The organism is Pseudoxanthomonas putridarboris, assembly GCF_038321125.1.
Taxonomy (GTDB): domain Bacteria; phylum Pseudomonadota; class Gammaproteobacteria; order Xanthomonadales; family Xanthomonadaceae; genus Pseudoxanthomonas_A; species Pseudoxanthomonas_A putridarboris.
Window position 1 is genome coordinate 398,097 of record NZ_JBBWWT010000003.1, and the last position, 115,343, is coordinate 513,439.

97 protein-coding genes, 1 other RNA gene and 1 pseudogene (1 of these 99 only partly in view) are annotated in these 115,343 nt (G+C 67.8%); 50 read left to right on the plus strand and 49 right to left on the minus strand.

Going from position 1 to position 115,343, the window contains the following annotated elements:
* Window positions 1-147: 147 nt before the first annotated feature.
* Window positions 148-1,359: an acyltransferase family protein gene (locus tag AAD027_RS09265; protein ID WP_341725732.1), complete on the plus strand. Its 1,212-nt coding sequence runs from the start codon at window positions 148-150 to the stop codon at window positions 1,357-1,359.
* 177 nt (window positions 1,360-1,536) lie between these two features.
* Here AAD027_RS09265 and AAD027_RS09270 read toward each other — a convergent pair whose 3' ends face one another.
* From AAD027_RS09270 to AAD027_RS09330, 13 genes are all read right to left on the minus strand, one after another.
* The gene (locus AAD027_RS09270; protein ID WP_341725733.1) at window positions 1,537-1,779 is read right to left on the minus strand and encodes a hypothetical protein; all 243 of its coding nucleotides are present in this window, start codon (window positions 1,777-1,779) and stop codon (window positions 1,537-1,539) included.
* A gap of 111 nt (window positions 1,780-1,890) precedes the next feature.
* On the minus strand, window positions 1,891-4,953 hold the full coding sequence (locus AAD027_RS09275) for a VIT domain-containing protein (protein ID WP_341725734.1): 3,063 nt from the start codon (window positions 4,951-4,953) through the stop codon (window positions 1,891-1,893).
* 142 nt (window positions 4,954-5,095) lie between these two features.
* Window positions 5,096-5,806, minus strand: coding sequence for a hypothetical protein (locus tag AAD027_RS09280; protein ID WP_341725735.1), 711 nt, complete (start codon window positions 5,804-5,806; stop codon window positions 5,096-5,098).
* A 155-nt stretch (window positions 5,807-5,961) separates the two neighbouring features.
* On the minus strand, window positions 5,962-7,449 hold the full coding sequence (locus tag AAD027_RS09285; protein ID WP_341725736.1) for a PPC domain-containing protein: 1,488 nt from the start codon (window positions 7,447-7,449) through the stop codon (window positions 5,962-5,964).
* Between the two features lie 315 nt (window positions 7,450-7,764).
* The gene (gene recJ, locus AAD027_RS09290) at window positions 7,765-9,489 is read right to left on the minus strand and encodes a single-stranded-DNA-specific exonuclease RecJ (RefSeq protein WP_341725737.1); all 1,725 of its coding nucleotides are present in this window, start codon (window positions 9,487-9,489) and stop codon (window positions 7,765-7,767) included.
* The gene (locus tag AAD027_RS09295; protein ID WP_341725738.1) at window positions 9,486-10,439 is read right to left on the minus strand and encodes a phosphoglycerate mutase; all 954 of its coding nucleotides are present in this window, start codon (window positions 10,437-10,439) and stop codon (window positions 9,486-9,488) included. Before AAD027_RS09295 ends, recJ begins: the two co-directional genes overlap by 4 nt.
* Before the next feature lie 272 nt (window positions 10,440-10,711).
* Window positions 10,712-11,176 (minus strand): transcription elongation factor GreA, encoded by a 465-nt coding sequence (gene greA / locus AAD027_RS09300; protein WP_341725874.1) that lies wholly within the window; start codon window positions 11,174-11,176, stop codon window positions 10,712-10,714.
* A gap of 8 nt (window positions 11,177-11,184) precedes the next feature.
* Window positions 11,185-14,427 carry a carbamoyl-phosphate synthase large subunit gene (carB, locus tag AAD027_RS09305; protein WP_341725739.1) on the minus strand — a complete coding sequence of 1,081 codons (3,243 nt, stop codon included), beginning with the start codon at window positions 14,425-14,427 and terminating at the stop codon, window positions 11,185-11,187.
* 9 nt (window positions 14,428-14,436) lie between these two features.
* The gene (locus AAD027_RS09310) at window positions 14,437-14,868 is read right to left on the minus strand and encodes a hypothetical protein (RefSeq protein ID WP_341725740.1); all 432 of its coding nucleotides are present in this window, start codon (window positions 14,866-14,868) and stop codon (window positions 14,437-14,439) included.
* The gene (gene carA / locus AAD027_RS09315) at window positions 14,865-15,995 is read right to left on the minus strand and encodes a glutamine-hydrolyzing carbamoyl-phosphate synthase small subunit (protein WP_341725741.1); all 1,131 of its coding nucleotides are present in this window, start codon (window positions 15,993-15,995) and stop codon (window positions 14,865-14,867) included. The genes AAD027_RS09310 and carA overlap by 4 nt, the downstream gene beginning before the upstream one ends.
* A 348-nt stretch (window positions 15,996-16,343) precedes the next feature.
* The gene (dapB, locus tag AAD027_RS09320) at window positions 16,344-17,063 is read right to left on the minus strand and encodes a 4-hydroxy-tetrahydrodipicolinate reductase (protein WP_341725742.1); all 720 of its coding nucleotides are present in this window, start codon (window positions 17,061-17,063) and stop codon (window positions 16,344-16,346) included.
* 250 nt (window positions 17,064-17,313) lie between these two features.
* Entirely contained in the window at window positions 17,314-18,435 is a 1,122-nt protein-coding gene (locus AAD027_RS09325) for a prephenate dehydrogenase (RefSeq protein ID WP_341725743.1), read from the minus strand.
* Between the two features lie 39 nt (window positions 18,436-18,474).
* Window positions 18,475-20,346, minus strand: coding sequence for a DUF3857 domain-containing transglutaminase family protein (locus tag AAD027_RS09330; RefSeq protein WP_341725744.1), 1,872 nt, complete (start codon window positions 20,344-20,346; stop codon window positions 18,475-18,477).
* A 235-nt stretch (window positions 20,347-20,581) separates the two neighbouring features.
* Between AAD027_RS09330 and AAD027_RS09335 the strand changes: the two genes are divergently transcribed.
* Window positions 20,582-21,430: a glutathione S-transferase N-terminal domain-containing protein gene (locus AAD027_RS09335; protein ID WP_341725745.1), complete on the plus strand. Its 849-nt coding sequence runs from the start codon at window positions 20,582-20,584 to the stop codon at window positions 21,428-21,430.
* A 25-nt stretch (window positions 21,431-21,455) separates the two neighbouring features.
* On the opposite strand, the gene dnaJ is transcribed toward AAD027_RS09335, so the two are convergent.
* From dnaJ to hrcA, 4 genes are all read right to left on the minus strand, one after another.
* Window positions 21,456-22,571 carry a molecular chaperone DnaJ gene (gene dnaJ / locus AAD027_RS09340; RefSeq protein WP_341725746.1) on the minus strand — a complete coding sequence of 372 codons (1,116 nt, stop codon included), beginning with the start codon at window positions 22,569-22,571 and terminating at the stop codon, window positions 21,456-21,458.
* Between the two features lie 121 nt (window positions 22,572-22,692).
* The gene (dnaK, locus tag AAD027_RS09345; protein WP_341725747.1) at window positions 22,693-24,615 is read right to left on the minus strand and encodes a molecular chaperone DnaK; all 1,923 of its coding nucleotides are present in this window, start codon (window positions 24,613-24,615) and stop codon (window positions 22,693-22,695) included.
* A gap of 108 nt (window positions 24,616-24,723) precedes the next feature.
* The gene (gene grpE, locus AAD027_RS09350; protein ID WP_341725748.1) at window positions 24,724-25,242 is read right to left on the minus strand and encodes a nucleotide exchange factor GrpE; all 519 of its coding nucleotides are present in this window, start codon (window positions 25,240-25,242) and stop codon (window positions 24,724-24,726) included.
* Between the two features lie 41 nt (window positions 25,243-25,283).
* On the minus strand, window positions 25,284-26,333 hold the full coding sequence (hrcA, locus tag AAD027_RS09355) for a heat-inducible transcriptional repressor HrcA (RefSeq protein WP_341725749.1): 1,050 nt from the start codon (window positions 26,331-26,333) through the stop codon (window positions 25,284-25,286).
* A gap of 93 nt (window positions 26,334-26,426) precedes the next feature.
* On the opposite strand from hrcA, the gene recN reads away from it, so the two are divergent.
* Window positions 26,427-28,094, plus strand: a complete 1,668-nt coding sequence (recN, locus tag AAD027_RS09360) for a DNA repair protein RecN (RefSeq protein ID WP_341725750.1) — start codon at window positions 26,427-26,429, stop codon at window positions 28,092-28,094.
* Window positions 28,095-28,317: 223 nt separating this feature from the next.
* Here recN and fur read toward each other — a convergent pair whose 3' ends face one another.
* Complete coding sequence (gene fur, locus AAD027_RS09365; protein ID WP_341725751.1) at window positions 28,318-28,722, minus strand: ferric iron uptake transcriptional regulator; 405 nt, start codon at window positions 28,720-28,722, stop codon at window positions 28,318-28,320.
* Window positions 28,723-28,824: 102 nt separating this feature from the next.
* Between fur and AAD027_RS09370 the strand changes: the two genes are divergently transcribed.
* Window positions 28,825-29,217: an outer membrane protein assembly factor BamE gene (locus tag AAD027_RS09370; RefSeq protein WP_341725752.1), complete on the plus strand. Its 393-nt coding sequence runs from the start codon at window positions 28,825-28,827 to the stop codon at window positions 29,215-29,217.
* Here AAD027_RS09370 and AAD027_RS09375 read toward each other — a convergent pair.
* Complete coding sequence (locus AAD027_RS09375) at window positions 29,214-29,474, minus strand: RnfH family protein (protein WP_341725753.1); 261 nt, start codon at window positions 29,472-29,474, stop codon at window positions 29,214-29,216. The two genes, AAD027_RS09370 and AAD027_RS09375, sit on opposite strands and share 4 nt — an antisense overlap.
* Window position 29,475: 1 nt before the next feature.
* The gene (locus tag AAD027_RS09380; RefSeq protein ID WP_341725754.1) at window positions 29,476-29,904 is read right to left on the minus strand and encodes a type II toxin-antitoxin system RatA family toxin; all 429 of its coding nucleotides are present in this window, start codon (window positions 29,902-29,904) and stop codon (window positions 29,476-29,478) included.
* A gap of 40 nt (window positions 29,905-29,944) precedes the next feature.
* On the opposite strand from AAD027_RS09380, the gene smpB reads away from it, so the two are divergent.
* Entirely contained in the window at window positions 29,945-30,433 is a 489-nt protein-coding gene (gene smpB, locus AAD027_RS09385; RefSeq protein ID WP_341725755.1) for an SsrA-binding protein SmpB, read from the plus strand.
* Window positions 30,434-30,697: 264 nt separating this feature from the next.
* Window positions 30,698-31,051: a transfer-messenger RNA gene (ssrA, locus tag AAD027_RS09390) on the plus strand.
* A 691-nt stretch (window positions 31,052-31,742) separates the two neighbouring features.
* On the opposite strand, the gene AAD027_RS09395 is transcribed toward ssrA, so the two are convergent.
* The 11 genes from AAD027_RS09395 to AAD027_RS09445 all read right to left on the minus strand — a co-directional run bounded on the left by AAD027_RS09395 (window position 31,743) and on the right by AAD027_RS09445 (window position 45,222).
* Entirely contained in the window at window positions 31,743-34,118 is a 2,376-nt protein-coding gene (locus AAD027_RS09395) for a Tex family protein (protein WP_341725756.1), read from the minus strand.
* Between the two features lie 198 nt (window positions 34,119-34,316).
* The gene (locus tag AAD027_RS09400) at window positions 34,317-34,991 is read right to left on the minus strand and encodes a YiaD family glycine zipper/OmpA-like lipoprotein (protein ID WP_425605422.1); all 675 of its coding nucleotides are present in this window, start codon (window positions 34,989-34,991) and stop codon (window positions 34,317-34,319) included.
* Between the two features lie 88 nt (window positions 34,992-35,079).
* Window positions 35,080-36,549, minus strand: coding sequence for a WS/DGAT/MGAT family O-acyltransferase (locus AAD027_RS09405; RefSeq protein ID WP_341725757.1), 1,470 nt, complete (start codon window positions 36,547-36,549; stop codon window positions 35,080-35,082).
* Window positions 36,550-36,624: 75 nt separating this feature from the next.
* Complete coding sequence (locus AAD027_RS09410) at window positions 36,625-38,046, minus strand: cryptochrome/photolyase family protein (RefSeq protein WP_341725758.1); 1,422 nt, start codon at window positions 38,044-38,046, stop codon at window positions 36,625-36,627.
* A gap of 28 nt (window positions 38,047-38,074) precedes the next feature.
* The gene (gene alr, locus AAD027_RS09415; protein ID WP_341725759.1) at window positions 38,075-39,295 is read right to left on the minus strand and encodes an alanine racemase; all 1,221 of its coding nucleotides are present in this window, start codon (window positions 39,293-39,295) and stop codon (window positions 38,075-38,077) included.
* Between the two features lie 61 nt (window positions 39,296-39,356).
* A complete protein-coding gene (locus AAD027_RS09420; RefSeq protein ID WP_341725760.1) occupies window positions 39,357-41,363 on the minus strand; it encodes a patatin-like phospholipase domain-containing protein in 2,007 nt (668 codons plus the stop codon).
* Window positions 41,364-41,701: 338 nt separating this feature from the next.
* Window positions 41,702-43,099, minus strand: a complete 1,398-nt coding sequence (locus AAD027_RS09425) for a replicative DNA helicase (RefSeq protein ID WP_341725761.1) — start codon at window positions 43,097-43,099, stop codon at window positions 41,702-41,704.
* Between the two features lie 254 nt (window positions 43,100-43,353).
* A complete protein-coding gene (gene rplI / locus AAD027_RS09430; RefSeq protein WP_341725762.1) occupies window positions 43,354-43,803 on the minus strand; it encodes a 50S ribosomal protein L9 in 450 nt (149 codons plus the stop codon).
* A 173-nt stretch (window positions 43,804-43,976) separates the two neighbouring features.
* On the minus strand, window positions 43,977-44,207 hold the full coding sequence (gene rpsR / locus AAD027_RS09435) for a 30S ribosomal protein S18 (RefSeq protein ID WP_057657706.1): 231 nt from the start codon (window positions 44,205-44,207) through the stop codon (window positions 43,977-43,979).
* Between the two features lie 11 nt (window positions 44,208-44,218).
* Window positions 44,219-44,644 carry a 30S ribosomal protein S6 gene (gene rpsF / locus AAD027_RS09440; RefSeq protein ID WP_341725763.1) on the minus strand — a complete coding sequence of 142 codons (426 nt, stop codon included), beginning with the start codon at window positions 44,642-44,644 and terminating at the stop codon, window positions 44,219-44,221.
* Window positions 44,645-44,883: 239 nt separating this feature from the next.
* A complete protein-coding gene (locus tag AAD027_RS09445) occupies window positions 44,884-45,222 on the minus strand; it encodes a HesB/IscA family protein (RefSeq protein WP_341725764.1) in 339 nt (112 codons plus the stop codon).
* A 119-nt stretch (window positions 45,223-45,341) separates the two neighbouring features.
* Here AAD027_RS09445 and asnS point away from each other — a divergent pair, with 119 nt between their 5' ends.
* From asnS to AAD027_RS09520, 15 genes are all read left to right on the plus strand, one after another.
* Window positions 45,342-46,742, plus strand: a complete 1,401-nt coding sequence (asnS, locus tag AAD027_RS09450) for an asparagine--tRNA ligase (protein WP_341725765.1) — start codon at window positions 45,342-45,344, stop codon at window positions 46,740-46,742.
* Window positions 46,743-46,838: 96 nt separating this feature from the next.
* A complete protein-coding gene (locus AAD027_RS09455) occupies window positions 46,839-47,144 on the plus strand; it encodes a hypothetical protein (protein ID WP_341725766.1) in 306 nt (101 codons plus the stop codon).
* Window positions 47,141-47,449: a hypothetical protein gene (locus AAD027_RS09460; RefSeq protein ID WP_341725767.1), complete on the plus strand. Its 309-nt coding sequence runs from the start codon at window positions 47,141-47,143 to the stop codon at window positions 47,447-47,449. Before AAD027_RS09455 ends, AAD027_RS09460 begins: the two co-directional genes overlap by 4 nt.
* Before the next feature lie 7 nt (window positions 47,450-47,456).
* Window positions 47,457-48,086, plus strand: coding sequence for an FMN-binding negative transcriptional regulator (locus AAD027_RS09465; RefSeq protein ID WP_341725768.1), 630 nt, complete (start codon window positions 47,457-47,459; stop codon window positions 48,084-48,086).
* A 276-nt stretch (window positions 48,087-48,362) separates the two neighbouring features.
* Window positions 48,363-49,151: an SDR family oxidoreductase gene (locus AAD027_RS09470; protein ID WP_341725769.1), complete on the plus strand. Its 789-nt coding sequence runs from the start codon at window positions 48,363-48,365 to the stop codon at window positions 49,149-49,151.
* 81 nt (window positions 49,152-49,232) lie between these two features.
* A complete protein-coding gene (locus AAD027_RS09475; protein WP_341725770.1) occupies window positions 49,233-50,660 on the plus strand; it encodes an aldehyde dehydrogenase in 1,428 nt (475 codons plus the stop codon).
* A gap of 7 nt (window positions 50,661-50,667) precedes the next feature.
* Window positions 50,668-51,333, plus strand: a complete 666-nt coding sequence (can, locus tag AAD027_RS09480) for a carbonate dehydratase (RefSeq protein WP_341725771.1) — start codon at window positions 50,668-50,670, stop codon at window positions 51,331-51,333.
* The gene (locus tag AAD027_RS09485) at window positions 51,326-51,775 is read left to right on the plus strand and encodes a RidA family protein (RefSeq protein ID WP_341725772.1); all 450 of its coding nucleotides are present in this window, start codon (window positions 51,326-51,328) and stop codon (window positions 51,773-51,775) included. The genes can and AAD027_RS09485 overlap by 8 nt, the downstream gene beginning before the upstream one ends.
* A gap of 70 nt (window positions 51,776-51,845) precedes the next feature.
* A complete protein-coding gene (locus AAD027_RS09490) occupies window positions 51,846-52,391 on the plus strand; it encodes a 3-hydroxyanthranilate 3,4-dioxygenase (RefSeq protein ID WP_341725773.1) in 546 nt (181 codons plus the stop codon).
* A gap of 235 nt (window positions 52,392-52,626) precedes the next feature.
* Window positions 52,627-53,640 carry an amidohydrolase family protein gene (locus tag AAD027_RS09495; protein WP_341725774.1) on the plus strand — a complete coding sequence of 338 codons (1,014 nt, stop codon included), beginning with the start codon at window positions 52,627-52,629 and terminating at the stop codon, window positions 53,638-53,640.
* 118 nt (window positions 53,641-53,758) lie between these two features.
* Window positions 53,759-55,033, plus strand: coding sequence for a kynureninase (kynU, locus tag AAD027_RS09500; protein WP_341725775.1), 1,275 nt, complete (start codon window positions 53,759-53,761; stop codon window positions 55,031-55,033).
* Between the two features lie 87 nt (window positions 55,034-55,120).
* Window positions 55,121-55,264 carry a GIY-YIG nuclease family protein gene (locus AAD027_RS19010; RefSeq protein ID WP_345786438.1) on the plus strand — a complete coding sequence of 48 codons (144 nt, stop codon included), beginning with the start codon at window positions 55,121-55,123 and terminating at the stop codon, window positions 55,262-55,264.
* A 171-nt stretch (window positions 55,265-55,435) separates the two neighbouring features.
* Window positions 55,436-56,806, plus strand: coding sequence for an FAD-dependent oxidoreductase (locus tag AAD027_RS09510; RefSeq protein WP_341725776.1), 1,371 nt, complete (start codon window positions 55,436-55,438; stop codon window positions 56,804-56,806).
* Window positions 56,803-58,242, plus strand: a complete 1,440-nt coding sequence (gene sbcB, locus AAD027_RS09515; protein ID WP_341725777.1) for an exodeoxyribonuclease I — start codon at window positions 56,803-56,805, stop codon at window positions 58,240-58,242. The genes AAD027_RS09510 and sbcB overlap by 4 nt, the downstream gene beginning before the upstream one ends.
* A 169-nt stretch (window positions 58,243-58,411) precedes the next feature.
* Entirely contained in the window at window positions 58,412-59,098 is a 687-nt protein-coding gene (locus AAD027_RS09520; protein WP_341725778.1) for a DUF2461 domain-containing protein, read from the plus strand.
* A gap of 1 nt (window position 59,099) precedes the next feature.
* Here AAD027_RS09520 and AAD027_RS09525 read toward each other — a convergent pair whose 3' ends face one another.
* A complete protein-coding gene (locus tag AAD027_RS09525) occupies window positions 59,100-60,119 on the minus strand; it encodes a DUF2268 domain-containing putative Zn-dependent protease (RefSeq protein ID WP_341725779.1) in 1,020 nt (339 codons plus the stop codon).
* Between the two features lie 211 nt (window positions 60,120-60,330).
* On the opposite strand from AAD027_RS09525, the gene AAD027_RS09530 reads away from it, so the two are divergent.
* Window positions 60,331-60,870, plus strand: coding sequence for a DUF2939 domain-containing protein (locus tag AAD027_RS09530; RefSeq protein WP_341725780.1), 540 nt, complete (start codon window positions 60,331-60,333; stop codon window positions 60,868-60,870).
* A 13-nt stretch (window positions 60,871-60,883) separates the two neighbouring features.
* On the opposite strand, the gene AAD027_RS09535 is transcribed toward AAD027_RS09530, so the two are convergent.
* From AAD027_RS09535 to AAD027_RS09555, 5 genes are all read right to left on the minus strand, one after another.
* Window positions 60,884-61,615 carry a spermine/spermidine synthase domain-containing protein gene (locus tag AAD027_RS09535; RefSeq protein WP_341725781.1) on the minus strand — a complete coding sequence of 244 codons (732 nt, stop codon included), beginning with the start codon at window positions 61,613-61,615 and terminating at the stop codon, window positions 60,884-60,886.
* Window positions 61,612-62,529 (minus strand): 5'-nucleotidase, encoded by a 918-nt coding sequence (locus tag AAD027_RS09540; protein ID WP_341725782.1) that lies wholly within the window; start codon window positions 62,527-62,529, stop codon window positions 61,612-61,614. The genes AAD027_RS09535 and AAD027_RS09540 overlap by 4 nt, the downstream gene beginning before the upstream one ends.
* Window positions 62,530-62,594: 65 nt before the next feature.
* Window positions 62,595-63,092 (minus strand): hypothetical protein, encoded by a 498-nt coding sequence (locus tag AAD027_RS09545; RefSeq protein ID WP_341725783.1) that lies wholly within the window; start codon window positions 63,090-63,092, stop codon window positions 62,595-62,597.
* A 120-nt stretch (window positions 63,093-63,212) separates the two neighbouring features.
* Entirely contained in the window at window positions 63,213-63,983 is a 771-nt protein-coding gene (locus AAD027_RS09550) for an NAD kinase (RefSeq protein ID WP_341725784.1), read from the minus strand.
* 265 nt (window positions 63,984-64,248) lie between these two features.
* Window positions 64,249-69,150, minus strand: a complete 4,902-nt coding sequence (locus AAD027_RS09555; RefSeq protein ID WP_341725785.1) for an NAD-glutamate dehydrogenase — start codon at window positions 69,148-69,150, stop codon at window positions 64,249-64,251.
* 1 nt (window position 69,151) lies between these two features.
* On the opposite strand from AAD027_RS09555, the gene AAD027_RS09560 reads away from it, so the two are divergent.
* The 4 genes from AAD027_RS09560 to AAD027_RS09575 all read left to right on the plus strand — a co-directional run bounded on the left by AAD027_RS09560 (window position 69,152) and on the right by AAD027_RS09575 (window position 74,688).
* Window positions 69,152-69,361, plus strand: a complete 210-nt coding sequence (locus AAD027_RS09560; protein ID WP_341725786.1) for a hypothetical protein — start codon at window positions 69,152-69,154, stop codon at window positions 69,359-69,361.
* Window positions 69,362-69,634: 273 nt separating this feature from the next.
* The gene (locus AAD027_RS09565) at window positions 69,635-70,354 is read left to right on the plus strand and encodes a TetR/AcrR family transcriptional regulator (protein ID WP_425605423.1); all 720 of its coding nucleotides are present in this window, start codon (window positions 69,635-69,637) and stop codon (window positions 70,352-70,354) included.
* Entirely contained in the window at window positions 70,351-71,526 is a 1,176-nt protein-coding gene (locus AAD027_RS09570) for an efflux RND transporter periplasmic adaptor subunit (protein ID WP_341725787.1), read from the plus strand. The genes AAD027_RS09565 and AAD027_RS09570 overlap by 4 nt, the downstream gene beginning before the upstream one ends.
* 12 nt (window positions 71,527-71,538) lie before the next feature.
* Window positions 71,539-74,688 (plus strand): multidrug efflux RND transporter permease subunit, encoded by a 3,150-nt coding sequence (locus AAD027_RS09575; RefSeq protein ID WP_341725788.1) that lies wholly within the window; start codon window positions 71,539-71,541, stop codon window positions 74,686-74,688.
* 175 nt (window positions 74,689-74,863) lie between these two features.
* Here the strand turns inward: AAD027_RS09575 and AAD027_RS09580 are convergent, their stop codons facing one another.
* Window positions 74,864-75,247 (minus strand): winged helix-turn-helix transcriptional regulator, encoded by a 384-nt coding sequence (locus tag AAD027_RS09580; RefSeq protein ID WP_341725789.1) that lies wholly within the window; start codon window positions 75,245-75,247, stop codon window positions 74,864-74,866.
* 130 nt (window positions 75,248-75,377) lie between these two features.
* Between AAD027_RS09580 and AAD027_RS09585 the strand changes: the two genes are divergently transcribed.
* Window positions 75,378-76,277: an SDR family oxidoreductase gene (locus tag AAD027_RS09585; RefSeq protein ID WP_341725790.1), complete on the plus strand. Its 900-nt coding sequence runs from the start codon at window positions 75,378-75,380 to the stop codon at window positions 76,275-76,277.
* A 62-nt stretch (window positions 76,278-76,339) separates the two neighbouring features.
* Here the strand turns inward: AAD027_RS09585 and AAD027_RS09590 are convergent, their stop codons facing one another.
* Window positions 76,340-78,214, minus strand: a complete 1,875-nt coding sequence (locus AAD027_RS09590) for a DUF885 domain-containing protein (RefSeq protein ID WP_341725791.1) — start codon at window positions 78,212-78,214, stop codon at window positions 76,340-76,342.
* Window positions 78,215-78,586: 372 nt separating this feature from the next.
* A complete protein-coding gene (locus tag AAD027_RS09595) occupies window positions 78,587-79,735 on the minus strand; it encodes an acyl-CoA dehydrogenase family protein (RefSeq protein ID WP_341725792.1) in 1,149 nt (382 codons plus the stop codon).
* A 124-nt stretch (window positions 79,736-79,859) separates the two neighbouring features.
* On the opposite strand from AAD027_RS09595, the gene AAD027_RS09600 reads away from it, so the two are divergent.
* The 3 genes from AAD027_RS09600 (at window position 79,860) to metH (ending at window position 84,809) form a co-directional block, all read left to right on the plus strand.
* Window positions 79,860-80,789: an ArsR/SmtB family transcription factor gene (locus tag AAD027_RS09600; RefSeq protein WP_341725793.1), complete on the plus strand. Its 930-nt coding sequence runs from the start codon at window positions 79,860-79,862 to the stop codon at window positions 80,787-80,789.
* Entirely contained in the window at window positions 80,786-81,865 is a 1,080-nt protein-coding gene (locus tag AAD027_RS09605; protein WP_341725794.1) for a homocysteine S-methyltransferase family protein, read from the plus strand. Before AAD027_RS09600 ends, AAD027_RS09605 begins: the two co-directional genes overlap by 4 nt.
* Before the next feature lie 145 nt (window positions 81,866-82,010).
* Complete coding sequence (gene metH, locus AAD027_RS09610) at window positions 82,011-84,809, plus strand: methionine synthase (RefSeq protein WP_425605424.1); 2,799 nt, start codon at window positions 82,011-82,013, stop codon at window positions 84,807-84,809.
* A 171-nt stretch (window positions 84,810-84,980) separates the two neighbouring features.
* Here metH and AAD027_RS09615 read toward each other — a convergent pair whose 3' ends face one another.
* Window positions 84,981-87,221, minus strand: coding sequence for a TonB-dependent receptor (locus AAD027_RS09615; protein WP_341725795.1), 2,241 nt, complete (start codon window positions 87,219-87,221; stop codon window positions 84,981-84,983).
* 193 nt (window positions 87,222-87,414) lie between these two features.
* Window positions 87,415-88,782, minus strand: a complete 1,368-nt coding sequence (locus AAD027_RS09620; protein WP_341725796.1) for an alkaline phosphatase family protein — start codon at window positions 88,780-88,782, stop codon at window positions 87,415-87,417.
* Between the two features lie 210 nt (window positions 88,783-88,992).
* Here AAD027_RS09620 and AAD027_RS09625 point away from each other — a divergent pair, with 210 nt between their 5' ends.
* The gene (locus AAD027_RS09625) at window positions 88,993-90,186 is read left to right on the plus strand and encodes an MFS transporter (RefSeq protein ID WP_341725797.1); all 1,194 of its coding nucleotides are present in this window, start codon (window positions 88,993-88,995) and stop codon (window positions 90,184-90,186) included.
* Window positions 90,187-90,243: 57 nt separating this feature from the next.
* Here the strand turns inward: AAD027_RS09625 and AAD027_RS09630 are convergent, their stop codons facing one another.
* The 6 genes from AAD027_RS09630 to AAD027_RS09655 all read right to left on the minus strand — a co-directional run bounded on the left by AAD027_RS09630 (window position 90,244) and on the right by AAD027_RS09655 (window position 94,837).
* A complete protein-coding gene (locus AAD027_RS09630) occupies window positions 90,244-90,924 on the minus strand; it encodes an alpha/beta fold hydrolase (RefSeq protein ID WP_341725798.1) in 681 nt (226 codons plus the stop codon).
* A gap of 31 nt (window positions 90,925-90,955) precedes the next feature.
* Window positions 90,956-91,594, minus strand: coding sequence for a DUF2058 domain-containing protein (locus AAD027_RS09635; protein ID WP_341725799.1), 639 nt, complete (start codon window positions 91,592-91,594; stop codon window positions 90,956-90,958).
* 57 nt (window positions 91,595-91,651) lie between these two features.
* Window positions 91,652-91,894 (minus strand): SlyX family protein, encoded by a 243-nt coding sequence (locus AAD027_RS09640; protein WP_341725800.1) that lies wholly within the window; start codon window positions 91,892-91,894, stop codon window positions 91,652-91,654.
* Window positions 91,884-93,236, minus strand: a complete 1,353-nt coding sequence (locus AAD027_RS09645) for a UDP-glucose dehydrogenase family protein (RefSeq protein WP_341725801.1) — start codon at window positions 93,234-93,236, stop codon at window positions 91,884-91,886. Before AAD027_RS09645 ends, AAD027_RS09640 begins: the two co-directional genes overlap by 11 nt.
* A gap of 43 nt (window positions 93,237-93,279) precedes the next feature.
* Window positions 93,280-94,215, minus strand: coding sequence for an FKBP-type peptidyl-prolyl cis-trans isomerase (locus AAD027_RS09650; protein WP_341725802.1), 936 nt, complete (start codon window positions 94,213-94,215; stop codon window positions 93,280-93,282).
* A gap of 79 nt (window positions 94,216-94,294) precedes the next feature.
* A complete protein-coding gene (locus AAD027_RS09655; protein ID WP_341725803.1) occupies window positions 94,295-94,837 on the minus strand; it encodes a glutathione peroxidase in 543 nt (180 codons plus the stop codon).
* A gap of 155 nt (window positions 94,838-94,992) precedes the next feature.
* Between AAD027_RS09655 and AAD027_RS09660 the strand changes: the two genes are divergently transcribed.
* From AAD027_RS09660 to AAD027_RS09690, 7 genes are all read left to right on the plus strand, one after another.
* Complete coding sequence (locus AAD027_RS09660) at window positions 94,993-95,250, plus strand: hypothetical protein (RefSeq protein ID WP_341725804.1); 258 nt, start codon at window positions 94,993-94,995, stop codon at window positions 95,248-95,250.
* Between the two features lie 3 nt (window positions 95,251-95,253).
* On the plus strand, window positions 95,254-95,616 hold the full coding sequence (locus AAD027_RS09665) for a GntR family transcriptional regulator (protein ID WP_341725805.1): 363 nt from the start codon (window positions 95,254-95,256) through the stop codon (window positions 95,614-95,616).
* The gene (locus AAD027_RS09670; RefSeq protein ID WP_341725806.1) at window positions 95,616-96,491 is read left to right on the plus strand and encodes an ABC transporter ATP-binding protein; all 876 of its coding nucleotides are present in this window, start codon (window positions 95,616-95,618) and stop codon (window positions 96,489-96,491) included. Before AAD027_RS09665 ends, AAD027_RS09670 begins: the two co-directional genes overlap by 1 nt.
* Entirely contained in the window at window positions 96,488-97,483 is a 996-nt protein-coding gene (locus AAD027_RS09675; protein WP_341725807.1) for an ABC transporter permease, read from the plus strand. Before AAD027_RS09670 ends, AAD027_RS09675 begins: the two co-directional genes overlap by 4 nt.
* A 56-nt stretch (window positions 97,484-97,539) precedes the next feature.
* Window positions 97,540-98,199, plus strand: a complete 660-nt coding sequence (locus tag AAD027_RS09680; RefSeq protein ID WP_341725808.1) for a YggN family protein — start codon at window positions 97,540-97,542, stop codon at window positions 98,197-98,199.
* 104 nt (window positions 98,200-98,303) lie between these two features.
* Entirely contained in the window at window positions 98,304-99,206 is a 903-nt protein-coding gene (locus AAD027_RS09685; protein ID WP_341725809.1) for a DUF4097 family beta strand repeat-containing protein, read from the plus strand.
* A 20-nt stretch (window positions 99,207-99,226) separates the two neighbouring features.
* On the plus strand, window positions 99,227-99,802 hold the full coding sequence (locus AAD027_RS09690) for a DUF2884 family protein (RefSeq protein ID WP_341725810.1): 576 nt from the start codon (window positions 99,227-99,229) through the stop codon (window positions 99,800-99,802).
* A 213-nt stretch (window positions 99,803-100,015) separates the two neighbouring features.
* Here the strand turns inward: AAD027_RS09690 and AAD027_RS09695 are convergent, their stop codons facing one another.
* The gene (locus AAD027_RS09695) at window positions 100,016-101,434 is read right to left on the minus strand and encodes a class II fumarate hydratase (RefSeq protein WP_341725811.1); all 1,419 of its coding nucleotides are present in this window, start codon (window positions 101,432-101,434) and stop codon (window positions 100,016-100,018) included.
* Between the two features lie 143 nt (window positions 101,435-101,577).
* Between AAD027_RS09695 and purB the strand changes: the two genes are divergently transcribed.
* The 12 genes and pseudogenes from purB to pilH all read left to right on the plus strand — a co-directional run.
* Window positions 101,578-102,945 (plus strand): adenylosuccinate lyase, encoded by a 1,368-nt coding sequence (gene purB / locus AAD027_RS09700; protein WP_341725812.1) that lies wholly within the window; start codon window positions 101,578-101,580, stop codon window positions 102,943-102,945.
* 11 nt (window positions 102,946-102,956) lie between these two features.
* A complete protein-coding gene (locus tag AAD027_RS09705) occupies window positions 102,957-103,376 on the plus strand; it encodes a VOC family protein (RefSeq protein WP_341725813.1) in 420 nt (139 codons plus the stop codon).
* Window positions 103,377-103,483: 107 nt separating this feature from the next.
* Window positions 103,484-104,482: a subclass B3 metallo-beta-lactamase gene (bla, locus tag AAD027_RS09710; protein WP_341725814.1), complete on the plus strand. Its 999-nt coding sequence runs from the start codon at window positions 103,484-103,486 to the stop codon at window positions 104,480-104,482.
* Window positions 104,479-105,660: a ribosomal protein uL16 3-hydroxylase gene (locus AAD027_RS09715; RefSeq protein WP_341725815.1), complete on the plus strand. Its 1,182-nt coding sequence runs from the start codon at window positions 104,479-104,481 to the stop codon at window positions 105,658-105,660. Before bla ends, AAD027_RS09715 begins: the two co-directional genes overlap by 4 nt.
* Entirely contained in the window at window positions 105,657-106,571 is a 915-nt protein-coding gene (locus AAD027_RS09720; protein ID WP_341725816.1) for a GNAT family N-acetyltransferase, read from the plus strand. Before AAD027_RS09715 ends, AAD027_RS09720 begins: the two co-directional genes overlap by 4 nt.
* 198 nt (window positions 106,572-106,769) lie before the next feature.
* Complete coding sequence (locus AAD027_RS09725) at window positions 106,770-109,604, plus strand: 2-oxoglutarate dehydrogenase E1 component (RefSeq protein WP_341725817.1); 2,835 nt, start codon at window positions 106,770-106,772, stop codon at window positions 109,602-109,604.
* A gap of 48 nt (window positions 109,605-109,652) precedes the next feature.
* Window positions 109,653-110,879 (plus strand): dihydrolipoyllysine-residue succinyltransferase, encoded by a 1,227-nt coding sequence (sucB, locus tag AAD027_RS09730; protein ID WP_341725818.1) that lies wholly within the window; start codon window positions 109,653-109,655, stop codon window positions 110,877-110,879.
* Between the two features lie 114 nt (window positions 110,880-110,993).
* A complete protein-coding gene (lpdA, locus tag AAD027_RS09735; RefSeq protein WP_341725819.1) occupies window positions 110,994-112,436 on the plus strand; it encodes a dihydrolipoyl dehydrogenase in 1,443 nt (480 codons plus the stop codon).
* 143 nt (window positions 112,437-112,579) lie between these two features.
* Window positions 112,580-113,173, plus strand: a complete 594-nt coding sequence (locus AAD027_RS09740) for an LOG family protein (RefSeq protein WP_341725820.1) — start codon at window positions 112,580-112,582, stop codon at window positions 113,171-113,173.
* Window positions 113,174-113,556: 383 nt separating this feature from the next.
* A pseudogene (locus tag AAD027_RS19015) lies at window positions 113,557-113,742 on the plus strand (GIY-YIG nuclease family protein); the annotation flags it as partial.
* Between the two features lie 161 nt (window positions 113,743-113,903).
* On the plus strand, window positions 113,904-114,899 hold the full coding sequence (locus AAD027_RS09750) for a YhdH/YhfP family quinone oxidoreductase (protein ID WP_341725821.1): 996 nt from the start codon (window positions 113,904-113,906) through the stop codon (window positions 114,897-114,899).
* A gap of 104 nt (window positions 114,900-115,003) precedes the next feature.
* Window positions 115,004-115,343 carry the 5' portion of a twitching motility response regulator PilH gene (gene pilH / locus AAD027_RS09755; RefSeq protein WP_341725822.1) on the plus strand. The gene runs 44 nt beyond the window's last position, so the window shows 340 of its 384 coding nt (coding positions 1-340); the start codon lies at window positions 115,004-115,006; its stop codon lies off the right edge, out of view.

Sequence of the window (115,343 nt, forward strand, 5' to 3'; positions counted from 1 at the left end):
TTCTAAACCGAGGGCCGGAGCATCCGCCCCCGGTTCGTCCCAGCGTCCCGCGATTCGTCCCCGGCACGCCGCAGCGCGTCCCCACGCGCTGGCCGTCCTTCTTCCGCGCCGCGAACCTGTGCCCGGGATTCCCCTGGGAGAAGAACGATGCAACGCCGCCACGATCTGGACTGGGTCCGCGTCTGCGCCTTCGGGCTGCTGGTGCTGTACCACGTCGGCATGTACTACGTCAGCTGGGACTGGCACGTGAAGAGCCCGGACGCCGGCTCGGCGCTGGAGCCCTTCATGATGCTCAGTTCGCCGTGGCGGCTTTCGCTGCTGTTCCTGGTGTCGGGCGTGGCGACCGCGTTCCTGCTGGGCAAGGCGCAGCGGACGGCCGCCTCCACGGGAGACAGGGTGCGCTTCCTCGGGGGACGCTCATGGCGGCTGTTGCCGCCGCTGATCTTCGGGATGCTGGTCGTGGTGCCGCCGCAGTCGTACTACCAAGTGGTCGAACAGCTGCCGGGCGGCTACCACGAGGGCTTCCTGGTCTTCTACGGACGCTACCTGACCGCCTATCCGGGCTTCTGCGACACCGAAGGCGGTTGCCTGGCCATCCCCACCTGGAACCACCTGTGGTTCGTCGCCTACCTGTGGGTCTACACGGTCGCGTTGTGGCTGCTGTGGACACTTTCCCCCCGCGTGCTGGATGCGGCGGGCGGCGGACTCGCCAAGGCGCTGAAGGGCTGGGGCCTGCTGCTGTGGCCGATCCTGTTCTTCGCGATGGCGCGGGCCGCGCTGATCGGGATCTTCGATTCCACCCACGCCCTGGTGGACGACTGGTACAACCATGTCCAGTACTTCGGCATCTTCCTGCTGGGCTTCCTGATCGCGCGCAGCGAAGGCGTCTGGGCCGCTATGCAGCGCTCGCGCGGGATCGCCCTCGTGCTCTGGCTGGGCAGCTGGCTGGCGATCGTGACCTACTTCGCCCATTTCGTGGAGGTCGCGCCGCCGCAATGGCTGCGCCTGCTGATGCGGGCGGCGTGGGGGCTCAACCAGTGGTGCGCCATCGTCGCCATCCTGGGCTTCGCGCGCAGCCTCGCGCCCGGCGACGGCCCGGTGCTGCGCTACCTGGTCCCGGCGGTGTTCCCGATCTACATCCTCCACCAGACCGTCATCGTCGTGCTGGCGCACCACTTCAAAGCGTTCGGCCTGGCGCCGTGGATCGAAGGCCCGGTGCTGGTCATGCTGACGTTCGCCCTGTGCTTCGCCGGCTACGAGGTCATCCGTCGGATGCGCTGGCTGCGACCGTTGTTCGGACTGACGGCCGCCGCCCCGGCGACGCGTGCATCGTCCGGGGTGGACGCACGCGCCGCCTAGACCGGGTCCCTCGCTGCATGCGGGACTGCCGCTTGCCGGATAGCCGCCGCTCCTGCGGGAGCAGCGGCGATCATGACGCCTTCCGTGGCGCGGTCGGGGCTGAAGCCCCTCCTGCACCGCACTTCGTACATCCTCGCGACCCGAGGCGGAGGCATCGGCCACGTGTGCCCGGCCGGCCTACCTACTTTCTTCTTTTTTCCTGCCATCCAGGAACGCCAGGACCAGGATGCCCACCGCGCAAACGGCGAACAGCGCGCCGGTTGCGGTGCTGCCGATGTTCCCCATCAGCCAGGCGTACAGATCGACCATCATGGCAATGAACCGGTTGTCGTGGCCGGCGCCCAGGTCGTCCCCGCTGAACGCGTTGACCGACAACACGCCTAATACCGCAAAGACGAAGATCGCCGCAAACCACTTCATATGCACTCCTTGAACATGTCGACATTGCAGAAAAAAAACGAAACCCGGCATCGTCCCGCGGCAATCGCAGCGAAGTGCCACCCCATTGAGGCCGGCCTGCGTCTTGCTCCTTCATTCCACCTGGAACTCCCCGACCAGCACGGTTTCCGACTGCTCCTTCAGGCGCAGGGTCACCCGCTGCTCCTTCGCCTGCGGCGTGCCGAAACCTGTGGTCAGTTTCAGTTGCAGGGTAGTGGCGCCGGTGACCAGTTGCTGGCGGTCGCCGAAGAAGTTGGCCTCCACCGTGTACTTGCCGGGCTTGGCCTTGCGCAGCGAGAACTCCTCCGGCCCGTAGCCGCCGGTGAAGTCGTCCGACAACCGTCCGCCCTGCGCGGTGAGCGGGTTGTTGTAGTAGCACTTCTCGCCATCCGGATCGGTGACCCACAGGTCCATGTCGCTGTTGTCGCTGTCCCACGCGAGCACCACGCGCAGGTCGAGCGGCAGATGCTTCAGCAGGCGCGGGTCGGTGCGGCGGGTGTCGGGGCGCTGCGTGGCATTGACGACGACGTCGTTGAGTTCGGCCAGCGCGATCAGCTGGATGCCGCCGAAGCGGCCATCCCAATCGCCGGTCACCACTTCGTACAGCGCATCGACCGCCTGCTGCGGCTGGCCGACGGCCGCGTAGGCCAAGCCCAGGTCGCGGAAGCTCTGCGGTTCCTCCGGCGCCAGCCGCCGTACCTGCTCGAACAGCGGCACCGCCAGCGCAGGCTGCCCGGCCTGCATCAGGCGGTAGGCCAGCACGCGCAGGATGTGGCGGTTCTCCAACTGCAGTTCGGCCAGGTTGGAGAGCACGCGCAGGGCCAGCGCATCCTGCCCGGCTAGGAACAACAGGTCCGCCACGTCCAGGTAGAACGCGGTGCTGTCGGCGTGGGCATCGCGTTCGTCCAGGTAGAGGGCGTAGATCCGTTCCGGCGCGGCTTCGCGCAGGCGGCGCGCATAGGGCGAGTCGGGTTCCCACGGCTGCAGGGCGATGCCGATGCGCTTGCCGGTCGAGGCGGTGATCTGCACTGCGTCCAGCGTCATTTCCTTGCTGCTCTCCGCTTCCGGTTCGGCGACGACCGATCCGATGACCGTGACCTCACGCAGCGCTGCGCTTTCCGCTGCCTCGGCATGCGCCGTTGCAACGGCATCCTGTGCCCGCCGCTCCAGCGCTGGCGCCGGTGGCGTCGCTAGAACGCGTTGCGGCGGCGGCGGCGCGGCAGGCGTTGCGACAGGTGGCGGAGCCGCCACGGCAACCACGTCGGCCTGCTCCGGCACCGACTCCCTGCGACGCACACCCGATGGCTTCGCATTCCACCATGCGATCTTCTCCGCGAACGCCTCGGCCACTTCGTCGATGCGCGCTTGCCGGTCCTCGGCGGCTTCCTCCGTCTGTTCCGCTTTCAACTCCGCGAACGCTTCCCGCAATTCCTCCGGCGGCGCGATGTCGTAGCGAACGTAATCCTCCACCGTCTCCAGCACGATCAGCGACGTCTCCGGCGTGACCAGCCTGTAACGCCCGCCCAGTTCGCGGATGCGCGCGCGGTGGACATCGGGATCGGCGGACAGCCGGTCAACCCAGTAGCCGGCCCACAACTGGCCGATGGGACCTTCCTGCAAGGCATCGCGCCCATCCACCGGCAGCTCGACCGTTTCGACATGACCGTTACCTTGGCGATAGCGCATGGTCAGCGTGCCGCGGTCCTCGCGCAGCAGGCCGGCCACGCGGAACATCCCGTCGCGTGGCAGCGAGGATTCGCGCACCAGTTCTGCGCCGCCGGGCAACTGCTCCGACAGCAGGCGCGGACGTTCGTGCAACAGTGCCCGGGTGGCGTCGGCCAGCCGGGGCGCGGCGATGGCGATCGACTGGCCGCCGTCGCTGGCCTCGGCCCAGGCGCGCAGACGCACATCGTCGGCATGCGAACCGGCCGCGTGCAGGGCGTACAGGCGCTGCCCCGCCGCCAGTTGCGGAAACGACTGCGCGCCGTAGTTGCCCAGGCCATCGCTGAACAACAGATACTCGGGAATGTCGTCGCGCGGCGACCAGTCGCCGAGGTTGCTGGCGCCGTCGTATACCGTGTCGCGCAGCGCCTGTCGCAGCGCCGACCAGTCGCCGCCGCGCACGCGGAACGCCTGCGCGGGTTCGGCGCGGTCGCGCAGCCGGACCAGCGACACCTCGATGTCGCCGGCCGCGCGGAAGTACGCATCCAGCACCGCCAGTTCGCTTTCGACATCGCGCTTGCGCGCCGAGCCGGAGCTGTCCCACAGCAGGCCGATCCGGCCCGGCAAGGCGCGCACCACGGCCACGTCGTCCACCGGGATCTCGGCCAGGAAATGCGCCTGCCCGTCCACCAGTTGGACATGCACCTGCGGCTGCGCACGGCGCGGCACGCTCAGGCGCAGGTCGCCGCCGCGGAACGGCGCGGCGCGACGGACGACATGATCGCGATCGCCGCCGCTCAGGGCCGGCGATTTCCAGTGCGCCTCCCAGGCGTTGCCGCGGCGCTCGAACGCCACCGCGCCCAGTTGGCCGAGCATCACCGGCTTGCCTTCGCCCTGCACACGGATCCGCAGCGCGACCGATTCGGCGCCCCTGGCATAATCCAGCGGCAGCGACAGGCCCATGCCGCCGTCGCGCGAGGCGCGCGCGAATTTCGAGCCGGCGGTTTCGCGCGACAAGGGTTCGACGTAGGTCAGCCGCACGCGCCGGGTATCGCCGGCCGGGATCGGAAAGATGCGCAGCCGGAAATGGTTGCCGGCGGTCTGCTCCAGCAGCGCCGGATCGACCTGGCGGCGCTCGATGGCCTCGAACACCTGCTGGCCCTTGGCCTTCTCCACCGGCACCGCCGGGCGCAGGTGGCCGTCGAAATCCAATGCGAATCCGGTGATGCGCTGGCCGTCGCGCAGCGGGAAGTCGAGATGGCCTTCCAGATCGCGCGCGTTGGGGTTGAAGAAAACCAGATCGACGGTGGTCTGCGCCAGCCCGCCCACCACCACGGTGTCGATACCCGCCTCGCGCAACACGACGGGCGTTTCCGCACCACGCACCTCCAGCAGTGGTGGCACGATGGCGAAGACTTCCGTCCTGGCCTGGGCCAGCGCGGCGATGGCGGCCAGCGCCAACATGCCTGCGCTGACCAGTGCAATGGACTTCATATGTGACATGCGTGACACGCGACTCTCCCCACTCGGAATGCAATCCAACAGATCAACGGCCGATGGTAATGAATGGGGTTGCATGCCCCATGGCCACGCACGCGACCGGCAGGGCACAGCCGCGCCATGATGCACAACGAAATCACGGCACTACACGACGGCCCGACTTGCGGCTTCGTTTGCGGCTTAGTCCGGGGCTTCCCGCAGCCGCAGGCGATGGAGTGCGGATGAAACCCATCACCCGCTCTACGGCCGACACTCCGTACCCCAGCGTGAGTACGCCGTAGTACAGCACCGCCATCCACAGCGCGACATGCGGCTCATCCAGCAGCAGTCCTCCGTTCTTCTTCAGGCCGTGATGGCCGACCGACTCAAGATAGGCCCTGTCCAGTCCCATTTCCGGCAGCAGCGCATTGCCGAACACGCAGCCCATCATCACGAAGAAGTACAGCACGATGCGGCCCGCCAAGATGCCCATGGCACGGTCGTTGCCGAACGCCCTGGCGGCTGCGCTCGGCAGGACGAAATGCGACAGGAGCACGCCCGCCATCAGCGACCTCATCGTATCGGCGTCGATCAGCATCACATGAAAGGAATAGACGAAGCCCGCGAAGAACAGTAGCACTCCCAATCTTCCCAACCATGCGCGCGAGAACATGAACAACATCAGGTTCATCGGGTTGAGGATGAACTCGAACCCCACCAGCACCGCGAAATCGTAGACCCGGCTGGCGTCGCCCGGCGCGGGCGCCAGCAGGAACCGCATGCTGCACACGAACAGATAGACCACGCTGCCGGGCACCAGCACCCGCAACCACTTCGTCAACCCATGCAACGCGGTCGCACCGTGCATCATGTCCGGTCAAATAACATCAGCGCGGTATCCGCACCCTCGTCGCAACGCTCTTGCGCCAGCAGTTCGACCAGCACCAGCAACGCGAAGTACTCGCGCAGCCAGGTGTTGTAGCGCAGGTACAGCGGCGTGGGCGCGGCGCCCGCCCAGTGGGCTCATTCGGCCCGCACGGCGATCCGGTAAGGCCCGTGCCCGCCGCCCAATCCCGTCGCCACGATCTCGTAGTCTCCCGGCTCCAGATCGACCCCCAGGCGCGCATTGGACGAATCGCCGCCGTCATCGTCCTCTTCCACCACCGCACCGTCGCGCAGCAGGTAGAGATAGCTGTCCAGGTTCCTGGACGTCATGTCGATCACGTAGCGCCCGGCAGCAGCGACCGACAGCCCATAGCGATCCTTGCCGCCGGGCACCAGGCTGGCCTGGCGGGATTCTCCGGAGTACAGGCGCTGCCGGTCGGGCGACGGCGGTGGCGCGGTGGCGATGCCCAGCGTGAACAGCCCACCGCTTTCGTCGCTTTTGTACTTCGTCGCGGTCACCGTGTAAGTACCCGGTTCCAGTACCGTCACGATGCGCGCGTCGCTGCTGTCGCCGCCGTCGTCGTCCCACAGCCCGATGCCCGGGCCGGTCAGTTCGAGCTTCGCGTCGAAATCCCCGCTTTTCATGTCCACGGTGACGAGCGCGCGCGTGGGCAATGTGAAGCGGTACTGGGCGCTTTCGTTCCTCAGCAGGCCGGTGATGGGCGCCGCGTCGAGTTGCAGATCGCCGCCGTCCTGCAGACGGGTTCCGGTTGGAATCGCGACCTCGTTGCAGGCGACCTGGATCCGATACAGGCCGGCGGCACGATCGCCTCTCGACTCCTCCACCGAATCGGCCTTCAGCCGGTAGGTTCCGGGCTCCAGGAAAGTCGCGATGCGTGCGTTGGTCCCTTCGCCGCCGTCGTCGTTCTTCTGCGATATCCCATTGCCTTCCAGCGCAAGCACGGCATCGAATTCGGACGATCGCATGTCCAGCTGGCAACGCCCACTCTGTTTGATTCTCAGTTGGTAGGTCTTGCGCTCGCCTGCCATCATGTCGTGGATGTCGGCGCCCGGTTCCAGCACATCGCCCTGATGGATCGTCACCGGCTTCAGGCTCAGCGTGAAGGGGCCGTAGTCGCTGGGGTTCTGGCCGCTGACGGCCAGGGTGTAGCGCGCCCTGGCCGGGCTCAACAGCGTCACGACGTTGGAACGGCGGGAATCGTCTCCATCGCATTCCACCCTGCTGCGTACCAGGTCGATCGTCCCGCGTTTCTCGCCACTGGCCTGACTGAACAGGGTCAGGCGCCCGCAGAATGCGCCGGTGGCCTCGATCGCCACGGCCTGGTTTTCCGTCAGTTCGAAGGCGTACAACGCGCTGCGGCTGCCATCGCTGAAATTGACGCGACTGCCCGAGGTGATTTCGCCCTTCACCTGATCGCCCACGTTCAATTTGATTTCCTTGTCCGTGCCTGCGCCGGTACCGGTCGGCTGCCGCTGGCAGCCCGCCGCGGACAACATGAGCACGACGCATGCGCACACGCTGGCCGCATGTCGGGCGGTCGTTCTGACGATCATGGAACACCCCTGGTCAATGTGAGAAAAGGCCATGGGCTTGTGCCATGGCAATGCCGCGGCAATCTACCAAAACAGGATTGTGTTCAACGGCGGAACCCGGGCATGCGGTAAATGTGAGTTATGCCGCGTTGTTCTTTGCCTGCGTCTTGTTCTGTGACTTTCGCATCGGCATGGAGCGGCATGCAGATACGGCGCGTTCGAGAGGCTCGCCTTCGAAATCCCGTGTGGCTTTGCCGGGGAATGTCCGCCTCGACACGCCGCCTCCAAGCGGCGCTCGCCATAGCGCGCGCCTTGTCCTCTCTGCTGCGTGCGCAGGCCTTAGGCATGCGTCGCTTTCCAGTGGAAAAGCGCCGAAGAGTCTCGGGCTCAGGCCGCCGACCAGTGCCGGATCAGCAACTGGATGCCGCGGCGATTCTGGTAGTCGTCGGTATCCAACTGGTAGGCGACGTGGATCGCCGGCGGAGGCGGTTGCTGGTTCCAGCCGCCGAAGTGGATCGCGCTCAGCGGTTCGCGCCGTCCCGCGCAGCGCAGGCTCAACTTGAGATGGCGCTCGCCGACCACGCGCCAGTCCAGCACGTCGAAGACGCCATCGAACAACGGCTCCGGGAAGCCCTGCCCCCACGGCCCCGCGATGCGCAGTGCCTCGGCGTGCGCGCGGTCCAGTTCGTGCGGCAAAAGTTCCCCATCGCTGGGCAGTTCGGCCTGCAACAACGAATCGTCCAGCAGCGCGGCAGCCTGGCGGTGGAAGGCGTCGCGGAACGCCGGCAGCGCGCTTTCGTCCAGCGTCAGTCCGGCCGCCATCGCATGGCCGCCGAAACGCGCCATCAGGCCGGGCTGGGCGGCATCGATGGCCGCCAGCGCGTCGCGGATATGGAAACCCGGGATCGAACGCGCGGAGCCGCGCAACGTGGCGCTGCCCGGCTCAGCCGGCGCGAAGGCGACCACCGGGCGGTGCAGCCGCTCCTTCATCTTCGAGGCCACCAGGCCGACCACGCCAGGATGCCACTCGGGGTCGAACAGGCAGGGCGCCAGCGGCGGCAGGCCGCTGGCGCCGGGCTCCACGCGCGCAAGGGCGGCCTGCGCCTCGTCCGTCATCTGTTGCTGCACGCCACGGCGCTCGGCATTGATGCCGTCCAGCACGCGCGCCATTTCCTCGGCCTGGGTGGCGTCGTCGCACAGCAGGCATTCGATGCCCAGCGCCATGTCCTCCAGCCGGCCGGCCGCGTTCAACCGTGGAGCGATGGCGAAACCGATGTCGGCGGCGGTCAGGCGCGCGGCCTCACGGCCGCACACGCGGATCAGCGCCTGCAGGCCTGCGCTGCCCTGCCCCGCGTGCAGGCGGCGCAGTCCCGCCCCGACCAGCGCGCGGTTGTTGGTATCCAGCGGCACCAGGTCGGCGACGGTGCCCACCGCCACCAGGTCCAGCAGCACGGACAGGTCCGGTCCGCCGTCGGCGAAGGCGCCACGTTCGCGCAGCACGCGACGCAGCGCGAGCAGCACGTAGAACATCACGCCGACGCCGGCCAGCATCTTGCTGGGGAATGGATCGCCGCGCAGGTTCGGGTTGACGATGGCATCGGCCGGCGGCAACGCATCGCCGGGCAGATGGTGGTCGGTGACCAGCACCTGCCAGCCGCGCGCCTTGGCCGCGCCGATGCCGGCGTGGCAGGCGATGCCGTGGTCCACGGTGACCAGCAACTCGGGTTTCAGTGCGGCCAGTTCGTCCACCAGCGCGGGCGACAGACCGTAGCCGTGCACCATGCGGTTGGGCACCGCCGGCGTGACATGGCGCGCGCCGAGCAGGCGCAGGCCGCGCACGCCCAGCGCGCAGGCGGTGGCGCCGTCGCAGTCGAAGTCGCCGACGATGACGATGTGCCTGTCCGCCGCGATGGCGTCGGCCAGCATCGCCGTGGCCGCCTGCATGCCGCCCAGGGTATCCGGTGGAAGCAGTTGGCCCAGCCGCGGCTGCGCCTGTTCGGGCGTCAGCGCGCCGCGCGCTTCGTAGATCCGGCGCAGCAGCGGCGGCACCGTGTCGGGCCACTGGCCCTGGGCCTCGGCCAGGCGGCGGCGTATCCGCGGCGCGGGCGTCATGCCTGCACGTGGTCCGGGCGCAGCGTGTCCAGGCGCGGCATCGGCCTGCGCCAGAACCGCCAGCGCTGCTCGCGCCGCAGCACGAACTGCATGCCGTCCTCGAAGTCCAGTGTCAGCGCATCCAGTTCGCGCTTCGCCAACGCCGCCAGCAGTGGTTGCAATGCATCGTGGCAGAAGCGGTCCAGGTTGCGCAGGTGGCGAAGGTCGATCAGCGCGTCCACACCGCCTTCACCGTTGGCGTGCCCGGCGTCCACGCCCGCGGCCTGCGCCAACGCGCGCAGCAGCACGTCGTTGCCCTTCACCTGGCGGAATCCGGTACGCACGAAATCCGGCAGCACGCCGCCGCCCCAGAACCACAGCGAGTTGACCGGCGGCTTGCCCTGCGCCACGCGTTGCGCGTTCCACGGATGGTTGTGCAGCAGGATCTGCGCTTCGCTGAGCAGGGCGCGCCAGCGGCGGCCGGCGTCGCCCTGCGGCAGGTGCGCGAACAGGTCGTCGCCCAGCACCTCGTCGGCCGGAGCGAACTCGGGGAGTTGCGCCTCGCGCGGCAGGCGGAGATACCAGCGGGAAGGCTGCGGCGCGTCCAGCAGCAGGCCGGCGTCGCCGAACAGCGGCTTCAGGGCCGGCAACAGGCGGGCGGTGTCTTCCTCGGCCAGCGCCAGCGCATCGCCGTGGGCCAGCATCCGCGCACCGCTCATGTCCGGCGACACGCGGGCCGGGTCGGCGCGGAGCCATGTGTAGCCCGCCGCATCGCCGGCGTCGAACTGCCGCGTCAACGCGGCGACCGGCCAATGGTCCGGCACCAGCTGGAACTGCCGGCGCAATTGCGCCAGTTCGCCCGCCTCGGCCGCGCCGCGATCCGCCCGCCCCAGCGCGCGCGCCACGTCGGGCGGCAGCGCCTGTCCCACCAGGCGGGTGCGGGCGGGCAGCAACAGAGTGGCCAGCGCCATCGGGCTAGGGCCTGTCAACGCTATTGGGGCAGGTCACCTTGCCGTTCCCAAGCGGCCAGGGGTTCGTGCGTGGCGCAGCGGCAGGCTGGCCGCCTGTCCAAGCCGCGCACGGGCGTCTGGCCGCTTGGGAGCGGCAACCCTTCGGGCCGCGCCTGGATGCGCGTGGGACTGCGTCATCATTCGGTCTTGTATCGACATACATTCCCTCATTCTTCCTTGCCCCGCGCGCATCCAGGCGCGGCGTGGCCCGTCCCAATAGCGTTGACAGGCCCTTAACCCGTGTAGGAAACGCTGACGATTTCGTATTCGCGCTGGCCGGCCGGCGCATCGATGGTGACCGAGTCGCCTTCGTGCTTGCCGATCAACGCGCGGGCCAGCGGCGAGGAAATCGCGATCAGGCCCAGCTTGATGTCCGCCTCCAGGTCGCCGACGACCTGGTAGCGCTTCTCCTCGTCGGTATCCACGTCGGCCAGCACCACCCTGGCGCCGAACACGATGCGTGTGCCCGCGTTGAGCTTGGTGACGTCGATGATCTCCGAATGCGACAGCTCGCTTTCCAGCTGCTTGATGCGGCCTTCGATGAAACCCTGCTGCTCGCGGGCGGCGTGGTATTCGGCGTTTTCCTTCAGGTCGCCGTGCGCGCGCGCCTCCGCGATGGCGGCGATGACTTCCGGCCGCTTCACCGTCTTCAGCAGGTCCAGTTCCTGGCGCAGGCGCTGCGCGCCCTGCATGGTCAATGGGGCTCTCACCCTTGAAGCTCCTTGTGCAGTTCCTGCAACGCCAGCACCGGGCCCGTGCCGCGGTATTCCAGCGAATGCACCAGCGCCTTGGCGCCGGCTACGGTCGTTGAGTACGTGACGCGGTGCTGCAAGGCCTCGCGCCGGATCGAGAAGGAGTCGGCAATGGCCTGGCGTCCCTCCGTCGTGTTGACGATATACACGATTTCGCCGTTCTTGATCAGGTCCACCACGTGCGGGCGGCCCTCCAGCACCTTGTTGATCTGCTCGCAGGCCATGCCATGCTCGCGCAGCCAGGTGGCCGTGCCGGCCGTGGCGACGATGCTGTAGCCGCGCTCGACCAGTTGCCGCGCCACCGGCAGCACCCGCTTCTTGTCCGGGTCGCGCACCGAGACGAACACCTTGCCCACCGGCGGCGCCTTGATGCCGCCGGCCTCCTGCGCGCGCGCCATGGCGGCGCCGAAGCTGCGGCCCACCCCCATCACTTCGCCGGTGGAGCGCATTTCCGGCCCCAGGATCGGGTCCACGCCCTGGAACTTGGCGAACGGGAAGATCGCCTCCTTCACCGAGTAGTAGTCCGGCACGATTTCCTTCAGCGCGCCCTGCGCCGCCAGCGGCTTGCCGGCCATGCAGCGCGCCGCGATCTTGGCCAGCGGCATGCCGGTGGCCTTGGACACGAACGGCACCGTGCGCGAGGCGCGCGGGTTCACTTCCAGCAGGTAGATGATGTCGTCGCCGTCGTCGTTGGACTGGATGGCGAACTGGGTGTTCATCAGGCCGACCACGTTCAGCGCCTTGGCCAGTTCCACCACCTGCCGACGCAGCTCGGCCTGCGTCTTCGCCGACAGCGAGTACGGCGGCAGCGAGCACGACGAGTCGCCCGAGTGCACGCCGGCTTCCTCGATGTGCTCCATCACGCCGCCGATCAGCACCTGGCCGTCGGTGTCGGCGATGATGTCCACGTCCACTTCCACCGCGTTGTCGAGGAAGCGGTCCAGCAGCACCGGCGAATCGTTGGACACCTTGACCGCATCGCGCACGTAGCGGGCCAGGTCGGATTCGCCGTAGACGATCTCCATCGCGCGCCCGCCCAGCACGTAGGACGGACGTACCACCAGCGGGTAGCCGATCTCACGGGCCAGCGCCAGCGCCTCGTCGGCGTTGCGCGCGGTGCGGTTGGGCGGCTGCTTCAGGCCCAGCTTCTCGACCAGTTGCTGGAAGCGCTCGCGGTCCTCGGCCAGGTCGATCGAGTCCGGCGAGGTGCCGATGATCGGCACGCCGTTGGCTTCCAGCGCCTGCGCCAGCTTCAGCGGGGTCTGGCCGCCGTACTGAACGATCACGCCCTTGGGCTGCTCCAGTTCGACGATGGCCAGCACGTCCTCCAGCGTCAGCGGCTCGAAGTACAGGCGGTCGGAAGTGTCGTAGTCGGTGGAGACGGTTTCCGGGTTGCAGTTGACCATGATGGTCTCGAACCCGTCCTCGCGCAGCGCCAGCGCGGCGTGCACGCAGCAGTAGTCGAATTCGATGCCCTGGCCGATGCGGTTGGGGCCGCCGCCCAGGATCATGATCTTGTCGCGGCCGGTCGGCTCGGCCTCGCACTCGTCCTCGTAGGTCGAATACAGGTAGGCGGTGCCGGTGGCGAACTCCGCCGCGCACGAGTCCACGCGCTTGTACACCGGCTTCACGCCCAGCGCCTTGCGCAGCACGCGCACGGCGGCCTCGTCGGTGCCGGCAAGCTGCGCCAGGCGGGCATCGGAGAAGCCCATGCGCTTCAGGCGGCGCATGCGGCGCGCGTCGAGCGAGGCCAGGCCGTCGGCCGCGACCTGCTTCTCGTCGGCGATGATCTCTTCCATCTGGTCCAGGAACCACGGGTCGATGAACGACAGCGCATGCACCTGCTCCACCGTCATGCCGGCGCGGAACGCGTCGGCCACGTAGAACAGGCGTTCCGGGCCGGGCGCCTTCAGTTCGCGGCGCAGCGTGGTCAGGTCGTCCTCGCTGGCCAGGTCCAGGCCGGTGGGGTCGAGGCCGACCTTGCCGGTCTCCAGGCCGCGCAGCGCCTTCTGCAACGATTCCTGGAAGGTGCGGCCCATCGCCATCACCTCGCCCACCGACTTCATCTGCGTGGTCAGGCGGGCGTCGGCCTGCGGGAACTTCTCGAACGCGAAGCGCGGGATCTTGGTGACCACGTAGTCGATGCTGGGCTCGAACGAGGCCGGGGTCAGGCCGCCGGTGATCTCGTTCTTCAGCTCGTCCAGCGTGTAGCCGACCGCCAGCTTGGCGGCGACCTTGGCGATCGGGAAGCCCGTGGCCTTGGACGCCAGCGCGGACGAACGCGACACGCGCGGGTTCATCTCGATCACCACCACGCGGCCGGTCTGCGCGTTGATGCCGAACTGCACGTTGGAGCCGCCGGTGTCCACGCCGATCTTGCGCAGCACCGCGATGGAGGCGTCGCGCAGGCGCTGGTATTCCTTGTCGGTCAGGGTCTGCGCCGGCGCCACGGTGATGCTGTCGCCGGTGTGCACGCCCATCGGGTCCAGGTTCTCGATGGAGCAGACGATGATGCAGTTGTCCGCGGTGTCGCGGACCACTTCCATCTCGAACTCCTTCCAGCCCAGCACCGATTCCTCGACCAGCACTTCGGTGGTCGGCGACAGTTCAAGGCCGCGATTGACGATGTCGATCAGTTCCTCGCGGTTGTAGGCGATGCCGCCGCCGCTGCCGCCCAGGGTGAAGCTGGGGCGGATGATGGTGGGATAGCCCACGCGGGTCTGGATATCCAGCGCTTCTTCCAGCGTGTGCGCCACTTCGGCCTTCGGGCATTCCAGCCCGATCTCGGCCATCGCCACGCGGAACAGCTCGCGGTCCTCGGCCATGCGGATGGCCTCGCGCGAAGCGCCGATCAGTTCCACGCCGTGCTTTTCCAGCACGCCGTGGTCGGCCAGGTCCAGCGCGCAGTTCAGCGCGGTCTGGCCGCCCATCGTCGGCAGCAGCGCGTCGGGTTTTTCCTTGGCGATGATCTTCTCGACCGTCTGCCAGTTGATCGGCTCGATGTAGACCGCGTCGGCCATCTCCGGGTCGGTCATGATGGTGGCGGGGTTGCTGTTGACCAGCACCACCCGGTAACCCTCTTCCCGCAGCGCCTTGCAGGCCTGCGCGCCGGAGTAATCGAACTCGCAGGCCTGGCCGATGACGATCGGGCCGGCGCCGATGATGAGGATGGTTTTGATGTCGCTGCGCTTTGGCATTGCTTCAACTCAGTAGAGTCGCTCGGCCCAGGTATCGGCCGGCAACCAGGTGGATTGTTCGGGATCTTCGGCGTCGACTGCGCCCTCCGCCACCGATACGCGCACGCGCCGGAGCAGTTCGTCCCAGCTTCCCGCAGTGGCCCCTATCCGGGCACCGATACGGTTGTTCTGCGCATCCATGGCCCTGGCCGCACTGGCACTGCCGTCGCCTTCCATGACGGTGGTGACCATGTCCACCACACCGGGGGCCAGCGTGTAGGCGACGATTGCGCTGGCCAGCGTGTGCCGGTAGGCATCGCGCGGACCATTGCGGCCTCCCTCGAGTGCGCTGTGCTGGGTTTGCCAGTACACGGTGCCGAGCACGCTCGCCGGATAGATCGACAGTGCCGCCCCTGCGAAGGCCAGCCAACGCCAGCGCCGCGCGAGGCGGAGCCACGTCATGCGCGCGCCCGCTCCATCGATGCCACGAAGCGGTCGAACAACGGCGCCACATCATGCGGGCCGGGAGAGGCTTCCGGGTGCCCCTGGAACGAGAACGCGGGGGCGTCGGTGAGTTCGATGCCCTGGTTGGTACCGTCGAACAGCGAGCGGTGGATCACCCGCACGTTGGCCGGCAGGCTGGTTTCATCCACCGCGAAACCGTGGTTCTGCGAGGTGATCATGACGCGGCCGCTGTCGAGGTCCTGCACCGGGTGGTTGGCGCCATGGTGGCCGTGGCCCATCTTCATGGTCTTGGCACCGGCGGCCAGCGCCAGCAACTGGTGGCCCAGGCAGATGCCGAAGGTGGGGATCTTCTTAGCCACGAATTCGCGGATCGCATCGATCGCGTAGTCGCAGGGTTCCGGGTCGCCGGGGCCGTTGGACAGGAACACGCCATCGGGCTTCAGCGCCAGCGCATCGGCGGCCGGCGTCTGCGCGGGCACCACGGTCACGTCGCAACCGCGTTCGGCCAGCATGCGCAGGATGTTGTGCTTCACGCCGAAGTCGTAGGCCACGACTTTGAACTTCGCCTCGGCCTGCACCGGCGCGCCGGTATCCAGGTCGATCCGGCCATCGCGCCACGGATAGGCCTTGTCGGTGGTGACCACCTTGGCCAGGTCCATGCCCTTCAGGCCGGGGAACTTGCGCGCGGCTTCCAGCGCCTTCTCTACGTCGATGTCGTTGCCGGCCACCAGCGCGCCGTTCTGGGCGCCACGGTCGCGCAGGAGGCGGGTCAGCTTGCGGGTGTCGATGCCGGCGATGGCGACGATGCCGCGCGCCAGCAGCCATTCCGGCAGCGGCTGCTGGCTGCGCCAGTTGCTGGGGCGGCGCGGCACGTCGCGCACGATCAGGCCGGCGCACCACACCTGGGCGGCTTCGTCGTCCTGCTCGGTGCAACCGGTGTTGCCGATATGGGGGTAGGTCAGGGTGACCAGTTGGCGAGCGTAGGACGGGTCGGTCAGGATTTCCTGGTAACCGGTCATCGCGGTGTTGAACACCACTTCACCGACCGAAAGGCCGTCTGCGCCTACGGATTCGCCCTCGAATACGGTGCCGTCTTCGAGAACGAGGATTGCGGGTCGAGTCACGGGGTTCGCCTTGGGGTGGAGGAACCCTGCCCCTCCGTCTTGCGGCTGCAAGAAACCGCGAACGCGGTATTTCTCCGGTCCGGGGCGGTGGGTAACAGGCGAGCGGGAATTGTACGGGGATGGCCTGTTCAGCGCCACCGTTTTTTTGCGCCCGCCGGGCGGACGGAGCGTCCGCCAACGTCGCGTGTTCAGGTTTCCACGCTGTAGGAGCGGCTTCAGCCGCGACAAGAGACCGTATGCGCTGGAAAGGGCTGTTCACCCTCCGGGCGCGCTGCGGCGCGTTCGTCATCCTGCGCCACGGATTGCCATCGAGGCGCGGTCGCGGCTGAAGCCGCTCCTACAGAGGCATCAATCCAGCAGGTCGCGGACGCGGTACAGGCCCGGCGCGCGGCCGGCCAGGCGCTGGGCGACATGCAGCGCGCCGCGGACGAAGATGTCCCGGTGCGTCGCCCGATGGGTCAGCTCGATACGCTCGCCGATGCCGGCGAACTGCACCGTGTGTTCCCCGACGATGTCGCCGGCGCGCAGGCTGGCGTAGTGGACGTCGGCGCCCGCGCTGCCGGCGGCCTGCCCCAACGTCAGCGCGGTGCCTGAGGGTGCGTCCTTCTTGTGGATGTGGTGCGACTCCACGATGTCCACGTCCCAGCCCGCCAACGCACCGGCGGCACGCTCCACCAGTTCCGCCAGCACCGCCACGCCCAGGCTGAAGTTGGTGGCCCAGACCAGCGGGATGCGGGCGGCGGCCTGCTCCAGCGCCTGCTGCTGCGCGGGCGAGATGCCGGTGGTGCCCGAGACCAGCGGCACGCCTCGCTCCACGCACAACGCCAGGATCGGGTCGAAGCCTTCCGGCAGGCTGAAATCGATGGCCACGTCGAAGGCCGGCACGCCGGCCAGTTCGCTGGCCGCGAAATGCGGCACGCCTTCGACCACGCGCTGCGCGGGCGAGCGCCGGGTCACCGCGGCCACGGCCTGGAATTGTTCGGGCTGCCCGGCCGCCAGCCGCAGCAATGCCTGGCCCATGCGGCCGGAGGCACCATGGATGAGAAGACGCGTGGGGGTCGTGGCCATGACGGCATGGTAGCCGACTCCCACGCTCTTGTAGGAGCGGCTTCAGCCGCGACCGCAGCGCGATAGCAGTCTATGGCGCGCAACGATGAACGCGCCGCATCGCGTCCGCAAGGTGGACCGTTGGATTCAGAGTGTCGCCATGACGCGTCGTCGCGGCTGAAGCTTCTCCCACAGTCTCGGGCGTCCAGGGCGGGACCTGAATCCGTTGCCTAGCCAGTCAGTACGGCGGTGGTCTGCATCTCCGATACGCTCATGGCAGCACGCGCCCGATGCCGCTGCGACCGATCTCGTCGACCACCCTGGCCAGCGCCCCGGGATCGACTGCGCCGTCGAAGCCGATGCGGAAATGCACTTCGCCCTCCGGGGTGCGCGAAGAATGGATCGACGACAGGCTGACGCCATGCCGCTCGAACACGTGCAGCAGCGCCCGCAGCGAACCTGGACGGTCCTCCGGCAGGTGCACGCTCAGCGCATGCTGGCCGGCCAGATCGGCCAGCAGGTAGCCCAGCCGCTCGTAGCTGTAGTTGCCGTCCGCCAGCGCCTGCGTGCCCAGCGCATCGCGGTTGGCCTGCAGGAATTCCCGGCGGAACGCCGCGCGGGCGGCGTCGCTGCCCTCGCCCACCAGCGCGGCCATGCGCGCGATCTGCCGCCCGAGCGCCTGCAGTGTCTCCTGCGCGTAGGGATTGCCGAACTGGATGTCCTCGTAGATCGCCGGATTGAGCGACAGGATGCGCGCGATGATCGCCGCATCCATCTCGAACGAAGCCGAACGGAACGGCAGCAGCGCGGCCAGGTCGCCCACCTCGCCCGCCTGGCCACGCAACACGCCGGCCTGGGCAAGATGGGCGGCATGCACCATCGCCTGCACCAGCGCCATGATGCGGTCGTGCTGGTCGGGCGTGGCGCGCACGCACTCGGCTTCCAGTGCCTCCAGCAGATCCGACACCCATGGCCGCCAGGCGTCCAGCCTCGCCTCGCACACCACCATCACCCTGCCCTTCAGCGTCGGCGACTTGGGCGGTGCGGTCATCGGGTGCAGGCCCACCACCTCCGCCTTCGAACGCAACATGGCCGCGACCGGCGCGGCCTTGACCGAAGTGATGTCCAGCCACAGCTTGCCCGGCTCGCTGCCCGCAACCAGTCCGACATATCGCTCGATCAGCGCAGCGGTGTGGCGGATCGGCGCGGAGAACACCAGCACGTCGGCACGCCGCGCCAGTTCGGTCTCATCGATCGAATCGCGGTCCGCGGGATCATGCCCGATGACCTCCAGCCCCATCCGTTCGTGGAAGAAACGGCGCAGCCAGCGCCCGTAGGCGCCGGCGCTGCCGACGATGCCGATGAGGGGAGTTCGCACGGTGGAAGAGCCCATTCCGGTCGGCGCATCCGGGCCGACGACGACCTGACCGCGCTACTGCCCGGACAGGTAGACCACCTGCGACCGCAGGTCGGGCATGATCCGGTGCATGACGCGGGAATAGCCTTCATTGTACTCCGCGCTGCAGACCGGCCCGGGCGTGCGGTCGTCCAACGTGCGTCGCACGTGCACGCGGCTACCGTCCTGCCGATAGGTCGCGGCATAGGACACCGTGCCTTCCTCGATGGCGGTGTCGGCGGGCAACGATGCGATGCGCATCGAAGCGGGGAACTCGAAGGAGTACTCCTCATCCGAATGGAACGCGCCGCAACTGCTCTCGCCCGCCGGCTGGTCGGGATCGCCCAGATGCGAAGCGACCAACGAGGACACCGGAGCCATGCTGATGAACCAGGGTTGCACCTGGAATCCGCCCGACACCGGGAGCATTTCCGCGACATCGAAGTCGGCGTCCAGATTAAAGGTATCCAGCAGCGGCACCGGATCGTCGTAGCGCACGCTGCCACTGGCGCGCAAGCCGTTGCCGCGGAAGTAGTTCCGCACCAGCTTGTCCGCTTCCGATGCGGGCAGGTTGCGGAACTGGCTGCGCGCGCCCACCGCCACGCGGCCACTCAGTTCGAGACGCAGAGTGCCCTTGATCGAACCGTCCGGCTGGATGCGCAGCGTGGTCTTCATCTTCTGCCAATCCTGCCCCGCCAGCAGCGAAGGCGTCTTCGCGCCCTCGTGGTGCCCCTCCACCAGCAGCACCGGCTTGCCGGCGGCGCCATCGGGCAGGCTGCCGAACGGGACGGTGGCCGCGGTCGAATCGGCATACAGGTCCAGGCTGGGAATGTAGGTGATGACGTGATTGACCACCGATGCGACGGGAATGTCCGGCAGGGTGTACGTTCCGCCGGCATTGATCAGCGCCTGCGTGCTCTTGATGCCCTTGGCCGCCAACAGGGCCTGCAACAGCGTGGCGTGGTCCTTGCAATCGCCCATTCTGTTGTCGAGCACCACGTCCAGGTCGCGCGGCACCACGGCGCCCAGGCCGATGCAGTTGCCGGCATAGGTGATCTGCGTGGACACCCATTCGTAAAGCTTGCGCGCGACTTCCCGCGGCGCCTTGCTGTCGCCGGCGATCTCCGCGGCCAGCTTGCGTATGCGTGGCGTGGGCACGGCCTTGGCATTGGCGGGACCGCCGTAGGCCCCGGCGATGGCGGCATAGCTGGCGAACGTCGAGAATGCGTAGCCGGGATAGCGCTCGGCGTTGAACACCGTGTCGCGGAGGCTTTCGCGGCTCACCGGTTCGCGATTGCGCCACCGCCAGGCGACGATCCTGCGCCCGTTTTCCGTGCGCGCCGGCTGCTCCTCCAACTGCCAGTTGCGCCAGGTCGCCTGCAGATCGGCCGGAGTGTCGATCATGACCTGCACGTCGCCGTAGTAATTGGCCGGGCTGTAGTTGCGGATCAGCGAGAAGTGGCCGGGGAACATCGGCTGCCGCGCGGTCAGCCGATAGGCGAATACCGTGGTATCCCCTTCCGCGAGTTCGGGAAACACCACGGTAAGCGTGGTTTGGTCCGAATAGATGGGCGAATCCCCGTCGCGTCCGGAACTGCTGCTGAGCTGGTAGTTGCTCGCCGGCACATCGATGCGCCGGCCATCGGCCTTCAACGTATAGGCGCTGACCACCTCCGCCTCCTGGATGCTGGTGCTGTAGGTCACGGAAGCATCCTTGGCCGCCTCCAGCGCCACCGCCTTCAACACCTTGATCGCCGTTTCCTGCGTCTGCGTGAAACTGCCGTCGGCATTGACCACGTAGGTCGTGATCTCCCGCTCTACCTGGAGAGGCCGATCGTCCGCCGCCATCGCCGGCAACGCGGCGATGCAACCGACCATCACGCTCCACATCGCTCCCCTGCGCACCATATCCCCTCAGCCTCCTGCGTCCCGATCCGATTGATTGAAGTCCCCGACGAAGCGCTCGTGGCCGGGCCGCGGGGCCCGCCGAGGATGCCACAGTGCGGTCGCGGCACGAAGCGTCCCCGGGCGCCCCGTCGGCCCGGCCATGGCGGATCCTCCGCAGGTAAACCGCCGCGACTGCACATCGCCATGCAAGGCCGATGGATATGATCGGTCCACACCCGCGTCCGTGGACGACACCATGACCACAGCCAGTTCGCACGACGCTACCGCCATGATGCGGGCGCAGGAAGCGGCGTCCACGCGATCATCCGCGCGCCGCAATGCCTGCCTGGTCGGGGAAGCCTTCTCGCCCTGGACGCAGAAGGCGCGCTGGGCGCTGGAATACGGCGGCATCTCGCACGGCTATCGCGAGTACACGCCCACCCTGAGCGAACCGCGCCTGCGCTGGGAACTGCGGCAATGGCGGGGGGCGGTATCGGTGCCGGTCCTGCTACTGCCCGATCGCGTACTGCGGGGCAGTTGGGACATCACCTGCCACGCGGACGCCTGCACCGGCGATGGCCGGTTGGGGGAACTGGCGCGCATTTCCGGATGGAACACGCGCGCGGACGCGGGCCTCGCGGAGGGACGCGCGCGCCTGCTGGCCGCACTGGAACAGGACCGGGACGCATTAACCGAATCCCTGCCCACCGTGCTGCCCTCGATGCTGGCTCCCGCGCTACGCCCCGTCGCCCGCGACGCCATCGCGCGCCTGCAACGCAAGTACGCCCATCTGGCGCAACCCGGAGCGATGCGCCGCGCCCTCACCGAAGCGCGTGAACGCGTGCAGGCGCACGGCGGCGGCTTCCTGCTCGGGCGCTTTTCCTATGCCGACATGGTGGCCGCGACCCTGCTGGAGATGGTGCGGCCACGTGCGCAGGGCTGCGCGCTGGGAGCGGCCAGCCAACGCTGCTGGACCGATGCCGCATTGGCCGACGAATTCGCCGACCTGCTGGCATGGCGCGAAAGACTGTTGGCCGACCCTGGGGTTTCGCCTTCCTGGTGGCGCGAGCCGCGACGCGAACCGGCCTCGGCGGCCGCTTCGTGAAGCGGCCCGGCCCATATGCCGGGGATCAGGACGTCATCCGGTCCCAGAAGCCCTTGACGCCGTCCAGGAAGGTGGCCGACTTGGGCGAGTGCTTGCGCGCTTCCTCGCCGATGAAGGTGGCCTCGAACTTCTCCAGCAACTCGCGCTGCTCGGTAGTCAGGTTGACCGGCGTTTCCACCACCACGCGGCAGTACAGGTCGCCCTCGCTGCGGCTGCGCACCGACCTGACGCCCTTGCCGCGCAGGCGGAACAGCTTGCCGGTCTGGGTTTCGGCCGGAATGCGGATCTCGGCGTCGCCGTTGAGCGTGGGCACGCGCACGGTATCGCCCAGCGCCGCCTGCGAGATGCGGATCGGCACTTCGCAGTGCAGGTCGTCGCCGTCGCGCTGGAAGATGTCGTGTTCGCGCACGCGCACTTCCACGTACAGGTCGCCCGGCGGCGTGCCGGGCGGGCCGGCCTCGCCCTCGCCGGTCAGGCGGATGCGGTCGCCGTTGTCCACGCCGGCGGGAATCTTGACCGACAGGACTTTCTCTTCCTCCACCCGCCCCGCCCCATGGCAGTGCGTGCAGGGATTGCGGATGGTCTGGCCGCGGCCGCCGCACGACGGGCACGTCTGCTGCATGGCGAAGATGCCGCGCTGCATGCGCACGTTGCCGCGCCCGCCGCAGGTGGTGCAGGTCTCCACCTTGCCGTCTTCCGAACCCGAGCCCTTGCAGGGTTCGCAGGCGACCAGGGTGGGGATGTCGATGCGCTTCTCGACGCCGGCGACGGCTTCTTCCAGGTCCAGCTCCATCACGTAGCCGACGTCGGCGCCACGGCGCGCCGCGCGCGCGCCGCCACCGCCGAAGATGTTGCCGAAGATGTCGCCGAAGATGTCGCCCATGTCGGGCGCGCCGTGGCCGCCACCGCCCATGCCGTGCTCGAACGCCGCATGGCCGTGGGTGTCGTAGGCGCGCCGCTTGGCGCCGTCGGACAGCACTTCGTAGGCTTCCTTGCATTCCTTGAACGCCGCCTCCGCCGCCGCATCGCCCGGATTGCGGTCGGGATGGTGCTTCATCGCGCAGCGGCGATAGGCCTTCTTCAGGTCATCGTCGCTGGCGTCGCGGGCCACGCCCAGGACTTCGTAGTAGTCGCGTTTCATGGAGCCGGGATTGGAGATTCGGGATTAGGGGTTGGCAAAGGCAGGAGCATCGCGGTAGGCCGGGATTGACACGGACAAGAGCGGAACCGAAGTCCCGCTCTTCCGAATCCCGAATCCCGAATCACGCATCCCGGCTCTTATCGTCCTTCACCTCGGTGAATTCCGCGTCCACCACGTCGTCGGCCGGGGCGTTGCCCTGGCCGGCGTCGGCGCCGGGCTGTTCCGAGGCGGCGGCCGCGGCGTACAGCGACTGGGCGGCTTCTTCCAGCGCCTTGGCCTTGGCCTCGATCTGCGCCTTGTCGTCGCCCTTCATCGCGATATCCAGGTCGGCGATGGCGGCCTCCACGCGGCCGATCACGTCGCCCGGCACCTTGCTGCCGTGCTCGGTAATCGCGCTGCGGGTGGCGTGCAGCAGGCCGTCGGCCTGGTTGCGCGCCTGCACCAGTTCCTGGAACTTCTTGTCTTCCTCGCGGTGCGCCTCGGCGTCCTGCACCATGCGCTGGATCTCTTCCTCGGACAGGCCCGAACCGGCCTTGATCTCGACCTTCTGTTCCTTGTTGGTCTTCTTGTCCTTGGCCGACACGTGCAGGATGCCGTTGGCGTCGATGTCGAAGGACACCTCCACCTGCGGCAGGCCGCGCGGCGCCGGCTCGATGCCGGACAGGTCGAACTTGGCCAGCGACTTGTTGAAGCGGGCCTGTTCGCGCTCGCCCTGCAGCACGTGCACGGTCACCGCGGACTGGTTGTCCTCGGCGGTGCTGAAGGTCTGCGAGGCCTTGGTCGGGATGGTGGTGTTCTTCTCGATGATCTTGGTGAACACGCCGCCCAGGGTCTCGATGCCCAGCGACAGCGGGGTCACGTCCAGCAGCAGCACGTCCTTGACGTCGCCGGCCAGCACGCCGCCCTGGATCGCGGCGCCCAATGCCACGGCTTCGTCCGGGTTGACGTCCTTGCGCGGGTCCTTGCCGAAGAACTCGGCGACCGCCTGCTGCACCTTCGGCATGCGGGTCTGGCCGCCGACCAGGATCACCTCGCCGATGTCGCTGGCGCGCAGGCCGGCGTCGTTCAACGCGATGCGGCACGGCTCGATGGTCTTCTTCACCAGGTCTTCCACCAGCGCTTCCAGCTTGGCGCGGGTCAGCTTGATGTTGAGGTGCTTGGGACCGGAGGCGTCGGCGGTGACGTACGGCAGGTTCACCTCGGTCTGCTGCGAGCTGGACAGCTCGATCTTGGCGCGCTCGGCCGCGTCCTTCAGGCGCTGCAGGGCCAGCGGATCCTTGCGCAGGTCGATGCCCTGGTCCTTCTGGAACTCTTCCACCAGGTAGTCGATGACGCGCTTGTCGAAGTCTTCGCCGCCCAGGAAGGTGTCGCCGTTGGTGGCCAGCACTTCGAACTGCTTCTCGCCGTCGACGTTGGCGATCTCGATGATCGACACGTCGAAGGTGCCGCCGCCCAGGTCGTAGACCACGATCTTGCGGTCCTGCGCGTCGCCCTTGTCCAGACCGTAGGCCAGCGCGGCCGCGGTGGGTTCGTTGATGATGCGCTTGACGTCCAGGCCGGCGATCTTGCCGGCGTCCTTGGTGGCCTGGCGCTGGCTGTCGTTGAAGTAGGCCGGCACGGTGATGACCGCCTCGGTGACGGTCTCGCCCAGGAAGGCCTCGGCCGTCTTCTTCATCTTCTCCAGCACGCGCGCGGAGATTTCCTGCGGCGCCATCTTCTTGCCGTCGCTGGTCTGCACCCAGGCGTCGCCGTTGTCGTGCGCGACGATGCCGTAGGGCACCAGGTCGAGGTCCTTCTTCACCTCGGCGTCGGTGAACTTGCGGCCGATCAGGCGCTTCACCGCGTAGAAGGTGTTCTTGGGGTTGGTGACCGCCTGGCGCTTGGCCGAGGCGCCCACCAGCACTTCGCCGTCCTTGGTGTAGGCGACGATGGAGGGCGTGGTGCGGTCGCCTTCCGAGTTCTCGATGACGCGGGCCTTGCCGCCGTCCATGATCGCCACGCACGAGTTGGTCGTGCCCAGGTCGATGCCGATGATCTTGCCCATGGTGGATTTCGCTCCCTAGCAAATTCTGGTGTTGGCCGGCCATCGGCCGGGTTGATGGTCCCGATATAGGGGTGCGATGGCGCCGTTCAAGCGCCGCCGCAGGGTCGTTCAGTCGTGCCTGGCCACCACGACCAGCGCCGGGCGCAGCAGGCGGCCGTTGAGCAGGTAGCCCTTCTGGAACACCTGCACCACGCTGCCCGGGTCGGCGCCGGGGGCGTCGGTCTGGCTGATGGCCTGGTGGTGTTCCGGGTTGAAGGCCTCGCCGGTCGGGTCCAGCACGGTCAGGCCGTTGTCGCCGGCCACCTTCAGCAACTGCTTGAAGGTCAGCTCCAGGCCGTCGCGCAGCGGGCTGGGTTCGCTGCCGGCGGCGGCCAGCCCGGCGTCCAGGCTGTCGAAGACCGGCAGCAGGTCGCCCAGCAGGCGTTCGTTGGCGAACTTGCGGGCCTGCTCGATGTCGCGGGCCACGCGCTTGCGCTGGTTGTCCAGGTCGGCGCGCTCCAGCAGTGAGGCCGCGCGCAGCTGGTCCACCTCGTTGCGGAGGGTTTCCAGTTCGGCGATCAGCGGGTTTTCGGCATCCTGGGGCTCATTGCCCTGGTCCAGGTCGGAATCGTGGTCGTGTTGGTTCATGTCGGGTTCCGTGGCGGCAAGTCCGGCCGCCCAGCCCCAACCTATGGGGCCGGCGTTTCCGGATTCAAGGCCGCGCCCAGCACATCCGCGGCCGCCTGCACCACCGGGATCACCCGGTCGTAGGCCATCCGGGTGGGGCCGATCACGCCCAGCACGCCCAGCACCTGCCCGCCCGCCATGTACGGCGCGGTGACCACCGAAACGCCATCGTGCGGGGCCAGACCGGTCTCCTCGCCGATGAAGATCCGCACGCCCGGGGCGCGGATCGTGCGTTCCAGCAGTTGCAGGATCTCGCGCTTGCGGGCGAAGGCCTCGAACAGCTCGCGCAGGCGCTCCAGGTCGGAAAGTTCGTGCACGCCCATCAGCCGGGTCTGCCCGGCCAGCACCACGTCGTCGTTCGGCGGGGTCAGCGCCTGCTCGGCCAGCTCGATGGATTCGGCCAGCAGGCCCTCCATCTCGATCTGCGCCTTGCGCAGGTCGCGCAGCAGGCTGGCGCGGATCTCCGCCAGCGGGCGGCCGGCGAAATGGGTGTTCAGGTAGTTGGCGATGCGTTCCAGTTCGGAACGGTCGTAGCCCCGGCGCGTCTCGATGACCCGGTTCTGCACGTCGTTGTCGGCGAAGACCAGGATGGCCATCACCCGCTTGCCGTCCAGCGGCACGAAGTCGATGTAGCGGAACGCGAACTGCTCGCGCTTGGGCACGCTGACCACGCCGACGAAATGGGTCATCGCCGACAGCAGTTCCGAGGCGTTGCCCAGCAGGGCCTGCGTGCCGGCGCCGCTGGGCAGTTCCGAGCGCAGCCGGGCCACTTCGCTGTCGCCCAGCGATTTCACTTGTACCAGACTGTCCACGAACACGCGGTAGCCCTGCGCCGTGGGGATGCGCCCGGCGGAGGTGTGCGGGGAACTGAGCAGCCCCACTTCCTCCAGCTCGGCCAGGATGTTGCGGATGGTGGCCGGGCTGACTTCCAGGCCGGCGTGGCGCGCCAGCGTCTGCGAGCCGACCGGTTCGCCGTCGCGGATATAGCGCGAGATCAGCGCGCGCAGCAGTTGGCGGGCACGCGGATCGAGGCTGGGCGACGGGGTATTCATCCCTGTTAGATAACGGTGCGCCAGCGGCTTTGCAAGCGCGGCCGGCCCGCCGTGTCGCAGAACCTGAGCCGGCACGCATTACAATCCGCCCCCATGCTCAGACACCTCGCCATCAAGGATTTCGCCGTCGTCCGCGCCGCCGAACTGGAATTCGGCGACGGCATGACCGTCATTTCCGGCGAAACCGGCGCGGGCAAGTCGCTGCTGGTGGACGCGCTGGGCTTCCTGTCCGGCCTGCGCGCGGACAGCGGCGTGGTGCGCCACGGCGCCGAACGCGCCGAGCTGTCGGCGGAGTTCCACCCCGCCCCGGACTCGCCCGCCCAAGCCTGGCTGACCGAGAACGAGCTGGACGACGAAGGCCAGTGCCAGCTGCGCCGGGTGATCCGCGCCGACGGCGGTTCGCGCGCGTGGATCAACGGCCGCAGCGTGACCCTGACCCAGTTGTCCGAGCTGGCCGCGCGGCTGGTCGAGATCCACGGCCAGCACGAGCACCAGGCCCTGCTGGCCCGCGCCAGCCAACTGGACCTGCTGGATGCCTTCGCCCGCAACCACGCCCCGCTCGCCGCCGTGCGGGCGGCCGCGCAGCACTGGGGCGCGCTGCTGCGCGAGCGCGAGCAGCTGTCCGGCCAGGGCGACGTGTCCGACCGCATCAACTACCTGGAACACCAACTGGGCGAACTGCAGCGCGAAGACCTTGCCCCCGCCGCGCTGGACAACCTCGTCGCCAGCCACCGCCGGCAGGCGCACGCCACCAGCCTGATCCAGGCCTGCGACACCGCGCTGGCGCAGCTGGCCGACGACGACGGCCCGTCGCTGGCCCGCCAATTGCAACAGACCCGCGCCGACCTGGCCCGCCAGGTCGAACACGAACCACGCCTGCGCGATGTGGACACGCTGCTGGAAGGCGCCGGCATCCAGCTCGAGGAAGCCCTGGCCCTGCTGGGCCAGGTGCGCGACGACCTGGACGCCGAACCCGCCCAGTTCGACGAACTGGAACGCCGGCTTGCCCGCATCCACGACCTGGCCCGCAAGCACCGGGTGCCGCTGGACGGGCTTCAGGAACAGCACGACCGCATCGCGGCCGAACTGGAATCGTTGCGCGGCGCCGGCGAGCGCCTGCTCAAGCTCAACGACGGGATCGACGCTGCGCGCGCGCAATGGCGCACGGCCGCCGCCGCGCTGACCCGAAGCCGCCAGCGCGCCGCCAAGGCCCTGGGGGAGACCACCACGGCGCTGATCGCCGAGCTGGGCATGGGCGGTGGCCGCTTCGAGGTAGCGCTGGAACCGCAGGACGGCGAGCGCCCCGATCCGTCGGGCGCGGAACGGGTGGAGTTCCTGGTCTCGGCCAACGCCGGCCAGCCGCCGCGTCCGCTGCGCAAGGTGGCCTCCGGCGGCGAACTGGCGCGCATCTCGCTGGCCATCGAAGTCGCCGCGCTGGGGCTGGACGCGGTGCCGACGATGGTGTTCGACGAAGTGGACACCGGCATCGGCGGCGCCGTCGCCGAGATCGTCGGCCAGAAGCTGCGCGCGCTGGGCGCGCAGCGGCAGGTGCTGTGCGTGACCCACCTGCCGCAGGTCGCCGCGCAGGGCCACGCGCACTACCGCGTCAGCAAGGCGCCGGTGGACGGTATGACCCAGAGCGCGGTGGAGAAATTGAGCGCGAAGCAGCGCGAGGAAGAACTGGCGCGCATGCTGGGAGGCGTGGAAGTCAGCAAGGAAGCCCATGCGGCCGCCAAGCGGCTGCTGGCCAACGCCCTATGAACCACGGCCAGGAAACATCCAAAATCCCAAGCCTGCTGCTCAACGATCCGAAGCCGAACCCGCATGGCACCAACTCCCCCTCTCCCTCCCCCTCCGGGAGAGGGCAAGGGGTGAGGGCGAAGCGCCGCAAGAGTTTCATCGCTCGGCACCAAGCGCCTTCATCGCCACGGATGCCGCCTTGACAAACCCGGGACACAATTTCGAATCCGCGAGAATCGACGCCTCAGCGCTTCTTGCGCACGTATAACACCAGCGAGTGCTCTTCCAGCTCGTAGCCGTGCTTGGCGGCGATATCGCGCTGCAGCTTTTCGATTTCGGCGCTTTCGAACTCGATGATCTTGCCCGTATCCACGTCGACCATATGGTCGTGGTGGCCGCCACGGTCGAGTTCGTACACCGCCTGGCCGCCCTCGAAGTTGTGCTTCAGCACCAGGCCGGCGGCCTCGAACTGGGTCAGCACGCGGTACACCGTCGCCAGCCCGATCTCGTCGCCGTGCTCCAGCAACTGGCGGTAGATGTCTTCGGCGCTCAGGTGGTGCCGGGCGGTCTTCTGCTCCAGCAGCTCCAGTATCCGCATGCGCGGATGGGTGACCTTGAGGCCGACTTTGCGTAGATCCTGCGATTCCATGGCGTCTCCGTTCACTCTCGGTTTAGCGCCAGCTGCCTGAAGCCCGGTTGCGGCGGTCGCGGGAAGTGTATCATCGGTGCGGTTTCCCACTGTACGTGTCCCATGCGCAAATTCCTGCTGGTTGCCGCCCTTGCCACCGCCACCGCCGGCTGCGGCATCCTCTACAAGCAACCGATCTACCAGGGCAACCTGATCGAGAAGACCGCCGCGGACCAGCTGGCCGTGGGCCAGACCAAGCAGCAGGTGCAGTCGCTGCTGGGCAGTCCGTCCATCGCCGATCCGTTCCACGCGCAGCGCTGGGACTACACGGCCAGCAATCGCACCAACCGCCTCGGCCACACCGAGGTGAAGAACCTCACCCTGCACTTCGACGGCAACACGCTGGCCAGTTGGGAAGGCGAATACTTCCCCGAAGCGGACCTGCAGCTGTCGCAGGACGTGCGCAAGTTCGGCCCCAACCTGGCCAAGGACAAGAGGGGCGGTCGCCGCCGCTAAGGCGCCGGTTTGCGCGCGCGCCGCCGGCGCGCCTCCTTCGGATCCACCTGCAGCGGCCGCAGCACTTCCACGCGGTCGCCCTCGTTCAGCGGCGCATCCGGCGCGACCACCACGCCGTGGACGGCGATGGCCGACGCCTGCTCCAGTCCATCGAAACCGCACACGGCCAGCGCATCCGCCACACAAGCCCCCAACGGTAGCTCCAGCGCGACGGACTGGTACCGGTGCGGCCACGCCCGGATCACTTCCACCCGCATCTCATCCCCCGCGGTCGGCGGTACGGACGAAATCGTCCACCATGCGGTCGGCCAGGCTCTGGAAACCCAGCGCCATCGCCGGCGCCAGCAGGCGGCTGGACGGCTCGAATTCCAGCGTCAGCGTGACCTTGCAGGCGGATTCGTCCAGCGCGTGGAAATCCCACTGCCCGTGCAGCTTGCGGAACGGGCCGTCCACCAGCTTCATGTCGATGCGGTGCGGGCGGTCCAGCGCGTTCTCGGTGGTGAACCAGGTGCTCAGCGAACCCAGCCCCAGGTCCAGCCGGGCGACCAGGCGGGTGTCGCCCTGTTCCAGCAGCTGCGCGCCGCTGCACCAGTCGAACCGCCGGGGATAGGCGGCCACATCGTTGACCAGGTCGAACATACGGGCGGCCGAGTGTTCGACCAGGGCGCTGCGGCGGATCGTGTGCATGTGGCTCGCGTGTGGTTCCGCCTTCGGCGACAATGGACGGATGGGCAAGAAACCGGACAAGAATAAAGCAACGGGCACCATCGCGCTGAACAAGCGCGCGCGCCACGAGTACCACCTGGAGCAGCGCTACGAGGCGGGACTGTCGCTGCAGGGTTGGGAGCTGAAGGCCATCCGCGCCGGTCGCGCCAACATCACCGAGTCGTACGCCACCATCCGCAACGGCGAGATCTTCCTGTTCGGCGCGCAGATCACCCCGCTGATCCAGGCCTCCACGCACGTGGTGACCGACGACCGCCGCACGCGCAAGCTGCTGCTGCACCGGAACGAGATCGACAGCCTGATCGGCAAGGTCGAGCGCGACGGCTACACGCTGGTGCCCACCTCGCTGTACTGGAAGGGCAACAAGGTGAAGGCCGAGGTGGCGCTGGCCAAGGGCAAGCAGACCCACGACAAGCGCGCCAGCGAGAAGGACCGCGACTGGGCCCGCGAGAAGTCCCGCGTGATGCGCCAGCACAACCGCGACGCGTAGCTCCATCGCGCGACGCGCGATGGAGCCCCCAAGATTCGCTTCGCGAATCTCGGGCCCCGACGCACGCTGCCCATCCCCCATTCACGCCTGCGGCGTGAATCGCCCCCTTGCCAAGGGGGCGAATGGTTTCCCATGATCGCGGCGGTTCCGGGGCCCGCGAAGCCCGGCACCTCGGGTAAAGCGCTGGTAACTGCCCTGCCTCCCGCCCTTGTGTACCCTCTAACCCACCCCTACACTGCAAGGGTCAGGAAAGTTCTGGCTCCCGGGGGTGCACTGGCTTCGACGGGGGTTGCGAAGTTGCCTGGTGCATGCCGAGGGGGTAGCTTTCCTCGTAAATCCAGCTGCAAAACTCTAGTTGCCAACGACGACAACTACGCTCTCGCCGCTTAAGGCGTAAGCCCCGAACCCACTTGTGCCCGTGCTCGTGGATGTAGGGTCATTATCACGGAACCGGCTGTGACGGCTGCCTGTCAGTCATGGCTTGAACAAAACAGGCTGGTCCTGCGGTGCGCTCTGCCCATCGTGCTGCCGTAGGACGAGACCCAACGAAGGGATAAGCATGTAGTACCGGGGATGGAGTGCCTTCGGACGGGGGTTCAATTCCCCCCACCTCCACCATCTCAACAAAAAAGCCGGAACCGTGAGGTTCCGGCTTTTTTGTTGGTTGGCTACCGGGGTGCGCCGTCGTGGAGATTCATTGCCTCTTGGTCCGGGAAGATCGGATTCCAAATCGCGCCAGCACTCGCGGGCGCTCTAGCCGAACGGCGCACTGGATACCGGACGCTGGGGCGGCGACAAGTCGACAGCGCTTGCGGGGCCGGGTCTGTGCCCGGCGTCGCTGCCGCGCCTGTCCATGCCCTTGGAGTTCGATGCGGGACTCAGGGCGATCTCCTGGAATCCTTCGCTTGAAGCGATTGGACAGCTCGATTCGAGCAGGCACGGAAACATGAGCCCCAATACTGCGGCGTACTTTTTCATTTCACTTCCCCTTCCGTTCCCCATCGGATGTGGGCATCAGACGAACCCCGCTCCCCGGCAGCGACGGGCGATGCGGTCGAGTTCGCTCGATGAGCTCCCCTGAATGTCATCGTATCAAGCGGCCGGGCCCGGCGTCAGCCGGACTTATCGCCAACCGTCGATACCCGTGCATATCAGGAGCCGGCAAACCGGAGGCGCCCCCTTGCCCCGCAATGGCCGAAGTTCGCGCAGATCGGGCCATGCGGTGCATCATTTGATCGCGCGCCCATCTCAAGCAGAAAGCCGGAACCTCACGGTCCCGGCTTTCTCTTCGATGACAAGGCCAACCGCCTCAGCCGTTGCCCTTCGCTCTGGCAAACGCCGCCGCCAGCGCATTGTCCGGCGGCGGTGCGGCCGGCTTGTTCGGCTTGTTGAAACCACCCTGCCCTCGTCCGCCATCGCGTCCACCATCCCGGCGCGGGCCATTGCCGCCACGTGGTGAGGCGTTGCGCTCCTCGCGCGGCGCCTGCGGCGCAGGCGTGTCGTCCAGGCGACGGGTCAGGGCGATGCGCTTGCGGGGAATGTCCACTTCCAGCACGCGCACCTTGACGATGTCGCCGGCCTTCACCACCTCGCGCGGGTCCTTCACGTAGCGGTCGGCCAGCGCGGAGATGTGGATCAGGCCGTCCTGGTGCACGCCGATGTCGACGAACGCGCCGAACGCGGCCACGTTGCTGACCACGCCTTCCAGGATCATGCCGGGCTTGAGGTCCTTGATGTCCTCCACGCCGTCGGCGAAGCGCGCGGCCCTGAACTCGGGGCGCGGATCGCGGCCGGGCTTTTCCAGTTCCTTGAGGATGTCGCGCACGGTGGGCACGCCGAATTTCTCGTCGGTGTACTGCTCGGCCTTCACCCCGCGCAGGAACGCGGTGTCGCCGATGATCTGCTTCACCTGCCGGCCGCTGCCGGCCAGGATGCGCTCCACCACCGGGTAGGCTTCCGGGTGCACCGACGACGCATCCAGCGGCTGGTCGCCGTCGGCGATGCGCAGGAAGCCCGCGCACTGCTCGAAGGTCTTCTCGCCCAGCCGCGGCACGTCCAGCAGCGCCTTGCGGCTGCGGAACGGGCCGTTCTGGTCGCGGAAGCGCACGATGTTGTCGGCCACCGTGGACGACAGGCCCGACACCCGCGTGAGCAGCGCGGCCGAGGCGGTGTTGACGTCCACGCCGACCGCGTTGACGCAGTCCTCGACCCTGGCATCCAGCGCGCGCGCCAGGCGGAACTGGTCCACGTCGTGCTGGTACTGGCCCACGCCGATCGCCTTGGGCTCGATCTTCACCAGTTCGGCCAGCGGGTCCTGCAGGCGGCGCGCGATGGAGACCGCGCCGCGGATGCTGACGTCGAGGTCGGGGAATTCCTTCGCGGCGAATTCCGAAGCGGAGTACACGGACGCACCGGCTTCGCTGACGACGATCTTCTCCAGCTTCAGTTCCGGCGCCTGCCTGATCAGGTCGCCGGCCAGCTTGTCGGTCTCGCGGCTGGCGGTGCCGTTGCCGATGGCGATCAGGTCCACCTGGTGCCTGGCGCACAGCGCGCGCAGCACGTGCAGGGACTGGTCCCACTGGCGCTTGGGTTCGTGCGGATAGATGGTGGCGGTATCGACCAGCTTGCCGGTGCGGTCCACCACCGCGACCTTCACGCCGGTGCGCAGGCCCGGGTCCAGGCCCAGCACGGCCTTCGGGCCGGCCGGCGCGGCCAGCAGCAGGTCCTTGAGGTTGTCGCCGAACACAGCGATGGCCTCGGCTTCCGCCTTCTCGCGCGCCTGGTTGAACAGGTCCAGCAGCAGGTGCATGTGCAGCTTGGCGCGCCAGGTCAGGCGGCAGGCGTCCAGCAGCCACTTGTCGGCGGCGCGGCCCTGCGCGGACACGCCGGCATGCACGGCGACGCGGCCTTCGGCCTGCAGGTGGCCGGCCTCGGCCTCCATGCCCGGGTCGAGGTCGAGCAGCAGGATTTCCTCGCGGCGCGCGCGGAACAACGCCAGCAGTCGATGCGAGGGGATCTTCGCCAGCGGTTCGGCGTGGTCGAAGTAGTCGCGGTACTTGGCGCCTTCGCTCTCCTTGCCGTCGGCGACCCGGGCGCGGATCACGCCCACCTCGCCCATCCATTCGCGCAACTCGCCGACCAGCGCGGCGTTCTCGCCCCAGCGCTCCATCAGGATCGCGCGCGCACCTTCCAGCGCGGCCCTGGTGTCGGCCACGCCCTTGTCGGCATCGACGAAGGCGGCGGCGGCCGTTTCCGGCACCTGCGCGGGATCGGCCAGCAGGCTGTCGGCCAGCGGCTCCAGCCCGGCTTCGCGGGCGATCTGCGCACGCGTGCGGCGCTTGGGCTTGTACGGCAGGTACAGGTCCTCCAGCCGCGCCTTGCTGTCGGCGGCCTCGATGTCGGCGCGCAGTTCGTCGGTCAGCTTGCCCTGTTCCTCGATGCTGGCCAGCACGGCGGCGCGGCGGTCTTCCAGTTCGCGCAGGTAGGTCAGGCGCGTTTCCAGGTTGCGCAACTGGGTGTCGTCCAGACCGCCGGTGACTTCCTTGCGGTAGCGGGCGATGAAGGGAACCGTGGCGCCTTCGTCCAGCAGCGCGATGGCGGCTTGGGCCTGGGCGGGTTGCGCGCCGATCTCGGCGGCGATGGTGGCGGCGATGTGCAGGGCGAGCTTGGGATTACGATCTTGCATTGCGTCCGTACGGTTGGAACCCGATGACCCGGGTGGGACGCCGATTGTGGCAACCCGCGGCCGCGCTGGGAACGGGTTGACAGGGGCTGTTCCCTTCCTCCCGTCTGCGGGAAGGAAGACGCCCACACCGTATTCCGGTGACCTCAAAGAAAACGGGCCGCTTGCGCGGCCCGTCGGGGGTTGCATCCGCGGTATGGCTTACGAGCGGACCGGCAGCACGCGGATCTCGACGCGGCGGTTGAGCGCGCGGCCGGAATCGGTGTCGTTGCTGGCGATCGGATAGCGCTTGCCCATGCCGACGATCTCGAAGCGTTCGCGTTGCAGGCCCTGGCCGATCAGGTAGTTGCCGACCGACGAGGCGCGCTGCTCGGACAGTCGCTGGTTGACCGCATCGCTGCCGATGCTGTCGGTGTGGCCGCTGACTTCCACGATGGTCTGGTTGTACTCGCGCAGCGTGGACGCGACGTTGTTGAGCGCCGGGTAGAACTGCGGTTTCAGGTCGGCCTTGCCGAAATCGAAGGTCACGCCGTCGGGCAGGTTGAGCTTGATGACGTCGCCGTCGCGGCTGACGTCGATGCCGGTGCCCGCAGTCTGGCGGCGCAGCTCGGCTTCCTGCCGGTCCTGGTAGGCGCCGATGGAGCCGCCGGCCAGGCCGCCGATGCCGGCGCCCACCAGCGCGCGCTGGCGGCGTTCGGTGGCGTCGCTGCCGCTGAGCAGGCCGACCGCCGCGCCGATGCCGGCGCCGATCAGCGCCCCGGTACGGGTGCGGTTGGGGTCGTTGGGGTCGGAGGTCTGGCCGGTATAGCTGGCGCAGCCGCCCAGCAGGGTCACGGTCAGCGCGGCCAGGGCGCCTGTCTTCAACATCGTATTCATGCATCCTCCTTGGTGGTAGTGCGGGGTAACTCAGTGCGCAAGCCTAATCCGTGAAATGTTCAGAACATGCGAGTTGAGCCCCGTTCATTCAGGCGCGGTCGGGTATCAGCGCCGCGGCCGACGGCGAATCCAGTGCCTGGTCCCAGTTGCCCATCAGCGCCAGGTACAGCAGCTTTTCGAACTCCGGGCCGAAGCGGCGGATGACGGCATCCGGGTCGGGGATGAGCTTGGCATCGGCGATCAGGCCGAAATGCACGCGGTTGTTGTAGCTCAGGATGGAGATGCCGATGCCGATGGAACCGGTCTGCGGCACCCAGAACATCATCTCGCGCAGCTGGCAGCCGCCCATGTAGAGCGGCTGCTGCGGCCCGGGCACGTTGGTCGCCACGGCGGTGGCCTTGCGGCTGAAGAGTTCCAGCGCGACGCCCTGCACGGCCGAGGGCGCCATGCCAAGCGCGGCCAAAAGTCCAAATGCGACAATGGCTTGTCGTGAATTCTTCAGGTTATTCATGCACTCGGCCACGCGTTCCAGCCGGCGGATCGGGTTCGCCTCGCCGATCGGAAGGTCCAGGAACACCAGGCCAAAGTGGTTGCCCAGTTTCTTGGCATGTTCCAGCGGCCGCAGGTTGACCGGCACGGTGGCGCGCAAGGTGACGCCATCGACCTGTTCGCCGCGCTCGACCATGTAGCTGCGCAAGGCGCCGGCGGCGGCGGCCATCAGCACGTCGTTGACGGTGCAGTCGCAGGCGCGGCCGACGGCCTTCACTTCGTCCAGGTCCAGCGGCTCGGCCCAGGCCACGCGCTTGCTGACCCCCAGCCTGCCGCGCAGCAGCGTGGGCGGGTCGTCCGAAAGCGCCAGCGCGCCGAGCAGTTCGCGGCCGATCTCGCCGCCCTCCTTCGCCAGCACCGTGGCCAGCGTGGGGTCGCGATACATCTCCATGCCCTTGCCCAGCACCTTGCCGCCCAGCTTCATGTAGCGGTCGATCGCGCCGACCCGGCGCACCACTTCCACGCCGTCCTTCTTCAGCCAGGCCGCGCGCAGGTTGCTGTCCTTGTCCGGCTTGCGGCTGGTGTCGGTCAACGACAGCAGCACCTGCACCAGCGCGATGCCGTCGGCGTAGCTGTGGTGGATGCGCGCCACCAGCGCCGAGCCGGCGCCGTACTTCTCCACCAGGTGGAACTGCCACAGCGGCTTGGTCTTGTCCAAGGGTGTGGACGCCATCTGGCTGGTGAAGCGTTCCAGCGCCTTCTTCTCCGAGCGCGGATCCTGGCGACCGGGCAGCGCGGAAATGCGCACGTGCCAGTCCAGGTCGAAGTCGGCATCGTCCATCCACGATGCGCCGGCGGTCGTATCGACGGCTTTCTGCAGGAAGCGCGGATAGGCCAGGAAGCGCTTCCTGATCACCTGTTTCAAGCGGTCCAGCGTCATCGGCTCGTCGAACATCAACACGCCGGTGATCATCATCGGGTTGGTGGGACGACACATCCGCAACCAGGCGGTATCGACCCGCGACATCGCTTCACGGCGCGGCTTTCCAGGCGCTCTCTTCGTTGCCATGCTGCCCTCCTCTCCTGCGCCGAGTGAAGCACGCGCCCGCGAAGGGCGTCAACGCGATGGGAAAGCGGGCCGGGCTCAGTCGCCGCCGGTCTTGCGGTAGGCGGCCAGCGCGGCGTCGCGGCCAGCAGCAAGGTCCACAATGGGGCTGCGCGGATATTTCGGCGCAGCCAGCGCCAGCACGTCGGGCTGTTGCCAGGGCGCGAACCGCAGCGGCACCGGCAACGCCGCCAGTTCCGGCACCCAGCGGGCGATGTAGCGCCCGTCCGGATCGAACTTCCTCGCCTGCGTCACCGGGTTGAACACGCGGAAGTAAGGCGCGGCATCGGCCCCGGTGCCGGCGGTCCACTGCCAGCCCAGCGTATTGCTGGCCAGGTCGGCGTCCACCAGCGTGTCCCAGAACCAGCGCGCGCCGTGCAGCCAGTGGTAGCGCAGGTGCTTGGTCAGGTAGCTGGCGACGATCATCCGCGCGCGGTTATGCATGTAGCCGGTGGCCCACAGCTCGCGCAGTCCGGCATCGACGATGGGCACGCCGGTACGGCCGCGTTGCCAGGCTTCCAGCATCGCGGGTTGCGGGCGCGCCCAGTCGAAGCGCTCGAAGCGCGGGTTGAGGTCCTGCGTGGCGGTATGCGGGAAGTGGTGCAGCAGGTGATAGCCGAACTCGCGCCACCCCAGTTCACGGACATAGCCGTCGATGTCGGCACTGTTGGCGGCGGTGCGCGCCCTCTCCAGTCCGGCGGCGATGCGCCATGGCGCGATCTCGCCGAAATGCAGGTGCGGCGACAGATGCGAAGTGCCGGTGCGGTCCGTGCGGTCGCGCTCGCTGCGGTAGCCACGCAACGCACCGTCGATGAAGACTTCCAGCGCGTCGCGCGCGCCGGCCTCACCCGGCCGCCAAACGTCCCAGAAGCCCGCATCCCAAGCTGGCGACGGCTTCAGCCCGAGCGCATCGACCGGGAGGCTGGCGATGTCTTCGTCCATTTCCGGCAGGCGTGCAGGCGCGCCCCATTCCACCGGCGCCCGCCACTGCAACAGCGCGGAACGCCAGAACGGCGTGAATACCTCGTACGGACCACCCTGCTGGGTGGCCAGTTCCCATGGCTCGAACAACAGCGTGCCGTTGGAGCTTTCCGCCTGCACGCCTTGTCCGCGCAGCTGTCGCTTGATCGCGGCATCGCGGGGCTGGGTGGCCGGCTCGTACTTGCGGTTCCAGAAGACCGCCTCCGCGCCGGTCTCGGCCAGCAGCGCCTGCAACGCGGGCATCGTCGGCCCATGGCGCAGGACCAACCGCGAGCCACGCGCGCGAAGATCCCGGTCGAGTGCCGTCAACGAGCGATGCAGCCAAGCCCGCGAGGCGCCGCCCGGTGCCCACTCGCCTTCTTCTTCCGGCGCATGCACATGGACCGGCACAGGGGTGAAGCCGCCGTCCAGCGCCGCGCGCAGGGCCGGATTGTCGTCCAGGCGCAGGTCGTGGCGGAACCAGACGAGGGCGCAAGGCATGCGGAACCCGGGCAAGGGCCGAGGAGCCCTACGCGACGCGGCCGGCCGCGGAAGAAGCAGGCTGCCCCGCTGGGCCGCCCGTGTACTCGCGCGGGATGCGCTGGTTGAGGCCGGTGAGGATTTCGTAGGGAATCGTGCCGGCGGCCTGCGCCACGGCTTCGCAGGTGATGGCGGCATCGCCCTGGCGGCCGATCAGCACCGCCTCGTCGCCGTTGTACGCGGTGCCATCGGGGCCGATATCGACCATGAACTGGTCCATGCAGATGCGGCCCACGATCGGGCGGCGCCGCTCCCGCACCAGCACTTCGCCGCACGAGGACAGCGAGCGCGGGTAACCATCGCCGTAACCGATCGGCAAGGTGATGACGCGCGTGTCCTGCCCGGCCGTCCAGGTGGCGCCATAGCTCACGGTTCGTCCGGCCCGCACGACCTTGAAGTACACCACCCTGGAAACCAGCGACAGCGCCGGGCGCAACGCGACGGTGGCGCGCGACGCCGGATCGGGCAGCACGCCGTACAGCGCGATGCCGGGGCGCACCATGTCGAGGTGCGTCTCGGGGAAATGCAGCACGCCGCCGGAGTTGGCGAGATGGCGCACCGGCATCGGCGCCCCCAACCGGTCGAAGTGCGCGCAGGCGGCGAGGAAACGCCGCAACTGCTCGGCGGTCATCGGCGAGGCGGGATCGTCGGAGCAGGCCAGGTGCGAGTAGATGCCCTTCACCGTGCATCCGCGCGAGGACACCGCGGCCTCGATGAAGGGCGCGGCATGCTCGCTGTGCACGCCGATGCGCTCCATGCCGGTGTCCAGCTTCAGGTGGATGACCGCCTTGCGGCCCAGCGACTCGGCCGCCTGCTCCACCTGGCGGAGCTTGTCGATCGACGAGACCGTGACCTCCAGGTCGTGGGCGATGAACTGGGACACCTGCGGCGCATGGATGCCGCCCAGCACCAGGATCGGCACCGTCACGCCGGCGCGGCGCAGCGCGATGCCTTCCTCGACGAACGCGACACCGAGCTGTGCGATGCCCTGGGCCTGCAGGTGCAGCGCCACCGGCACCAGCCCGTGGCCGTAGGCGTCGGCCTTGACGATGCCCATCACCGGCGCGCGGGCATGGCGCTGCAGGGCGTGCAGGTTGTGGGTCAGCGCGTCCAGATCCACGCGGATGCGCGTGGGGCGGTCGCCCGCCTCGGCGCGGAACGCGCATGCAAGGTCGGACTCGGGCTCGGGAAAAGGCGTCGGGTTGGACATGCGGCGATTGTAGCGGCCCGGTCGCGACGGCACGGCGCGAACGGCGAACGCAGGCCGCGACTCAAATGCGCGGACGCGGCTTCAATTCCGGTGGCGGCCGCGGGGCGCCATCGCGCAGATCGAGCGGCGGCGCGGGCGGCCGGCCTTTCCCGACCGCCTGCAGGACCGAAGCGATGCGCAGCAACTCCTCGAGCAACCAACTGGCCAGCCCCGCCTGCGTATCGGGATGGCCGGTGGCGGGGTCCGCGTCCAATTTCCCCAGATTCTTGAGTGCGTAGGAACGTTTCCGCGACGTGCGCTGGAAGAAACGCCGGTAGTCCTCCGCCGGCCGGGCGGATACCGTGTCCACGGAATCCTTCAGGTGCTTGAGCATTTCGCTGGTCGAGGCCAGCAGCAGCCTGAGCCGGATGTGCTGGTGGTTGTCCCAGTCCATCTTCGACGGCGTGGTGGCGTCGGACCAATGCCTGGGGTCGCCGAAGCGCCGGACGAATTGCAGGCCGGCGTGCCGGCCGTAGTCCGTCAGCGCCTGGATGAGCGGACGGTCCATGGTCAGGTTGAGCCCGCCCTCGCGCTCGGAAAGCAGGATCTGCCCGATCCGGTCGCGGAAGCCCGGCAGGTTGGCGAGCGCCTCGTGGTTCCAGTCCTTCGCCACGTTGAAGACCCTGCCCAGGAAGCCCAGGATCGGCCCCAGCCCGGCATGGTCGGACAGCGACTTCCATTGCGAGAAACTGGCATCGCTGTTCCTGTCGGGAAACGAGACGCGGTCGGACGGCGCATCGCTTCCTCCTTCCGGTGCCGTTCCCAGGTCGAGGCCGAAGGTAGGACGGGTCGGCAACGGTGCATCGAAGAAATGGATCGGGAAGTTGGAACCCACGCCGCCGTCGGTGAACCAGCACGTCTGCGGCTTCTGTCCCGGCACCAACGGCTGGCGCACGTCCACCGAGTGCAGCGGCACCGCGCTGAGCAGCAGCGGGAAGCTCAGGCTCATGCGCACGGCCACGATCACCGGCAGGTCGTCGGGCGACGGCAGCGGATGGAAGCCCTGCATGTCCGCGTTGCGGAACACGCCGCCGAAACCGGCGGCGCGGGGATGCGCCCGCATCCATTCCACCACGTGCGCCGGGAACAGTTCCCGGAACCGTTCCGGGTCGAACACGAAGCGCCCGTTCTCGCGCACGTCGCCATCGTCGCCGAACGGCAACTGGAACGGCCTGCCCAGGGTCAGGCAGGTGGTCATCACCCGCAATTCGATGCCGTGCCGCTTCAGGTCGCCGAAGGTCAGCGGCTTGCGCTGTCCGGCGAACGCATCGGACTGCCCGGCCAACCGGTCGAAGTAGTCCGAAAGCCAGCACGTCAGCGCCTCCGCGCCGTGGGGATCGTCCTGTTCGGGCATGCCCGAGCACACGCCGAAGGCATTGAGCGGCAATTCCCGCACCACCACCCGGGCGCCGCGCCACAAGGCGACCGCGAGGGCCAGCACGAAGGCGAGCAGCAGCAATCCCGCTGCCGCTGGCAGCGAGGCGGCGGACCAGGGCAACAGCAGCACCGGCGCCAGTACCACCGCCGCCACGGCCAGCGCCCATCCCCGGTACTGCGCCAGCAGCACCCGGGCGGCCGTGCGCAACCGCGCGCCCACGCCGCGCACGGCGATGACGCGGGTGAAGATGCGGAACACCGGGCGCAGCGCCGTCTTGGGCTTGAAGAAGGCCAGCAGGCGCGTGCCCGCGCCGCTGTCGGCGGGCTGGCCGAGGTAATCGGGCAGCCTGGCCAGTTCGTCGAAACTGCGCGGATCGCTGGCGATCTCCCCGGCCTGGTGGCGCTGCCTGCCCAGTTCCGCCGCGGCGGCCGCGCCCGCCGCGATGGCGCCGGCGCTGGTGCCGCCGATCGAGCGCAGCCGGAAGGCCTTGGCGATCTCCACGATGGCCAGCGGATAGACCACCCCGCTGGTGATCCCTCCCTTCATCACCAGGTCGCATTCGCTGGCGAACACCTGCTCATCGGGGGCTTGGGACGCTTCGTCGGGACCGGAAGGGACCGGCAGTGGTCCCCGTGCGCTGTTTTCGCTCATCGCTCTTTCCTCTCCCTGGGCGGATGAAGGGCCCTATCGTACGAGGATCGCCGTTCCGCGGATGGATGGCACTGACAGACAACGCCGCCGCAACGCCGGACAGGCCAGCCCGATCGCGCCAAGGCGCGGACGGCGCGAGGTACATGCGTGTACTTCGCATGGCCCGACGGCCGCGCGCGGCGTGTCGCGTCGGGTGCCGATGCGGAGCAATGCGGCGACCCGGTCCTGCGCGCCGAAACGCCTGCCGGCAACCGCTCCTATGGGCGAATGCAGTGTGTGGGAGGGGCTTCAGCCCCGACCGGGTTACCGGGCAAGAGCATCGCGGCCATGGGCCGCTCCTACTCGAAGCTGCCCACCGAGTCGTGGGCCAGGTTGTCGAAGCGGGTGTATTCGCCGAAGAACTTCAGCTTGCACGAACCGGTCGGGCCGCTGCGCTGCTTGCCGATGATGATCTCGGCCAGGCCCTTGTCCGGCGAGTTTTCCTTGTTGTAGTAGTCGTCGCGGTAGATGAACACGATCATGTCGGCGTCCTGCTCGATGGCGCCGGACTCGCGCAGGTCGGCCATCACCGGGCGCTTGTCGGTTCGCGTTTCCAGCGAGCGGTTGAGCTGCGACAGCGCGATCACCGGCACGTTGAGTTCCTTCGCCAGTCCCTTCAGCGAGCGCGAGATCTCGGAGATTTCCGTGGCGCGGTTCTCGCTGTTGCCCGGCACCGACATCAGCTGCAGGTAGTCGATGACGATCAGGCCCAGGTCGTGCTCGCGCTTCAGCCGGCGCGCCTTGGAGCGCAACACCTCCGGCGACAGGCCCGGCGTGTCGTCGATGAAGATCTTGGTTTCCTTCAGCATGCGGATGGCGCCGGTCACGCGGCTCCAGTCCTCGTCCTCCAGCTGGCCGGTGCGCAGGCGGGTGGCGTTGACGCGGCCGTTGGAGGAGATCAGGCGCAACGCCAACTGCGCGGCCGACATTTCCATCGAGAACACCGCCACCGCCTTCTTCGACTTGATGGCGGCGTACTCGGCCATGTTCAGCGCGAGGGTGGTCTTGCCCATGGCCGGACGCGCGGCCAGGATGATCAGGTCGGTGGGCTGCAGGCCCGCGGTCATCTCGTCGAACTCGGTGTAGCCGGTCGGCAGGCCGGTGACGTTGCCGCCGTTCTCGAAGCGGTTCTGCAAGACCTCGAACGCGTCCTTCAGCGCGGAGTGCATCGCCACGAAGTCGGTACGCCCGCGCGCGCCGGCCTCGGCGATGGCGAACACCTTCTGCTCGGCCACCGCCAGCAGTTCGTCGCTTTCCTTGCCATCGGGCTGGAAGGCATCGTTGACGATGCCGGTGCCGACCTCGATCAGCTGCCGCATCACCGCCTTGTCGCGCACGATTTCGGCATAGGCGGTGATGTTGGCCGCCGACGGCGTGGTGCTGGCCAGTTCGATCAGGTAGGCGCCGCCGGCCACCAGTTCCATCTGCCCCTGCGACTCGAACCATTCGCCCAGCGTCACCGCATCGTACGGGCGGTTGCGTTCGGCCAGTTCGGAGATGGCGCGGTAGATCAGCTGATGGTCGCGCCGGTAGAAGTCGTTCTGGGTCAGCCGATCGTTGATGCGGTCGTAGGCTTCCGGCGCCAGCATCAGGCCGCCCAGCACCGCCTGTTCGGCTTCGATGGAGTGCGGCGGAACGCGCAGTTGTTCGATGCGGGCTTCGTGGAGATCGGAGCGGAAACCGGAACGGGCGGGCATGGGCGTGCGTGGATGTCCTTAGGCGTGCCGGATCGCGATGAGAGTGCGGCGGCGGGTGGAGCGAACGGCACATGGTAGACGGCCGGGGTGGCGTTACGTTGCAGATAACCTTGTGGATAACCGGTGGGCATCTCACCGGATGAGACGCATGCCTGCCCCCTGTCGGAAACCCCGCCACCGCGAACGTGCCGCCCCGAAAACGGAACGGGCGCCTTGCGGCGCCCGTCCGGTCGAAGCCTGGATCCGTCGGGGGATCAGGCTTCGCTTTCCACGATCACCTTGACGGTGGCCTGCACGTCGGCATGCAGCTTGACGACGATGTCGTACTCGCCGAGGTTGCGCAGGGCGCCTTCGCCCATGATGACTTCGCTCTTTTCCAGCGGCAGGCCGGCGGCGGTGAAGGCGTCGGCGATGTCGCGCGGGCCGACCGAGCCGAACAGCTTGCCTTCGGTGGAGGCATTGGCCTTGACCGTGATGCTGGCGCCTTCCAGCTTGGCGGCGCGGCCTTCGGCGTCGTCGTGCTGGGCCTTGGCCTTGGCTTCGTACTCGGCGCGCTTGGCCTCGAACTCGGCGACGTTGGCGGCGGTGGCCGGCACGGCCTTGCCCTGCGGTACCAGGTAGTTGCGGCCGTAGCCCGGCTTGACGTTGACCTTGTCGCCCAGGACGCCCAGGTTGGTCACTTTCTGCAGAAGAATCAGTTCCATGGTGTTGCTCCGTATTCGTTAGCGTTGGCGATGCCACCGCAACGGTTGCTGTCCGAATGGACGGGGGTGTAGCGGTAAAAAGTCAGGGAGCCGGTCGCCCGCCGCGCGGGCTGTCGGGAAGCGAGCCTCCCTGCAGGCGGCGAAGCCGCCGACTTACCCCCTCACTTGCCTGCTCAGACGTCGTGGTTGTCCGTGTACGGGATCAACGCCAGGAAACGGGCGCGCTTGACCGCGGTGGACAGCTGGCGCTGGTAGCGCGACTTGGTGCCGGTGACGCGGCTCGGCACGATCTTGCCGGTCTCGGTCAGGTACTGGCGCAGGGTGTTGAGATCCTTGTAGTCGATCTCTTTCACGCCTTCGGCGGTGAACTTGCAGAACTTGCGGCGGCGGAAGAACTTGGACATGGGTTTGCTCCTCAGGCGGCTTCGGCGGTGTCGGAATCGGTCGAGGCCTCGGGGGCTTCGCCTTCTTCGTCGTCACGGCGACGGCGCTCGCCACGCTCGGGCTTGTCGCCCTTCTCGTCCTTGTTCTTCATGATCAGGGACTGCTCGGTATCCGGGCCATCGCGCTTGATGACCAGGTTGCGCAGCACCGCATCGTTGAAGCGGAAGCTTTCCACCAGTTCCGTCAGCACGGCCTGGTCGGCTTCGATGTTGAGCAGCACGTAGTGGGCCTTCACCAGGTTCTGGATCGGGTAGGCCAGCTGGCGGCGGCCCCAGTCTTCCAGGCGGTGGATCTTGCCGTTGCCGCCCTCGATCAGCGCCTTGTAGCGCTCGATCATGGCCGGCACCTGCTCGCTCTGGTCCGGGTGGACCAGGAACACGACTTCATAGTGACGCATCGTTTTTTACCTTTCGGATGTGGGCCCGGCACGCGCCATGCGCGCCGGACGGGACAGCCCCCCGACCACCCGGCTGGATCGCCAGCGGGGCGCGGTGGGGCAAGGACCCGCGGCCGGGAGGCCGTCGGGAGCAGGAAATTATGGCAGGTCAGGGACTTAGGGGCAACTCGAGCCGGGAACAGGGGTTAAGGGCAACGCCCTGCCCCGTCCTGCGCCCGTCGAGGCGGGGCCTCATGCCCTCAGGCGGCGTCGACGGCCGTGGTGAAGCTCTCGCCGCAGCCGCATTCGGCCGTGGCGTTGGGGTTCTTGAACAGGAAGGTCTCGCCCAGGCCCTGCCTGGCGAAGTCGATCTCGGTGCCGTCCACCAGCGCCAGGCTGTCCGCGTCCACGTAGATGCGCACGCCCTGGTACTCGAACACGGTATCGCCGTCGCGCTGCTCGCGGGCCAGGTCGGCCACGTGGCCCCAGCCGGAACAGCCGGTGCGGGTCACCCCGAAACGCAGGCCCAGCGTGCCCGGGGTCTGTTCGACGAAACGCTGCACGCGTTCCAGCGCAACCGGGGTCAGGGTGATGGCCATGCGGATCTCCTGCGGGACAACCAAGGTGGAATTATAGCGGTGGCGACGCAGCGTGGGCCGCGCGGCTCTTGTAAACTCCGCGTTCCATTAATGTGTCTGATTACGGAAGGATTCAAGCCATGACGGTGGTAAGCGTCGAACATGCGCTGGCGGGCAAGCTCCCGGCCGGCGGCGAGGTCACGGTGCGCGGCTGGGTGCGCACGCGGCGCGACTCCAAGGCGGGCCTGTCCTTCGTCAATGTCAGCGACGGTTCGTGCTTCGCCGCCATCCAGGTGGTGGCGCCCAACACGCTGCCCAACTACGAATCCGAAGTGAAGCACCTGAGCGCGGGCTGCGCGGTGATCGCCACCGGCACGCTGGTGCCGTCGCAGGGCCAGGGCCAGAGCTTCGAGATCCAGGCCAGCGCGGTGGAGGTGGTGGGCTGGGTCGAGGACCCGGAAACCTACCCCATCCAGCCCAAGGCGCATTCGCTGGAATTCCTGCGCGAAGTGGCCCACCTGCGCCCGCGCACCAACCTGTTCGGCGCGGTCACCCGCATCCGCCACTGCCTGGCGCAGGCCGTGCACCGCTTCTTCCACGAGCGCGGCTTCTACTGGATCAGCACGCCCATCATCACCACCTCCGACGCCGAGGGCGCCGGGCAGATGTTCCGCGTGTCCACGCTGGACCTGGCCAACCTGCCGCGCGGCAAGGACGGCGCGGTGGATTTCTCGCGCGACTTCTTCGGCAAGGAAACCTTCCTGACCGTGTCCGGCCAGCTCAACGTCGAGGCCTACTGCCTGTCGCTGAGCAAGGTCTACACCTTCGGCCCGACCTTCCGCGCGGAGAACAGCAACACCACTCGCCACCTGGCCGAGTTCTGGATGATCGAACCGGAGATCGCCTTCGCCGACCTGGCGCAGGACGCCGACCTGGCCGAGGATTTCCTGAAGTACCTGTTCCGCGCCGTGCTGGACGAGCGCGCCGACGACATGGCCTTCATCGCCGAGCGCGTGCAGAAGGACGCGATCACGAGGCTGGAGGGGTTCGTCAACGCGCCGTTCGAGCGCATCGACTACACCGACGCCATCGACCTGCTGCAGAAGTCCGGCAGGAAGTTCGACTTCCCGGTCGAATGGGGCCTGGACCTGCAGACCGAGCACGAGCGCTGGCTGACGGAGGAACACGTCGGCCGCCCGGTCGTGGTGATGAACTACCCCGAGCACATCAAGGCCTTCTACATGCGCCTGAACGACGACGGCAGGACCGTCGCCGCGATGGACGTGCTGGCCCCCGGCATCGGCGAGATCATCGGCGGCAGCCAGCGCGAGGAGCGCCTGGACGTGCTGGACGCGCGCATGGCGCAGTTCGGCCTGGACCCGGCGCACTACGGCTGGTACCGCGACTTCCGCCGCTACGGCACGGTGCCGCATGCCGGCTTCGGCCTGGGTTTCGAGCGGCTGGTGGTGTACGTGTGCGGGCTGTCCAACATCCGCGACGCCATCCCCTACCCGCGCGCGCCGGGCAATGCCGAGTTCTGAGAGCCGGGATCGGGGATTCGGGAATCGGAATTCGCAAAGCGGATCCCGCCCCGCTTCCTCGAATCCCGAATCCCCTGTCCCGAATCCCCGCCTTCCATGATCCTCTTCTTCGCTCTTTGCTTCGTCGGCGTGGCCATCGCCGGCTTCTGCGCGTTCGTGATCTTCTGGCCGCTGACGCTGGTGCACATCCGCGACCGTCATGCCGCGCTCGGCGCGCAATGGGGCGAAGGCGCCTTCCTCAAGCCGGTCGCGCTGCGCTGGCTGCTGTCCGGCGATTACCGGCGGATCACCGACCGCTCGCTGTCGGGCCTGGCGACGCCGGCGCGCATCTCGCTGTGCGTGATCTTCCTGGGGCTGGGCATGGCCGGCCTGTTGTGGCTGTGGGCGGAGGCGATGGGATGACGGACCACGTGAGAGAAGACTGGTACCTGGCCTCGCTGGGCCGCACGCTGATCTGGGCGCGCCTGCGCGTGCTGGAGGCCGGCACCGCCGAAGTGCTGGACAGCGACGGCAACACCCTGCCCTACGACAGCGAGGACACCGCGCGCGCCGCGCTGTTCGACGCCGAGTTCGTCGCCTGGGACGGCCTGGACGAGGACGATGCGCTCACGCGCGGATTCTCGCTGCACGACGTGCAGCCGCCGCAGGCCGACAACGACGACGCCTTGCGTCCGCTGATGGTGCAGTCGTTGGGCGGCCGGGCCTGAAGCGCCCGTGTATACGCCCCGCACGTTCGCCGAAACCGACCTGGCCGAACTGGACCGGCTGATCGCCCGCGACGCTTTCGTCACGCTGGTCACCGTCGCTGACGGGCTTCCGTTCGCCAGCCACCTGCCCGTGCTCTACGCACGCGATGGCGAGCGCGTGTCGATCGAAGGCCATTGGGCCAAGCCGAACCCCCAGGCGCGCCACGCCGGCCCGGCGATGCTGATCGTGCACGGCCCGCATGCGTATGTCTCTCCCGGCTGGTATCCGGACAAGGAAGAAGCCGCACGCGTGCCCACGTGGAACTACGCGGTGGCCCACCTGCACGGCACGCTGGAAACCACGGAAGATACCGTGGTGCTCGCCAGCCTCGTGGATCGCCTGAGCCAGCTGAACGAAGCCCATGTGGGCAACGACTGGCGCTTCGAGCACGACCGCGACGACCATGTGCGCCAGTTGCGCGGCATCGTCGGCTTCCGCTTCGTGCCCGAGCGCATCGAACTGAAGTTCAAGCTCAGCCAGAACCACCCCGCCGCGAACGTGAAATCGGCGGCGGACGCGCTGCGACGGCTGGGCGGCGAAGACAACATCGAGATCGCCGACCTGATGCGGGACCGCCTGGCCCGGCGCGGCACGTAGGGTGCGCCCTGGCGCACCACCGTGACGCCAGGGTTAGTGATGTCCACGACTCCACCTGCGTCATCGACGGCGCGCATGATCGCGCAGACTCCATCCGGCATCCGCGCGCCGCATGCTTATCTCCATGGTGCGCCAGGGCGCACCCTACGCCGCTGTACCGGGTTAGCCATCATCCATGATGAAAATTCATGGCGGTGCGGTCGCGGCTGAAGCCGCTCCTGCAGGGGGCTGCCTTAGCCTTAGACTGTCGGGGATTGTTCCCACGGAGAAGCGCGCATGGACCTGAATCTCGCCGGTAGGCACGCCCTGGTCTGCGGCGCCTCGGAAGGCATCGGCCGCGCCGCCGCGCACGAACTGGCCCTGCTGGGCGCCAACGTCACCGTGCTGGCGCGCCGCGCCGACGTGCTGGCCGAGGTGGCCGCCGCGCTTCCGGTGGTCGTGGAGCACCAGCGCCACGACGCCTGCGTCGCCGATGTTTCCCGGCACGGCCCGTTGCACGATGCCGTGCAATCGCTCGCCGACAGGCAGCCGGTGCACATCCTGGTCAACAACACCGGCGGGCCGCCCGGCGGGCGCGCCATCGATGCCGATGCCGGCGCCTACCTGGATGCCTTCGGCAAACACCTGTTGGCCAACCAGATCCTCGCCCGGGCGGTCGTGCCCGGCATGCAGGCCGCCGGCTGGGGGCGCATCGTCAACGTGGTCTCCACGTCGGTGAAGGAGCCCATCGCCAACCTGGGCGTGTCCAACACCATCCGTGGCGCGGTCGCCAGCTGGGCCAAGACGCTCTCGCGCGAACTGGGCGGCGCCGGCATCACCGTCAACAACGTGCTGCCCGGCTACACCCGCACCCGGCGGCTGGAACAGATCCTGGACGACCGGGTGCAAGCCACCGGCAAGGACCAGGCAGCGATTTCCGCCAGCATGCTGGCCAGCGTGCCGGCCGGCCGCTTCGCAGAGGCCGGCGAGGTCGCCGCCGCCATCGCCTTCCTCGCCTCACCGGCCGCCGGCTACATCAACGGCGTCAGCCTGGCCGTGGACGGCGGCCGGATGCAGTCGATCTGACGCCTGCCACCTCGACAGGTGGGGCTTGCCAATACGGGTAAGCTAGAGAGGCATCGAGGCGATCGGGAGCCGCCGTTGGGAATGGAACGTTTCAGTCACTTCATCGACGGCGAAATGGAGCCCTCCGCGTCCGGCGGCTGGCGTGCGGTATTCGAACCGGCCCGGGCGGAGGTCTACGCGGAAGTCGCCGACGGCGGCGACGCGGAAGTGCAGCAGGCCATCGACGCCGCCAGCCGTGCCCTGCCCGCCTGGTCGGCACTGCCCAACTCCGAGCGTGCGCGCTGGCTTGAAAAGCTGGCGCAGGCACTGGAGGACCGCATCGACGAATTCGCCCGCGCCGAGTCGCGCGATGCGGGCAAGCCGCTGGCGCTGGCGCGCGATGTCGAGATCCCGCGTGCGGTGTCCAACCTGCGTTTCTTCGCGCATGCCGCCACCCAGTTCGCCAGCGAGTCGCACCACGGCGAAGCCGGGTTGAACTACACCCTGCGCGCACCGCTGGGCGTGGTCGCCGCCATCTCGCCGTGGAACCTGCCGCTGTACCTGTTCACCTGGAAGATCGCGCCCGCGCTGGCCGCCGGCAACACCGTGGTCGCCAAGCCTTCCGAGATCACACCGGCCACGGCGACGATGCTGGGCGAATTGGCCGCGCGGATCGGCTTTCCGCGCGGCGTGCTGAACATCGTGCACGGCACCGGCACGGCCGTCGGCGAGCCGCTGGTGCTGCACCCTGCGGTGAAGGCGGTGTCGTTCACCGGCAGCACCGCGGTCGGCCGCCGCATCGCCGGGCTGGCCGCACCACTGTTGAAGAAAGTTTCGCTGGAACTGGGCGGCAAGAACGCCACCCTGGTGTTCGCCAACAGCGACTGGCGCGCGAACCTGGACACGCTGCTGCGCTCGGCGTTCCAGAATGCCGGGCAGATCTGCCTGTGCGGTTCGCGGCTGCTGGTGCAACAGGCCATCTACGATGAATTCCGCGATGCGCTGGTCGCGCGCGCCTCGGCCTTGCAGCCCGGCGACCTCGACGACCCGGCCACGCGTCTGGGGCCGATGGTGTCGCAGGCGCACTTCGACAAGGTGATGGGCTGCATCGAGCGTGCGCGCATGGAAGGCGGCCGCCTGCTGCTGGGCGGGCACGCGCTGGACCGGCCGGGCTGGTACATCGCGCCCACGGTGATCGAGGGACTGGGTCCGGAAGCGGCGACCAACCGCGAAGAGATCTTCGGCCCGGTGGTCACGCTGCAGGCCTTCGACGACGAAAACCATGCGCTGGCGCTGGCCAATGCGGGCGACTACGGCCTGGCCGCCACCGTGTGGACGCGCGACCTGGACCGCGCGCACCGGCTGGCCGCCCGGTTGCGCGCCGGGATCGTGTGGATCAACACCTGGATGACGCGCGACCTGCGCACGCCGTTCGGGGGCGTCGGCGCGTCCGGGCTGGGCCGCGAAGGCGGCCTGGAGGCCATGCGTTTCTTCACCGAACCCAGGAACGTCTGCCTGGGCCTGCGATAATCCCCCCATGACCCATCTAGAAGAACTGCTGCAGAACAACCGCGACTGGGCCGCCCGCATCAAGCAGGAGGACCCCGGCTTCTTCAAGCGGCTGTCGCAACAACAGTCGCCGCGCTACCTGTGGATCGGCTGCTCCGACTCGCGCGTGCCGGCCAACCAGATCCTCGGGCTGGACCCGGGCGAAGTGTTCGTCCACCGCAACATCGCCAACGTGATGTCGCACGGCGACCTCAATTGCCTGTCGGTGATCCAGTTCGCCGTGGACATCCTGAAGGTGGAGCACATCCTGCTGGTGGGCCACTACGGCTGCGGCGGCGTGCACGCGGCGATGACCGGCCTGCGCGTCGGCCTGGCCGACAACTGGCTGCGCCACGTGGCCGACGTGGCGCTGAAGCACGCTGCGCTGCTGGAAAAAGTGGACAGCGAGTCGCTGCGCCACGCGCGCCTGTGCGAGCTCAACGTGATCGAGCAGGTCTTCAACGTCTGCCAGACCACGGTTGTGCAGGACGCCTGGGCACGCGGCCAGCCGCTGGCCGTGCATGGCTGGGTCTACAGCCTGTTCGACGGCCGCGTGCGCGAACTGGGCATGGACGTGGACGCCGCCGACCGGCTCCAGCCCGCTTACCGGCGCGCGCTGGCGGGCGTACCCGTGAAGGGCAAGCGCGATGAGTGACGCGGTGCAGGCCAGCGGCGCGCCGGCCCCGGTCGGGCATTATCCGCACGCGCGCCGCGTGGGCCAGTTGCTGTTCCTGTCCGGCATCGGCCCGCGCGACCCGGCCAGCAACGCCATCGTCGGCAACGTGCACGACGCCGACGGCCACCTGATCAGCTACGACATCGACGCGCAGTGCCGGGCGGTGTTCGCCAACGTGCGCGCCGTGCTCCAGGCCAGCGGCGCGCGCTGGGAGGACCTGGTGGACGTGACCGTCTACCTGACCGACATGGCGCGCGACTTCAAGGCCTACAACCGGGTCTGGGCGGAGTGCTTCCCGGACGCGTCCCGCGCGCCCTGCCGCACCACGCTGGGCATCAACGCGCTGCCCACGCCGATCGCGATCGAACTCAAGTGCGTTGCCGAGATAAAGTCCCCTCTCCCGCTTGCGGGAGAGGGTTAGGGTGAGGGCCTGAACGGCCGCACCCTCACCCCTGCCCTCTCCCGCAAGCGGGAGAGGGGGAGAAAACGCCATGCTCCCCAATCCCCTCACCCTGCAAGCCTGGATCGAGGAACACCGCCACCTGCTGAAACCGCCGGTGGGCAACAAGGTGATCTACGCGGGCGACTTCATCGTGATGGTGGTGGGCGGCCCCAACGCGCGCACCGACTACCACTGGGACGAAGGCCCGGAGTGGTTCTACCAGTTGGAAGGCGAGATGGTGCTGCGCATCCAGGAACATACCGATGACGGCAGGGGCGCCGTCCGCGACATCCCCATCCGCGCCGGCGAGATCTTCCTGCTGCCGCCGCGCGTGCCGCATTCGCCGCAGCGCATGCCCGACTCCATCGGCCTGGTGATCGAACGCAAGCGCCTGCCGCACGAGGACGACGGCCTGCTGTGGTTCTGCGAGCAGTGCAACCACAAGCTGTACGAGGAGTACTTCCACCTGAAGAACATCGAGACCGATTTCCCGCCTGTCTTCGATCGTTTCTACGCCTCGCGCGAACACCGCACCTGCAAGCACTGCGGGCACCTGAACCCCGCGCCGGGCAAGTACGTGATGCCGGATACGTGAGGGCGGCCCGGTCAGCGGACTGGAGGCACCTTTGTAGGAGGGGCTTCAGCCCCGACCGTGGGCCAGTGGCTATGACATATGGCGGTCATGGTTCGCCTCTCGGGCGCGCTGCGGCGCGTTCGCCGCCATGCACACGTGCCGGCTATCTGGGCGCAGGCTGAAGCCCCTCCTACAACAGAACCTCGCCTTGCACCGCATCGTGCCCGCCCCCACCCGGCTCGGCTAAACTCCGTCGATGCTGAAGATCGACACCCATGCGCACTTCCTGCCCCGCGACTGGCCCGACCTGGCGGCCAAGTACGGCGACCTGCGCTTCCCGGTGATCCACCATGGCGAGGACGGCCGCCACCGCATCTACAAGGACGGCAAGTTCTTCCGCGAGATCTGGCCCAAGACCTGGGACCCGGAGGAGCGCATCGCCGACTACGCCAAGTTCGGCGTGCAGGTGCAGGTCATCAGCACGGTGCCGGTAATGTTCAGCTACTGGGCCAAACCGAACCAGGCACTGGATCTGCACCAGTCGCTCAACGACCACACCGCCACCGCCTGCCGCGACTACCCGCGCCACTACGCCGGCATCGGCACCGTGCCGTTGCAGTCGCCGCGGCTGGCCGTGCAGGAACTGGAGCGCTGCATGGACCAGTTGGGCCTGCAGGGCGTGCAGATCGGCAGCCACGTCAACGACTGGAACCTGGACGCGCCGGAGTTGTTCGAATTCTTCCAGGCCGCCAGCGAACTGGGCGCCGCCATCCTGGTGCACCCGTGGGACATGATGGGCGCCGCCTCCATGCCGAAATACTGGCTGCCCTGGCTGGTCGGCATGCCGGCCGAGCAGTCGCGCGCGGCCTGCTGCCTGATCTTCGGCGGCGTGCTGGAACGCCTGCCGGAGCTGAAGGTCTGCTTCGCCCACGGCGGCGGCAGCTTTCCCTACACCATCGGCCGCATCGAGCACGGCTTCAACATGCGGCCGGACCTGGTCGCCACCGACAACTACCGCAACCCGCGCGAGTACCTGGAACGCGTCTACTTCGACTCGTGGGTGGCCGACCCCCGCGCCCTGCACTACCTGCTGGATACCGTGGGCCACGAGCGCGTGATGCTGGGCACCGACTACCCGTTCCCGCTGGGCGAACAGGAGCCCGGGGCCGGCATCGCCGCGCTGGGCCTGAACGAAGTCCAGCAGGCGCGGCTCTACCACGGCACCGCGCTGGAATGGCTGGGCCTGCCGGCGGCGAGGTTCGCCCCATGACCACCGTAGGAGCGCCCCATGGGCGCGATGCTTTTCGTTCCGTTGGGCAGATGTGGTCAAAAGCATCGCGCCGATGGGGCGCTCCTACATCACCTGTTCTCCTTTTCCCGACCTCTCCATGACCGACCCGCTGTCCCGCACCCACGTCATCGCCCTCGACGCCGCCGACCCGCTGCGTGCGCTGCGCAACGACTTCCTGATCCCGCGCCACAAGCACAACGACCAGCTTTATTTCTGCGGCAACTCGCTGGGCCTGCAACCCAGGGGCGCGCGCGTCCACATCAACGAGGTGCTGGACAAGTGGGCGAACGAGGCGGTCGAGGGCCACTTCACCGGCAACGCGCAATGGATGACCTACCACGAACTGCTGCGCGAGCCCTTGGCGAACGTGGTGGGCGCGCAGCCCAGCGAAGTGGTGGCGATGAACACGCTGACCACCAACCTGCACCTGATGATGGTCAGCTTCTACCGCCCGACGGCGGAACGTCCGGCCATCCTGATGGAAGCCGGCGCGTTCCCGTCCGACCGGCACGCGATGGAATCGCAGGTGCGCTTCCATGGCTTCGATCCGGCCACCGACCTGATCGAGGTCGAACCCGACCAGCCCGACGGCACGCTGTCGATGGCGGCCATCGACCGCGCCATCGCCGAGCACGGCCCGCGCCTGGCGCTGGTGCTGTGGCCCGGCATCCAGTACCGCACCGGCCAGGCGTTCGACCTGGCCGAGATCGCGCGCCTGGGCCATGCGCAAGGCGCCGTGGTCGGTTTCGACCTGGCCCATGCCGCCGGCAATCTGCCGCTGCGCCTGCACGACAGTGGCGTCGATTTCGCGGTCTGGTGCCACTACAAGTACATGAATTCCGGCCCGGGCGCGGTGGCCGGCTGTTTCGTCCACGAACGCCATGCCAACACCGACCGGCCGCGCTTCGCCGGATGGTGGGGCCACGAGAAAGAAACCCGCTTCCGCATGGCGCCCGAATTCGTCCCCACCCCCGGTGCCGACGGCTGGCAGCTGAGCAATCCGCCGATCCTGGGCCTGGCGCCGTTGCGCGCATCGCTGGAACTGTACGAAAAGGCGGGCGGCATGGAGGCATTGCGCGCCAAGTCGCTCAAGCTCACCGGTCTGCTGGAAGCGCTGATCCGCGCGCGCCTGTCCGACGTGCTGCAAATCGTCACCCCGGACGATCCCGGCCAGCGCGGCGCGCAGTTGTCGCTGCGCGTGGTCGGCGGGCGCGAGCGCGGACGCGAACTGTTCGAGTACCTGCTGTCCGTCGGCACCGTCGGCGACTGGCGGGAACCGGACGTGATCCGCATCTCCCCCGCTCCGTTCTACAACCGCTACATGGACGTCTACCGCTTCGTCGAGGAAGTGGAAACGTGGCGGGGCTTCTGATGCAACGGTCATCCCCGCGCAGGCGGGAACCCAGCGCCTTCTGGCTTCGACAGGATGCTTGTGGACAGGCAACCCGCGACTTGCATATTGGCCAGCAAACGCAATGGCACGCTCTGCACCGGTGTCACCAGCGACCTGATCGCGCGCCTCCGGCAACATCGCAACCATATGATGCCGGGCTTCACTCACCGTTACGGCGTGACGAATCTGGTCTGGTACGAATTGCACTGAACGATGGATGCGGCGATTACCCACGAAAAGCAACTCAAGAAATGGAACAGGGCATGGAAGATCCGGTTGATCGAGGCATCCAACCCCTATTGGAACGACCTTTGGCCCGAAATCACGGGCCAGGGCCAAGTCACTGGGTCCCCGCCTGCGCGGGGATGACGGGGCATCGCATTGGACACTGACAACACGCGCTCCCTCACCATCATCGGCGCCGGCCTGGCCGGCGCGCTGCTGGCCACGCTGATGGCGCGCGCCGGCTGGCGGGTGGACGTGTTCGAGAAACGCGGCGATCCGCGCGTGAAAGGCTACGAGGGCGGGCGTTCGATCAACCTGGCGCTGGCCGAGCGCGGCCGCCACGCCCTGCGCATCGCCGACGCCGACGACGCGGTGATGCGCCAGGCGGTGATGATGCGCGGGCGCATGGTGCATTCGCTGGACGGTCGCCAGCAGTTGCAGCGCTACGGCCGCGACGACTCCGAGGTCATCTGGTCGATCCACCGCGGCGATCTCAACATCACCCTGCTGGACCTGGCCGAACAGGCCGGCGCGGCACTGCATTTCCACCGGCGGCTGGATGGCGTGGATTTCGACACCAACGTCGCGCGCTTCACCGACGAACGCGATGGCGGCACGCACGATGTGCCGTTCGTCGCGCTGGTCGGTGCCGATGGCGCCGGCTCGTCGCTGCGCGCCGCCATGCGGGCGCGCCAGGACCTGGGCGAACGCACCGAGTTCCTCGACCATTCGTACAAGGAGCTGGAGATACCGCCGGCCGACGATGGCGGCTTCATCATGGAGCCGAACGCCCTGCACATCTGGCCGCGCGGGCATTACATGTGCATCGCGCTTCCCAACGACGAGCGCACCTTCACGGTGACGCTGTTCCTGCCCAACGAAGGCGACCCCAGCTTCGCCAGCGTGCGCAACGGCGCGGAGGCGCTGGCGCTGTTCCGGCGCGATTTCCCAGACGCCGTGCCGCTGATCCCGGAACTGGAGCAGGACTGGGAACGCAACCCCACCGGTCTGCTGGCCACGCTGTACCTGGACCGCTGGCATGTCGGCGACCAGGCCGTGCTGCTCGGCGACGCCGCCCACGCGATGGTGCCGTTCCACGGACAGGGCATGAACTGCGCGTTCGAGGATTGCGTGTCGCTGGCGCGCCACCTGCAGGCCACGCCCGACCTCGCCGCCGCATTCGCGGCCTTCGAGGCCGAACGCAAGCCCAACGCGCTGGCGATCCAGGAGATGGCGCTGGAGAACTACGTCGAGATGCGCGACAAGGTGGACGATTCCGGCTTCCTGCTCCAGCGCGAACTGGAACTGGCCCTGCAACAGCGGCATCCGGCCCGCTTCGTCCCGCACTACACGATGGTCAGCTTCATGCGCATCCCGTATGCGCTGGCCCGGCAGCGCAGCGAAGTGCAGCGCGGGTTGCTGGTCGAACACACGCGCGGCATCGACGACCTGGCCGGCATCGACTGGGATGCGGTGGATGCCGACGTGCTGGCCCGCCTGCCGATGCTGGAGGATGGTGCGGGGTGAGCGCGAGCTTCCTCTTCTACGATCTCGAAACCTTCGGCGCCGACCCGCGCCGCACGCGCATCGCGCAGTTCGCCGCGGTGCGCACCAGTCCGGCGCTGGAAGTCATCGAGGAGCCGGTCAGCTTCTTCGTGCAGCCGGCCGACGACCTGCTGCCCTCGCCCACCGCCACCCTGATCACCGGCATCACGCCGCAACAGGCGTTGCGCGAGGGCGTCAACGAGGCGGAAGCTTTCGCGCGCATCGCCGACGAGATGGGCCGGCCGGAGACCTGCACGCTGGGCTACAACAGCCTGCGCTTCGACGACGAGTTCGTCCGTCATGGGCTGTTCCGCAACTTCCACGAACCCTACGAGCGCGAATGGCGCGGCGGCAACTCGCGCTGGGACCTGCTGGACGCGATGCGGCTGATGCACGCGCTGCGCCCGGACGGCATCGTCTGGCCGAAGCGCGAGGACGGCGCCACCTCGTTCAAGCTGGAACAGCTGGCGCTGGCCAACCATGTGCGCGAAGGCGACGCGCACGAAGCCTTGTCGGACGTGCACGCCACCATCGGCATGGCCCGGCTGATGCGCCAGGCCCAACCGCGCCTGTGGGACTACGCCCTGCAACTGCGCGACAAGCGCTTCGCCGCGCGGCTGCTGGACACCATCGCGATGACGCCGGTGCTGCACGTCTCGCAGCGCTATCCCGCCAGCCGGCTGTGCGCCGCGGCGGTGCTGCCGGTGGCGCGCCACCCGCGCTACGACAACCGGGTGGTCGTCTACGACCTGGACAGCGACCCGGAGGCCCTGCTGTCGATGGCGGCCGAGGACATCGCCGACCGCCTCTACACGCCCATCGCCGACCTGCCCGAGGGCGAACAGCGCGTCCCGCTGAAGGAAGTGCATCTCAACAAGGCGCCCGCGCTGGTGTCCTGGTCGCACCTGCGTCCCACCGACCTGGAGCGGCTCCGGATCGATCCCGCGCAAGTGGAAGCGCGCGCGCGCCGATTGCGCGATGCCGGCCCGGCGCTGGCCGAGAAGGTCCGGCAGGTGTTCTCCAGCGAACGCGCCTTCGAGCGGCCGGATGTGGATGCGTCGCTGTACGACGGCTTCCTGTCCGACCCCGACAAGCGCCGTTTCACCGACGTGCGCACCACGCCGCCGGAACTGCTGGGGCAGCGCGATTTCGGTTTCCAGGATCCGCGGCTGCCGGAGCTGCTGTTCCGCTACCGCGCCCGCAACTGGCCGGCCACGCTGGCGCCCGCCGAACGCCAGCGCTGGGACGACTACCGGCGCCGGCGTTTGTGCGAGGAAAGCGGCCTGTCCGAGCACAGCTTCGAGGGATTCGACCAGGAACTGGCCGCCTTGCGCACGGCCCATGCCGGCGACGGGGCGAAGCAGGCGCTGCTGGACCAGATCGAGCAATGGCGCACCGACCTCCAGGCGACCCTGTAGGAGCGCACCATGCGCGCGATGCTGTTCAATCCGATCGCAAGGATGCCGTAAAGAAAAGGCATCGCGCGCATGGCGCGCTCCTACGCCCCCGGCCACCCCCTGTCCCCCAGGCAGCATTGAGGACAGCCTTTGCCAGCCGCTTGACGTCGGCTTGTCTACAATCCCGTCCATGGCCACCTACTTCACCGACGCCAGTTTCAAGTTCCTGCGCGCCCTGGCACGCCACAACGACAAGACCTGGTTCAACGACCACAAGCCGCAGTACGAGGCGAACGTGCGGCAGCCGTTCCTCCGCCTGCTGACCGACCTGCAGCCGGACCTGGCCGAAGTGAGCCTGCATTTCCGATCCGATCCGAAGACCGTGGGCGGCTCATTGTTCCGCATCCATCGCGACGCGCGCTTCTCCACCGACAAGTCGCCCTACAAGACCTGGCAGGGCGCGCGGCTGTACCACGAGCGCCACAGGCAAGTGCCGGCGCCGTCGTTCTACTTCCACCTGCAGCCGGGCGAATGCTTCGTGGGCGCGGGCCTGTGGCACCCGGAGCCGGACACGCAGCGCCGCGTGCGCCAGTTCATCCTGGACAACCCCGGCGGCTGGAAGAAGGCCGCGCACGAGGCCAGGTTCCGCAAGCGCTTCGAGTTCGAGGAGAGCGAGAAACTGGTGCGGCCGCCTCGCGGCTTCCCGGCCGACTTCGAGTTCATCGACGATTTGAAGCATCGCAACTTCGTGTTCTGGCGTTCGCTGGACAACGACGTCGTCACCGGCCCGCGACTGCGGCAGGTGCTGGCGGCCGACCTGGCCGCGCTGGGCCCGTTCGTCGATTACCTGTGCGCCGCGCTGGACCTGGAGTTCTGATTCAAGGACGCGCCGGCGGGGTGGCGGCGTCGCCCTCGTCGAGATAGCCGGAGGCCGCGACGAAACGCTCCACGGCGACCGCATCGGCGTAGTCCAGTTCGATCATCCCGGCGATGGCCGCCTGCTTGTCCTCCGCCCCCGCATAGTAGGCGGCGCAGATGGCGTAGCCGATGTAGTAGCCCAAGTCGCGCGTTCCGAACGGATTGTCGATGGAGTTGTACAGCCAGCCACTGTAGTCGTTCGTGTGCATGTCGCGCACGAACGCGGCCTTGACCTCCTTATCGTGGGCGGGCCCGTAACGGACGTAATCCAGATCGGGCAGCCGCCCGGTCACTTGCCGGGCGACGAAGTCCGCCACGCCTTCGTAGAGTGCCTGGGCCAGCAGGCTGCCCCGCTCGCCCCGCTGCTGGGTATGCACCAGTTCGTGCACCACCAGCAGATCCAGGTTGTCCAGGGGACGGCTGGCGAAGTAGCCGTCGAAGAAGCGTTGCAGGCCCGCGGGCATCTGCCGCGTATCGACGCCCTCGTCGCCGGTCGCCATCTCCACTCCGATCAGCACTTTGTCTTCCCGGGTGGTACCCGCCGACCGCAGCGCGCCGACTTCGAAATAGACCGTGGCCGGACGCAGGCGCGGATACACTTCGGGGAAGCGCGGCAGATGGGCCTCCACCCTGTCCAGCACATCCTTCGCCAATGCAGTCCGCGGGCGCACACTGTCCCAATAGGCCGGATAGGCGCGTATGGCGTCCACGTAGTCGGCGGCCGTATAGCCCTTCGCCTCCGCGAAAGCCGTCAGCCCCGGCGTGCCCGCGTCCAGATAGTGTGTCTGCAGGTAGTCCAACTGCTGTTGGCGGTCGTCCATCGCACCGACCGCATCGTAGACCTGCCAGAACAAGGCCACGTCGGCATCGACGACCTGGATGCGCATGGCCTCGGTCGGTCGCGGCGCCGCCGACATGCACCCCACCACACACAGCGCCAGCAGGCACGTCGCCCATCGCAACACGCGCTTGATTCCCATCGTCCATCCGTCCTTGATCGGGCAAAGAGCGCCACCATAGCGTCCCCATTGGAGATCGGCCACTCATATCTACCCCTCGTTCGACAGGGCGCAGCGTGGCCGCACCGCATCGCGGACAGCCCGATCCCTCGGTGCCCTCGCGTTCACCGATAATCCACGTACAGCGCATACAGTTCATTTCTTGGCACCGCGATTCTGGGAAACGATAGGCATGAAGAAATGGGTCTCCCTGGTCATCGTCCTGCTGCTCGCCCTGGGCGGCTACGTCGCCGCCGGCCCTTACCTGGCCGTCCACGGCATCCGCACCGCGCTGGCTGAGCAGGACACCGGCAAGCTGAGACGGCACGTCGACTTCCCCGCGCTGCGGGTCAACCTGCGGGCGCAGGTGGAGGATTACCTGGCGCGCAAGGCCGGGGCGGAGGTCTCGTCCAATTTCTTCGGCGCCGCGGCCCTGTCCGTGGCCAACCAGATGCTCGGCCGTGGAGTGGATACGCTGGTCACGCCGGTGGGCATCGGCGCGATCCTGCAGGGACGGGCCACCTGGAAACGCGCCATCGGCGAGACCGTGGGGGGAGATACCTATGCGCCGCCGGTCCCCGTGGACCCGTTGAAGACGGCGAGCCACCACTACGAGTCGCTGTCCCGCTTCACCGCCACCGTGCCGGATGCCGACGGCGAGCCGGTGGTGTTCGTCTTCACCCGGCAGGGCCTGCGCTGGCGGTTGACCGACATCCGCCTGCCATTGCGCTGATCGAAGCTCCGCGTCAGTGCGGATGCGCGGGACGGCGCGCGAGCGCCGCGGCCACCCGTGCGAACACTCCCGACAACTGGCGGCGCGCCGCGCGCGGCAGGCGGGCGAGCGCCTCCTCCTGCGAAACCTGGCGCAATTCGCCCCGCCAGCCGAAGGCCACGACGTTGCTCATGCGGGGCTCGTGCACGGCGAGCACGTTTCCCGCGAAGGCGCGCCGCATGCGCGCAAGATGGCGCTTCACATCGGTGGCGTACAGGTTGCACGCCACCACCCCGCCCTCGGCCAGCGCGTCGCGGCAATCGGCGTAGAACGCCGCGCTGGAAAGCGCGGCGGGAATGCCCTGCGGGTCGTAGGCATCGACCAGCAGCAGGTCGTAGCGGTCGCGGCGCTGCCGCAGCAGGCGCGCGGCGTCGCCCAGCACGGTCCTGAAGCGCGCATCGTCGTCCGGGATGCGGAACGCGCGCCGCAGCGCCAGCACGTCCGGGTCGATCTCGAAGGCCTCGATGCCCGCCTGCGGCAGATGGCGATAGCAGAACTTGGCCTGCGAGCCGCCGCCCAGACCGACGATGCCGATCTCGCGCGGCCCGGGACGCAGCAACAGACCGCCCATCATGCTGCGTGTGTACCCCACCTGCAGCACGTCGGGCCACAGCGTCAGCATCCGGCTCTGGGTGACCGCTCCCTGGAAGTGCAGCGTGGTGTACCACCAGCCGCGCCGGACATAGGGCCTCCCCGGCGTGCTCATTCCCCGGAAGCGACGTTCGCCACGCCGTGCGGCACGTGCCCGGCAGCCACATGCTGGCGGGCGCTGTCGATGTTGTGCTGGGAGTCGTCGAAGAAAATGTCGGCGCCGAACGCTTCCAGGAACGGCCCCTTGTGCCGTCCGCCGAGGAACAAGGCCTCGTCCAGCCGCACGCCCCACTCGCGCAGCGTGCGGATCACCCGCTCGTGCGCGGGCGCCGAGCGCGCGGTGACCAGCGCGGTGCGGATGGGCGAACGCTCGTCCGCCGGGAACACCTGTTGCAGTTGGTGCAGCGCAGACAGGAAATTGCGGAAGGGGCCGCCCGACAACGGCTCGCGCGCACGCTGCTGTTCGTGCCGCCCAAAGGCCTCCACGCCCTGCTCGCGCGAGATGCGCTCGCTCTCGTCGCCGAAGATCACCGCGTCGCCGTCGAAGGCGATGCGCAGCTGGTCGTGGCGCTGCTGCGGGGCCTGGGCCGGCAGGATGGTGGCGGCGGCGATGCCGTGTTCCAGCGAACGGCGCACCGACTCGGGATTGGCGGACAGGAACAGGTCGGTGCCGAACGGCTTGACGTAGGGCCAGGTGGGCTCGCCGGCGGTGAAGGTCGCCCGCACGATGCCCAGCCCGTAGTGCTGGATGGAATTGAAGATGCGCAGGCCGGTGTCGGCGGAATTGCGCGACAGCAGGATCACCTCGACCCGCGGCGTGTCTTCGGACGCCCCCGCATTGAGCGCCAGCAGCTTGCGCACGACCGGGAACGCGATGCCGGGCGACAGCACGTCGTCCTCGTGCGTGCGCTGGTAATCGCTGTACACCTGCACGCCTTCGCGCTCGTACAGCGCGTGGCTTTCTTCCAGGTCGAACAGGGCGCGCGAGGTGACGGCGACGGTCAGCAGTCGTGGAGTGTTGTCGGCCATGGCGACAGTATCGGCGATGCCGCCCTCTCCGCGCGAGCGGCATCGCCCCGTATCCGGAGGGCGGTTCAGGCGCCCGGCGGCGCCGTCACCCGCAGCAATGCGGGGGGACCGCGCCGGTTGTCCGGCGTCACCGCGCGCACTTCCACCTGCAGGTCGAGGGGTTTCTGCTCCCAAGGCGGACCATCGCGCCACATGAAGAGGAATTCGCTGCGCCTGCCATCGACACGTCCGACGACCGGTCCTTCGGGGAAGATCGACAACCCGGCGCCGTCGCCGACCACCCGGAACTCGAAGCCGAGATCGCGCACCTTGTAGTCGGTGCCGCGCGGCCATTCCACCCGCACCGTCAACAGGCCGGTGTCGTCGCAGGAGGCATGGCGGGTGCCGACGCCGCGGGTCACGTTGACCACCTCCACTTCCGGTGGCCGCAGGTCGCCGGCCTCGCCCGGCTGGGCAACGCCGACCGCCGGCTGGAAGGGCGTGACGCCCGTGGACAGCGGGCAGGCCGTTGCATCGGCCATGCCCAGGACGGCGCAGAACGCCCACGCGAACTTCATCTGCATCGTGACCCCTCCCCGGGCGGATGCGAACGGAACCGCTGCGCGTGCTGGATACCACGTCGCCCCCACCTGGGCAAGCGACCGCTTTCGCCATTGCCGCCCGTCCCGCGGACGGTCGGCGGCTCAGACCATGAACTGCTCGCTGAGGATGCGCTCTTCCAGGTTGTGCTCGGGATCGAACAACAGCGTGACCATGCGGTCGCGCGATTCGCGGATGGTCACTTCCACCACGTCGCGCACTTCATGCGAGTCGGCGGTGGCGCTGACCGGGCGCTTGTAAGGGTCCAGCACGCGGAAGCGGATCTCGGTATCGGCCTTGAGGATGGCGCCGCGCCAGCGCCGCGGGCGGAACGGCGCGATCGGCGTCAGCGCGATGGTGTGCGAGCCCAGCGGCAGGATCGGCCCGTGCGCGGAGAAGTTGTAGGCGGTGCTGCCGGCCGGCGTGGCGGTCAGCACGCCGTCGCAGATCAATTCGTCCAGGCGCGTCTCGCCGTTGAGGTCGATCTGGATGTGCGCGGCCTGGCGCGTCTGCCGCAGCAACGACACTTCGTTGTAGGCCAGCGAACCGATGCTGGCGCCGGATTCGGTCAGCGCCAGCATTTCCAGCGGCCGCAGCTTGGCCGGCTCGGCGGCGGCGATGCGATCCAGCAGGTCCTCGGGGCGGTAGTGGTTCATCAGGAAACCCACCGTGCCCAGCTTCATGCCGAACACCGGCTTGCCCAGCGCGCCATGCCGGTGCAGCGTCTGCAGCATGAAGCCGTCGCCGCCCAGCGCGCACAGCACGTCGGCATCGGCCGGCGCGCAGGCGCCATGCTCCGCGGTCAACGCCGCCAGCGCCTGTTGCGCCTCATCGGTGGGACTGGCTAGAAACGAGATGCGTGGCGTCTGACTCATCCGCGACTCCGGGTGGTTGCCGCAGAGGATAGCGGGTGTTGCCCGCAAGCGGGTGACTCGGCTGCTGGCGTAGGGTGCGCCCCGGCGCACCGCCGAAATCTTCAGGCGCGCATCGGGACCTGTCTGTTCGCCACCTGACGCGCGGCGGCGTGCTTGTCGTCGGGCAGACGGAATGGCCATCGGAGGCGCGGTGCGCCGGGGCGCACCCAACGCACGCACCTGCAGGGGATCGGGCAGGCCGGGAGTTCCGGCCTGCCCTGCCGCATCAACCCTGCGACGCCAGTTGCGCCAGGCGTTGCACCGCGACCGAGGCGGTCGGGTAGTCCAGCGTCTTCTGCGCGGCCAGTTCGTTGAGCATGTTGAGCGTGAAGCGCAGGCTGCCGTCGTCGCGGCCCAGCCATGCCCCGACCTTGGCGTCGGCGTCGCCGCCGGGCATCGACAACACATGGCCGGTCAGCGTGCGCTGGTGGTTGGCCAGCTCGTCGCGCAGCACGCCACGGGCCACCGCATGCCAGCGGCCATCGACCTTCAGCGCCTCGATCTGGTCCTGCAGCCACGGCAGGTGCAGCGCTTCGCCCAGGCGATAGTGCGCCTTGGACACCTCCACCGGCTTGAGCTTGCGCGCGCGCGCCAGTTCGATGATGTCGCAGGACGGCTCGAGGTACGGCAATGCCGCCAGTTGGCCGGCCAGTCCCTCCGGCACTCCCTTCTCGCCCCACTCCCGCAAGCTGGCGTTGTAGGCCGGGCGCAGCGAGTCCGGCAGCACGCCATCGGCGGCACGGATCTCGTTGAAGCCGTCGCGGTAGCGCTCAACCGCGATGGCGATCCCCGGAATGGCGCCCTGGCGCGTCAGCAGCCAGCGCGTCATGCCGCGCTGCACGTGCCAGATGACCTGCAGGGCATCGATCTGCACCGACTCCGGCACTTTGCCGTCCAGCGCATCGATCTGGTTCCACAGCGCGCGCGCGTCCAGCGTTTCGCGGGTGATGGTGAAGGCCTTGGCCACCTCCGCCGTCGTGCGGCCGGTGTCTTCCTGCATGCGCAGCAGGAAGGTGGCGCCCATCCGGTTGATGGTGGTGTTGGTGACCGCGGTGGCGATGATCTCGCGCTTCAGGCGGTGCCTCTCCATCTCCGCCGCGTACTTCTTCTGCAGCGGCTGCGGGAAGTAGCGCTGCAGTTCCCTGGACAGGTACGGATCCTCGGGGATGTCCGATTCCAGCAGTTGCTGGAAGGCGACCAGCTTGGAGTAGGACAGCAGCACCGACAGTTCCGGGCGGGTCATGCCCTGCCCGCGCGCCTTGCGTTCGGCCAGTTCGGCGTCCGAAGGCAGGTACTCGATCTGGCGGTCCAGCAGGCCCTGCGATTCCAGCGTCTGGATGAAGTGCTGCTTGGAACCCAGCCGTGCCACGCTCATCCGTTCCATCAGGCTGATGGCCTGGTTCTGGCGGTAGTTGTCCCACAGCACCAGGTCGGCCACTTCGCCGGTCATGTCGGCCAGCAGCTTGTTGCGGGCGTCCATCGACAGCTTCTTCGCCTGCACCACGCCGTTGAGCAGGATCTTGATGTTCACCTCGTGGTCGGAGGTGTCCACGCCGGCGGAGTTGTCGATGAAGTCGGTGTTGAGCAGCACGCCGTGCTGGGCCGCCTCGATGCGGCCCAACTGGGTCAGGCCCAGGTTGCCGCCCTCGCCCACCACCTTGCAGCGCAAGTCGCGGCCGTCCACGCGCAGGCCGTTGTTGGCGCGGTCGCCCACGTCGGCGTGCGTCTCGCTGGCGGCCTTGACGTAGGTGCCGATGCCGCCGTTCCACAGCAGGTCCACCGGCGACTTCAGGATCGCGCTCATCAACGCGTTGGGCGTCAACGACTTCACGCCGTCGGCGATGCCCAGCGCCGCGCGCACTTCCGGGGTGATGTCGATGGACTTGGCCGAACGCGGATGGATGCCGCCCCCCTTGGAGATCAGTTTCGCATCGTAGTCGGCCCAGCTGGAGCGCGGCAGCTTGAACACGCGGTCGCGTTCCTCGAACGAGCGCGCCGCATCCGGGTTCGGGTCCAGGAAGATGTGGCGGTGGTCGAACGCGGCCACCAGGCGGATGTGCTCGGACAACAGCATGCCGTTGCCGAACACGTCGCCGGACATGTCGCCGATGCCGACGCAGGTGAAGTCCTGCGTCTGGCTGTCGCGGCCCAGCGCGCGGAAATGGCGCTTGACCGACTCCCACGCGCCGCGCGCGGTGATGCCCATGCCCTTGTGGTCGTAGCCCACCGAACCGCCGGAGGCGAACGCATCGCCCAGCCAGAAGCCGTGCGCGATGGCCAGCCCGTTGGCGATGTCGGAGAACGTGGCCGTGCCCTTGTCGGCGGCGACCACCAGGTAGGGGTCGTCCGTATCGTGGCGCACCACGCCCAGCGGCGGCACGATCCTGCCGCCGACGATGTTGTCGGTGATGTCCAGCAGGCCCTGGATGAACATCTTGTAGCAGGCGATGCCTTCGGCCAGCACCGCGTCGCGGTCGCCGCCGGCCGGCGGGCGCTTGACGAAGAAGCCGCCCTTGGCGCCGACCGGCACGATCACGGTGTTCTTGACCATCTGCGCCTTGACCAGGCCCAGCACCTCGGTGCGGAAATCCTCGCGGCGGTCGGACCAGCGCAGGCCGCCGCGCGCCACCGGGCCGAAGCGCAGGTGCACGCCTTCCACCCGCGGGCCGTACACGAAGATCTCGCGGTACGGGCGCGGCTTGGGCAGGTCGGGCACCTTGGCCGAATCGAACTTGAAGCTGATCGTGTGCGCCGGCTGGCCGTCCTTGCCCACCTGGTAGAAGCTGGTGCGCAGGGTGGCCTCGATGGCGCCCATGAAACCGCGCAGGATGCGGTCCTCGTCCAGGCTGGACACGCGGTCCATCAGCTTCACCAGCGTCTGGTGCGCCGATTCGGCCTGCTGCTGGCGGTCGCCGGCGCGCGCGTCGACCAGCGCCTGCAACGCCTTGGCCGTGGCCTCGTCGTCGCCGGCCAGCGCCTTCAGCTGCGCGGCGAAGCGCGCCTGGCCTTCCTTGACCTGGGCCTTGCTCTCGCCGCCGATGGCCGGATCGAAGCGGGCCTCGAACAGCTCCACCAGCAGGCGCGCCAGCAGCGGATAGCGGTTGAGCGTTTCCTCCACGTAGCTCTGCGAGAACGGCACGCCGGTCTGCAGCAGGTACTTGCAATAGCCGCGCAGCAGCGCGACCTGCCGCCAGGCCAGGCCCGCGCCCAGCACCAGTTTGTTGAAACCGTCGTTCTCGGCATCGCCGCGCCACACGCGGGCGAAGGCGTCCTCGAAGGCCGGCGCCAGCCGTTCCACGTCGAACGCGCCATGCAGCGGCTCGACCTCGAACTCCTGGATGTAGCGCGCGCCCTGCGCGGTCTCCAACCGGAACGGGTGCTCCGAGATCACCCGCAGGCCCATGTTCTCCATCAGCGGCAAGGCGTCGGAGAGCGGGATGTCGTTTTCCTGGCGATACAGGTTCAGGCGCAGGCGGCCCTGGCCAGGGCGCTTGCGGCGGGACTCGTGCAGGCTCAGGCGCAGGTCGTCCGGACCTGACAAAGCAGCCAGGTGCTCGACATCGCGGGCGGCGCCTTCGGGCGACACCACTTCGATGTAACCCGCCGGCAACGCGCGGCCGAAGCCGCCGGCCAGCAGCAGGCCGGCCGATTCGCCGTGACGCGCGATCAGCCTCTCGCGCAGGTCGTCCTGCCAGTTGCGCAGCAAGTGGGCGATGTCGGCTTCCAGCGCGGCGGTGTCCACTTCGACCTGTTCGCCGGCCTTCGGGCGGATGGTCAGGTGCAGCTGCGCCAGCGGCGATTCGCCCAGCTGGACCGAACTGTCCACGTATTCGCCCCGCATCGCGTCCTTCAGCAGCGACTCGATGCGCAGCCGGACGTCCGTGTTGAAGCGTTCGCGCGGGATGTACACCAGCGCCGAGTAGAAGCGCCCGTAACGGTCGCGGCGCAGGAACAGCTTGCTGCGCACGCGCTCCTGCAGGCCCAGGATGCCCATCGCGGTGCGGTACAGTTCTTCGTCGCTGGACTGGAACAGTTCCTCGCGCGGCAGCGTTTCCAGGATGTGGCGCAGCGCCTTGCCGCTGTGGCTGCCGGGCGACAGGCCGGACTTCTGCATGACGTAGTCGTGGCGCTCGCGCACCAGCGGGATTTCCCACGGGCGGCGGTTGTAGGCGCTGGAGGTGTACAGGCCGATGAAACGCTGCTCGGCCACCGGCTTGCCCTGTGCGTCGAACTCCAGCACGCCGATGTAGTCCATGTTGCCCGGGCGGTGCACGCTGGAGCGGCGGTTGGTCTTGGTCAGGATCAGGGCATCCACCGAACCGCCCTGCGGCAGGTAGTGCGCGGCCAGCGTGTTGACGTTGCGCGGCGGCGTGGTGTCGCCATGGCGCAGCAGGCCCAGGCCGCTGTCCTCGACGGCGGCCAGGATGCCGGTGCGCTTCTCGACGCGGTACTCGCGGTAGCCGAAGAAGGTGAAATGATCGGCGGCGGCCCAGCGCAGGAACTCCTGCGCCTCGCGACGGCCGTCGTCGCCGACCGGCATGCGGCGGGTGGCCAGGTCGTCGGCCAGCACCAGCATCTTCTCCCGCATCGCGCTCCAGTCGCGGACGATGGCGCGCACTTCGTCCAGCACGCCGCGGATGCGCCGCTCGATGGCGCCCATTTCCTCGGCCGGCTGGCGGTCGATTTCGAGCAGCATCAGCGACTCGGGCTTGCCCTCGCCCACTGCGTTGACCTTGCCGGACTTGTCGCGGGTGAAGCGGACCAGCGGATGGCCCAGCACATGCACGCCCACGCCCATCTCGGCCAGCGCCATGCTGACCGAATCGACCAGGAACGGCATGTCGTCGTTGACGATCTGCAGCACGGTATGCGGCGATTCCCAGCCGTGCGTCCCGGTGGTGGCGTTGAACACGCGCACGTTGGCGGTCCCCGCCTTGCGCGTACGCGCGAACTCCAGCATGTGCAGCGCGATGGCGGCCCACGCATCGGCACCGTGGTGCGGATACTCGTCCTCCTCCATGCGCTTGTAGAACGCCTCGGCGAAGGCCTGCGCTTCGCCCTGCTGCGATTTGCCGGATACGCGCTTGCGGATGGCCGCGAGGATGGGTTCCAGAGAGAACGCCTGCATCGTGCCGCCTGCGGCCCTGGCCGCGCTGGTCTCCGGTCGGGCGGCCACCTTCCGGGCGGGCGTCCTGCCGGGCGCGGCCGACCTGGCGGCGGTCTTCCCGGATTCCGGTTTCGGCTTCTGTTTCGAGGCTTTCTTGGGGCTGCGCGCAGCGTTCATGCAGGAAGTGGCTCAACGATTGGTAGTCGAATGGTTATTGTATCCCCGGGCATGATGACAACACGTGCTGCGAGGCGTCATAAGAATGGCTTGCAAATGCCGGCGCGATTGATTAGTGCGCTTGTCGGCGGCATGCCTGTGGACCTCCGTCGCGTTTCCCTGCCTTTGCCATCGCATGCCGCACTCACGCCTCCACCATCCGCCGGCGGATGGAGGAGGCGGGTCGCCCTCACGCGGTTTTCACCACCCGCCCCGCGGCTTTGTCCACAGAATCGCGCCGACATCAAGCCTGTTCAAATTCTGAACTGGACGGTATAGTCCAGCGCCAATGAAGACCCCCCCTTCCCTGCCGGCGGCGGAACAGCGGCGCATGCGCGTGCGTGCCGCCGTGCGCGAACTGCTGGCCGAGCAGGGTTTCCGCGTCAGCATGGACGACGTGGCCGCTCGCGTGGGTTGCTCCAAACAGACGCTTTACTCGCAGTTCGGCAACAAGCAGGAGCTGATGCGCAGCGTAATCAGCGAGCACCTCGACCTGGCCACGGCCCGGCTGGACCCGGTCGCGGAAGACCCCCGCGCGACGCTGCTGGCCTTCGCCCGCCAGCACCTGGAGCACCTGTGCGATCCCACCGTGGTGGCCGCCAGCCAGTTGTTGACCGCGGAAGCGCATCAATTTCCCCTCGAAGCACAAGCGCTTTACCGCGAGGGCTGCGATACTCTCCAGCAGCGTCTGGCCGCCTGGCTGCAACATGCGATGGACCAGGGACGGCTGAGGCATGACGAACCGCACTACGCCGCCGAGCTGCTGTTGAGCATGATGGTCGGGCTCGACTTCGAGAGGCAGAGGTTCGGGGTCCCCCACCGCGCGGGCGACAAGGCGCGCCAGCGGTGGGCCGAATTCGCGGTGGACACGTTCCTGCGCGCCTTCTCACCCGATGCGAACGCCACCGGCGATGCTCGTCCCATCCCACCGGGCATCCCGGGCCGGCGCATCCGCAACAGGCGTCCTCTTCCCAAGACTTCAAAAAACAGAAACGGAGCTTCCCCATGACGTCCCCCGTCCGCCCCCTCGTCCTCGTCCTCGCCAACGCGCTGCTGGTGGTGCTGGCCGCGTGCAGCCAGCAGGAACAGCCGCAGATGCCCACGCCCGAAGTCGGCGTGATCAAGGCCACCCCGCAGAGCGTGCCGCTGCAGCGCGACCTGGTGGGCCGCCTGTCCGCCTACCGCAGTTCGGACGTGCGCGCCCGCGTGCCGGGCGTGCTGGTCAAGCGCGTCTACCAGGAAGGCAGCGACGTGAAGGAAGGCCAGGTGCTGTTCCAGATCGACCCGGCCCCGCTGCAGGCCTCGTTGAGCGCGGCCCAGGCCAACCTGGCGTCGGCCCAGGCCACCTACGCCAACGCCAAGATAGCGGCCGACCGCGCGCGCCAGCTGGCGCCGCAGAATTTCGTCTCCAAGTCCGACGTGGACAACGCCGAGGCCGCCGAACGCAGCGCCGCCGCCGCCGTGCAGCAGGCACAGGCCAACGTGTCCACCGCCCGCATCAACCTGGGCTACGCCAACGTCGTCGCCCCCATCTCGGGCCGCGCGGGCAAGCAGCAGGTCACCGAGGGTGCGCTGGTCGGCCAGGGCGACGCCACGCTGCTGACCACGGTGGACCAGATCGATCCGCTGTACGTCAATTTCTCGCTGGGCATCAACGAGCTGGAAGCCCTGCAGACCGCGCAGCGCGACGGCAGCCTGCAATTGACCGGCGCCGGCGAGGCCAAGGTGCAGGTGCTGCTGTCCAACGGCAGCGTCTACGGCGAGGAAGGCCTGCTGGACTTCTCCGACACGGTGGTCGACCCGGCCACCGGCGCGGTGTCGCTGCGGGCGCGCATTCCCAACCCGCAGAAGACGCTGCTGCCGGGCATGTTCGTGACGCTGAAGGCCACGCTGGGCGAACGCAAGAACGCCTACGTGATCCCGCAGGACGCCGTGCTGCGCGACGCCTCCGGCGCCTACGTGCTGGTGGTGGGCGCCGACGGCAAGGTCGCGCGCAAGCAGGTGACGGCGGAAAACCCGCGTGAAGGCCAGTGGGTCATCACCTCCGGACTGGCCGCCAACGACCAGGTCATCGTGTCCGGCGTGCAGAAGGTGCAGCCCGGCGCCCCGGCCACGGCCACGCCGTGGAAGCCTGCCGAGCCTGCCGACCAGCAACCCGCCGCCGACGCGCCGCAGCAGTAAGGGACTGCCCCCATGCCCAAATTCTTCATCGACAAACCCATCTTCGCCTGGGTGGTGGCGATCCTGATCTCGCTCGGCGGCGTGATCGCGATCTTCAACCTGGGCGTCGAGTCGTACCCCAACATCGCCCCGCCGCAGGTGGTGGTCAACGCCAGCTACCCCGGCGCCAGCGCGGAGACCACCGAACAGGCGGTCACGCAGATCATCGAGCAGCAGCTCACCGGCATCGACAACCTGCTGTATTTCAGCTCCTCGTCCAATGCCAGCGGCGGCTCCAGCATCACCCTGACCTTCCAGACCGGCACCGACCCGGACATCGCCCAGGTGCAGGTGCAGAACAAGGTGGCGCTGGCCGAACCCCGCCTGCCCACCGAAGTGGTGCAGCAGGGCGTGGTGGTGGCCAAGGCCAACGCCGGCTTCCTGATGGTGGCCGCGCTGCGCTCGGAGAATCCGGCCGTGGGCCGCGAGCAGCTCAACGACATCGTCGGCTCGCGCGTGCTCGACCAGGTTTCGCGCATCCCCGGCGTGGGCAGCACGCAGCAGTTCGGCAGCGAATACGCTATGCGCATCTGGCTGGACCCGAACAAGCTGCAGGGCTTCGGCATGTCCACCAGCGAAGTGCTGGCGGCCATCCGCGGCCAAAACGTGCAGTTCGCCGCCGGCTCCATCGGCACCGATCCCGCGCCGGAAGGCCAGGGCTTCACCGCCACGGTCACCACCGAGGGCCGCTTCACCTCGCCCGAGCAGTTCGAGGACATCATCCTTCGCGCCAACAGCGACGGCACCACTGTACGCCTGAAGGATGTCGCGCGCGTCGCCATCGGCGCCACCGCCTACGGTTTCGAGACGCAATGGAACGGCGCCCCCACCGCGGCCTTCGCGGTGCAGTTGCTGCCCGGCGCCAACGCCTTGAACGTGGCCGGCGCCGTGCGCGCCAAGATGGACGAGCTGCAGCCCAGCTTCCCGCAGGGCGTGCAGTGGTTCTCGCCGTACGACAGCACGACCTTCGTGCGCATCTCGATCGAGGAAGTGGTCAAGACGCTGATCGAGGCGGTGGTGCTGGTGTTCCTGGTGATGCTGATCTTCCTGCAGAACCTGCGCGCCACCATCATCCCCACCCTGGTCATCCCGGTCGCCCTGCTGGGTACCTTCCTGGGCATGACGGTGATCGGCTTCACCATCAACCAGCTGACGCTGTTCGGCATGGTGCTGGCGATCGGCATCGTGGTGGACGATGCCATCGTGGTGATCGAGAACGTCGAGCGCATCATGACCGAGGAGGGGCTGCCGCCGAAGGAAGCCACCCGCAAGGCCATGGACCAGATCACCGGCGCGGTGATCGCGATCACCGTGGTGCTGTCGGCGGTGTTCATCCCGTCGGCGCTGCAAGGCGGTTCGGCCGGCGAGATCTACAAGCAGTTCGCGCTGACCATCGCCATCGCGATGGTATTCTCGGCGTTCCTGGCGCTGGGCTTCACGCCCGCGTTGTGCGCCACCCTGCTCAAGCCCACCCATGGCGAGGGCAAGCGGCCCAACATCGTCTTCCGCGTCTTCAACAAGTACTACGACAAGATCTCGCACACCTACGTGGGCCATATCGGCAGCGCGGTGAAGCACGCCCCGCGCTGGATGATGGTGTTCGCGGCCCTGACGCTGCTGTGCGGCTTCCTGTTCACCCGCATGCCGGGCAGCTTCCTGCCGGAAGAGGACCAGGGCTATGCGCTGGCCATCGTGCAGTTGCCGCCGGGCGCCTCGATGGAGCGCACCAGCCGGGTCTTCACCCAGATACGCGGCATCCTGGAGAACATGGAAGGCTTCGACGGCATGATGCAGGTCACCGGCTTCAGCTTCGTCGGCCAGGGCGAGAACGTCGGCATGGCCTTCATCCGGCTCAAGCCGTGGGACGAGCGCAAGGTCGATGCGGCCAGCTTCATCCAGCAAGCCAACGGTGCGCTGTTCGGCATCAAGGAAGCCGGCATCTTCGTGGTCAACCTGCCCACGGTGAACGGCCTGGGCCAGTTCGGCGGCTTCGACATGTACCTGCAGGACCGCACCGGCCAGGGCCATGAAGCCCTCACCCAGGCGCGCAACATCCTGCTGGGCAAGGCGGCCGAGAAGCAGGACCTGCTGACCGGCGTGCGCCCGAACAGCCTGGAGGACGCGCCGCAGCTGAAGCTGCACGTGGACCGCGTGCAGGCGCAGGCGATGGGGCTGTCGGTGTCCGACATCTACAGCGCGATCGGCCTGATGCTGGCGCCGGTGTACGTGAACGACTTCTTCTACGAAGGCCGCATCAAGCGCGTGACCATGCAGGCCGATGCGCCCTTCCGCATGAGTCCGGACTCGCTGGGCAACTTCTACACGCCCAGCAGCCTGCAGAACGGCGCGATGATCCCGCTGACCAACGTGGTGAAGCCCGAATGGATCACCAACTCGCCGTCGCTGACCCGCTACAACGGCTACGCCTCCATCAATATCGTGGGCTCGCAGGCGCCCGGCCGCAGTTCCGGCGAGGCGATGAAGGCGATGGAGGACATCGTGGCCAACGACCTGCCGGCAGGCTTCGGCTACGACTGGACCGGCCTGTCGTACCAGGAAATCCTGGCCGGCAACACGGCCACGCTGCTGCTGGTGCTGTCCATCGTGGTGGTGTTCCTGTGCCTGGCCGCGCTGTACGAAAGCTGGTCGATCCCGGTATCGGTGCTGCTGGTGGTGCCGCTGGGCGTGCTGGGCGCCATCGTGTTCGCGATGCTGCGCGGCCTGCCCAACGACATCTTCTTCAAGATCGGCCTGATCACCATCATCGGCCTGGCCGCGAAGAACGCGATCCTGATCGTGGAGTTCGCGGTGGAACAGCGCCGCGAAGGCAAGACCCTGCGCGACGCGGTGGTGGAGGCTTCGCGCCTGCGCTTCCGCCCGATCCTGATGACGTCGTTCGCCTTCATCATGGGCGTGCTGCCGATGGCCATCTCCACCGGCGCCGGCGCCAACGCCCGCCACGCCATCGGTACCGGCGTGATCGGCGGCATGGTGTTCGCCACGTTCCTGGGCCTGCTGCTGATCCCGGTGTTCTTCGTCGCGGTCCGCCGCATGCTGGGCGACAAGATGGACGAGCCGTCCCGGGAATACCTGGAAGAGCACAACAAACCGCCGTCGCGCTGATTCGGCGCAGACGGTTGCAGGATGGAAAAACCCCGGCCATGCCGGGGTTTTTCTTTGCGCACCGCGACGCGCCATGCGCATGTCGCCCCGATCCATGTAGGAGGGGCTTCAGCCCCGACAGCGGGTTGTTGCCAAAGTCGGGGCTGAAGCTCCTCCTACAGGATTATTTCCAGGATCATTTCGGCGCGTTACCCGCCGGCGCCACGTAAGCCCTGCGCGCGGCCTTGACCGCCTCGTGGTGGTCCGCCGCCCATTGCGCCAGCATCTCCACGCGCTCGAAGAACGACTCCCCCATCGCCGTCAGCGCGTAGTCCACGCGCGGCGGCACGGTGGGGAACACCTCGCGGCGCACCAGCCCGTCCTGCTCCAGGTGGCGCAGTGTCTGCGCCAGCATGCGCGGCGAGATGTCGGCGATGCGCTTGCGCAGTTCGGAAAAGCGCAGCGTGCCGGTCGCCAGTTCGTGCAGCACTAGCACCGTCCAGCGGTCGCCCAGCCGATCCAGCACGTCGCGGATGGGGCAGTTCTCGGTGATGATGAAGGACTGGCGGTGCAGCGTCATGGCCTGGCTCCGGCGAGGTCGGTTACCGCGTGGTAACCGGGTTACTTCAAGCTCCCTGCTTGCGGGGCCGGGAGGCCTTACTACCATATCGTAACCAACATCCTTTCGATAACCGACTACAGGAGTCGCCATGAACGCCCCCACCCCCACCCTGCTGGTCACCGGCGCCGCCGGCCACCTGGGTCGCGCCACCCTCGCCCATCTGCTGGATACGCTGGAGATTCCGGCCGACCGCGTCATCGCGACCACCCGCAAGCCGGAGACGCTGGCCGACCTCGCCGCGCGCGGCGTGACCGTGCGCGGCGCCGACTTCGACGATCCCGCGTCGCTGCCGGCCGCGTTCGCCGGCGCCGGCCGCCTGCTGCTGGTCAGTACCGACGCGCTGCTGGAGCCGGGCAAGCGCCTGGCCCAGCACCGCAACGCCGTGGACGCGGCGGTGAAGGCCGGCGTGGAGCACGTGGTCTACACCTCGCTGCCGTCGCCGGAGACCTCGCATGTGTCGTTCGCGCCCGACCACCTGGGCACGGAACAGGCGCTCGCCGCCTCGCCGCTGGGCTGGACCGTGCTGCGCAACGCCTGGTACTTCGAGAACCTGGCCTACGCGGTGCCTGGCGCACTCGCGAGCGGCCAGTGGTTCTCGGCGGCCGGCGAAGGCGGCATCGCCTACATCGCGCGCGACGACCTGGCGCGCGCCGCCGCCGTGGCGCTCGCGGCCGGCGACAACGGCAACCGCACGCTGACGCTGACGGGCGCGCAGGCGTTGACGGCCCGCCAGGTCGCCGCGCGCATCGGCGTGCTCGCCGGCAAGCCGCTGGAGGTGGTGGACGTGGATATCGCGCAACTGATCGAAGGTCTGCTGGCGCATGGCTTCCCGCCGGCGCTGGCCGACGTGTTCGCATCGTTCGATGCCGCCACCGCCGCAGGCGACCTGGGCGAAGTCACCGACGACTACACGCGATTGACCGGAAAGGTCCCGCAGTCGTTCGAGACATGGCTGGCCGACAACGCGAGCACCCTGATCGGCGGCTGAGAAAGCGGAAACCCCGGCCAAGGCCGGGGTTTCGTCGTGCGGAATATCGGATTGCGCCGTCCTTACGCCTGCGTCGCCTTCCGGCTGGCGATCCACTGGTCCACGCGCTTCTCCAGCAGGGTCAGCGGCAGCGCGCCGCCTCCCAGCACCGCATCGTGGAACCCCTTGATGTCGAACTTGTCGCCCAGTTCGGTTTCCGCCTTCCTGCGCAGTTCCTGGATGCGGATCATGCCGACTTTGTAGGCCGTGGCCTGGCCGGGCATGATCAGGTAGCGCTGCACTTCCGACTTGATGGCCGCCAGCGGCACCGCGCTGTTGGCGTCGAAGTACTCCACCGCCTGCTGTTCGGTCCAGCCCTTGGCGTGCAGGCCGGTGTCCACCACCAGGCGGATCGCGCGCCACATCTCCGAACTCAGGCGGCCGAACTCCGAATACGGATCCTGGTAGGTGTTCGGCATTTCCTTGGCCAGCCATTCCGCATACAGCCCCCAGCCTTCCTGGTACGCGGTGAAACCGGCCTGCGTGCGGAACTTGGGCACGCCGGTGAGTTCCTGCGCGATGGAGATCTGCATGTGGTGGCCCGGCAGGCCTTCGTGGTAGGCGATCACTTCCAGCTCGGGCTTCGGCATCGCGTTCATGTCGGACAGGTGCGCGTAGTAGACGCCTGGACGCGAACCGTCGGGCGTGCCGGGGAAGTAATGCTGCGCGGCGCCGTCCTGCTCGCGGAAAGCCTCCACCCGCTTGACCACCAGGTCCGCCTTCGGCAGCAGGCCGAAGTAGTTCGGCAGTTCCTTCTTGATGTTGTCGATGGCCTGGGTGGCCTCGTCGATGTAGGCCTGCCGGCCGGCGTCGGTGTTGGGGAATTTGAAACGCGGGTCGCTGTCGATGAAGGCGAAGAAGGCGTCCAGGTCGCCCTCGAAGCCCACCTTGTCCTTCAACGCGGCCATCTCGCCCTTGATGCGCTCCACTTCCTTCAGGCCCAGCGCATGGACCTCCTCGGCCGTCATGCGGGTGGTGGTCATCTGGCGCAGCTGGTACTCGTAGTACGCCTTGCCGTTGGGATGGGTCGCGCCCACGCCGGTGGCGTTCACCGCCGCCTTGGGCAGCTCTTCCTCGCTCCAGGCGATGATGCGCTCGTAGGCCGGCTTGAACTGCTCGAGCAATGCCTTGCGCGCCTCTTCCTTCAAGGCGGCGGCGCGCGCGGCGTCGATCTTGCCGTTCTCCACCAGCGCATCGGCCTTGGCCTGCGCGTCGGCCCAGATGGCCGAATCCTTGCCCGCCGAGAACGGCGCGCCGCTGATGACCTTGCGCGACTGGTCGATGACGCCTTCGTAGGCGAACTTCGGCGGACGGATGCCCTGCCCGGCCGACGCGCGGGCGCGTTCCAGCAACTGGTCGAACGCGCGCCCGCTCGCATTCAGGCGCGCCACGTAGGCCGTGTAGTCCGATTCCTCGTCCACCTTGTGGAAGCTGATCATCACCGTGGGGAAGAAACTCTGCGCGCCGTTCATCTGGTCGAAGGCATAACCGTCGGCGATGAATGGCACGCCATCACGCGCGTTCTCGTACTGCAGCTTCCACAGGTCGTAGGAAAACTTTCCTTCGTCGCTGAGCTTGGCGTAGTCGAAGGCCGATTCCATCTCCTCGACGCTGGCCTTCTGCCAGGCGACCTGGTCCAGCTGCGCCTTTTCCGACAGATCGTCCAATTGGTCGTACTTGTCCTTGCGGCCCTGGAAGGTCAGCTGCAACGGACTGAACTGCAGTTGTTCCTCGTACTTCTTCTCGAACCATTGGTTCAGCCGTTCGGTTTCGGCGGCGATGTCGGCCTGCGAATAGGAAGCCGCAGGCGTCGCGGCCGTGCCGGCGTCCGGCGAAGCAGCGCGGTCGCAGGCAGCCAGGGCCAGTGCAAGGGCGCAGACGATCAGGGTTTTACGCATCGGGTTCTCCTGGAGGGACACGGAAGGCGGACTCCCGCATCACGGGACTCTAGCGGACCCGATGCCGGCCCGTCCCATTACTAAAGATGGGGGGACGCGGGATCGGAGGATCGAAGCCACCGGCGAGAACGGATTGCGCCAACGGCGTCACACCCCGCGATCCGGGCCACCACGGAAAGACCGGTTCGAAGTAGTCCCCTTGGACGGCAGCACCGTGCCCATCCCGGAACACAAGCTTCGCATCGCGCCGGGATCGCCGCGCCCGATACGGAAAACCCCGGTCGTGCCGGGGTTTTCCGTTGGCGCGCGCAGGCTCCATTTCCGCCTTTCGGCATCGCGGTCGCGACTGACGTCGCTCCTGCACGCTGCTTCTCAGCGCAGGCCGGTTTCGTTGCGGGCGATCACCAGGCGCTGGATCTCGCTGGTGCCTTCGTAGATCTCGGTGATCTTGGCGTCGCGGAAGTAACGCTCCAGCGGCATTTCCTTGGAATAGCCCATGCCGCCGTGGATCTGCACGGCCTGGTGGGTGATCCACATGGCCGCCTCGGAGGCGGTCAGCTTGGCGATGGCGGCCTCGTTGCTGAAGCGCTGGTCCTGGCCCTTCACCCACGCCGCGCGCAGGGTCAGCAGCGTGGCCGCGTCCAGCTTGCACTTCATGTCGGCGATCTTGGCCTGGGTCATCTGGAAGGTGCCGATGGGCGCGCCGAACGCCTTGCGTTCCTTCACGTAGGCGATCGTCGCCTCGTAGGCGGCACGGGCGATGCCGATGGCCTGCGAGGCGATGCCGATGCGGCCGGCGTCCAGCACGCCCATGGCGATCTTGAAGCCCTCGCCTTCCTGGCCCAGCACGTCCTCGGGAGCGACCACGTAGTCGGTGAACTCGATCTCGCAGGTGGCCGAGGCGCGGATGCCCAGCTTGGGTTCGGTCTTGCCGCGGTGGAAGCCCGGCTTGGCGGTGTCGACCAGGAACGCGGTGATGCCGCGCGCGCCCTTGTCCGGCTCGCTCATGGCGAACAGCACGATGTACTTGGCCACCGGGCCGGAGGTGATCCAGCTCTTCTTGCCGTTGACGACGAAGCTGCCATCGGCCTGCTTCACGGCGCGGCAGCGCATCGCGGTGGCATCGGAACCGGACTGCGGCTCGGTCAGCGCGAAGGCGCCGATCTCGGCCCCTTCGGCGATGGCGCGCACGTACTTCTGCTTCTGCGCCTCGGTGCCGAACTTCAGGATGCCGTTGCAGAACAGCGAGTTGTTCACCGACATGATGGTGGAATGCGCGGCGTCGCCGGCGGCGATTTCGATCATCGCCAGCACGTAGGCGATCGGGTCCATGCCGGCACCACCGTACTCGGCCGGCACCTCGATGCCCATCAAGCCGTTCTCGCCCAGCAGGCGGATGTTGTCCAGCGGGAACTCGCCCACCTTGTCGAAGTGCTCGGCGCTGGGCGCGATCTTTTCCTGCGCGATACGGCGCGCCACGTCCTGGATCATCAACTGCTCTTCGGTGAATGCGAAATCCACGGCTACCCCTCACATACCAATTGAAGCCGCCATTGTAGCGGGCGCACCGTGCGCAGGCGTATGCCGCTTGACCCGGCAGGACGCCGGCGGGACAATATCTCTATATCGCGATAGGAAGATATTTATGGATCTGGAAGCCTGGTCGGTCCGGCTGAAAGTCTTCGCCGACGCCACCCGCGTACGCCTGCTGGCCCTGCTGGAGCGCGAAGAGCTGACCGTGGCCGAGCTGTCGGCGATCACCCAGCTGGCCCAACCGCGCGTCTCCACCCACCTGGCCAAGCTGAAGGAGGCCGGGCTGGTGCGCGACCGCCGCGCGGGCGTGTCGGCCTATTACCGCTTCGACGAGGAGCAACTGGACGCGGTGCAGCGCGAGCTGTGGCGCAGCCTGAAGCAGGGCAGCGACGACCCGCTGCTGCGCCAGGACGCCGAGCGCGTGGCCGGCGTGCTGGCCAACCGCGCCGCCGACCAGAACTGGGCCGATGCCGTGGCCGGCGACATGGAGCGCCACTACTCGCCCGGCCGCACCTGGGAGGCCCTGGCCCGCACCGCCCTGCCGCTGCTGGAAACCGGCGACGTGCTGGACATCGCCTCCGGCGACGGCGTGCTGGCCGAACTGCTGTCGCCGCACGCCAGCCGCTACGTGTGCGTGGATACCAGCGCCCGCGTCGTGGCCGCCGCCGGCGAACGCCTGCGCCGCTTCCCCAACGTGGAAGTGCGCGAAGGCGACATGCACGCCCTGCCGTTCAAGGACAACAGCTTCGACCTGGTGGTGCTGATGCATGCGCTGACCTACTCGGCCAAGCCGGCACAGGCCGTCGCGGAAGCCGCCCGCGTGCTGCGCAAGGGCGGCCGCCTGCTGCTGAGCAGCCTGGCCAGGCACGAGCATCGTGCCGTGGTGGAAGCCTACGGACACGTCAACCTCGGTTTCACCGAAAAGGAACTGCGCAAGTTCGCCGAAAAGGCCGGCCTGGACATCGCCAACGCCGAAACCGTCACCCGCGAACGCCGCCCGCCCCACTTCGAAGTCATTTCGCTGACAGCGGTGAAAGAATGAATACCCTGCCCTGGTTGAACCCTGCCCGCGCAAAGGCGCTCCACGATGCGCTGGCTGCCCGCATCCTGATCATCGACGGCGCCATGGGCACCATGATCCAGCGCCATCGGCTGGAAGAAGCCGACTACCGGGGCGAGCGCTTCGCGGATGGCTACGACAGCCAGCATGTCCATGGCGAGAACTGCGGCCATGACCTGAAGGGCAACAACGACCTGCTGCTGCTCAGCAAGCCCGAAGTCATCGCCGACGTGCATACCGCCTATCTCGAAGCCGGCGCCGACCTGGTCGAAACCAATACCTTCAATGCCACCTCCGTCAGCCAGGCCGACTATCACCTGGAACACCTGGTCTACGAACTCAACAAGGCCGGGGCCGAAGTCGCCCGCCGCTGCTGCGATGCCGTGGAGGCCAGGACACCGGACAAGCCGCGCTTCGTGATCGGCGTGCTGGGCCCGACCAGCCGCACCGCCTCGATCAGCCCGGACGTCAACGATCCCGGCTTCCGCAACACCAGCTTCGACGAACTGCGCGCCACCTACCGCGAGGCCATCGAAGGCCTGATCGACGGTGGCGCGGACACGCTGATGGTGGAAACCATTTTCGACACGCTCAACGCCAAGGCGGCGCTGTATGCCATCGAGGAGGTGTTCGAAGTTCGCGGCGGACGTTTGCCGGTGATGATCTCCGGCACCATCACCGATGCCTCGGGCCGCACCCTGTCGGGACAGACCGCCGAGGCCTTCTACGCCTCGGTCGCGCATGGCCGCCCGCTGTCCGTGGGCCTGAACTGTGCGCTTGGCGCCAAGGACCTGCGTGAGCACGTGGAGACGCTGGCCACCGTCGCCGATGCCTACGTCAGTGCGCATCCCAACGCCGGCCTGCCCAATGCCTTCGGCGAATACGACGAGACGCCGGAAGAGATGGCCGCCACCTTGAAGGAATTCGCCCAGTCCGGCCTGCTCAACCTGGTCGGCGGCTGCTGCGGCACCACGCCGGCGCATATCCAGGCTATCGCCGAAGCGGTGCGCGGGATCGCGCCGCGGCGGTTCCCGCAGGCGCTGGAGCGGGCGGCATGACCAAGCGGTTCGTGAACACCCTTCCCCCGCATGCGGGGGAAGGTGCCCGAAGGGCGGATGAGGGCGAGCCGGGAACGTTGGCCCCCATCCGGCGCTTTGCGCCACCTTCCCCCGCAAGCGGGGGAAGGAAACGGAGACGCATCGCATGAGCGCGCATGCCCGCCAAACCCGCCTCTCCGGCCTGGAGCCACTGGTCATCACGCCGGACCTGTTGTTCGTCAACATCGGCGAGCGCACCAACGTCACCGGCAGCGCGCAGTTCCGCAAGCTGATCAAGGAAGAGCGCTACGAGGAAGCCGTCGAAGTGGCGCGCCAGCAGGTCGCCAACGGCGCGCAGATCCTCGACGTCAACATGGACGAGGGCCTGATCGATTCCGAGAAGGCGATGACCCGCTTCCTCAACCTGATCATGTCCGAGCCCGACATCGCCCGCATCCCGGTGATGGTGGACTCCTCCAAGTGGAGCGTGATCGAGGCCGGGCTCAAGTGCCTGCAAGGCAAGAGCGTGGTCAATTCGATCTCGCTGAAGGAAGGCGAAGCGGCCTTCGTCGAACACGCGCGCAAGGTGCTGCGCTACGGCGCCGCCGCGGTGGTGATGGCCTTCGACGAGGACGGCCAGGCCGACACCTGCGCGCGCAAGGTGGAGATCTGCACCCGCGCCTATCGCATCCTGACCGAACAGGTCGACTTCCTGCCGGAAGACATCATCTTCGACCCCAACATCTTCGCCGTCGCCACCGGCATCGAGGAGCACGACAACTACGCGGTGGACTTCATCGAAGCCACCCGCATCATCAAACAGACCCTGCCGCATTGCCATGTCTCCGGCGGCGTGTCGAACGTGTCGTTCTCGTTCCGCGGCAACGAGCCGGTGCGGCAGGCCATCCATTCGGTGTTCCTGTACCACGCCATCAAGGCCGGCATGGACATGGGCATCGTCAACGCCGGCGCCATGCCGATCTACGACGATCTGGAGCCGGAGCTGCGCGAGCGCGTCGAGGACGTGGTGCTCAACCGCCGCAAGGACGGCACCGAGCGGCTGCTGGAGATCGCCAACCGCTACAAGGGCAAGAAGGGCGAGGCCCAGGTCGAAAACCTGGCCTGGCGCGACAAGCCGGTGCGCGAGCGCCTGGCGCACGCGCTGGTGCACGGCATCGATGCCTTCGTGGAGGACGACACCGAGGAAGCCCGGCACCAGGCCACCCGGCCACTGGACGTGATCGAAGGTCCGTTGATGGACGGCATGAACGTGGTCGGCGACCTGTTCGGCGCCGGCAAGATGTTCCTGCCGCAGGTGGTCAAGTCCGCGCGCGTGATGAAGAAGGCCGTGGCCTACCTGCTGCCCTACATCGAGGCGGAGAAGCTGCGCACCGGCGACGTGGGCAAGTCGAACGGCAAGATCGTCATGGCCACGGTGAAGGGCGACGTGCACGACATCGGCAAGAACATCGTCGGCGTGGTGCTGGCTTGCAACAACTTCGACGTGGTGGACCTGGGCGTGATGGTGCCCACGCAGAAGATCCTGGATACCGCCCGCGCCGAGAACGCCGACCTGATCGGCCTGTCCGGCCTGATCACGCCGTCGCTGGAGGAAATGACCCACGTGGCGCGCGAGATGCAGCGCCAGGGCTTCTCCATGCCCCTGCTGATCGGCGGCGCCACCACCTCGCGCGCGCACACCGCGCTGAAGATCGATCCGCACTACGACGCGCCGACGGTATGGGTGAAGGACGCCTCGCGCGCCGTGGGCGTGGCGCAGTCGCTGATCTCGCGCGACATGCGCGAGGCCTTCGTCGCCGCCAACGACGCCGACTACGCCGAGATCCGCCAGCGCCACCGCAACCGTGGCGACGCCAAGCGGCTGGTGTCGCTGGAGAAGGCGCGCGGGCAGAAGTTCGACGGCGGCTGGGACGCCTACACCCCGCCCGTCCCGAACCGGCCCGGCATCACCGTGTTCGACGACTATCCGCTGGCCGAACTGGTGGACTGCATCGACTGGACGCCGTTTTTCCAGGCCTGGGAACTGGCCGGCAAGTACCCCGCCATCCTCACCGACGAAGTGGTCGGCACGCAGGCCAGCGAGCTGTACCGCGATGCGCGGGCGATGCTGGACCGGATCGTCGGCGAGAAGTGGCTGACCGCCAAGGCCGTGTTCGGGCTGTGGCCGGCGAACAGTGTGGGTGATGATGTCGTTGTAACCCTTCTCCCTTCGGGAGAAGGTGCCCGTAGGGCGGATGAGGGTACGGCGAAGTCGGCATCGCCCGAACCATCATCCTCTCACCGTACCCTCACCCCAACCCCTCTCCCGGAGGGAGAGGGGCTAAAAGCCACCCTGCACTTCCTCCGCCAGCAGGTCGACAAGCCCGCCGACCGGCCGGACTTCTGCCTGGCCGATTTCATCGCGCCGAAGGACTCGGGCAGGCAGGACTGGATCGGCGCGTTCGCGGTCACCGCCGGCATCGGCATCGACGAACATGTCGCCCGCTTCGAGGCCGATCACGACGACTACAACGCGATCCTGTTGAAGGCGCTGGCCGACCGCCTGGCCGAGGCGCTGGCCGAACGCCTGCACCAGCGCGTGCGCAAGGAGTTCTGGGGCTACGCCGCCGACGAATCGCTCGACAACGATGCGCTGATCGGCGAACAGTACCAAGGCATCCGCCCTGCCCCTGGCTATCCCGCCTGCCCCGAGCACAGCGAGAAGGGCACGCTGTTCCGCCTGCTCGACGCCGGCCGCAACGCCGGCATGACGCTGACCGAGAGCTTCGCCATGCTGCCCACGGCGGCGGTGTCCGGCTATTACTTCAGCCATCCGCAGAGCCAGTACTTCGTGGTCGGGCGGGTGTCGAAGGAACAGGCCGCCGACTATGCCAAGCGCAAGGGCGTGGAACTGGCGCAGGCGGAAAGATGGCTCGCCTCCAACCTGGACTACGATCCGGAATAGCCCGCAGGGTCGGGTCCCGCATCACCTCCCGAGTTCGTCGTCCCGGCGCAGGCCGGGACCCAGCGACTTTCCGCCATCCGGTGTCCCTGGTGTGTCCAAGGCACTGGGTCCCGGCCTGCGCCGGGACGACGGTGGATTATCGGTTCCGCGTCGACATTCGATACGAGTGCCCTAGAACGAAGCGCTGACCGTGAACATCACCTGGCGCGGCGCGCCCGCCAGCAGTGTGGCGTAGGTGCCGTCGGGGTCGGAGACCACGAAGCCGTTGGTGCCGACGGTCGCGAAATACTGTTTGTCGGTCAGGTTGGTCACGTGCAGCGCCAGTTGCAGCTCCTCGATCGCGCCGATGCTGCCGAAGTTCCATGAACCGCCCGCGTTGGCCAGCCAGAACGAGGGCACTTCGGCATCGTTGGAGTAGCTGTAGTAGCGCTTGCCGGTGTAGTTGGCGCCGAAGTCGAGTTCCAGCGGACCGCGCGTCCAGCTGAGCGAGGAGGAGAACATCTGCTTGGGCGTGTTGACGGTCTGCCTGCCCTCGATCTCGACCAGTTCGTCGCCGTTGAGGTAGTCGGAATCGTAGGTGGATTCGTTCCACGACAGCGTGTTGTGCCAGCGCAGGCCGTCCACCGGCATCCACACCAGGGTAGCCTCCGCGCCCTTGCTGGTGACCGAGCCCACGTTGGCGAAGGCCGACGGACAGCCCTGGATGCCCGAGCATTGCGCCACCGACAACAGGCGGTTGTCGAACTTGACGTGGTACAGCGCCAGCGCCGCCTGCAGGGTGTCGCCGGAATGGCGGAAACCGGCCTCGACCGTGCGGCTTTCCTCCGGTTGCAGCGAACCGATGAACGCGTCGAACGCCTCCTGGGTGGTGGCGAACGGGCCGGTGATGCCGGCCTGGAAGGCGGCCATGTTCTCGGCATAGGAGGCGAACAGTTCGTTGTTGCCGGCCAGCCGGAAGCTGGCGCCCAGTTGCGGCAGGAAGCTGTCCTTGGCGGTCAGGTCGCCTTCGGCGTAACGCGAGACGAAGGTGCCGGCCGGGATGCGCGATTCGATCTCCACCCGCGGGCTCTTGAAACCGATGTCCACCGCCAGGCGGTCGTCCAGCAGGCTGAGCGTGTCCTTCAGGTAGAACTGGCGGGTCTTGATGTCGAAATTCTGGTAGAACTGGCGGATGTCGGGACCGCGCAGGAAGAAGCCGTCGTCGATCGGGCCGTTGATGAAGTAGTAATTGCGCTGCACAGTGTGGCCGTTGTCCTCCAACCACAGGCCGCCCTCGATGCGGTGGTTGCCGAAGGTCCAGTCCAGCGCCGCGATCACGCCGCTGCGGTCGATGCCGTATTCGGTGGTGCGCAGCGAGATCGGCACGTCGGCCGAGGACGGCACGTACGGGGTGAACCAGTGACCCTGGCCGCGGTTGGTGTGGTGGTACAGCGTGGTGCGGAGGCGCACGTCCTCGGTCAGGCCGAAGTCGCCGGACAGGCCCAGCACGCCGTCGTCGCGCAGGCCGCGCGCATCGTAGTAGGCATCGTCCAGGTTGTTGACGCCGCCGCTGAAGATGCCGTTGGCGGCGTCCACGGCGCGCTGCCAGTCGGGACGGTAGTTGTCCCAGTCCCAGCCCAGGCGGCGCTGCGAATCCAGCGACAGGTCCTGGTAGTCGTTCTCGTTGCGGCGCGAGGTGGTGGCCAGCAGGCTGACGCGATGGTCGCCGAAATCGTAGACCGCCTTCAGGTCGACCTGGTCCTGCTTCTGCTCGCCGTCGCCCTTCCACTTGTCCATGCGCGAGGTGACGCCGGACAGGTACATGGCGAAACCGTTGTGGTCGCCGGTGTCCAGCCGCGCATAAGTGCGACGGGTGGAATCGCTGCCCACCGTCTGCGACAGCCTCACCCCGAACTCGGGCAGCGGATCGGCCGAGAAGAACTGGATGGTGCCGCCCAGGTTGCTGGTGGAAGCGGTGTTGACGCCGCCGATGCCCTCGGCCAGTTCGACGCCGGCCAGGTCTTCGGAAATCAGCGCGCGGCTGATGTGCAGGCCGTTGTTGTTGCCGTAGCTCATGTCGCCCAGCGGGATGCCGTCCAGGGTGAAGCCCAACTGGTTCTGGTTGAAGCCGCGCAGGCTGATGCGCGCCGACCATTCGTAGGCACCGAAGGCATCGGCGGACTGGAAGTTGACGCCCGGCAGGTCGGCCAGCAGCTTCAGCGGGCTGGTGCCCGGCGGCAGTGCGCGGATCTGTTCCGGCGCCAGGCGCTGCACCTGGCGGGTTTCGCCCAGGCCGATCACGGAAACGGTATCCAGCGTCTGCGCATCGGCGTCGGCCGCGCCGCCGTTGGGGCTGGCATTGTCCTGCGCGAATACGGCCGAGGCGTACAGCACGCCCATCACGGCCAGGGCCATGGTGCTCTTCTTGTGCATGTGGAGTTTCCCTAAAGGATGGGACCGCGGCAACGCTGCCGCGGTCCATCGAGGTGGAGGTGGGGGCGCAAGGCATGCGGGCGACCGCCGGCCAGCGCGGGCGCCATGGTGGTGAGCCCGCATGACAGCCGGATGGCGGCCGACTTACGTTTGCGAGACAGTCTTGTTGCAGCCGTGCCGCCGTTGGCACTTCTCAGGGCAGCAGGTCCTGCCCTTCCGCCTGCGGCAGTTCCACCCGCATCAGCCGCGCCAGCGTCGGCGCGATGTCGCGCATGTCGATCCCGCCCAGGTCGCGCCGCGGGATGCCCGGACCGGTCACCACGAAGACCGCATCCATCTCCCGCGACTCCGGCGAATAACCGTGCATGCCGCGATAACTGCTGTCGGCCAGCATTGGCGCCGCGGGATCGCGGCCGATCTGGAAGCCGGGCTTGAACAGCACCAGATGATCGGCCTGCGCGCCGCCCAACCGCACGATATCCTGCGCATCCAGGATGCGGTCGATGCCATTGGCCGGATCGCCGGCCAATTGCGCCAGCAGCGTCTGTACCTGTTGCCTCACGGCCTGGTCGGCCGGGTCGCGCAGTACCACCGCGGCACTGCCGGCCGCCGGCCACAGGGTCGCCTTCCAGCCGCTGACCTGGCGCTTCTCGTCCACGCTGATGAGGCCGGCCTGGATGAAAGCGCCGAACAGGTTGACATCGGTATGCAGCGGCACGAAACCGTGGTCCGAAACCAGCGCCACCACCGTCTGCGGATCGGTGCGGCGCAGCGACGCGATCAACTCACCGATGGCCGCGTCCAGCCGGCGTAGCGCGTCCAGCGCCTGCGGCGAGCCGGCGCCATGGCGATGCTCCTCATGGTCCAGTCCGGCGAAATAGACCGTCATGAAATCGGGACGTTGCCGCTCGAACAGGCGGGCGGCGAACCGCGCTCGACGCTCGTCCGCCTCCACGCTTTCGTCGATGCCGTCGGGGTATGGCCCCAGCGCGGCTTCCAGTTCCGGCAGCAGCCCGGGCGTGGCCAGCGCCGCCAACAGCTTGCGGTCGTCGGCCGTGCCCGTACGCCAGATCTGCGGCAGGTTGGCGTCCACCGCCGCCCCCACGCTGACCGGCCAGTGCACGCTGGCCGTGCGCAAGCCATGCTGGCGGGCGGCGTCCCACAGCGTGTCCACCTTGAAGTCGGCCGCGTACCAGTACCAGCCGACCTGGTTCTTGAACTCGGGATCGAACGTCAGGTTGCTGGCGATGCCGTGGCGCGCCGGCGAAACGCCGGTCAGCAGCGTCGCATGGCTGGGATAGGTCAGCGTGGGCATCACCCCGCGCACGCGCTGCGCGGTGCTGCCCTCGCCGGCCAATCGGCGCAGGTGCGGCAGTTCGGCGCGCGGTTGCGCGGTACCGTGCAGATCGTCCGGCCGCAGCCCGTCCACCGAGATCAGCACCAATGGCCGCGCCTGCGCCACCAACGCCATCGCGGCCAGCCACAGGCCAAGGCCGCATCGCCAGATCCACTTGCCGCGCATCGCACGTCCCGCCCAGGCCACCCAGCGTGGCCCTCGCATTGGAGACGCCGCCGATGAAAGCCGGATGACAGATCGCATGTGCATGGCGGATGCGCCGACACCGGGACCGAGCGCGCAGGGCGCCGGCTCCGATAGAATGCGCGCCTCCATGCACCGCCGCCGCCGACACACGCCACGCCTCTCCGCGCCACCCTCCCCGATGGCGGGAAGGCGGTGCGCGCACGGCCCCTGCCTGCGGATCGTGGCGCGATGAAGGAAAGCGTGGCGCCGGGCATCCATGCGTACCCGGCGACCCGGCTGTCGGGGTTCTACTTCTCCTACTACGCCGTCCTGGGCGCGTTCACGCCGTACTGGAGCCTGTACCTGCAATCGCGCGGGTTGGACGCGGCGGCGATCAGCGTGCTGATGAGCCTGTGGTACGCCACCCGCATCGTCTCGCCCAGCCTGTGGACCACGCTGGCGTCGCGCTCGCCGCATCCGATCCGCTGGCTGCACCTGGGCTGCGCGCTGGCGCTGGGCTGCTTCGCGCTGTTCCTGCTGCCGATGGGGTTTGCCGGCCTGTTCGTGGTGATGTTCGCCTACTGCTTCGCCTACAACGCGGTGATGCCGCAGTTCGAGGCGATCACGATGTCGCACCTGGGCGAACGCAGCGATCGCTACGGGTTGATCCGCGTATGGGGCTCCATCGGCTTCATCGTGGTGGTGGCGCTGTTCGGCTGGCTGATCGACGACGAGCAGCTGGGCGTGGGCGCCCTGCCCTGGCTGATGCTGCCGATCCTGGCCGGCGTGCTGTTTTCGGCGCTGGGCAACCGCTACGCGCACGAGCCCGAACCGGCGCACGCCGATCCGAACGATGGCTTCCGCGCGCGGCTGAAACGGCCCCCGGTGATCGCCTTCTTCGCGGCGGCGTTCCTGGCCCAGGTTTCGTTCGGTCCGTTCTACACGTTCTTCTCGATCTACCTGTCCGAGCACGGCTATCCCACCTCCACGCAGGGCGTGCTGTGGTCGGTGGGCGTACTGGCAGAAATCGGCGTGTTCTTCCTGTCCAGCCGCATCTTCCGGCGCTGGGACGCCGGGCGCGTGCTGATGGTCGCGTTGCTCAGCGCCTCGCTGCGCTGGTGCGCGACCGCGCTGTTTCCGGACAGCCTGCCGATCATGGTGATCGCGCAACTGACCCACGCGCTGAACTTCGGCGCGTTCTTCGCTGCGGCGATGCAACTGCTGGTGCGCTTCTTCCCCGGCCGGATGAACGGCCACGGCCAGGGCGTTTTCTATGGCCTGTCGTCCGGCGTCGGCGGCGTGGCCGGCGCGCTGATCGCCGGCCAGCTGTGGCGTTTCGGTGGCGAGACCGCCTTCCTGGTCTCGTCGGCGGTCGCCTTGCTGGCCGCCTTGATCGTGTGGCATTGGCTGGTGCGGCAGCATCCGGTCGCGGCGCGGTCCTAAGGACGATTCGACCGGGACGGATCATTCGCAAGGATGACTCTCCGCATCCTTGTATCGTCAACCGTCGATATTGGTGCTCAAGAAATTCCGGATGGCCGCGGCCGCCTCGCCAGGCGCCGTCTGAAACAGGAAATGAGGAGCGTCGACGCGCACCAACCGGGCATGCCGTGCGTGCCGAAGGACCTTGCGGCCGGCCTGCGATCCGATCAGCCGGTCGTCCACCGCTTGCAGGTAAAGCAGCGGAATGGCGAGTTCCGACAGTTCGGCGCGCACATCCGCGCGCAACGCGGCAAGTGCGCGGAGACGGAGGATCGACAGAGGGATGGCGCGCAATGCCTCGTCCAATTCGCACCGGAGTTCGGCCGTCATCCTTCCCCTTCCGGCCAGGAATCCGTGCAAAAGGACGTCCGGCGGCCGCAACGCAGGCAGTCTTCCGAGACATGCGGCCAGCAACGGACTGCATGGCAAGGGGGCATGGACGAACGTGGCCGCCAACACCAAGGCCTTCAGCCGATCGGGGTGCCGTCGCGCAAGCAGCACGCCCAGTGGGCCGGCGAACGATTCGGCGACGAGTACAACGTCGTTACCGGATGGCAATTGAGGGGACAGTTCTTCCACCAGGCCCGCATATCCGTCGAACCGGCTGCCGTCGTATGAAAGCACTTTCAGGTCGAACTCGTCCGCCAGCTCGCGCTCGAGCGGAGCATAGAACCGTCCGCTACCGTCCAGTCCAGGCAAGAGACAGAGCGTCGGTCGCCGGGCTGGCACTTCACCACACCAGGTCGTCGGGCACCTGGTACTTCGGATCGGCGTAGGGATCGTCGCCGGCCGGGGCATCGGGATCGACCTTCAGCGCGACGGCCGGGGCGAAGATGGCTTCCGCTTCGGCCAGCACTTCGGCGGTGACCAGCAGGTAGCGACCATTCTGCTGCAGCACGCCCAACTCGCCGGCATTGAGCGCCTTCAACTGGGTGGCGTTGACGTAGATGCGCTTGATCTTGCCGCCGTAGGGGAAATGCCGCGCGATGTCGGCCTCGGCATCGTTCAAGGCCTTGTCCTTCAGGAAAACGTCCAACTTCGCCTTGGCTTCGCGGCGCAGGCGGGCCTCCTCCTGCTTCACCCGCTCGGCCTCGATGCGTTCGTCCTTCTCGCGCTGCGCGCGGATCGCGTACGCCTTGGCCAGGTCGATCTCTTCGGCGCTGCGCCTGCCCTGCGGCTTCTTCCCCTGCGGTCCTTGCGGGCGGCCCGGCTTGCCGCCGGGCTTGCCTGAACCCTGCGAAGACGGCCGATGCGTGCCAGGCTTCTGGCCTTCGCGCTTGTGCTCGGGCTTGCGCTCGGGACGACGTTCGGGCTTGGGCGCGGGCTTGAAGCCCAGGCCCAGCAGTTGATCCTTGAGTGAATCGCTCATGCGTGCTTTCGTAGGGGGGGACATGCGGCGCCGGCATGCCGGCGCGTCCCAAGCGTATCAATAATGCGGCGGCGGCGGTTCTTCCGCGGGATCGTGATCGTCGTACAGCGTGGTGCGGACCTTGCGCAGGTCTTCCAGCATGTGGCGCAGCAGGTCGGCGGTACGGCTGTTCTCGGCGCGCGCGTCGGCCAGCGCTTCGCTCAGCTCGCCCAATGCGTGCTCCTGGAAGGCCAGCCGCGTTTCCAGTTCCACCAGGCGCTTTTCCAGCGCACTGTCGGCCAATGGCAGATCAGCCTGCATGCAGGGATCGCCCGCGTCCGATGCCGTAATACGCGATGCCGGCGGCTTCCACTTCCGCCGGATGGTAGAGATTGCGGCCGTCGAAGATGACCGCATCGCCCAGCGCCTGGCGCAGGCGGGCGAAATCGGGGCTGCGGAACTGTTTCCACTCGGTCACCACCACCAGCGCATCGGCGCCCTGCAATGCGTCGTGGGCGCTGTCGCACAGCACCAGGTCGTCGCGTTCGCCGAAGATCCGGCGCGCCTCGTCGGTGGCTTCCGGATCGTAGGCGCGCACCCGGGCGCCGGCTTCCCACAACTCGGCCAGCAGGCGGCGGCTGGACGCTTCGCGCATGTCGTCGGTATTGGGCTTGAACGCCAGGCCCCATACGGCGAAGGTCTTGCCGCGCACGCCTTCGTCCTCGCCACGGTCGAAGTGGCGCTGGATCAGTTCGAACAGATGGCCCTTCTGGTGCTCGTTCACCGCCTCCACCGCGTCCAGCAGGTGCGGCACGTAGCCGTTCTGCTGGGCGATGCGGGCCAGCGCCTGCACGTCCTTGGGGAAGCACGAACCGCCATAGCCGGCGCCCGGATAGATGAAATGCCAGCCGATGCGCGGGTCGGAACCGATGCCCTGGCGTACCTGCTCCACGTCGGCGCCGACGCGCTCGGCGATGTTGGCGATCTCGTTCATGAAGCTGATCTTGGTGGCCAGCATCGCATTGGCCGCGTACTTGGTCAGCTCGGCCGAACGCACGTCCATCACCACGATGCGCTCGTGGTTGCGGTTGAACGGCGCGTACAGGCGCCGCAGCTTGTCCGCCGCCGCGGGATGGGAGGCGCCGATCACGATGCGGTCCGGGCGCATGCAATCGTTGACCGCATCGCCTTCCTTCAGGAATTCCGGGTTGGAGACCACGTCGAAGGGGACCGCCTTGCCGCGCGCCTCCAACTCGCCTTCGATGGCATCCCGCACCTTGTCCGCGGTACCCACCGGCACCGTGGACTTGTTGACCACCACCGTCGGCTGATCGATGTGCCGCCCGATGGTGCGGGCGACGGCGAGCACGTATTGCAGGTCGGCGCTGCCGTCCTCGTCCGGCGGCGTGCCCACGGCGATGAACACCAGCTCGCCATGGCCGATGGCCCCGGCGGCGTCGGTGGTGAAGCGCAGGCGGCCGGCGGCGTGGTTGGCCTGCACCATCGGCGCCAGGCCGGGCTCGTAGATCGGCACCACGCCACGGTTGAGGCCATCGACCTTGGCCTGGTCGATGTCCACGCAGACCACGTCGTGGCCGACATCGGCCAGGCAGGTACCGGTCACCAGACCGACATATCCCGTGCCAAAGATCGCTACACGCATCAGTACGCTTCCGGAATCGGGGGGATTCGACTACAGCAGGCGGTTATTGCAGGATGCCCATCAATTCGACGTCGAAGGTCAGCGTGGCATCGGGACCGATGGTGCCGCCCGGCGCGCCGTCGGGGCCGTAGGCCAGGTTGGACGGGATCCAGAAGCGGTACTTGGCCCCCACCGGCATCAGCGAGACGCCCTCGGTCCAGCCGGCGATGACCTGGTTCAGGCCGAACTCGGCCGGCTGGCCACGGCTGTAGGAACTGTCGAACACGGTGCCGTCGAGCAGCTTGCCCTCGTAGTTCACCCGCACGCGGCTGCTGGGCAGCGGACGCTGGCCGTTGCCTTCGCGCAGCACCATGTACTGCAGGCCGGACGGGGTGGTGATGACGCCGTTCTGGGCCTTGTTCTCGGCCAGGAACTTCGCGCCTTCGTCGCGATTGCGCTGCGCCTGCGCGCCCTGGCGCTTGGTCAGGTAGGCCTGCATTTCGGCCTGTGCCTGTTCCACCGTCAGCAGCAGCGTGCCACTCTTGCCGGCGACGGCGCGCACGGCCTGCGCCAGCAGGGCCGGGTCGACTTCATCCTTGAACGGCATCAGCGACGGGCCCACCACGTACGAGCCCAGGAACAGGCCCACCTTGGTCTTGTCCACGGCCGGCGGCGTGCTGCCCGGCGGCATGCCCGGGACCGGCGCGCCTTCGGCGGCGGCCAGGTTCACGCGCAGCAACTGGTCGGTAGCCTGCGCCTCGGCTTCGGAAATCAGTTTCGGCTTGCCCGCGAATTCATTGGCCAGCGCGCGCTCGAAGGCGGCCACGTCCATGAACGGACCCACCGGCTGCAGCGAATTGCCCACGTCCACGCCGATGGCGTAGCTGATCTTGTCGCGCTCGGTGACCAGCGCCGTCTTTTCCTGTGCAGACACGCTGCCTCCCAGCATCGAAATCGAGATTGCCAACAACACGGCTGCGCCGCGAACCGACCGCTTCATCCTTCACTCCTGGAACCCGCGCCGCGAAGACGGCGCCAAACCGCTATTGTGGCACGCCGGCCGTGGCCGACGGCATCCCTCATTCCGCCGCGCGCGGTGCCTTCAGCTCCCGCTGGATCGCCGCCACCAGCGCCGGATCGTCCGGCTCGACCTTGCTGGGGAAGTTGGCGACCACGCGTCCGTCGCGCGAGATCAGGTACTTGTGGAAATTCCACCCCGGCGCGACGCCTGTCGCCTGCGCCAACGACTTGTACAACGGCGTGGCGCCGGCGCCGGTCACCGCGACCTTTTCGAACATGGGGAACTTCACCCCATAGGTCAGCGTGCAGAATTCCTGGATCTCCGCCTCGCTGCCCGGCTCCTGGCCCTTGAAGTCGTTGGAGGGAAACCCCAGCACCGCGAACCCTTGCCCCGCATACTTCCGGTTCAGCGCCTCCAGGCCTTCGTACTGCGAGGTATAGCCGCACTTGCTGGCCGTGTTGACCACCAGCAGCACCTGGCCGGCATAGCGTTCCTTCAGGTTGACCGGCTCTTTCCCGGCCAGCGGACGGTAGCTGACGTCCAGCAAGCCGGCCGCCAGAGCACTGGCCGCGACCGCCAGAGCAGCTGCAAACATCAACATTTTCAATGCATTACGTGCCACGGTACAGCTCCACTAGTGCGAACATGACAAGTATGCCTTCAGTTGGGTGACAAAACCGGGGTCGCCCATTGACTGGCCGTGTTTCGGTGTTATAGTTAAATACAACACCACTCACCCACTCAGGGGGGGATGCCATGAACCAGAAACTGACCAACACCCTACCCAGCCTGGCCGTCGGCGGCCTGCTGCTGGGACTGGGCATGCTGGCCGCCGTGCCCGGCGTCCGCACGGCCAATCCGGAACCGGCGGCGCTGGTCGATGCGCTGGAAGCCGAGACCCGCGAGATCGCCGGCGAATCGGGCCAGCCCACGCGGCAGCACAAGCGCCGCGCCCGGGCATCGCTGTCCATGCCTTACTTCTCCTTTGGCCAATCACTGCGTCCGAGGGGCTGAGCCATGACGTCCATCCAATGGAGCGATGGCGCTCCCATCTACCGCCAGCTGAAGGATCGCGTGATCGCGATGATGCTGGACGGCATCCTGAAGCCGGGCGACGCCCTGCCCTCGGTCCGCCAGGTGGCCGCCGAATACCAGCTCAACCCGATCACCGTCTCGCGCGCCTACCAGGAACTGGCCGACGAGGCCCTGGTGGAGAAGCGCCGCGGCCTGGGCATGTTCGTCACCGACGAAGCCGCCAAGAAACTGCGCGGCAGCGAGCGCGAGCGCTTCCTGACCGAGGAATGGCCGGCGGTGGTGGAGCGCATCGAACGCCTGGGCCTGTCGCTGGAAGATTTGCTGCAATCCAAGGGGAACAAGTGATGAATGCTGCAGTCGCCAATACCGTGGTGTCGGCCCACGGCCTGCGCAAGGCCTACAGGAACAAGCTTGCGCTGGACAACACCAGCTTCGAGATCGAGACCGGCCGGATCATCGGCCTGATCGGTCCCAACGGCGCCGGCAAGACCACCGCGCTGAAGGCCATGCTGGGGCTGACGCCGTTCGAGGGCCAGCTGAAGGTGCTGGGCCTGGATCCGCGCAAGGACCGCGACGCGCTGATGAACGACGTCTGCTTCATCGCCGACGTGGCGGTGCTGCCGCGCTGGATGAAGGTGAAGGAGGCCATCGACTTCGTCGAGGGCGTGCACCCGCGCTTCGACCGCGCCAAGTGCGAGCGCTTCCTGGCCGGCACCCAGCTCAAGCCCGGCCTGCGCGTGCGCGAGATGTCCAAGGGCATGATCGTGCAGCTGCACCTGGCGCTGGTGATGGCCATCGACGCCCGCCTGCTGGTGCTGGACGAACCCACGCTGGGCCTGGACATCCTGTACCGCAAGCAGTTCTACCAGCGCCTGCTGGAAGACTACTTCGACGAGCAGAAGACCATCATCGTCACCACCCACCAGGTGGAGGAGATCGAGCACATCCTCACCGACGTGATGTTCATCCGCGACGGCAGGATCGTCCTGACCGCGCAGATGGACGACGTGGCCGAGCGCTACACCGAAGTGCTGGTCGGCGGCGACGCGGTCGCGCAGGCGCGCGCGCTGAACCCCATCGACGAGCGCGCGCTGCCCTTCGGCAAGACCGTGCTGCTGTTCGACGGCGTGCCGAAAGGACACCTCGCCGCCCTCGGCGAGATCCGCACCCCCGGCCTGGCCGACCTGTTCGTCGCCATCATGAAAGGAACCTACGCATGAACGCCGTGACTGCTTCCATGGGCAAGACCTCCAAGCCGGGCGCGTTCAAGTGGCTGCTCAAGCGCGAGTTCTGGGAGAACCGCGGCGGCTTCTTCTGGGCGCCGGTCATCACCGGCGGCATCTTCGTCGTCCTCAACCTGATCCTGGCGATCATCGGCAGCATCGCCGCGCGCCGCTCGATGGGCGGCGACGGCTTCATCATCGATGAGGGCCAGGAAAAGATACACCAGGTCGCCGGCGCCTTCGGCGACGGCATGCTGCTGGGCGGCGTGGTGCTGGCCTGCGTGGTGCTGGCCTTCGTGGTGTTCTTCTACGCGCTGGGCACGCTGTACGACGACCGCCGCGACCGCAGCGTGCTGTTCTGGAAATCGCTGCCGGTGTCGGATACCCACATGGTGCTGTCCAAGCTGGCCTGGGCGCTGCTGCTGGCGCCGGTGCTGGCCGTGGGCATCGGCATCCTGATCGGCATCGCGTTGTGGCTGATCTCCGCGCTGACCATCACCGTCAACGGGCTGTCCGCGGGCACCGCCATCTTCACCCACTCGCATCCGCTGCGGGTCATCGGCGGCGTGGTCGCCTCGCTGCCGGTCTACGTGTTCTGGGCGCTGCCGGCGGTGGGCTGGTTGATGTTCTGCTCGGCCTGGGCGCGCTCCAAGCCGTTCCTGTGGGCGGTGCTGGTACCGGTGCTGGCGTGCGTGATCGTCAGCATGATGGAGATCCTGCCGGGCGTGAACATCCGCCACGACCTGATCTGGTACACGGTGGTCTACCGCGGCCTGCTGAGCGTGGTGCCGGGCAGCTGGTTCCCCATCATCGGCGGCGTCGGCAACCCGGACGTGGAGATCAACTCGCCGGAGGACCTGGCCGGCGCGGTCGACCTGACCCACAGCTGGAACGCCTTCGCCACGGCCGACCTGTGGATCGGTGCGGTCGTCGGCGTGGCCCTGATCGCCGGCGCCATCTATCTGCGCCGCTGGCGCGAGAGCGAATGAATCCCCTCAGGCGGGCCATTCCGCATGGCCCGCCAACGCCCATGCGAGGAACCACCATGCGAAACTCATCCACCCTCACCACCACTCTCTGTCTCGTCGGCGCCTTGCTGCTGGCCGCCTGCCAGCCGGCGCAGGACAAGGGCCGTTCCGCTCCCACCGGGATCGCCGCCAAGGCCATGAGCGAGGCCCAGAAAGGGTTGGGCGAAGCCAGCAAGGAACTCCGGCAGGCACGCACCGAGATCGATGCCGCGCGCGAGAAACTGGCGAACGAGAACCTGTCGCTCAACCGCAACGACAAACGGCACCTGCCGAAAGCGGAAATCACTCCTGCGGGCGAGTTGCTGATCGAGGGCAAGGCCGTGGCCACCGACCCCGAGCAGAAGACGCTGGTGCTGGCATATCGCGCGGCGTTGCTCGACATCGTCAACGAGGGCATGGCCATCGGCATGGAAGGCGCCAGCATTGGCATCGATGCCGCCGCGATGGCGTTGAAAGGCGTCCTGGCCGGCCAGTCCGGCGACGAGATCGGCAAGCAGGTGGGCGCCGAGGCCAAGGCCAAGCTCAAGCCGAGGGTGGAACAGCTGTGCGGCCGGATGCCCGGCCTGCTCGCGGCCCAGCAGGCGCTGGCGGACAAACTGCCCGAGTTCAAGCCTTATGCGACCACGGACCAGTCGGACGTGGACGAATGCATGGACAACACGGAATGGGACTTCTGACCGGAGCACAGGCCGGGCCCGCGCGGCGCGGCCCGCATCACACACCTCCCTCATCGCCGCTGCACGCAGGGAACAACCCCCGCTTTCCAATGAGGAAACAAGGCATGCGCAACATCTTCACCGCCTCTTCGCTGCTGGCCGCGCTCGCGCTGGCTGCACCGCTCGCCGCGCAGGCGCAGGAACCACACTGCAAGCATTCGGCGCCGCGCCAGCTCTCGCTCGACCTGGCCGGCGTCAAGGCCGTGGTGTTCGACATCGGCCCGAACGACCTCAAGGTGGAGGCGACGCCGGGAGCGTCGGCCGCCGTGTCCGGCAAGGCCTGCGCCAGCGCGCCCGAGAGACTGGACAGGCTGAAGCTGACCCAGGAACGCGTGGGCGACAAGCTGGTCGTGCGCGCCTACCGGGAGGACAAGCTGCTCGGGTTCTCCTTCGGACAGAACTACGCGTACCAGACGCTCTCCGCCACCCTGCCGGACAACCTGCCGGTACAACTGAAGGTGGGTTCCGGCGATGCGTCGGTCAACGGCGCGGCCGTGCTCAGCGCGGACGTCGGTTCCGGCGATGTGGCCGCCCGGCGCATACAGGGACTGGCCGCCGTGTCGGTGGGCTCCGGCGACATCGAACTGCACGATGTCGGCAAGCTGCACGTCATTTCGATCGGTTCCGGCAAGGTGGAGGCCCATGCCGTGCGCGGGGCCGTCACCGTGGGCAGCATCGGTTCCGGCGATTTCGACCTGACCGGGGCGGCCGGCGATGTCGAGATCGGTTCCATCGGTTCCGGCGACGCCGATGTGCGCGGCGTGAAGGGCGGGGTGAGCATCCGCTCCATCGGCTCCGGCGACGCCAACGTGCGCGACGTGCAGGGCAACGTCAGCGTCGGCTCCATCGGTTCCGGCGACATCGAGGCGCACAACGTCGCCGGTGGACTGACCGTGCGCTCGGTAGGCAGCGGCTCGATCCGCCACAACGACGTGCGCGGCCCCATCGATACCCCGAAGAAGCGCTGACCGCTGTTCGGGACAGACCCATGAAGACCATCACCATCCTTTCTATCGCCCTGTCCGTCCTGCTGCTGGCGGCCTGCGGGCCGGGCCCGGATACTGGCAGCCAACGCTCCACCGCGCTGTGGGGCAAGAACATCACCCTCACCGCCACCGGCCAGCCCAAGGCCGAGATCACCGCCAAGGGCGAGTTCATCGTCGGCGGCAAGACGGTGGAGGTGAACGACGCCCAGCGCGCGCTGCTGGTCGCCTACCACCGCGAACTCGGCGGCATCGCCGATGCCGGCATCGCCACCGGCAAGGAGGGCGTCAAGCTGGCCGGCAAGGCCGTGGGCGCCGCGGTGAAAGGCGTCTTCAGCGGCAACCCCGAGCAGATCGAACAGGAAATCGAAGCCGAGGCGAAGAAGGTCGAGGCCCACGCCATGAAGATCTGCGAACGCCTGCCCGCGCTTTATCAGGCACAGCAAGACCTCGCCGCCGCCCTGCCCGCGTTCGCGCCTTACGCGGCGATGGACCTGGACGACGTCACGGACTGCCGCCAGGACATCGAGGAAGACGGCGATGCCGCCGCCAGGGCGAATGCCGCCGCTACGGCCATCTGACCTGTCCCCCTGTAGGAGCGGCTTCAGCCGCGACAGGCAATCAAAGCAAGCGGAAGACACGAATCAACGCGGATGCACACGGATAAAGCCTTTGCTTTGATCCGCTTTATCCGCGTCGATCCGCGTCGATCCGCGTCGATCCGTGTCAATCCGTGGCCCAAGGCTTTTCGGGCTTTCCGGTCGCGGCTGAAGCCGCTCCTACAGAGGCGTGTGTCAGCCGCCCCCGCCCCCCGCCTTGCCGTGGATGCCGCCCTTGGCCAGCACGGCCGGGTCCAGCAGCGGCTTGAGGGTCTTTTCCGGCAGGCCGGTGACCTCGCGCGCCACGTCCAGCACGGGGCGGTTTTCCTTGTAGGCGCGCTTGGCGATGGCGGCGCCCTTCTCGTAACCGATCACCGGATTCAACGCGGTCACCAGGATCGGATTGCGGTCCAGCGCTTCCTTCACCCGTTCGTTGCGCACCTTCAACCCGGCGATGCAATCGTCCGCCAGCAGACGCGACACGTTGGACAGCAACTGCATGCCTTCCAGCAGGTTGGCCGCGATCAGCGGCAGGGTGACGTTGAGCTGGAAGTTGCCGGTCTGTCCCGCCACGGTCACGGCGGTGTGGTAGCCGATCACCTGCGCGCAGACCATCACCGTGGCTTCCGGGATCACGGGGTTCACCTTGCCCGGCATGATGGAACTGCCCGGCTGCAACGCCGGCAGTTCCACTTCGCCCAGGCCGGCGAGCGGCCCGGAATTCATCCAGCGCAGGTCGTTGGCGATCTTGGTCAACGCCACCGCCAGCGCGCTGAGCTGGCCGGACAGTTCGACCGCATCGTCCTGCGAGGCCAGACCCTCGAACTTGTTGGCCGCGCTCTCGAAGCGCGTGCCGGTCATCGTGGACAGCGCCTTGGCCACGCGCGACCCGAAGCGCGGATCGGCATTGATGCCGGTGCCGATGGCGGTGCCGCCCAGCGGCAGGCGGCGCACGCGCTTCAGCGCATCTTCGATGCGTGCCTGCGCGGAGGCCAGTTGCGCCGACCAGGCCGAGAACTCCTGGCCGAAGGTCAGCGGCATGGCGTCCATCAGGTGCGTGCGGCCGGTCTTGACCACCTTGCCCAGCGCCTTGCCGCGCCTGTCGATGGTGCGGCGCAGGTGCTTGACCGCCGGAAGCAGATCCTCCACCGCCGCCAGCTGGGCCGCCACGCGGATCGCGGTCGGAATCACGTCGTTGGAGCTCTGCCCCAGGTTGACGTGATCGTTGGGATGCACCGGCTTGCCGTCGCGCGAAGCCAGCGTGGCGATCACCTCGTTGGCATTCATGTTCGACGAGGTGCCCGAGCCGGTCTGGTAGATGTCGATCGGGAAGTGCGCGTCGTGCTGGCCGTCGGCCACTTCCTTCGCCGCCGCCTGCACGCTGCGGGCCACGCCCTTGGGCAGCAGGCCCAGGCCGGCATTGACCTCCGCCGCCGCCGCCTTGACCAGCCCCAGCGCGCGGATGAAGCCGCGCGGCATCGGCCGGCCCGAGATGGGGAAATTCTGCACGGCGCGCTGCGTCTGCGCGCCCCACAGGGCATCGGCGGGCACCTGCAACTCGCCCATGCTGTCGTGTTCGATGCGGGTCCTGCCCGCGGTCTTCTTGCTGGTCATCACCGTCTCCAGGAGGGATTCACGGCTTGCGCGCCGGCTTGTCGGGCCAGCGGCTGGCGGGGACGGGCAGGATACGCCAAGCCGGAGGACGGCCATCCCGGGGTAAACTAGAACGCTCCTTTTCACCCTCCCCGCCCCCTCTTATGTCGGACGCCTCCCTGCTCGCCCTGTCCCCGCTCGATGGCCGCTACGCCGGCAAGGTCGACGCGCTGCGCCCCATCTTCTCCGAGTACGGCCTGATCAAGGCGCGCGTGAAGGTGGAAGTGGAATGGCTGCTGGCGCTGGCGGCCGAGCCGGGCATCGTGGAACTGGCGCCGTTCTCCGACGCCGCCGCCGCGCGCCTGCGCGCGCTGGCCGAAGGCTTCAGCGTGGCGAACGCGGCACGGGTGAAGGAGATCGAACGCACCACCAACCACGACGTCAAGGCGGTGGAGTACTTCATCAAGGAACAACTCAAGGACGACGGCGAACTGGCCCCGGCGCTGGAGTTCGTCCACTTCGCCTGCACCAGCGAGGACATCAACAACCTGTCCTACGGGGTGATGCTGGAACAGGCCCGCCGCGATGTGCTGCTGCCCACGCTGGACAGCGTCACCGCCACCCTGCGCCAACTGGCGCACGCGCAGGCCGCGCAGCCGATGCTGTCGCGCACCCACGGCCAGACCGCTTCGCCGACCACGCTGGGCAAAGAAATCGCCAACGTGGTGGCGCGCGTCGAGCGCCAGCGTGCGCAGATCGCCGCGGTGGAACTGACCGGCAAGATCAACGGCGCGGTCGGCAACTACAACGCGCACGTCGCCAGCTACCCGGACGTGGACTGGCCGGCCTTCGCCCAGCGCTTCGTCGAAGGACTGGGCCTGGTGTTCAACCCCTACACCACCCAGATCGAGCCGCACGACAACGTCGCCGAGATCGGCGATGCCGCCCGCCGCGCCAACATCGTCCTGATCGACCTGGCGCGCGACATCTGGGGCTACATCTCGCTGGGCTACTTCAAGCAGAAGCTCAAGGAAGGCGAAGTCGGTTCCTCGACCATGCCGCACAAGGTCAATCCGATCGACTTCGAAAACGCGGAAGGCAATTTCGGCATCGCCAACGCCCTGTTCGAACATTTCTCCGCCAAGCTGCCGATCAGCCGCTGGCAGCGCGACCTGACCGATTCCACCGTGCTGCGCGCGCTGGGCACGGCGTTCGGCCACACCCAGGTGGCACTGGATTCGCTGGCCAAGGGCCTGGGCAAGCTGACGGTCAACCCGGAACGGCTGGACGCCGACCTCGATGCCGCCTGGGAAGTGCTGGCCGAAGCCGTGCAGACGGTGATGCGCCGCCACGGCCTGCCCAATCCCTACGAACAACTGAAGGCGCTGACCCGCGGCCAGGGCATCACCGCCGAGTCGATGCGTGCCTTCATCGAATCGCTGGAACTGCCGGCCGACGCCAGGCAACGCCTGCGCGAGATGACGCCGGGCAGCTACACCGGCCTGGCGGAAAAGCTGGCGCGCGACATCTGATCCACGGCGCCATGCAAGGAACGGACACGACGATGCACCTGCTGATCAACATCGACGTCCCCGACCTGCCTGCCGCCGAGGCGGTGTATGCGCAAGCCTTCGGCCTTACCGCCGCACGACGCTTCGGCGACGGCGGCGTGGAACTGCTGGGCGCGCAGGCACCGATCTACCTGCTGCGCAACGCCGCCGGCACCCCTGCGGCCGGCGATTCGCGCCGCGACTACGCCCGCCACTGGACGCCCGTGCACCTGGACGTGGTGGTGGACCATCTCGAACCCGCGCTCGAACGCGCCACCCGCGCCGGACTGGTGCAGGAAACCGACATCCGCGAAGCCGACTGGGGGTGCATCGTGCGCCTGGCCGATCCCTTCGGCCACGGCTGGTGCCTGCTGCAGTTCACGGGTCGCGGCTACGACGAAATCACGACGTGAAAAGGATCTCCATGCAATCGAAGTCCCCCTCCAATCCTCGTCATCCCGGCGAACGCCGGGACCCAGCGTCTTTCCGCTTCGACCGGGAGGCGTCACTGGGTTCCGGCTTGACCAGCCATTCGGCTGTTGAAAGCCGCCGGAATGACGGTATCGAGCTTTCCGGGAAACCCTCGTCGCGCTCGACGCTGGCCGGCCTGCTCTCCTGCTGTGTCGCTCTCGCTGCACTGACCTCATGCGGCACTACGCTGCCAGCCACGACCACAGCAGCCAATGCCACGCCCAAGGCCTGCGCCGCCGATGCCGGCTGGAACGACCCGGCCACGCCGCTGCGCGTCCACGGCAATACCTGGTACGTCGGCACCTGCGGCATCAGCGCGCTGCTGGTGACCTCGCCCGAGGGCCACATCCTGATCGACGGCGCCACGCCGCAGGCCGGCGGACAGATCGTGGACAACATCCGCACGCTGGGCTTCGAGCCGGAGGACGTGCGCGCCATCGTGTTCTCGCACGAGCACTTCGACCACACCGGCGGCCTGGCCGACCTGCAAGCCGCCACCGGCGCCCCGGTGCTGGCGCGCGCGCCGGCCGTGGACACACTGAAGCGCGGCGCCAGCGACCGCAGCGATCCGCAGTTCCTGGTGCTGGAGTCCTTCCCCGCCGTCGCCGATGTGCGGACGATCGCCGACGACGAAGTGGTCAAGGTCGGCCCGCTGGCGCTGCGAGCCGTTCCGACGCCCGGCCATACCGCCGGCGGCACCAGTTGGACGTGGCGCTCGTGCGAGGGCGACGACTGCCGGCAGATGGTCTATGCCGACAGCCTGACCGCGATCTCCGACGACGTGTACCGCTACAGCGACGAGGCCGCGCATCCCGGCTATGTCGCCACGTTCCGCGATACCCTGGCCCGCGTCGCCGCCCTGCGCTGCGACATCCTGGTCACTCCGCACCCGTCGGCCAGCCGCCTGTGGTCGCGCATCGGCCCCGCCGCCAGCGAACCTCTGGCCGATACCGGCGCCTGCCGCGCCTATGCGCAGAAGGCCGCCGAACGACTGGACAAGCGGCTGGCCGACGAAGCTGCCGCACCCGCCGGCAAGGCCACGCCATGATCGAAGTTCACGCCAACGCCAGGCACCCGCTCGGCATGCCGGCCGCGAAGTTCCTGCGCGAGTACTGGCAGAAGAAGCCGCTGCTGATCCGGCAGGCGTTCCCGGATTTCGTCTCCCCGATCCAGCCGGAGGATTTAGCCGGCCTGGCCTGCGAGGAAGCCGCGCTGTCGCGCATCGTGATGCACGATCGTGCGAACGACCGCTGGACGCTGCGCAACGGGCCGTTCCGGGAAGAGGAATTCCCGGGCATGCCCGACCACGACTGGACCCTGCTGGTGCAGGACGTGGACAAGTGGGACACCGACGTGCGCGAACTGCTGGAGGCGTTCGATTTCCTGCCGCGCTGGCGGCTGGACGACATCATGGTCAGCTTCGCCGCGACGGGCGGTTCGGTCGGCGCGCACGTGGACCAGTACGACGTTTTCCTGCTGCAGGCGCAGGGCCAGCGGCACTGGCAGATCGACGCGGGGCCCAACCCACCGAAGGCCTTCCGCGACGACGCCGAACTGAAGCTGCTGCGCGAATTCGCCCCCACCCACGACTGGGTGCTGGAACCGGGCGACATGCTGTACCTGCCGCCGGGGGTGCCGCACCACGGCGTGGCGGTGAATCCTTGCCTGACCTTTTCGGTGGGCATGCGCGCGCCGTCCTCCGCCGAACTGATCAGCGACTGGCTGGACACGCTGGTGGCCGATGCCGACGAGGGCATCCGCTACCACGACGAAGACCTGTCGCCGCCCAAGGACCCGAACGAGATCGATGCCGACGCGATGAAGCGCGTGGTGGAAGCGCTCAATGCGCTGCGCATGAACGACCCGGACAAACTGGGCGACTGGTTCGGCCGCTTCATCACCACCTACCGCGCCTCCGGCGAGGTGATGCCGGCGCCCGGCCAGCGGTCGCGCATCGAGGTGGAATGGGACCTGCAGCAGGGCGCCCTGCTGCAACGGCATCCGTTCTCGCGGCTGGCCTGGCGCCGCCGCCAGAAGGGCGCCACGCTGTTCTGCAACGGCGTCGACTACGTTCTGCCGGTACGCGATGCGCAGATGCTGGCGGCCGTGGACGCGCTGGACGGCGCCCTCTACGCCGCGCTCAGCCAGGACGGACGCGACGCGGTGATGGCCCTGATGGAACAGGGGCATTATCAGTTGCTGCTGGAGGCGGAGGACGGGGAATGAACGGCGCGCCGGGCTTCCGCATCGCATCGGTGGGCTACCGGGCCGCGCTGGACGACCTGCGCCGGGTCCGCGAAACCGTCTTCGTGCAGGAACAGAACGTTCCGCTGGAGGAAGAATGGGACGCGCTGGACCCGCTGTGCCACCACGTCGTGGCCTATGACTCCGGAACCGGCCAGCCCATCGGCACCGGCCGGCTGACCCCCGAACGCAGGATCGGCCGCATGGCCGTGCTGGCCGGCTGGCGCGGCCGTGGCGTCGGCGACGCGCTGCTGCTGGCCCTGATCGGGGAGGCCCGCCGGCGCCAATGGCCGGAAGTGTCGCTGAATGCCCAGGTCGGCGCGGAGGCGTTCTATGCGCGCCATGGCTTCCTGCCCCATGGCGAACGCTTCCGGGAAGCCGGCATCGAGCACCGGGCCATGCGCCGCCGGCTGGGTGCCCCCATGGCCATCGAGCACGTGGACGAAGCCGTGGCCATCGTGACCGCACTGGCCACGCAGGCGCGCCGCTCGCTTTATGTCTACAGCCGCGAACTGGACCCGGGCCTGTTCGATGCCCCGCCGGTGCTGGAGGCATTGCGCCGCCTGGCCACCCGCCAGCGCGGCGGCGAGGTGCGCGTGCTGGTGCAGGACGCCGCGACGCCGCAGCGCAACCTGGCGCCGCTGATCGGGCTGGCCCAGCGGCTGCCCAGCGTGTTCGCGTTCCGCGAGGCGCTGGACCCGGTGGACCGGGGCTATCCCTCCGCGTTCGTGGCCAATGACGACGCGGGCTACTACTTCCGCCCGCTTGGGCATCGCTTCGATGGCGAGGCCGGGCTGGAACACGGCGGCCGCGCCCGCCAGCTGCGCGAGGAATTCGGCCATGTATGGGAACGCGCGCGCGCGGTCAGCGAGTATCGCGCGCTCGGCCTGTGACGGCCGCGGGGCCATGCCACCCCGGCGCTGGCACTGCGGCATCGCCACGCATGGCCATCCGGTGCGTCTTTAGTCCAATCCGCTTACGCCCCGCTGCCGGCATGGGGGTATAATTTCCCGGTTTTCGACCATGCCTGCCGGACAACGCAGCGCAGGGGCGGGAATGCCCCCCGACTACCACCGCACGCCATCGCCATCGTGGACAATCTCCTGAAGCAGTTTGCGCAATCCTCGCAGCTCAATGGAGGCAACGCCTCCTATGTCGAAGACCTGTACGAACAGTACCTGGTCGCTCCCGATAGCGTTGGCCCCAAATGGAAGGCCTACTTCGACGGCTTCAAGGGCCGCGAAGCCGGCGACGTGCCGCATTCGGTCGTCATCGAGCAGGTCGCCGACGCCGCCCGCCATGCCGCCAACAACGGCTATGCCGCCGCCCCGTCCGCCAGTGGCGACGAGCGCGAGCGCAATGTCGGCCGCCTGATCACCGCCTACCGCTCGCGCGGCCACCTGGGCGCGAAGCTGGATCCGCTGGGACTGACTCCGCCGTCCCCCACGCCGGACCTGCAACTGGACTTCCACGACCTGTCCGACAAGGACCTGGACAGCGAGTTCAGCACCGGCAACGTCGGCGGCCATTCGCGGATGAAGCTGCGCGACCTGCTGGCCCGGCTGAAGTCCACCTATACCGGCTCCATCGGCGCCGAGTTCATGCACATCTCGGAAGTGGAGCAGCGCCAGTGGCTGTACCAGCGGCTGGAAACGGCCGGTGGCCAGTACGGCCTGTCGGCCGACGCCCAGCGCCGCACGCTGGAGCGCCTGACCGCGGCCGAGGGCCTGGAGCGCTACCTGCACACCAAGTACGTCGGCCAGAAGCGCTTCTCGCTGGAAGGCGGCGACTCGCTGATCCCGATGCTGGACGTGATGATCCGCCGCGCCGGCGAAGGCCAGGTCAAGGACATCGTGGTCGGCATGGCCCACCGCGGCCGCCTCAACGTGCTGGTCAACACGCTGGGCAAGAGCCCGCGCAAGCTGTTCGACGAGTTCGAAGGCAAGTTCGAGCACGACAACACGCTGGCCCATGCCGGCGACGTGAAGTACCACATGGGCTTCTCGGCCGACATCGCCACCCCCGGCGGCCCGGTCCACCTGGCGCTGGCGTTCAACCCCTCGCACCTGGAAATCGTCGATCCGGTGGTCGCCGGCAGCGTGCGCTCGCGCCAGGAACGCCGCGGCGACAGCGCGCGCCAGGCGGTGCTGCCCATCATCATGCACGGCGACGCCGCGTTCGCCGGCCAGGGCGTGGTGATGGAACTGTTCCAGATGTCGCAGGCGCGCGGTTTCGCGGTCGGCGGCACCCTGCACATCGTCATCAACAACCAGATCGGCTTCACCACCAGCGCCCGCGACGACGCCCGCTCCACCCTGTACTGCACCGACGTGGCCAAGATGATCGGCGCGCCGGTGCTGCACGTGAACGGCGACGACCCGGAAGCGGTGGTGTTCTGCGCCAACCTGGCCTACGACTTCCGCCAGCGGTTCAAGAAGGACGTGGTGATCGACCTGGTGTGCTACCGCCGCCACGGCCACAACGAAGCCGACGAACCGGCGGCCACCCAGCCGCTGATGTACCAGACCATCCGCAAGCACCCGACCACCCGCGAGCTGTATGCCACGCGCCTGGAAGGCGCCGGCGTCATCCCGGCCGGCGGCGGCAAGGCGCTGGCCGACGACTACCGCGACAAGCTGGACTCCGGCGAATACACCACCGAGCTGGCCAAGCAGAAGGGCGACGAACTGGCCATCGACTGGTCCAGGTACCTCTCCGGCAAGCTCACCGACGCGGTGGACACCAAGGTCAAGCGCAAGACGCTGGACTCGCTGGCCAAGATCATCAACACCATTCCCAGCGGCGTGTCGCTGCACCCGCGCGTGGCCAAGATCTACGAAGACCGCGCGAAGATGGCCGCCGGCGACCTGCCCGGCGACTGGGGCTTCGCCGAGAACCTGGCCTACGCCACCCTGCTGGCCGAAGGCCACGGCCTGCGCCTGGTCGGCCAGGACGCCGGCCGCGGCACGTTCTTCCACCGCCACGCCATCCTGCACGACCAGAAGACCGACAGCTACTACCTGCCGCTGCGGCAACTGGTGGAACAGCCGGAACAGGCCACCGTCATCGACTCGCTGCTCAGCGAGGAAGCGGTGATGGCGTTCGAATACGGCTTCTCCACCACCGATCCCAACACTCTGTGCATCTGGGAAGCGCAGTTCGGCGACTTCGCCAACGGCGCGCAGGTGGTGATCGACCAGTTCATCGCCGCCGGCGAGGCCAAGTGGGGCCGCATCAGCGGCCTGACCCTGCTGCTGCCGCACGGCTACGAAGGCCAGGGCCCGGAGCACAGTTCCGCGCGCCTGGAACGCTTCCTGCAGCTGTGCGCGCTGGAGAACATGCTGGTCTGCGTGCCCACCACGCCGGCCCAGGCCTACCACATGCTGCGCCGGCAGATGCGCATGACCACCCGCAAGCCGCTGGTGGTGATGACGCCCAAGTCGCTGCTGCGCCACAAGCTGGCCGTGTCCACGCTGGACGAACTGGCCAACGGCGAATTCCAGCACCTGATCCCCGACAAGGCCGCCGACCCGAAGAAGGTCAAGCGCGTGGTGGCGTGCTCGGGCAAGGTCTACTACGACCTGCTGGAAGACCAGCAGAAGCGCGGGCAGGACGACGTCGCCATCCTGCGCATCGAACAGCTGTACCCGTTCCCGCGCGAACTGCTGGCCGCCGAGCTGAAACGCTTCGGCAAGGCCACCGAAGTGGTCTGGTGCCAGGAAGAGCCGCAGAACCAGGGCGCGTGGTACCAGATCCGCCACCACCTCAACGCCTGCCTGGCCGACAAGCAGAGCCTGCACTATGCCGGCCGCCCGCGTTCGCCCTCGCCCGCCGCCGGCCATTTCGCCGAGCACGTGGAAGAGCAGCTGAAGCTGGTCGCCGACGCGCTGGTCAACAAGCTCGGCGACCAAGTCGTCGCCGAGTAACCCCTTTCCATACATTTGCCGAATAACAACACCAGGACGTCCTAGCCAATGGCCACCGAAGTCAAAGTTCCGGTTCTTCCCGAATCCGTTTCCGATGCCACCATCGCCGCCTGGCACAAGAAGGTGGGCGACGCGGTCAAGCGCGACGAGAACCTCATGGACCTGGAAACCGACAAGGTCGTGCTGGAAGTGCCCTCGCCGGTCGATGGCGTGCTGACGGAAATCAAGTTCCAGGAAGGCGACACGGTGACCAGCCAGCAACTGCTGGCGGTCATCGAGGAAGGCGCCGTGGCCGCCGCCGCGCCGGCCGCCGAGGAGAAGAAGCCCGACGCCGGCGCGCAGGAAGTGCAGCCGAAGGCGGAGGCCGCCAAGGCCGATGCCGCCGCGCCTTCCAGCACCAAGCCGGCACCGGCCACCGCCAGCACCGACGGCCTGCCGCCGGGCGCGCGCTTCACCGCCGTCACCCAGGGCATCGACCCGGCCAACGTCGAGGGCACCGGCCGCAAGGGCGCCGTGACCAAGGAAGACCTGATCAACTACGCCAGCGGCAAGACCGCCGGCGTGTCCGGCGGCGCGCGCCCGGAAGAGCGCGTGCCGATGACCCGCATCCGCAAGCGCATCGCCGAGCGCCTGATGCAGTCGAAGGAATCCATCGCCATGCTGACCTCGTTCAACGAGGTCAACCTGTCCAAGGTCGCCGCCGCGCGCAAGCAGATCGGCGAGGAATTCCAGAAGACCCACGGCGTCAAGCTCGGCTTCATGAGCTTCTTCGCCAAGGCCGCCGCCAACGCGCTGCAGCGCTTCCCGGTGGTCAACGCCTCGGTCGACGGCGACGACATCATCTACCACGGCTACGCCGACATCTCCATCGCCGTGTCCACCGACAAGGGCCTGGTCACGCCGGTGCTGCGCAACGTCGAACGCCAGTCGTTCGCCGACATCGAAAAGGGCATCGGCGAGTACGCCGCCAAGGCCCGCGACGGCAAGCTGAGCCTGGACGACCTGCAGGGCGGCACCTTCACCATCACCAACGGCGGCACCTTCGGCTCGCTGTTCTCCACCCCCATCGTCAACCCGCCGCAGAGCGCCATCCTGGGCATGCACGCCATCAAGGAACGCCCGATCGCCGAGAACGGCCAGGTCGTCATCGCGCCGATGATGTACATCGCGCTGAGCTACGACCACCGCATCATCGACGGCAAGGACGCGGTGCTGTTCCTGGTCGACATCAAGAACCAGTTGGAAAACCCGAACCGGATGCTGTTCGACCTGTGAGAAGCCGGGATGGCGGGATTCGGGATTGGGGATCCGCAGAAGCGATGACCCATTCCCGCAATACCGCTTTTCAACGAATCCCAAATCCCGAATCTCCATTCCCGTGAGCGAAAAATGAGCGAACAACAACAATTCGACGTCGTCGTCATCGGTGCCGGCCCGGCCGGCTACCACGCCGCGATCCGCGCCGCGCAACTGGGCATGAAGGTCGCCTGCATCGACGCGGCGCTGGGCAAGGACGGCAAGCCGGCGCTGGGCGGCACCTGCCTGCGCGTGGGCTGCGTGCCGTCGAAGGCGCTGCTGGATTCCTCGCGCCAGTTCTGGAACATGGGCCACCTGTTCGGCGACCACGGCATCAGCTTCAAGGACGCGAAGATCGACGTCGAGGCGATGGTCGGCCGCAAGGACAAGATCGTGAAGCAGTTCACCGGCGGCATCGCGATGCTGTTCAAGGCCAACAAGATCACCCCGTACTACGGCTTCGGCCAGTTGCAGCCGGGCAACATCGTCAAGGTCAAGCAGCACGACGGCAGCGAAGTCGAGCTGAAGGGCACCAACGTGGTCATCGCCGCCGGTTCGGATTCCATCGAGCTGCCGTTCGCCAAGTTCGACAACGAATACATCGTCGACAACGTCGGCGCGCTGGACTTCACCGAAGTGCCCAAGCGCCTGGCCGTGATCGGCGCGGGCGTGATAGGCCTGGAACTGGGCAGCGTGTGGAAGCGCCTGGGCGCCGAGGTCACCATCCTCGAGGCCCTGCCCGACTTCCTGGCCGCCGCCGACGCCGAAGTGGCCAAGACCGCTGCGCGCGAGTTCAAGAAGCAAGGCCTGGACATCCGCCTGGGCGCCAAGGTCGGCAAGACCGAAGTCACCGGCAAGGGCAAGAAGAAGGACGTGGTGGTCACCTACACCGATGCCGAAGGCGAGAAGACGCTGACCGTCGACAAGCTGCTGGTGGCCGTGGGCCGCCGCGCCGCCACCAAGGGCCTGCTGGCCGACGGCACCGGCGTGAAGGTCAACGAACGCGGCCAGATCGAGGTGGACGAGCACTGCCACACCGGCGTGGATGGCGTGTGGGCGATCGGCGACTGCGTGCGCGGCCCGATGCTGGCGCACAAGGGCTTCGAGGAAGGCATCGCCGTGGCCGAATTGATCGCCGGCCTGCCCGGCCACGTCAACCTCGATACCGTGCCGTGGGTCATCTACACCGAGCCGGAAATCGCCTGGGTCGGCAAGACCGAACAGCAGCTCAAGGCCGAGGGCATCCCGTACAAGGCCGGCAGCTTCCCGTTCGCCGCCATCGCGCGCGCGGTCGCCATGGGTGAGCCGGCCGGCTTCGTGAAGGTGCTGGCGCACGCCGAGACCGACCGCATCCTGGGTCTGCACCTGGTCGGCGTGGGCGTGTCGGAACTGGTGCACGAAGGCGTGATCGCGATGGAGTTCAACGGCTCCGCCGACGACCTGGCCCGCATCTGCCACGCGCACCCGACCCTGTCCGAGGCCATCCACGACGCCGCGATGGCGGTGGACAAGCGTTCGATCCATAAAGCCAACTGACGTTGGCTCGGGATTGGAGATTCGGGATTGGGGATTCGCCAAGGCCGTCCCTGCTCCCATCACCTTTTCCCAGCCGCATCCAGCGCCGGACGGAAGTCCGGCGTTTCGCTTTTACCAATCACTAATCCCGAATCACGAATCCCATGCGTAGCATCTGCGTCTACTGCGGCTCCAACGCCGGCAACAAGCCTGCCTATACCGAACGCGCGATGGCGCTGGGCGATCGCATCGCCAGGGAAGGACTGCAACTGGTCTACGGCGGCGGCAACGTCGGCCTGATGGGCGTGGTGGCCGATGCCGTGTTGCAGGCCGGCGGTGAAGTGGTCGGCGTGATCCCGGAGCAACTGGTCGGCTGGGAAGTCGCGCACAAGGGCGTGACCCGGCTGGAAGTGGTGGCCAACATGCACGAGCGCAAGAAGCGCATGTTCGACCTGTCCGACGGCTTCGTCGCCCTGCCCGGCGGCTTCGGCACGCTGGACGAGATGTTCGAGATGCTGACCTGGCGCCAACTGGGGATCGGCGACAAGCCCTGCGCCTTCCTCGACGTGGACGACTTCTACGATCCGTTGATCGGCATGATCGACCGCATGGTCGAGGAGCGCTTCCTGCACCCGGACCAGCGCGCCGACCTATGGCACGGCGACGACCTGGACGAACTGTTCGCCTGGATGCGCGAGTACACCCCCGCGCACGCGGACAAGTGGATCGACGAGAAGCGGCGCAAGTCGCTGCGCTGAACTGCGAGGTATCGTGGCGAAGCTGCGGTGCCGATGCCCATGCGATCGCGAGCACAAGTCGCTGGGTCCCGGCTTGCGCCGGGATGGCGGGAAGGGCTGAGAGGGTGGAGAAGGCATCCTGCGCCGCTCGGTTGCAAGTTCGTCCGGGGCTGGCAGCTCAGGAGTAACCGCTCGTCATCCCGGCGCAAGCCGGGACCCAGCGACTTGGCTCTTGATCCCATCCAGCCACGAAGGCAATCTCTTGGGAAGGAGCGACACTGCACATGGAGCACCCCATGCGGGAACGGATTCCCTGCGTCTACATCCTTGCCAGCAAGCGCAACGGGACGCTGTACATCGGCGTCACTTCGGACCTGCCCTCGTGCATCTAGCAACACAAGAACGATCAGGTCCCTGGCTTCACCCGACGCTACCGCATTCACATGCTGGTCTGGTACGAAGTGCATGGGAGCATGGAATCCGCGATCGCGCGCGAGAAAGCGCTAAAGGAATGGAAACGCGCTTGGAAGATCAGGTTGATCGAGGACGCCAACCCATATTGGCATGACCTGTATTACGACATCCTTTGACCACGGCTCTGGACTCGCACTCATTCAGGCCATCGTCCCGACGACTTTCAACAGCCGAATGGCTGGTCAAGCCGGGCCCCCTGTCTTTGCTTTTGCCATCACGAGCGGCAAGAATCCCGGACACACTGTCCCTGCCTTCGCCGGGATGACGGATCCATGAAATGACGACGCCTGCCACCTTCAACGCCTTCCGCATCCACAACGACGCCAGCGGCTACCGCAGCGGCATCGAACCGCTCTCCATCGACGACCTCAATGCAGGCGAAGTGGTCGTCAAGACCGCCTACTCCTCGGTCAACTACAAGGACGCGCTGGCCGGCACCGGCGAAGGCAAGATCCTGCGCCGCTTCCCGCTGGTCGGCGGCATCGACGTGGCCGGGCACGTGGTCGCGTCCACCGATCCGGCGTTCAGGGAAGGCGATGCGGTGCTGGTCACCGGCTGCGGGCTCAGCGAGACGCGCGACGGCGGCTATGCCGAGTACGCACGCCTGCAGGCCGAATGGGTCATCCCCCTGCCCGCCGGCCTGACGCTGCGCGAAAGCATGATCCTGGGCACCGCCGGCTTCACCGCCGCGCTGGCGCTGTACCGCATGCGGGACAACCGGCAGACGCCGGACCTGGGACCGCTCGCGGTCACCGGCGCGACCGGTGGCGTGGGCTCGCTGGCCGTGGACATCTTCAGCCGCGCCGGCTTCGAGGTGCACGCGATCAGCGGCAAGCCGGAGAACACGGACTACCTGACCTCCATCGGCGCCACCCGCGTGCTGGGCCGCGACGCATTGGCGACCGCCCGCCCCATGGAAACCGCGCGCTTCGGCGGCGGCCTGGACAACGTGGGCGGGGCGATGCTGGCCAGCCTGCTGGCGCAGACCACGCCCTACGGCAACGTGGCCACCGCCGGACTGGCCGCCAGCCCGGACCTGCCCACCACCGTGATGCCCTTCATCATCCGCGGCGTTTCCCTGCTGGGCGTGGCGTCGGCCGGCACCGCGCGGGACATCCGCGAGGCCGTCTGGCAGCATCTGGCCAGCGATTGGAAACCGGCCCACCTGGACACCATCTGCACCCGCGAGATCACGCTGGACGGGCTGCCGGACGTGTTCGGGACCATGCTGGCGGGGCGCTCGTTCGGGCGCACGGTCGTACGAATGGGATGAACGGCAGTGGGCGTGCGACAGGCGAGCGGACTGGCCGCCCCACCCCATTTCTGTTGACGCAAACTCCCACTACAATCGACGACGGGGACAACTTGGGGAACTCCATGGCAAAGATTCTGATCGTCGACGACTCACCGTCGCAGCTGCTCGGCATCCAGCGCATCGTCGAGAAGCTGGGGCACGAGTCCATTACCGCCGAAGACGGCGCCGCGGGCGTGGAAGTCGCCAAGCGCGAGCTGCCGGACATGGTGCTGATGGACGTGGTGATGCCCAACCTGAACGGGTTCCAGGCTACCCGCACGCTGAGCCGCGAGGCGACCACCAAGCACATCCCGGTCATCCTGGTCACCACCAAGGACCAGGACACCGACCGCATGTGGGGCCTGCGCCAGGGCGCCAAGGCCTACCTGACCAAGCCGTTCTCGGAAGACGAACTGGCCGAGG

Excerpts from the sequence above, each read along its gene's own strand:
- AAD027_RS09265 (WP_341725732.1), top strand. The coding sequence starts at position 148 with ATGCAACGCCGCCACGATCTGGACTGGGTCCGCGTCTGCGCCTTCGGG.
- AAD027_RS09270 (WP_341725733.1), bottom strand. The coding sequence starts at position 1,779 with ATGAAGTGGTTTGCGGCGATCTTCGTCTTTGCGGTATTAGGCGTGTTG.
- AAD027_RS09275 (WP_341725734.1), bottom strand. The coding sequence starts at position 4,953 with ATGAAGTCCATTGCACTGGTCAGCGCAGGCATGTTGGCGCTGGCCGCC.
- AAD027_RS09280 (WP_341725735.1), bottom strand. The coding sequence starts at position 5,806 with ATGCACGGTGCGACCGCGTTGCATGGGTTGACGAAGTGGTTGCGGGTG.
- recJ (WP_341725737.1), bottom strand. The coding sequence starts at position 9,489 with ATGACGCCCGCGCCGCGGATACGCCGCCGCCTGGCCGAGGCCCAGGGC.
- AAD027_RS09295 (WP_341725738.1), bottom strand. The coding sequence starts at position 10,439 with ATGGCGCTGGCCACTCTGTTGCTGCCCGCCCGCACCCGCCTGGTGGGA.
- carB (WP_341725739.1), bottom strand. The coding sequence starts at position 14,427 with ATGCCAAAGCGCAGCGACATCAAAACCATCCTCATCATCGGCGCCGGC.
- AAD027_RS09310 (WP_341725740.1), bottom strand. The coding sequence starts at position 14,868 with ATGACGTGGCTCCGCCTCGCGCGGCGCTGGCGTTGGCTGGCCTTCGCA.
- dapB (WP_341725742.1), bottom strand. The coding sequence starts at position 17,063 with ATGGCCACGACCCCCACGCGTCTTCTCATCCATGGTGCCTCCGGCCGC.
- AAD027_RS09325 (WP_341725743.1), bottom strand. The coding sequence starts at position 18,435 with ATGGGCTCTTCCACCGTGCGAACTCCCCTCATCGGCATCGTCGGCAGC.
- AAD027_RS09330 (WP_341725744.1), bottom strand. The coding sequence starts at position 20,346 with ATGGTGCGCAGGGGAGCGATGTGGAGCGTGATGGTCGGTTGCATCGCC.
- AAD027_RS09335 (WP_341725745.1), top strand. The coding sequence starts at position 20,582 with ATGACCACAGCCAGTTCGCACGACGCTACCGCCATGATGCGGGCGCAG.
- dnaJ (WP_341725746.1), bottom strand. The coding sequence starts at position 22,571 with ATGAAACGCGACTACTACGAAGTCCTGGGCGTGGCCCGCGACGCCAGC.
- dnaK (WP_341725747.1), bottom strand. The coding sequence starts at position 24,615 with ATGGGCAAGATCATCGGCATCGACCTGGGCACGACCAACTCGTGCGTG.
- grpE (WP_341725748.1), bottom strand. The coding sequence starts at position 25,242 with ATGAACCAACACGACCACGATTCCGACCTGGACCAGGGCAATGAGCCC.
- hrcA (WP_341725749.1), bottom strand. The coding sequence starts at position 26,333 with ATGAATACCCCGTCGCCCAGCCTCGATCCGCGTGCCCGCCAACTGCTG.
- recN (WP_341725750.1), top strand. The coding sequence starts at position 26,427 with ATGCTCAGACACCTCGCCATCAAGGATTTCGCCGTCGTCCGCGCCGCC.
- fur (WP_341725751.1), bottom strand. The coding sequence starts at position 28,722 with ATGGAATCGCAGGATCTACGCAAAGTCGGCCTCAAGGTCACCCATCCG.
- AAD027_RS09370 (WP_341725752.1), top strand. The coding sequence starts at position 28,825 with ATGCGCAAATTCCTGCTGGTTGCCGCCCTTGCCACCGCCACCGCCGGC.
- AAD027_RS09375 (WP_341725753.1), bottom strand. The coding sequence starts at position 29,474 with ATGCGGGTGGAAGTGATCCGGGCGTGGCCGCACCGGTACCAGTCCGTC.
- AAD027_RS09380 (WP_341725754.1), bottom strand. The coding sequence starts at position 29,904 with ATGCACACGATCCGCCGCAGCGCCCTGGTCGAACACTCGGCCGCCCGT.
- smpB (WP_341725755.1), top strand. The coding sequence starts at position 29,945 with ATGGGCAAGAAACCGGACAAGAATAAAGCAACGGGCACCATCGCGCTG.
- AAD027_RS09395 (WP_341725756.1), bottom strand. The coding sequence starts at position 34,118 with ATGCAAGATCGTAATCCCAAGCTCGCCCTGCACATCGCCGCCACCATC.
- AAD027_RS09400 (WP_425605422.1), bottom strand. The coding sequence starts at position 34,991 with ATGAATACGATGTTGAAGACAGGCGCCCTGGCCGCGCTGACCGTGACC.
- AAD027_RS09405 (WP_341725757.1), bottom strand. The coding sequence starts at position 36,549 with ATGGCAACGAAGAGAGCGCCTGGAAAGCCGCGCCGTGAAGCGATGTCG.
- AAD027_RS09410 (WP_341725758.1), bottom strand. The coding sequence starts at position 38,046 with ATGCCTTGCGCCCTCGTCTGGTTCCGCCACGACCTGCGCCTGGACGAC.
- alr (WP_341725759.1), bottom strand. The coding sequence starts at position 39,295 with ATGTCCAACCCGACGCCTTTTCCCGAGCCCGAGTCCGACCTTGCATGC.
- AAD027_RS09420 (WP_341725760.1), bottom strand. The coding sequence starts at position 41,363 with ATGAGCGAAAACAGCGCACGGGGACCACTGCCGGTCCCTTCCGGTCCC.
- AAD027_RS09425 (WP_341725761.1), bottom strand. The coding sequence starts at position 43,099 with ATGCCCGCCCGTTCCGGTTTCCGCTCCGATCTCCACGAAGCCCGCATC.
- rplI (WP_341725762.1), bottom strand. The coding sequence starts at position 43,803 with ATGGAACTGATTCTTCTGCAGAAAGTGACCAACCTGGGCGTCCTGGGC.
- rpsR (WP_057657706.1), bottom strand. The coding sequence starts at position 44,207 with ATGTCCAAGTTCTTCCGCCGCCGCAAGTTCTGCAAGTTCACCGCCGAA.
- rpsF (WP_341725763.1), bottom strand. The coding sequence starts at position 44,644 with ATGCGTCACTATGAAGTCGTGTTCCTGGTCCACCCGGACCAGAGCGAG.
- AAD027_RS09445 (WP_341725764.1), bottom strand. The coding sequence starts at position 45,222 with ATGGCCATCACCCTGACCCCGGTTGCGCTGGAACGCGTGCAGCGTTTC.
- asnS (WP_341725765.1), top strand. The coding sequence starts at position 45,342 with ATGACGGTGGTAAGCGTCGAACATGCGCTGGCGGGCAAGCTCCCGGCC.
- AAD027_RS09455 (WP_341725766.1), top strand. The coding sequence starts at position 46,839 with ATGATCCTCTTCTTCGCTCTTTGCTTCGTCGGCGTGGCCATCGCCGGC.
- AAD027_RS09460 (WP_341725767.1), top strand. The coding sequence starts at position 47,141 with ATGACGGACCACGTGAGAGAAGACTGGTACCTGGCCTCGCTGGGCCGC.
- AAD027_RS09470 (WP_341725769.1), top strand. The coding sequence starts at position 48,363 with ATGGACCTGAATCTCGCCGGTAGGCACGCCCTGGTCTGCGGCGCCTCG.
- AAD027_RS09475 (WP_341725770.1), top strand. The coding sequence starts at position 49,233 with ATGGAACGTTTCAGTCACTTCATCGACGGCGAAATGGAGCCCTCCGCG.
- can (WP_341725771.1), top strand. The coding sequence starts at position 50,668 with ATGACCCATCTAGAAGAACTGCTGCAGAACAACCGCGACTGGGCCGCC.
- AAD027_RS09485 (WP_341725772.1), top strand. The coding sequence starts at position 51,326 with ATGAGTGACGCGGTGCAGGCCAGCGGCGCGCCGGCCCCGGTCGGGCAT.
- AAD027_RS09490 (WP_341725773.1), top strand. The coding sequence starts at position 51,846 with ATGCTCCCCAATCCCCTCACCCTGCAAGCCTGGATCGAGGAACACCGC.
- AAD027_RS09495 (WP_341725774.1), top strand. The coding sequence starts at position 52,627 with ATGCTGAAGATCGACACCCATGCGCACTTCCTGCCCCGCGACTGGCCC.
- kynU (WP_341725775.1), top strand. The coding sequence starts at position 53,759 with ATGACCGACCCGCTGTCCCGCACCCACGTCATCGCCCTCGACGCCGCC.
- AAD027_RS09520 (WP_341725778.1), top strand. The coding sequence starts at position 58,412 with ATGGCCACCTACTTCACCGACGCCAGTTTCAAGTTCCTGCGCGCCCTG.
- AAD027_RS09525 (WP_341725779.1), bottom strand. The coding sequence starts at position 60,119 with ATGGGAATCAAGCGCGTGTTGCGATGGGCGACGTGCCTGCTGGCGCTG.
- AAD027_RS09530 (WP_341725780.1), top strand. The coding sequence starts at position 60,331 with ATGAAGAAATGGGTCTCCCTGGTCATCGTCCTGCTGCTCGCCCTGGGC.
- AAD027_RS09535 (WP_341725781.1), bottom strand. The coding sequence starts at position 61,615 with ATGAGCACGCCGGGGAGGCCCTATGTCCGGCGCGGCTGGTGGTACACC.
- AAD027_RS09540 (WP_341725782.1), bottom strand. The coding sequence starts at position 62,529 with ATGGCCGACAACACTCCACGACTGCTGACCGTCGCCGTCACCTCGCGC.
- AAD027_RS09545 (WP_341725783.1), bottom strand. The coding sequence starts at position 63,092 with ATGCAGATGAAGTTCGCGTGGGCGTTCTGCGCCGTCCTGGGCATGGCC.
- AAD027_RS09550 (WP_341725784.1), bottom strand. The coding sequence starts at position 63,983 with ATGAGTCAGACGCCACGCATCTCGTTTCTAGCCAGTCCCACCGATGAG.
- AAD027_RS09555 (WP_341725785.1), bottom strand. The coding sequence starts at position 69,150 with ATGCAGGCGTTCTCTCTGGAACCCATCCTCGCGGCCATCCGCAAGCGC.
- AAD027_RS09565 (WP_425605423.1), top strand. The coding sequence starts at position 69,635 with ATGAAGACCCCCCCTTCCCTGCCGGCGGCGGAACAGCGGCGCATGCGC.
- AAD027_RS09570 (WP_341725787.1), top strand. The coding sequence starts at position 70,351 with ATGACGTCCCCCGTCCGCCCCCTCGTCCTCGTCCTCGCCAACGCGCTG.
- AAD027_RS09575 (WP_341725788.1), top strand. The coding sequence starts at position 71,539 with ATGCCCAAATTCTTCATCGACAAACCCATCTTCGCCTGGGTGGTGGCG.
- AAD027_RS09580 (WP_341725789.1), bottom strand. The coding sequence starts at position 75,247 with ATGACGCTGCACCGCCAGTCCTTCATCATCACCGAGAACTGCCCCATC.
- AAD027_RS09585 (WP_341725790.1), top strand. The coding sequence starts at position 75,378 with ATGAACGCCCCCACCCCCACCCTGCTGGTCACCGGCGCCGCCGGCCAC.
- AAD027_RS09590 (WP_341725791.1), bottom strand. The coding sequence starts at position 78,214 with ATGCGTAAAACCCTGATCGTCTGCGCCCTTGCACTGGCCCTGGCTGCC.
- AAD027_RS09600 (WP_341725793.1), top strand. The coding sequence starts at position 79,860 with ATGGATCTGGAAGCCTGGTCGGTCCGGCTGAAAGTCTTCGCCGACGCC.
- AAD027_RS09605 (WP_341725794.1), top strand. The coding sequence starts at position 80,786 with ATGAATACCCTGCCCTGGTTGAACCCTGCCCGCGCAAAGGCGCTCCAC.
- metH (WP_425605424.1), top strand. The coding sequence starts at position 82,011 with ATGAGCGCGCATGCCCGCCAAACCCGCCTCTCCGGCCTGGAGCCACTG.
- AAD027_RS09615 (WP_341725795.1), bottom strand. The coding sequence starts at position 87,221 with ATGCACAAGAAGAGCACCATGGCCCTGGCCGTGATGGGCGTGCTGTAC.
- AAD027_RS09620 (WP_341725796.1), bottom strand. The coding sequence starts at position 88,782 with ATGCGAGGGCCACGCTGGGTGGCCTGGGCGGGACGTGCGATGCGCGGC.
- AAD027_RS09625 (WP_341725797.1), top strand. The coding sequence starts at position 88,993 with ATGAAGGAAAGCGTGGCGCCGGGCATCCATGCGTACCCGGCGACCCGG.
- AAD027_RS09635 (WP_341725799.1), bottom strand. The coding sequence starts at position 91,594 with ATGAGCGATTCACTCAAGGATCAACTGCTGGGCCTGGGCTTCAAGCCC.
- AAD027_RS09640 (WP_341725800.1), bottom strand. The coding sequence starts at position 91,894 with ATGCAGGCTGATCTGCCATTGGCCGACAGTGCGCTGGAAAAGCGCCTG.
- AAD027_RS09645 (WP_341725801.1), bottom strand. The coding sequence starts at position 93,236 with ATGCGTGTAGCGATCTTTGGCACGGGATATGTCGGTCTGGTGACCGGT.
- AAD027_RS09650 (WP_341725802.1), bottom strand. The coding sequence starts at position 94,215 with ATGAAGCGGTCGGTTCGCGGCGCAGCCGTGTTGTTGGCAATCTCGATT.
- AAD027_RS09655 (WP_341725803.1), bottom strand. The coding sequence starts at position 94,837 with ATGTTGATGTTTGCAGCTGCTCTGGCGGTCGCGGCCAGTGCTCTGGCG.
- AAD027_RS09660 (WP_341725804.1), top strand. The coding sequence starts at position 94,993 with ATGAACCAGAAACTGACCAACACCCTACCCAGCCTGGCCGTCGGCGGC.
- AAD027_RS09665 (WP_341725805.1), top strand. The coding sequence starts at position 95,254 with ATGACGTCCATCCAATGGAGCGATGGCGCTCCCATCTACCGCCAGCTG.
- AAD027_RS09670 (WP_341725806.1), top strand. The coding sequence starts at position 95,616 with ATGAATGCTGCAGTCGCCAATACCGTGGTGTCGGCCCACGGCCTGCGC.
- AAD027_RS09675 (WP_341725807.1), top strand. The coding sequence starts at position 96,488 with ATGAACGCCGTGACTGCTTCCATGGGCAAGACCTCCAAGCCGGGCGCG.
- AAD027_RS09680 (WP_341725808.1), top strand. The coding sequence starts at position 97,540 with ATGCGAAACTCATCCACCCTCACCACCACTCTCTGTCTCGTCGGCGCC.
- AAD027_RS09685 (WP_341725809.1), top strand. The coding sequence starts at position 98,304 with ATGCGCAACATCTTCACCGCCTCTTCGCTGCTGGCCGCGCTCGCGCTG.
- AAD027_RS09690 (WP_341725810.1), top strand. The coding sequence starts at position 99,227 with ATGAAGACCATCACCATCCTTTCTATCGCCCTGTCCGTCCTGCTGCTG.
- AAD027_RS09695 (WP_341725811.1), bottom strand. The coding sequence starts at position 101,434 with ATGACCAGCAAGAAGACCGCGGGCAGGACCCGCATCGAACACGACAGC.
- purB (WP_341725812.1), top strand. The coding sequence starts at position 101,578 with ATGTCGGACGCCTCCCTGCTCGCCCTGTCCCCGCTCGATGGCCGCTAC.
- AAD027_RS09705 (WP_341725813.1), top strand. The coding sequence starts at position 102,957 with ATGCAAGGAACGGACACGACGATGCACCTGCTGATCAACATCGACGTC.
- AAD027_RS09715 (WP_341725815.1), top strand. The coding sequence starts at position 104,479 with ATGATCGAAGTTCACGCCAACGCCAGGCACCCGCTCGGCATGCCGGCC.
- AAD027_RS09720 (WP_341725816.1), top strand. The coding sequence starts at position 105,657 with ATGAACGGCGCGCCGGGCTTCCGCATCGCATCGGTGGGCTACCGGGCC.
- sucB (WP_341725818.1), top strand. The coding sequence starts at position 109,653 with ATGGCCACCGAAGTCAAAGTTCCGGTTCTTCCCGAATCCGTTTCCGAT.
- lpdA (WP_341725819.1), top strand. The coding sequence starts at position 110,994 with ATGAGCGAACAACAACAATTCGACGTCGTCGTCATCGGTGCCGGCCCG.
- AAD027_RS09740 (WP_341725820.1), top strand. The coding sequence starts at position 112,580 with ATGCGTAGCATCTGCGTCTACTGCGGCTCCAACGCCGGCAACAAGCCT.
- AAD027_RS09750 (WP_341725821.1), top strand. The coding sequence starts at position 113,904 with ATGACGACGCCTGCCACCTTCAACGCCTTCCGCATCCACAACGACGCC.